This window comes from Polynucleobacter sp. UB-Siik-W21 (assembly GCF_018687415.1).
In the GTDB taxonomy this organism is placed as follows: Bacteria; Pseudomonadota; Gammaproteobacteria; order Burkholderiales; family Burkholderiaceae; genus Polynucleobacter.
On sequence record NZ_CP061289.1, the window covers coordinates 922,747 to 1,035,386 of the forward strand.

Here is a 112,640-nt window from a genome sequence, read left to right on the forward strand (position 1 = left end):
ATGATTGGGCGGAAACGCAAGATACAGGCTTCACGGATTGCTTTCTCAGGCGTCATGCCTTGGTTACGTTGGGCATCTAGAGCAAAGTCAATCATCAAAATCGCATTCTTTTTAACAATACCAATTAAGAGCAAAATACCAATCGAGGCAACGATGGTTAATTCAAAACCGAATAAGCGCAATGAAACAATTGCACCAATTGCGGCTGAAGGTAGGCCTGCCAAAATAGTCAGTGGGTGAATATAGCTCTCATAGAGAACACCCAGAAGAATATAGATCACACCTAAAGCAGCAAAGATTAATATCAACTGGCCAGATTGATTGCTCTTAAAGACCGCGGCATCACCGCCGTAGCTCGTGATGATGGAGGGTGGTAGGTCAATTTGCTTGGTGTATTCCTCTATCTTCTTGGTGGCGTCACCCAGAAAGATATCTGGAGCTAAATTAAATGACAATGTTACCGCTGGAATTTGCCCCTGATGGTTTACCGCAGTTGGACCAATGGTGCGCGTGAAGCTTGCTAAGCTAGATAGAGGGATTAATTTATCTGTTGCGCGACCACGTACAAAAATCTTATTTAGATCAGTCTCAAACTGACGATCATCCTCAGAAGCCTCAAGAATGACGTAGTAAGTATTTACAGGGGTATAAATGGTTGAAACTTGCTTCTCGCCATAGGAAGAGTAAAGCGCAGTTCGAATATCAGAAATGGAAACGCCAGCGCTAGCTGCCTTCTCGCGATTGATGTCAATTTTGACGTTCAGGCCCTTGAGTTGTGAATCCGAAGTCACATCCCGGAATATGGGATCAGCACGCATTTTTTGCATGAGCTTGTCGGCCCACTCGTTAACGCCTTCAAAACCAACGCTTTGCAAAATGAATTGATAGCGAGATTTACTATTTTTACCGCCAAGTTGTAGGTTCTGAACAGGACGCATGTAAACCTGTAAACCTGGTAGCTCTCTAAATTTAGCACGTAGACCTTCCATCACCTTAGACATCTTCTGGCGATTGGCCTTGTCTTTTAAAATAATGAAGATACGGCCTGTATTGGTTCCAGAACTAGCGCCACCACCAACAACCGAGATCGAGCTGGCAACGTTAGGGTCGTTATTTACAAGTTCCGCAGCTTTATCCTGCAATTCCAGCATCGCTCTAAAGGATACATCTTCTGAAGCTTCGGTAGTCGCCTGAATTTGACCGATATCTTCCTCGGGGAAGAAGCCCTTTGGACTATTGATGAACAGCACAACGGTAATGACAAATGTAGAGACTGCACCCCAGAGTACTATTTTGCGATTCTTGAGAGCAAGGTCTAAGTAGTGAATATAAGTTTTGAGCATCCAGTCAAAGAGGCGATCAAACTTTTTATTAATTGCATATTCTTTAGCATGCTGCGCGGGCTTTGGCAAAAAACGACTGCAGAGCATTGGTACAACTGTCAGAGAAACAATAGCCGATACCAAGATTGAAAGGGAAACTACGACAGCAAATTCTCTAAAGAGGAGGCCTATTGGACCAGCCATAAAGAAGAGCGGAATAAAGACCGCAACCAATGAAATCGAAATCGAAATAATAGTGAAGCCGACTTCTTTACTACCTTTAAGGGAGGCTTTGAGTGGATCCATGCCTTCTTCAACATGGCGCATGATATTTTCAAGAACAACGATCGCATCGTCAACTACCAAACCAACTGCCAAAGTAATGCCTAACAAAGAGACGTTATCTAAGCTGTAGCCTAAGAAATACAGTAAGAAAAAAGCACCAATCAACGAAATGGGTAGACTAATAGATGGAATGACAGTGGCTGATATATGTTTTAAGAACAAGAAAATCACTAGTATCACTAACGCCACTGTTAAGGCTAAGGTGTAGTTCACATCATGAATCGCCTCAATAATCGATAAAGAGCGATCATTTAAAAGCTGTAATTTGATGGACTCTGGCATTTGTTTTTGGAGTTCTGGCAGCAATTGCTTGACAGACTTGACGACTTCAACGGTATTTGCGCTGGGTTGACGCAAAATAGCGATTGCAATAGAGCGCTCACCATTGGCAGTTGCTAATGTTTTAACATCTTCGTAACTCTCAGTAACTTCAGCAATATCTTTCAAGTAAACCGGTAAACCATTTTTTTGGCTAATGATGAGGTTGCCAAATTCTTCAGGTCTAACTAATTGAGGATTTGCATAAATCGTAATTGCTTGACGAGGACCGTCCAGAATACCGACTGGACTATTGGCATTTGCTTTATTGATTGCAATTGCTACGTCATCCATTGTTAAGTTGCGATTCGCCAAGGCGTCAGGATGAGCGCGAACACGAACTGCATAGCGCTTTGCGCCGTAGACCAGTACTTGAGCTACACCGCTGATCGTAGAGATATTGGGTGACAGCAAGTTCTCTGCATAGGCATTGAGGTCAGAAAGGTTCACTGATGGAGAGCTCAAGCGAACTACAAGAATTGGCGTATCGGCAGGGTTAACCTTGCGATATGACGGTGGGATCGTCATTTCAATCGGCAATCGTTTCTGTGCTCGCAAGAGTGCGGCTTGGACGTCTACTGCCGCCTTATCAATATCACGATCATTATTAAATTCAAGCGTAATACTGGTGCTACCCAAAAAGTTTGTCGAGCTAATTACAGTAATACCGTCAATGGTAGAAAACTCTTTTTCCAGTGGTAACGCAACAGAAGCAGCCATGTTCTCTGGTGATGCTCCCGGGAGAGAGGCGCTGACAGAAATAATGGGAGAGTTAAAGCTAGGAAGGGCGGCTACTGGAATCTTTAAATAAGCTATTGTGCCAGCAACAACGGTCGCTACAGAAAGCAACACCGTCATTACGGGCCGCCGAATACATAACTCAGATAGCGTCATTTTTTATCTGTTGTGCTTTTTGCAGTTGTAGGGTTTGCGGTAGCAGGGGCATTTTTTTCAGTCTTAGCTTCAGCCTTGGTGTTTGACTTTGCTTCGCGAGTTTTGCCGCCTGGTCGTAAGTTCTGCTTACCCTCTACAACAACTTTATCACCCGCTTGTATGCCGGTGATGACTGAATTACCCAGATATTCGTAAACCACTTTAATGGGGACCATACTGGCCTTGCCATCTTTGTCTAAGGTGAAAACAAACTTGCCGCGGGGATTAATTACTACAGCCTGAGACGGTACTGATAAAGCATCTTTCAAGTCACTAGCAACTAAAGACACACGGGCAAACTGACCCGGAAGCAATGTCATCGCATTGTTTTGAATTTGTGCTTTCACGCGGACCGCTGCAATAGAAGGATCCACTTGGTTATCTATAACAAGTACCGTACCTTCATAAGCTTTCTTACTAGAATCTCCTACGGTCACTTGGACTTTCAGCGGCTCACCGTCAAGTTGATTTTCAAGCAGGGTTGGTATGTCTTTTTCCGGGATAACAAACTGAACATTGATTGGGTTAAGTTGAGTAATGGTCACCATCGAACCAACGCTTGAAGTGGCGGTTGAGCTGGTAGCAGTGGTAACCACGTTACTTGCTTGTACCAAGGATCCTGGGAATACATTCACAATACCAGCACGACCATCAATTGGTGAGCGAATGTAATCAAAAGAGAGTTGAACTTCTGCTGCTTTGGCAGCGGCCTGTGCAGACTTAGCATTGGCTAGGGAAGTTTCTAGCCCTGCTTTGGAAATAAAGTTTTTCTCAACTAACTCTTTAGCACGTAAATATTGCTTTTGAGCATCGTCAGCCAATGCTTTAAGCTTTTCGTAGTTAGCTTTATCGTTCCGATCATCGAGGGTAAATAGGAGGTCGCCAGCCTTCACCTCTTGACCATCTTTAATGTTGATTTTTGCAACAGTATTGGTAATCATTGGTCGAATATCAACAATACTGTTCGAGACGATAGTGCCGGTAGCCTCAATGATGAGTGGCACATCTTTTTTCTCAACAACAATCGTGGTTACGGTAACCGGCCCACCGGCTTTATCTGCAGGTGGAAAGAAATAATCATACGCTTTAGATCCTGCGTACAAAATGATGATGACTATTAGGATCCGCCATTTGTATCGAATCGCAAAGGATTTGACAGTAGCAAAATCGAGCTGCTTTAACTTGCCAGTAATGGGTGATAGTTTTTGCCAAAGAGCACACAAACGGGCTTTGCCAACATTTTTAAGCTGGCCTAACTTGGCGACTAACTGATCGAGAGAAGATTCTATTTTTGACACAGTCTCGTTTTTCTAAGTTTTTTGTAGTTTAAATGCGGTTTCAGGCTAAATAAAGCTTGCCCATTCTCTCATAAGCGGGCTTTAATCGCGCTGGGCGAGGGCTAATCTAACCTAGGGTAAAAACTCTTCAACACCCTTATTAGCAAGCTGATCAGCCAGCTCGTTTCCGGGGTGACCGTTGTGACCCCTGACCCAGTGCCAAGAAATATCGTGGTCTGGGAGCAAGGCGTCCAATTCTTGCCATAAATCAGCGTTTTTGACTGGATCTTTGCTGGCGGTCTTCCATCCTCGCTTTTTCCAGCCCTCAAGCCATTCAGTGACCCCTTTTTGGACATATTGGGAATCCGTCCAAAGCTCAACGGAACTTCGTTGTTTCAAGGCGCGAAGGGCAAAGATCACGGCACAGATTTCCATACGATTGTTGGTGGTGAGTTTTTCACCGCCATGGATCTGCTTCTCATGATTGCCTGAACGCAGGACCGCACCCCATCCGCCCGGCCCGGGGTTACCTTTGCAGGCGCCATCGGTATAGATGACGATATGAGGAGGGTGATGTGCTGGTTTGGTATGAGGCATATTGCTAATTTAATTGACCTCAGTCTTGTTCAAGGAATCGCGTAATTGATTACGTTCGGCAGCAGGGGCTAACTGGTTGATTGCAGGAAGGCGAACAGATGCCACTTGTCCTATTAGCCTCATGCCTTTGTGACGCTTGATTGCCGAGACGATGAACACTGCACCAAAGATAGGCCACCAACGGTTGCCCATCGGTTCGAGAAAGTCCATGCGGTTCATGGCTGGTTCGCCGTGCAAAGGAAATTTGTAACACCCAAAGTGACCACGGTCGAGTGAATAATTCAATAGTTGCAGCCAATCTTTAATACGTAAGAGGCCAATAAATTGGCCATCCCGCGGTAGAAAGGGATTGCCAATCAGCCTACTGAGATATTGTCTGGCACCCCATAAGCTGGCAGGATTAAAACCAGAAATGACCAAGCGACCCTCAGGGAGCAATACTCGATCCACTTCACGCAAAATTTGATGGGGATCGGCTGCAAACTCGAGGACGTGAGGCAAAACAATGAGGTCAATACTTTCATTGGCAAAGGGGAGCTCATTCGCGTTACCCTCTATGACACGCCAACTAAAACGGTGCGCATCTTTTCGACTATCTTGTGAGTTCACCAAGAGGGCATGCAAGGGCATGCGGTTTTCGCTTAGGGCATTGATTTGGGGTAGGCCAATCTGGACTGCATGAAAGCCAAAAACATCCGCAACAATGCGATCAAAGCACTTTTGCTCCCAGCCGAGCACATACTGCCCAGGAGGCGACTGGAGCCACTTCTCCCATGAACTCCAAGGGGGTGCTGGCATCTGCGAAGGAATAGGTGGGGTTGGTATCATCGGTTTATGGATAAGAATACTTTATTGCAAGTTTGGCCGATCCCGGCCTTTGATGACAACTACATCTGGTGCATCCATGATGGAAAGTCAGCCTTGGTGGTTGATCCGGGCGATTCTGGTCCTGTTCTGGATTACCTCTCAAAGTCTGAGCTGACGCTAAAAGGCATTCTGATTACCCATCATCATGCGGACCATACTGGTGGCATTCTCAACTTATTGAATGCATTGGGTCCCCAGATACCGGTATATGGCCCTGCCGGTAATAATATTCCTGGGCGAACTCAAGTGGCAAAAGAGGGCGATCAGTTTGAGATCGATTCCCCACGTATTAGTCTAAAAGTTTATGAGGTGCCAGGCCATACCCTAAGTCACATCGCTTATTTTGCGGATATGCAATCTAACCTTGTCGAGCCTATGTTGTTTTGTGGCGATACCCTATTTGCTTCTGGGTGCGGACGCTTGTTTGAGGGTACACCAACTCAGATGACAGAGTCTTTAGCCAAGTTTGCTGCACTCCCTAAAAATACATTGGTGTACTGCACCCATGAATACACTTTATCCAACATTCGATTTGCGCTTGCAGTCGAGCCAAATAATGCGAACTTAATCTCTTGGTCAGAGCGTGCGCAGAAACTTCGTCAACAAGGTTTGCCAACGCTACCGACAACAATTGGACAAGAGCTACAAGTAAATCCGTTTATGCGCAGTGATCAGGCGGAGGTGATTGCGTCTGCAAAAGCGGCTTCTCATCAAGCAGATCTTCCGAGTCCAGCGCATGTGCTAGCAGTGATTCGTGCTTGGAAAGATCGATTCTGATGCGTTTGATCTTTGCGGCAATCGCGTTTGCCGTTTTTTTATCAGGCTGTGCCAGCACGGGTGTTTGGTCATCGGATACGCCAGCTAAAACAGGGTCTAAAGCATCCAAGGCTACCTCCGTTAATCTGAAGAATCAGTCTGTTAGTAAGGTGTATGCACCTTCTGATAATTTATGGATACGCATTCGGGATGGCTTTCAAATGGAGCCGATGAATACCCCATTAGAGATTGAGCAAGTTCGCTGGTTAAGTGCTCGACCTGATTATGTTAACCGCTCTATGACACGTTCATCGCGTTATCTTTTTTATATTGTGCAAGAAGTCAATGCGCGCAATATGCCAACCGAAATAGCCTTGCTTCCCTTTGTGGAGAGTGCATTTGTTACCCATGCTAAATCGAGCGCAAAAGCAGTAGGCCTGTGGCAATTTATGCCAGCAACTGGAAAAGATTTTCAATTAACGCAAAACGTCTTTCGCGATGAGCGTAGAGACGTCTTGCAATCCACCGATGCTGCTTTGGATTATTTACAGCGTCTCTATAATCAATTTGGTAGTTGGGAGTTGGCTCTTGCTGCTTATAACTGGGGTGCTGGCAATGTTGCTAAAGCCCAAAAACGCAATCTTGCTGCAGGCCTACCAACGGATTATGAGAGTTTGAACATGCCTCGCGAAACCCGCATGTATGTTCCTAAATTGATGGCCTATCGACAGATTGTTTTAGATCCATCGGCTTATGGCATCGTCTTACCAGAATTAGAAAACCACCCTTACTTTGTTGCGCTAGATGTTGGTAATGATATTGATGTTGCCTTGGCGATTAAGTTGGCGGAAATTCCTGAGGATGAATTTCATAGTCTGAATCCCTCATTTAATAAGCCTGTAATTCTGAGTAATGCTAACCAACAAATTTTGTTGCCGTTCGGCCATGCAGAAATCTTTCAAGAAAATCTCAAGAAGTACACGAAACCCCTTTCTTCTTGGACCGCAGTGAGGATTAGTAAAACTGAAAGCGTTGATCAAGCTGCCAAAACATTAGGCGTCAGTCCAGAGGCGCTAAGACAGGTGAATGCCATTCCGAGTGGTATGCGTATCAAGGCGGGATCTACCGTGATCATTCCTAAGGTTGGTAATCGTTCAGGAGATGTTTCTTCGGCGATGGCAGACAATGCCAGCCTGAGTCTAGTCAAGCCACCGCCACCCACACCGAATTGCCCTAAACCCGCTAAAGGGGTGAAGAATGCCAAAGCAGTGAAATGCGCCCCAGTCAAGCCAAACAAAGGTGTTGAAACGGTTGCTAAGGCTAAATCTCCACAAAAAAATGCTGCATCTCAGCATAAATCCGCATCGACAGGACTTGCAAAATCTGCGAAAAATGTTACTTCAGCGTCCTCAAGCGGTAACCCTAGTGCCAAGGGGGCGAGTAAAAACCCGTAATTTCAGAAACTTTTAGATTAGGTTGACCATGTCTTATAAAGCACATCACGAACGCTCGATCAAAGACCCAGACGGATTTTGGGCTGAGCAGGCTAAATTGATTCACTGGGAAAAGCCCTTCGATCAGGTTCTGAACTACGACAACCCGCCATTTGCAAAATGGTTTGAAGGTGGCCTAACGAATCTTTGCTACAACGCAGTGGATCGTCACTACCAAGTCAACCCAAATCAAATTGCATTAGTAGCGGTTTCTACAGAAACCGATCAAGAGAAGGCGTACACATTTAAAGAGCTCTACGAAGAAGTGAATCGTATGGCTGCTATTTATAAAGCCAATGGCATTAAAAAAGGTGATCGTGTACTGATTTATATGCCGATGATTGCCCAAGCCTGCTTCGCAATGTTGGCTTGTGCCCGTATTGGGGCGATTCACTCAGTAGTATTCGGTGGCTTTGCTTCCCATAGCCTTGCTTCCCGCATTGATGATGCAAAACCAAAAATGGTGGTGACTTCTGAAGCAGGTATGCGTGGCGGTAAAGCCGTGCCTTATAAGCCATTATTGGATGAGGCAATTACTCTCGCCAGCTACAAACCAGAAAAAGTATTGATCGTAAATCGTGGACTGTCTGAGTTCACTACTGTGGCTGGAAGAGACTTGGACTATGCGTCTGAGCGTCAACAACACCTCAACGATATTGTGCCAATTGAATGGGTAGATGCAACGCATCCTTCCTACATTCTGTATACCTCAGGAACGACCGGTAAACCTAAGGGTGTTCAACGTGACACCGGTGGTTACGCAGTGGCATTGATGTCCACCATGAACCATATTTTTTGTGGCAAAGCTGGTGAAACGATGTTCACCACCTCAGACATTGGTTGGGTAGTGGGGCATAGCTACATCATTTATGGCCCATTGCTCAATGGCATGGCAACCATCATGTATGAAGGCACGCCATTGCGTCCTGATGCTGGCATTTGGTGGGAGTTGGTTGCTAGATATAAAGTATCGGTGATGTTCTCCGCACCTACTGCGGTGCGTGTCCTTAAAAAACAAGATCCTGCATTCTTAACCAAGCATGATCTTTCCACATTACGTGCTTTATTCTTGGCTGGTGAGCCACTCGATGAACCAACAGCAAGTTGGATTCATGATGCGATTAAAAAACCAATTGTCGATAATTACTGGCAGACTGAAACTGGTTGGCCAATGTTGGCGATTCAACGTGGCGTAGAAGTGATGCCCCATAAGTTCGGTTCACCAGGCGTGCCATCCTTCGGTTACAACATGAAACTTCTAGATGATGCTAGCTCCGCCGAGTTAGGCCCAGATCAAAAGGGTGTCATCGCGATTGAAGGTCCGCTACCTCCAGGTTGTATGCAAACTGTTTGGGGAGATGACAAACGTTTCGTGAGCACCTATTGGGAAACGATTCCTGGGAAGTTAATTTATTCCACCTTCGACTGGGGTATTAAAGATAAAGATGGTTACTTCTTTATCTTGGGTCGTACTGATGATGTGATTAACGTTGCTGGCCACCGCCTTGGTACACGGGAAATTGAAGAAAGCATCTCTAGTCATCCCAATATTTCTGAAGTTGCGGTAGTTGGTATTGAGGACAAGCTAAAAGGTCAGGCAGCCATTGCCTTTGTGATTCCCAAAGATTCAGCCAAAGCAGAAAATTTAGAAAAAGAGTGCATGAAGACAGTAGATAGCCAGTTAGGAGCGATTGCTCGTCCTGGTCGTGTTTATGTCGTGACCGCATTACCGAAAACCCGTTCTGGCAAGATCGTGCGCCGCGCATTGCAAGCGGTTGCTGAAGGGCGCGATCCGGGTGATATCAGCACTATGGAAGATCAGACCGTGTTGGCTCAAATTAAGACCATCATTGAGCAAGGTGCAGCTCCTTAAACTCCAGCAGTAAAAAACACTTTTTTGAATCTCCCCAGATTTCGGATTTGGGGAGGAGCCACCTCTAAAGCCCATTAGGCTGAGGATTCAAGGGTTTATGGACCAAAACTGGTATGATTGAAAGGTTCGAAACTTATTAAATACCCTAGCGCTTAAAGACACTCACCTCCCGCATAAACAAGCCTCGGGTTAGTCTTTTTAGGGGTTTTGAGCGTCGGATGGAGCAGGGACTGGAGATGGTTTGTCACCCTTGCTTCCTTCTTTTCCTCCTGCCGTGTTGGCTCTAGCCGATGGCACCATATTCCCCGGTTTTAGTATTGGCGCTCCTGGCGAAACTACCGGTGAAGTTGTTTTCAATACCGCCTTAACGGGTTATCAAGAGATCATTACCGATCCAAGTTATTCACGCCAAATCGTGACCTTGACGTACCCTCATATTGGAAATGTCGGCGTAAATCCACAAGATGCTGAATCAGATCAAATTCATGCTGCTGGTCTCGTGATTAAAGATCTACCAAAACGGGTTTCTAATTTCCGCTCTGAGGGGAGTTTAGATAACTACCTCACTAAAGCCGGAGTTGTTGGGATCTCTGGAATCGATACCCGTAAACTTACCCGTATCTTGCGTGTTCAAGGCGCCCAATCTGGCGCTATTGTGGCGGGTAAGTTGGGCGAGGATTACGAGGTCTTGTCTAAAAAGGCGCTTGAGCTAGCTAAAGCCTTTCCTGGAATGTCTGGACTGGACTTAGCCAAAGTAGTGACAACTCCAAAAGCGTATGAATGGCGTGAAGCTGAGTGGGAATTACATGGTCCTGATGACAAACCAGTTTATAGAACTCTGGATAAAACCAAACCCACCAAAAAAGTGGTTGCTTATGACTTTGGCGTGAAGCGCAATATTTTGCGCATGCTTACTGAACGTGGATGCGAGTTGACAGTGGTACCTGCACAAACTTCTGCTGCTGAAGTTTTAGCAATGAATCCCGACGGCGTATTTTTCTCAAACGGTCCTGGAGATCCTGGTCCTTGTGATTACGCAATCGCTGCTGCAAAAGAAATCATTGAAAAAGGCGTACCCACTTTTGGTATCTGCTTAGGCCATCAAATCATGGGCTTGGCAGCAGGCGCTAAAACCCTGAAGATGAAGTTCGGTCACCATGGTGCAAATCATCCAGTGAAGGATTTGGATACTGGCCGTGTTGCTATTACTTCTCAGAATCATGGCTTTGCTGTTGATGCCAATACCTTGCCAGACAATATTCGCGTGACACACGTTTCCTTATTTGATGGATCGTTGCAAGGTTTGGCTTGGAAAGATAAGCCAGCGCTTTGTTTCCAGGGCCACCCTGAAGCATCACCTGGACCGCATGACATCGCCTATTTATTTGATCGATTTGTGGAGCTTATGAATGCTGCCAGCAAGAAGGAGGGCAAATAATGCCTAAGCGTAGCGACATTCAGAGTATCTTGATTATTGGTGCTGGTCCGATTGTGATCGGACAGGCGTGTGAGTTTGACTACTCCGGTGCACAAGCTTGTAAAGCACTACGAGATGAAGGTTACAAAGTCATTCTAGTAAACAGTAATCCTGCAACTATCATGACCGACCCTGAGATGGCTGATGTAACTTATATTGAGCCAATCACTTGGGAGGTAGTAGAGCGCATCATTGCAACCGAAAAACCAGATGCCATCTTGCCAACCATGGGCGGTCAAACTGCTTTGAACTGCGCATTAGATTTGCATCGCCATGGCGTATTAGAAAAATATGGCTGTGAATTAATTGGCGCTTCACCAGAAGCTATTGATAAAGCAGAAGATCGTCAGAAATTTAAAGATGCAATGACCAAGATTGGTCTTGGCTCTGCAAAATCTGGTATTGCTCACTCCATGGATGAAGCAATGGATGTCCAGCAGCGGATTCAACAGGAAACTGGCAGTTCTGGTTTCCCGGTAGTAATACGTCCTTCTTTCACCATGGGCGGTTCAGGTGGCGGTATTGCATATAACCGTGAAGAGTTCGAAGAGATATGCAAACGTGGCCTTGATTTATCCCCAACTCGTGAACTCTTAATTGAAGAGTCGCTGCTTGGTTGGAAAGAGTTTGAGATGGAAGTGGTGCGTGACCGTAACGATAACTGCATCATTGTTTGCTCAATTGAAAACTTAGATCCAATGGGTGTCCACACGGGTGACTCCATTACTGTTGCGCCCGCCCAAACATTGACCGATAAAGAATATCAAATCATGCGCAATGCATCGATTGCGGTTCTCCGTGAAATCGGTGTGGATACTGGTGGCTCAAACGTTCAGTTCTCGATCAATCCAGTGGATGGACGCATGATCGTGATTGAGATGAACCCTCGAGTTTCCCGTTCATCAGCTTTAGCTTCCAAAGCCACTGGCTTCCCGATTGCCAAGATCGCTGCCAAATTAGCAGTGGGTTACACACTGGATGAGCTGAAGAACGACATTACTGGTGGCGCTACTCCAGCATCATTCGAGCCATCGATTGACTACGTAGTCACCAAGATTCCCCGTTTTGCGTTTGAAAAATTCCCACAGGCCGATTCTCGTTTGACAACCCAAATGAAGTCGGTTGGAGAAGTAATGGCTATTGGCCGCACTTTCCAAGAGTCTTTTCAAAAAGCCTTACGTGGCTTAGAGGTTGGTGTTGATGGTTTAGATGAGTTTTCGACAGATCTAGATGACATCATCAATGAAATCAATGAGCCCGGACCTGACCGTATTTGGTACCTTGCTGATGCCTTCCGCATGGGCATGGGTTTAGATGAAATCTATAACGAAACCAAAGTAGACCCTTGGTTTTTAGAGCAAATTGAAGAGCTCATTACGATTGAGACTGAACTTAAGCTACGTAAGATTGATAGTCTCTCAGCTGCAGAACTGCGTTTTGTAAAGCAAAAAGGCTTCTCTGATCGTCGCTTGGCAAAGTTACTGGGAGTTGACGCATCTTCCGTGAGTGCTGCACGTCATCGCTTAAAAGTAGTACCAGTCTACAAGCGAGTAGATACCTGTGCCGCTGAGTTCTCGACCAATACAGCCTATATGTATTCGACATACGAGGCTGAACATGGTGAATGCGAATCTCGTCCCACAAGTAAAGAGAAAATTATGGTCTTGGGTGGCGGCCCTAACCGTATTGGTCAAGGTATCGAATTTGACTATTGCTGTGTGCACGCTGCCTTAGCGATGCGGGATGATGGTTATGAAACCATTATGGTCAACTGCAATCCAGAAACTGTTTCTACTGACTACGATACTTCGGACCGCTTGTATTTTGAGCCCCTCACGCTTGAAGACGTATTAGAAATTGTTGCGAAAGAAAAACCCAAAGGGGTGATTGTCCAATACGGTGGCCAAACGCCTCTGAAACTCGCTTTAGACCTAGAGCGCAATGGTGTACCGATTATTGGCACATCGCCCGACATGATTGACGCAGCGGAAGATCGCGAGCGCTTCCAAAAACTCTTGCAAGACCTAGGTTTGCGTCAACCGCCTAATCGAACTGCACGGGCTGAAGAAGAGGCATTGAAACTTGCCGAAGAAATCGGCTATCCCTTGGTAGTGCGTCCCTCTTATGTATTAGGCGGTCGCGCCATGGAAATCGTTCACGATGGTCGTGATCTTGAGCGTTACATGCGTGAAGCAGTCAAAGTTTCTCATGACTCTCCAGTTTTACTTGATCGCTTCCTCAATGATGCAATTGAGTGCGATGTAGATTGCATTAGCGACGGTCAGAAGGTTTTTATTGGTGGTGTGATGGAGCACATTGAGCAGGCCGGAGTTCACTCAGGTGACTCAGCATGTTCATTACCTCCTTACTCACTCTCCGATGAAACAGTCCAAGAGATCAAACGTCAAACTGCAGCGATGGCTAAAGGTCTCAATGTTATTGGTCTCATGAATGTTCAGTTTGCGATTCAGAACGTAGATGGTAAAGATGTGATTTACGTTTTGGAAGTAAACCCACGGGCATCTCGCACCGTACCGTTTGTCTCTAAGGCAACGGGTTTACAGCTAGCGAAGATTGCTGCTCGTTGCATGGTGGGTCAATCTTTGGAGCAGCAAGGTATCAAGTCTGAAGTAAAGCCTCCATACTTCTCGGTCAAAGAGGCAGTATTTCCATTTAATAAGTTCCCGGGCATTGATCCTATTCTGGGGCCGGAAATGCGTTCGACTGGTGAAGTGATGGGAGTGGGTAAAACCTTTGGTGAAGCACTCTTCAAATCTCAATTGGGTGCTGGCATTAAATTGCCGAAGAGCGGTACTGTGCTCCTGACAGTGAAAGATAGTGATAAGCCCAAGGCAGTTGAGGTGGCTAAGTTATTGCACCAGCTCGGTTTCCCAATGGTGGCTACCAAAGGAACGGCTGCTGCCATTGAGGCTGCTGGTTTGCCAGTACGTGTCGTAAATAAAGTCAAAGACGGTCGTCCTCATATTGTGGATTTCATTAAAAATGGTGAAATCTCCTTGGTGTTCACGACGGTGGATGAGACCCGGACTGCCATCGCTGACTCTAGGTCTATTCGAACTAGTGCTCAAGCAAATGGCGTGACCTACTACACCACCATTAGTGCAGCTCGTGCAGTCATGGATGGATTGCTGGCATCCCAAAACGGCAGCAAAGAGTCCCTCGAGGTGTATTCATTACAAAACTTACATCGGACGCTCATTTAATCTAAAATCCAATTTATAGGCGCGTTTTGCGCCTGTTTTTAAGTTAGGTTAGTAGCATGAGCACAATTCCCATTACTAAGCGTGGTGCAGAACTCCTGAAAGAGGAGTTGCACCGCCTCAAGCATGTCGAACGTCCAGCAGTGATTAATGCCATTTCTGAAGCGCGCGCTCAAGGTGATCTTTCAGAAAATGCTGAGTACGATGCCGCCAAAGAAAAGCAAGGTTTTATTGAGGGCCGCATTCAAGAACTAGAGGGCAAACTCTCTGCTGCTCAAATTATCGATCCTGCAGCATTAGATGTTTCTGGTCGTGTCGTTTTTGGTGCCACAGTTGATCTTGAGGATCTCGAAGACGGCACAAAGTTCACTTATCAAATCGTAGGTGATGATGAAGCAGATATTGCATCAAACAAAATCTCCATTAGCTCTCCGATTGCCCGTGCCTTAATCAGTAAAGAAGAGGGTGATGTGGTTGCTGTGCAAGCTCCTGGCGGCAATCGCGAAGTTGAGATCTTGTCAGTCCGCTATATCTAATTAATATCATGAGCGCTGCTCACTATTTTGGAGCGCAAAGACTCTTTACGCTAATAGCATCATTTTGGATAGGTAGCCTTCTAACCGTTGGCTATTTAGTGGCACCAGCTATCTTTAGTACTTTGACAGATCGTCAAGTTGCCGGAATGGTAGCGGGAGCCATTTTTAGAATTGAAGCGTACTTGAGCATTACCATTTCCATTGCATTATTGGTACTGGCCAATCTCTTGGTTAGACGTGGCCTGAATGCTTATCGCTTGGCTCGTTGGCTTTTGCTAGCAATGTTGCTGTGTTCTTTGCTTGGTGTGCTGGTCTTGATGCCTTGGATGAATACTCTTCGCGATCAAGCTTTAATGCAAGGTATGCCGGTAATGCTTTCGCCCTCCGCCGAACTCTTTGGCAAACTCCATGGAGCCTCTAGTGCGTTGTACTTAATACAGAGCGCACTTGGCATCTATTTAGTCTGGCGCTTAATCGGTTCATATACCAAGCAGCATTAGATTGCTAATAAAAAACGCAGACTAGCGGCGCTCTTTAAGAAAAAATTAAGCTCTAGGAGCCAAGAGATTTTTTCTTATTGCTACTCATGCGAACCTTGCGTCTCTTAATCGGGGCAGGTGCTGCAGCTGCCTTGCGATAGCCAGGTGAAGACCAGCCAATCTTAGACTCAGCAGCTTCTGAGCGAAGAGCGCGCTTCTTAGGTGTTGAAGATTTGACGGCCGCCGCACGTTCAAATGGCGATTTATTAGACGCAGAACGACGATCTGATCTTTCAGAGCTGCTGGTGCGAACACCCGATTTTGCTGGTGCACGATTAGGTTGACGTTTGGTGCGGGGTGCTTGCAAAGTTTTTTTAGTTTGTTTGCTGGAGCGACCTAAATTGGCATAAGCCTCATCAACGATATCTTTTGGTTTCCAAAGCACCAGTAATTTGCCAATGTGCTGCACTGGTGCGGCATCTAATTGCTCGCATAGCTCTTCATAGATTGCGATGCGAGCTTCACGATCATCACCAAATACGCGGACCTTAATTAAGCCATGATGATTGATGGCTAGCTTTGCTTCCTTAATGACTGCTGGGGTAAGGCCGTCCCCGCCAATCATCACCACAGGACTTAAATCGTGTGCATCAGCTTTGAGGGATTTGCGTTGGGCAGGGGTAATAGTCAGTGCTGTCATGGACTTGATGATAGAGCATTGATTGGTAAAAGCGCCTATTTAGACTGGATTTGCTTGGTTTTCAGTCGATTCCTTTTGCTTTAGGGGGCAGAAACTAGGAAAATGTAGGGCGAAAGTGGGTAAGTTGTGGCGAAGAATAAATTTAATAAAAGTTGGTTGCAGGATCATCTGACTGATCCTTATGTGAAGATGGCTCAAAAAGAGGGCTATCGCGCAAGAGCGGTTTATAAGCTCAGTGAAATCGATGAGCAAGATCACCTGATTAAGGCAGGGATGACGATTGTTGACTTGGGTAGCGCCCCTGGCAGCTGGTCTCAATATGCCCGTAACCGTTTGACTGAATTGGGCAAAAGTAATCCTAAGATTGAGTCAGGTAAACCCGATGGCCAAATTATTGCGATTGATATCTTGCCAATGGAAGATATTGCTGATGTGAGCTTTATCCAGGGCGATTTTCGTGAGGAAGAGGGTCTTGCAGCGCTAGAAGTTTTATTGCCAAAAAATGCAGAAGGCAAGGTTGATCTTGTTCTCTCGGATATGGCCCCCAATCTTTCGGGGGTCGGCGTGGCTGATGCTGCCCGCATGGCCTTTTTGGCAGAGATTGCACTCGACTTTGCAGTTGATCACCTTAAGCCTGAGGGTGCCCTACTGATTAAATGCTTCAATGGCAGCGGCTATAGCCAGATCGTGGAATCATTCAAAAAGGTCTTCAAAACCGTTGCCTCTAGAAAGCCCAAGGCGTCTAGGGCCAAGTCTTCAGAGATCTTTCTCTTGGGAAGAAACCTGAAATCTCCTAAATAAGGGAGCAATTCGTCCTAGAATAGTCCAATAACCCCCTGAAATGCATGGGTTTATCAAATAAACATCCCATTAGCTCTTGAAAAAGGCTGGTAGTAGAATCAAATACTTATGTAGCGATTCGCTTTAACTCCTGGTTCACTCCAGAAAAGGACTCAATTTTGAACAGCAATATGTTCCAAAAAATCGGTGTGTGGCTCATTGTGGGCTTGGTGCTTTTTACTGTTTTTAAACAGTTTGATAAGCCTAAGGACCAGAATCAGGTTACCTATTCCCAATTTATGGATGACGCCAAATCCGGCAAGGTGAAGCGCGTTGATGTACAAGGTCGCACATTGCAGGTAACTCCTGCGGATGGTAATAAATATTCCATCATCTCTCCAGGTGATATTTGGATGGTGGGTGACTTAATGAAGTATGGCGTACAAGTGACTGGTAAAGCAGAAGATGAACCGAATATGCTGGTTTCTGCTTTGTACTATCTTGGACCTACTTTATTAATTATTGGTTTCTGGTTTTTCATGATGCGCCAAATGCAAGGTGGCGGTAAAGGTGGTGCATTCTCCTTTGGTAAGTCGAAGGCACGCCTCATTGATGAGAACAGCAACACCGTTACCTTCGCCGATGTTGCGGGTTGCGATGAAGCAAAAGAAGAAGTATTTGAGTTGGTCGACTTCTTAAAAGATCCGCAGAAATTCCAAAAGCTTGGTGGACGTATTCCCCATGGCGTCTTGCTTGTTGGCCCTCCTGGTACTGGTAAGACCTTATTAGCGCGAGCGATTGCGGGTGAAGCGAAAGTTCCTTTTTTCTCAATTTCAGGATCTGATTTCGTAGAAATGTTTGTGGGCGTTGGTGCATCTCGCGTGCGTGATATGTTTGAAAACGCCAAGAAGAATTCTCCATGCATCATCTTTATTGACGAGATCGATGCAGTAGGTCGTCATCGTGGTGCTGGTATGGGCGGTGGTAATGACGAGCGCGAACAAACCTTGAATCAAATGCTGGTTGAGATGGATGGCTTCGAAAGCAATAGCGGCGTGATCGTGGTTGCCGCAACTAACCGTTCAGACGTGCTAGATAAAGCCTTATTGCGTCCAGGTCGTTTTGACCGCCAAGTGCATGTTGGCTTGCCAGATATACGTGGTCGCGAGCAGATCTTGCAAGTACATATGCGTAAGGTTCCGATTGACCCAGATGTGAATGCTGCAGTATTGGCCCGTGGCACTCCCGGCTTCTCTGGTGCTGACTTGGCGAATCTAGTAAATGAAGCTGCTTTGTTTGCTGCACGCCGTAATAAGCGTTCAGTCGATATGAAAGATTTTGAAGACGCTAAAGACAAGATCTACATGGGTCCTGAGCGTAAGTCTGCTGTGATGCGTGAAGAAGAGCGTCGCAATACGGCGTATCACGAGTCTGGTCATGCGGTAGTTGCTAAAGTGCTGCCTAAGGCTGACCCTGTGCATAAAGTGACCATCATGCCACGTGGTATGGCATTAGGCGTGACCTGGCAGTTACCTGAATTTGATCGTGTAAATCTTTATAAAGATCGCATGTTGGAAGAGTTGGCAATTTTGTTCGGTGGTCGTGCTGCTGAAGAGATCTTTTTGCATTCTATGAGTACTGGTGCTTCTAATGACTTTGAGCGTGCCACCAAAATGGCCCGCGATATGGTTACTCGTTACGGTATGAGTGATAGTCTCGGCACGATGGTGTATGTCGATACTGAATCAGAAAGTATTTTTGGTCGCAACAGTACTAAAACGGTTTCTGAGTTGACACAGCAAAAAGTGGATGCAGAAATTCGGATGCTGATTGATAGCCAATATGCCTTAGCAAGATCAATCCTCGAGCAAAACCGCGATAAAGTTGAAGCGATGGTAGCCGCATTGCTAGAATGGGAAACCATTGATGCTGAACAAATCAACGACATCATGGAAGGTCGTCCACCACGGACGCCTAAGCCACCACCTGCAACCCAGTTCGGTAACTCGGCTGGTACACCAGGTCCAGCAACGGGTAGTGCCCCAGCAACAGCATAAATATCAGTTTTAGTTAACAGGCTGTCTTTATGGACAAACAAGGCATGCAGTTAATGCCCACAACATGGCGTTGTGGGCGTTTTCTTTTTAACTTTCATCAACGCAAGCGTCCCCTCGTGATGGGGATTCTGAATACCACACCGGATTCGTTTTCTGATGGTGGCAAATTTAGAACAGCAAAAGATGCATTGGCCCAAGCAGAGCTAATGATCACAAATGGCGTTGATCTGATTGATATTGGTGGTGAGTCGACTAGACCAGGTGCTGAACCTGTTTCTCTTCAAGAGGAATTAGATCGCGTATTGCCTGTTATCGAGGGTTTAAAGGATTGCGGCGTGCCGCTATCAATTGATACCTACAAAGCTGAAACGATGCGTCAAGCGTTAAGGACGGGTGTAGATTGCGTCAATGATATTTGGGCATTGAGGCAAGAAGGTGCAATAGATGCCGTGCTAGAGCATGCTAATTGCGGCATGGTCTTAATGCATATGCAACGTGACCCTCTCACAATGCAATTTAATCCGGAATATCAAGATGTGATTGCAGAGGTGAAGCAATTTCTTCAAGAACGGGCTGAATTATTACAAGCAAATGGTGTCGAGCGAAACAGAATAGCTATAGACCCAGGCTTTGGATTTGGTAAAAGTCTTGAACATAATTTGCATATGCTTTCTCAATTTCAAGCATTCTCAACACTGGGCTATCCCGTCCTTGCGGGGATATCCCGCAAATCAATGATTGGCAAAATTACTGGTAAAGATGCAAACGATCGGGTTGCCCCTAGTATTGCAGCAGCGATCACGGCTGCTGATCGAGGCGCCAATATTATTCGTGTGCACGACGTTGCCGAAACGGTTGACGCCTTAAAGCTTTGGGAGGCCATAAACACCCAGACTTAGATCTAAAAATCTAAAGTTCTGAGTTTTATAATGATATTTATGAAAAAACAATACTTTGGCACTGATGGTATTCGCGGCGAAGTAGGCACCTTTCCGATAGTTCCAGAATTCATGACCCGCCTAGGCTATGCCGCTGGCATGGTATTGAATCAGGATATCAAAGCAGGTGAGCGTTGCAAAGTGCTGATCGGCAAAGATACCCGCGTATCGGGTTACTTGCTTGAAGCGGCCCTAGAGGCTGGCTTTGCTGCTGCAGGTGTTGACGTTCTGTTATGCGGCCCCATTCCAACTCCGGGCGTTGCCTATCTCACGAAAGCTTTGCGTCTTTCTGCAGGCATTGTGATCTCTGCATCACACAATCCCTATCAAGATAATGGGATTAAATTCTTTTCCGCTAATGGCGATAAGTTATCGGATGAGTTTGAACTATTAATTGAGGCTGAGCTAGAAAAAACCATGGGGTGCGTAAACTCCAAAGAATTGGGAAAAGCCTATCGCTTGGACGATGCAGCAGGGCGCTATATTGAGTTTTGCAAGTCTACCTTTCCAGGCGAATTAAATCTTAAAGGTTTGAAGCTGGTAGTGGACTGCGCCAATGGCGCTGCGTATCACACTGCACCTCATGTATTTCATGAGCTTGGTGCCGAAGTCATCTCTATTGGCGTTAACCCAGATGGACGCAATATTAATGATGGATGTGGAGCTACAGCACCAGCAGCCTTGATTGCTAAAGTTAAAGAAGTGAATGCTGATATCGGTATCGCCCTTGATGGTGATGCAGATCGCTTGCAAATGGTAGACGCTACCGGTCGCCTCTTCAATGGCGATGAGTTGCTCTATGTCTTGGCAAAAGATCGCCTAGATCGTGGCCAAAAGCTGGGCGGGGCAGTAGGCACCCTCATGACAAATTTAGCCGTTGAGAATGCTATTAAAGGACTTGGCATTCACTTTGAGCGTGCCAATGTTGGCGATCGTTATGTTTTGGAATTACTCAAGCAAAGAGGCTGGATCATTGGCGGTGAGGGATCTGGACACTTACTTTGCTTAGATCAACACTCCACAGGTGATGGCACGATCGCAGCATTGCAAGTCCTAGCGGCCATGAGTCAGAACAAGAAGAGTCTTGCCCAACTGCTGGAAACAGTGAAGATTTTCCCGCAAGTACTCTTGAATGTGAAATTCAAACCAGGGTACAACTGGAAGTCGGATGAATCTCTACAGCAGCAGATTGCTAAAGTAGAAAATGATCTCAAAGATACTGGCAGGGTATTGATTCGGGCATCTGGCACTGAGCCTCTCTTGAGGGTCATGGTCGAAACCAAAGATGCTGATGTTGCCATGAGTGCTGCAAAGAGTATTTCAGATCTAGTGCCTACAATTTAGTCATACATCATCATCGCTAATTCTGAATTTGGTTACCTATGGGCTGTTAGTGCAAACTTATCGTAACCAGTAACGAGAGAATTGCACCACATCTCCCATAAGTAGATCTCCACTCTACAAACGAAATATGACACGTGTGTGTGGATTGCGTGATATTTCATGCAGTGATACGAATCTGATGCAGGATATCAAAAAATATGTCTTAGGTCTTAGGTCTTAGGTCCTAGGAAGACTCATATTCTGCCTTAACAGAATTGGCGTGAAACTAAATGGTTGCTCAGACTTAGGATTGACTTGGACTTTAACTGCTTGGACTTGTTCGGCACCCATTACCTCTAGGCGCAGAACATTTTCGACGACGTGTTTTTGGTCTATGGTTTTTAATGGCTGGTCTATGATGAGTCGATGGCTATCGCCATGGATTAAGAGAACGGGCTTCTTAAACTCCTGCGCATGTTTGCTGAGCGTGTGCAAGGTATCTCGATAGCCGCTTTCCGCATGAGTTGCTTGCGTAGGGGTATAAAACATATCGGCCTGATAGCAAAAGACAATGCCTAAATAGCCCTTCATCGAGGCAAGTGCAAAAGCACTTTGTATCCAATCTAGATTAGCTTGGTTTCGTTCATAGTATTCCGCTTTGGATCGTTCATCTCGCTCAAAATTATTATTGGATCCAGGGATATGGAGATTGACAAAGAGAAAATGATTTTTAACCCAGTAAGCATTCTCAACGAACTTTTTATTTTTAGGATCTACATCGGCTTGTCTGGTGAGATCAAGCGTTTGTTTGCCCAGACTCTTAGAGGTATTAAAGAAGATGTATCTGAGCTTATCTAGTCGCTCAATGGGATCATAAGAACCAGCGAGCGGTCTATGACAATCGGTCCATTCATTATCACCAAGGCTGTAAATGAGAGGAGAGATAAATTGATTGAAATAGGCCTTAACTTTCTGATTGTATTCATCGCTACAAGGAGTGGAGCCCGATTTTGTATCACCGATAAAGATGCTAAAGCTCGGTTTGGTTTTATTAATCTCGGAAATCAATCTCTCATAGCGAACATCATCTTCCGGAAGAGAGTAGGGCATGTCACCTAAAGCGACAAATTGAAAAGGCTCAAATGATTGGGCAGAGATAACGCCCGAGCAGGCGATGAACAGCCCAACTAAAAACGCTTTAAACAATCGCATATTTATTTGTGAGAGATAGGTGCATCAGTTAATTCCTTAATTTCCAGCTCGCCAAATATATAGGATTCTAAGCTACAGTGTTTCCAGCCGAGATCGTGAAAGACATCCGCATAATTCTTAGAATATTTGCGGTTACTTTGGTAAAAGATATCCGTGAGCTCATCTTGCTCATCTTCCCCGACAGTATCGGAAAAGTAAATCACTTTCTCTCCACCGTAAGTCTTGCTGATTGCGCCACCAGGAATATCATCGACGCAAATCCCAATATTAGGATCGTAAGCCTTAATGAAGGATGGCTTGATGCTGGTTAAAACGGAGCCTAATTTCCAAACTGTTCCACACTTAATCTCTTTATTTTCTTGCTGGAAGATATTGCGTTCTACTAAGGAGCCCATCTCTAGGGGAATGATTTGATAGTAAATGGCAGACTCCAATTCAATGCATTAATGGTTAGAGTGATTTTGCTATGCGATTGTGACAATTTTGTAGCCGTTAAAAATAGATGTCGAGCTTACTCAGAATCTCCAAGTGATTCCGACTTCGCTACGTGTGGCGCTAGCTTGTTGCGATGCAAAAGTTTGACTGTAATTCATGCCGGTACGCATATAAGAAAGTCCTAAATCCAGGCTCTCAGTAAGAGAGTAAATTCCTGCGATCAAGGCGTAATGACTGACATATTGTTCAACTGTCGGCGGGTTTGTTGTTACTCCAAGATCCAGTGCAATTTTCAAATCTTTGCTGATGGACCAAACAGGCGCTACTGAAACTAGAAATATGTTCGTGCGATTATTATCGGTAGCAAACCCTACGCTGTAATTGATGTTGTAGGGCGATCGCATATACATCGCATTGATATGAACTTCTATGTCATGCCAGTATTTTGAGGCGATAAAGTTCATTCCATAATTGAAGGCTGCTAAGCCTAGTCCAGCCACTTGTTGCTGTTTGCCGGCCGGCAATACGACCGTGGGCTTAACGGCAAAGGCATAACCTAGTTGCTCGTCCTCATAAAACCGCCATTTACTTGCAAGGACATAGTTGGCAAACTTTGCGTAATATCCACTAGGTTGGTTGTAGTAGGTAGTAGAAACTGAGGCCTCAAATTGATCGCTTAAGCCACGGGTATAGGTAAAAGGAAAGGCTTTTGCATCTGTTCTGCCCGTATATTCCTCACCAGGCGTGGTCACGTCTGCTTGTTGATTGCCGCCATTACGATTAATCGAGAAAAAATACTGCTCTATTTGATTGCCACCAGCTTTTACCGTACCTGCATCATCCGTATTCAATGGTTCAAATCCATGGGACAGCATTGGGAGAAGCAGAAGAGCAAAGCAAAGGCGTTTCATGAGAATCTTGCAGGACGTACTAATGATTTAAAGATTTTTATAGTCCAATTCCATGTCATTTAGATGTCTGGTGCTTAGGGAGTTCTTTTGCTTCTCTTTGCTTGAAAAACATGCATAAAACAAGGTGCTTCAAGTCATTCATGATCATTTTCTGACCGAGTAATGAGTTTAATCAATATTCTGCAAGATATTGATTAATATAGATATTATCTGTAAACGTTGGCTTGTCACTAAATCGTCATAGTGAAAACGTATCGTCAATCCATCGCAATGTTGCGTTATTTCAATATCAGGACTAATCACATGAAATCTTTTTTGAAAAAGGCACTCGTTATTGGCGCTATTTCACTTGCTCCAGCAGCATTTGCTGTGGACATGACCGGTGCAGGCGCAACTTTCCCATATCCTATTTATGCTAAGTGGGCTGAAGCCTTCAAGGCCAAAACGGGTTCTAACTTGAACTATCAATCTATTGGTTCTTCTGGCGGCATCAAGCAAATCAAAGCAAAAACAGTTGATTTCGGCGCCACTGATAATCCAGTCAAATTTGATGAACTCGAAAAAGATGGCATGGTTCAGTTCCCAGCCATTATTGGCGGCGTTGTTCCAGTGATTAACGTGGATGGTGTGAAGCCAGGCGAGATCAAATTAGACGGACCAACATTGGCAGACATTTTCCAAGGCCTTATTTCTGATTGGGGTGATAAGCGTATCGCCATCATGAACCCAGGCGTTAAGATTCCTTCTGGTCCAATCACGGTAGTGACCCGTGCAGACGGTTCTGGTACTACTGCAATTTTCACTGACTACTTAGCAAAGACTAGTACTTTGTTTAAGGATTCAGTTGGCTCTGGTGCTAACGTGAAGTGGCCTGCAGCCTCTACAGTTGGCGGTAAAGGCAATGAAGGTGTTGCTGCAAACGTGACCCGCGTGAAGAACTCGATTGGCTATGTTGAGTACGCCTATGCCAAGAAAAATAAAATGACCTTTATTTCTTTGAAAAACAAAGATGGAAATTATGTTTCTCCTGATGACCTCACTTTTGCTGCAGCTGCAGCTGGAACTGACTGGTCAACTATTCCAGGTATGGGTACATTTATTACCAATGCTCCTGGTGCTAAATCATGGCCAATCACTGGCGCATCTTTCATCCTGCTTTATAAGAATCCTGAAAATAAGGCAAATGCTGCTGAGGTGATCAAGTTCTTCGACTTTGCCTTCAAAGATGGCAAAAAAATGGCAGAAGAGTTGGATTACGTTCCAATGCCAGACAAGACTACTGAATTCATTCGCAAGAATGTGTTTACGAAGGTTGTAACTAAGTAAGGTTTGATGCTTGTTTTCTTAATCAATCATTCATGAGCAGCTCCACAACTTTGTGGAGCTGTTTCAATATTTAAATAAGCCAATCTCAATGGACATTACTCAGTCTCACTCGGCACCTACGCCGCAAGCTCTAAAAATCGCGAAGTTACAGCGAGTTCAGGATTTCTTATTCCATGCAGTCACGCAATTCTTTGCGGTGTCAGTTTTAATTGCATTGATGGGAATATTGATCTCTTTGGTGATGAATGCTTGGCCAGCCTTGCATACATTTGGCCCAGGATTCTTTTTCTCACAAGAGTGGGATGTTGTTAATGGTGAGTTTGGTGGACTGATTGCAATTTATGGCACAGTAATTACCTCATTAATTGCCCTGTTGATAGCCGTTCCTTTGAGCTTCGGCATTGCTGTCTTCTTAACAGAGTTATGCCCAGGTCCACTTCGCAGACCATTGGGAACAGCAGTTGAATTATTGGCTGCAGTGCCATCCATCATTTATGGCATGTTTGGCTTATTTATTTTTGCTCCTTTATTTGCTGAATATATTCAACCAGTATTAGCTGGTACCTTAGGACAAGTTCCTGGTTTCGGAATCTTATTTTCTGGCGCCTTTAATGGCATTGGTATTCTTTGTGCAGGTTTGATCTTGGCAATGATGATTCTCCCTTTTATTGCCTCTGTCATGCGCGATGTGTTTGAAATCGTGCCACCAGTTCTCAAAGAATCAGCGTATGGCATTGGTTGTACTACTTGGGAAGTGGTTAAGAATGTTGTGTTGCCCTATACCAAGGCTGGCGTGATCGGTGGCGTGATGTTGGGATTAGGTAGGGCGCTTGGCGAAACGATGGCTGTTACCTTCGTCATCGGTAATGCACATCGCTTATCAGCTTCTTTATTCTCCCCAGGCACTTCGATTGCTTCAACTTTGGCCAATGAATTTGGCGAGGCTGAAGCTGGTAACCATTTATCTTCTTTGTTTGCCCTAGGCTTGGCGCTGTTCATTATTACCTTCGTTGTTTTAGCGTGCGCAAAGTGGATGCTAAATAATATGGAGAAGAAGCAGGGCTTGAAAACATGAACAATTCTTCCAACATCGATAAAAGCATCTTTGCCAAACGTAAAAGAGCCAATAAAATTGGTCTTACCTTGTCTATGGGTGCCATGCTCCTAGGAATGATCTTCCTTTTTTGGATTCTGGGTGTTTTGTTATTTAAGGGCTTTTCAGCCATTGATTTGAGTCTGTTCACTCATAGCACGCCAGCTCCTGGTTCAGAAGGTGGTGGACTGGCTAATGCAATCGTTGGCAGTCTTCTATTGGTAGGAACCTGTACCTTGGTCAGTACCCCCATTGGTGTTCTAGCAGGTCTGTATTTGTCTGAATACGGTGATCGCAGCCGTGTTGCGGCAGTGACCCGCTTTGTAACCGACATTATGTTATCTGCACCATCGATTGTGATTGGCTTGTTCGTCTATGCCTTTATTGTGGCGCAAGCAAGGCACTTTTCTGGCTGGGCAGGTACTGTAGCTCTTGCTCTGATTGCGATACCTGTTGTGGTTCGCACTACTGAAAATATGTTGCGTTTAGTACCAGGCAGTTTACGTGAGGCAGCTTATGCATTGGGTACACCCAAGTGGAAGGTAGCTTTTATGATTACTTTGCGGGCAGCGCAAAGTGGTATCATGACTGGTATCTTGCTAGCCTTAGCACGTGTAAGTGGTGAAACAGCCCCATTGCTCTTCACAGCACTGAATAATCAATTTTTCTCAACCAATATGAATGCGCCTATGGCCAATTTGCCAGTGGTGATTTTCCAATTTGCCATGAGTCCTTATGACAACTGGGTTGAGCTTGCCTGGGGTGGTGCCTTGCTGATCACGTTTGCCGTTCTCGGCTTAAATATTTTGGCACGCGTTGTATTCCGAGAGAAGGTCCAAGGATGATGAGTAATATGAAATCAATGTTTGACTTAAATAAGATTGATAGTCAAGGGGGTAGTGTGGAAACAACAAATCAACAATCAGGCCAAGCTGCGATTAATGCGCTTGAAGTGAGAGATCTTAACTTTTATTATGGCTCTTTCCAAGGTCTGAAGAATATCAATCTTGATATTGAGCAAGGTAAAGTTACTGCCTTTATTGGCCCATCAGGTTGTGGTAAATCTACTCTGTTGCGCACACTAAATCGTATGTATGACCTCTATCCAGGTCAACGTGCTGAAGGTCAAATCAACTTCTATGGTCAAAATATTCTTGAGCCAGGCCAAGATTTGAATTTATTGCGTTCACGTATTGGCATGGTTTTCCAAAAACCAACGCCATTTCCAATGTCTATTTATGAAAACATTGCCTTTGGTGTTCGCTTATATGAAAAACTCTCACGCTCTGAAATGGATGAGCGGGTAGAGTGGGCGCTCAATAAGGCTGCATTATGGACTGAAGCAAAAGATAAATTGAATCAAAGTGGTTTATCTTTATCTGGTGGTCAGCAACAGCGTTTGTGTATCGCCCGTGGCGTTGCCGTGAAGCCATCCGTCATCTTGCTTGATGAACCTACTTCTGCCTTAGATCCAATTTCTACAGGTAAAATTGAAGAGTTGATCAATGAGCTTAAGCATGAGTACACGATTGCAATCGTTACTCACAACATGCAACAAGCTGCCCGTGTTTCGGATTACACAGCTTATATGTACCTTGGTAGTTTGGTGGAGTATGGTAAAACAGATGAAATCTTTATCAAGCCTAAGCGTAAAGAAACAGAAGACTATATTACCGGTCGCTTCGGTTAATTGGAGATATTAAATGCCAGATAAACACCTTTCATCCCAATTTGATGCTGATCTCAATTCGCTTTCAAGCCGTTTGCTTGAAATGGGCGGATTGGTTGAATCTCAAATTGCTACCGCTATGCGTGCCTTTACGCAAATGGATCTTGATACCTGCAATATCGTCATCGAAAATGAAAAGCTGGTAAATGACCTAGAGATACAAATTGATTTAGCTTGTACAGAAGTTATTGCTCGCCGCCAACCTACTGCTCGTGATCTTCGTTTAGTAATGGCAGTATCCAAAGCTATTACGAATTTGGAGCGCGCAGGTGATGAGGCAGAGCGTGTAGCTAAGAGAACCAAGCGTTTAATTGAGGCTGGTGCACCACATAACATCAACGTTGCAGAGATTCGTCTTTCAGGACAGATGGCTATTAATCTCTTGCGCCGTAGCTTAGACGCCTTTGCAAGGCTTGATACCACAGCTGCTGCTGAAGTTGTTGCTGAAGATCGCCAGATTGATGAAGAATTTAGAGGCTTCGTCCGCAAGTTGATTACATATATGTCTGAAGATCCGCATACCATTTCTACAGGCCTCGATATGCTGACGATTGCTAAGGCGATTGAGCGTATTGGTGATCACGCCAAGAATATTGCTGAGTTTGTGATTTATATCGCAAAAGGCTCTGATGTACGCCATATTCCGCACGAAGATTTAGTGCGCGAAGCGAACAAAAGCGATTAAATAAGCCCAACTATTCGCATGACTCACCGCATACTAGTTGTTGAAGATGAGCCATCGATTGCAGAGTTGATTGCAATCAACTTATCCCATGCTGGCTTTGAGGTAGAGAAGGCGATGCAAACTGATATCGCCCAAGGTCTCATGAAGGAGCGATTGCCAAGCCTTATCATCTTAGACTGGATGCTCCCTGGAAAATCCGGTGTGCAGTTTGCAAAAGAACTGAGAGCAAATGAGCGCACCAGAGGTTTACCAATTTTGATGCTCACTGCTAAAAGCGAAGAGGCCGATAAGGTCTTAGGATTAGATTCGGGTGCAGATGATTATGTGACCAAGCCTTTTTCTCCTAAAGAGTTGATTGCCAGGGTTAGAGCCCTTTTACGCAGACAAACTCCAATTGAAGATACTGGCCCGCTGACCGTGGGTCCTTTGAGGCTCGACCCAAGTTCCCACCGGGTTTTAGCTATTTGGCCCAATACTGATCCAAGACCGATTTCTTTAGGACCTACTGAATACAGACTCCTTCAGTTCTTTATGAGCAATCCTGAAAGAGTCCATTCACGTACCAATTTACTTGATAACGTATGGGGCAATGAGGTCTACATTGAAGAACGTACGGTTGATGTTCATATTAAGCGTTTGAGGGCTGCACTAGCCCCGGTCGATTGCGATCGTTATATTGAAACGGTCAGGGGTAGCGGTTACCGGATTACCAAGACTCCTACAGAGTCTTAAATTTATCAATTTTTGTCCTTTTCGCTCATTTCCGTGGTGTTTCTGGAGATGATCTAAGATGGCAGCATGATTTCCGCCTTAACCCGCTTTTTTTTCATTGTTGGTCTTGCAATCATTGCCGCCTTCATCACCCTATTTAATCTAGGTGCTGAGTGGGCTATTGTTGTTGGGATTGCGCTCTTGGCGGTACCGCTCATCTATACCTATATCAACTTAGCGCGACTAGGTAAATATGTACAAGATGACTCCATTGAGTCCATGCCCTTGCCAAGCGGACTTTGGGAAGAGGTGCTTTATAAGTTGCAGCGTTTAGTGAAGAACTTAAAGCTAAGAATGCGCAATATTGAGCAGCAACACGAGAATTTTATCGAGGCTTTTCAGGCTTCACCTAACGGCATTGTGATGCTAGATGAAAATGATCAGATCGAATGGTGCAACTCCATCGCTGAGAGTTTCTTTGGTTTGAACTTTAGGCGCGATGCGATGCAAAGGATTAATTTTCTGATCCGTCGCCCTGAGTTTGTTCAATATTTAATGAGACGTGATTTTGAGGAACCTTTGCTATTAGAGCGAATGGGGCCTCAGAGTAGTCTGAGCTTAATATTGCAACCATTTCCGTTTGGTAATCAACGACACTTGCTACTAGTACAAAACGTCACTGATCTGCAAAAAGCAGATGCGATGCGTCGCGATTTCGTTGCCAATGTTTCGCATGAGATGAGAACCCCGATTACTGTTTTAATGGGATTTCTAGAAACAGTCCAAACATTGGATCTTGAGAAGAGTCAACGTGATCAGTATTTCGACATGATGATGTCTCAAGCGCAGCGTATGAAAAGCCTCGTTGAAGATCTATTAACGCTTGCTAATCTAGAATCTAATTCGCTGCCTGCCACTGCAAATAAGGTGAATGTCGAAACAATCATGGCATTACTCAGGAATGATGCGGAAGCTTTGTCTCAAGGAAAACATAGTTTTAGTTTTGAGGTCCTTGCTAAGGAAAATATCTTGGGAGATGAGCGCGAGATACTGTCTGCATTTAGCAATTTAGTATCCAATGCTATTCGGTACACACCAGATGCTGGGGAAATTCAGGTGCGATGGGATGTGAACGCTCAAGGTCAGGGTGAATTTTCTGTAACAGATACAGGCCCTGGAATAGCGTCAGAACACTTATCAAGATTAACAGAACGTTTTTATCGGGTAGACCGGAGCAGATCTCGTGATACTGGAGGGACTGGCTTAGGCTTGGCCATCGTCAAGCATATTGCCAACAGGCATCAAGCTCTATTAAACATTGAAAGTACCTCAGGAAAAGGGAGTACTTTTACCTTGCAGTTTCCAAAAAACCGCTTAACTGCTTAAGCCTTTTAGAAAATCAATCCTTCTTTTTCTTTTTCTTTTTCTTGGATTCTTTTGGCAATTTATCGGCTTTGCCGCTGGCGTATAAACACCAAACCTTGATTTCTTCAAATAACTCGACAAGGTCCTCATGCGGGAGACTTTTTAAGTCAACTAGCCCAATTGCGCCAGTTTCTTGCAGTTGTTTAACTGCATCTTCATATCGATAATCACTCATGGCTTTAACTTGTCATTGTTAGGGATAGGCAATCCTACCAAACTAATATGACAAATCCCCTTTTTTGACTGTTTTAATGGGTTTTTAGTCCGGATCGTCAGAAACTTCGGACTCTCTTTTAACTCCGGTTAGCCCTGCCATCAGTCGCTCTAGAGGGCCGCCGATGATCAGGGTTAGCAAAATTGCTCCCAAGGATAATCCCCCCAAAACAAATTGCCCAGCCCCAAAAGACGCGCCAATCAGAGCGCATGCCCAAAGACTGGCTGCCGTAGTCAGGCCATGAACTTTTTGGGAGCGTTGCTCACGAATGATGACTCCAGCACCTAAAAATCCTAGACCAGTGATCAGTCCTTGGAGTACGCGACTGACAGCCTGTGCGTCATCTTGGACAAAGTCACTAATCAGCATGACCGCTGTTGCTGAGCCAATGGCAACTAAGGAGTGAGTCCGAATGCCAGCAGATTTGTGATGAAGCCAACGGTTAAGGCCAAGAATAGCGCCAACTATCAAGGCTAGAGCTAGTCTTAATGCGATAGTGCTGTAAAGGCTCCAATCCATGATTCGAATTCCTTAATGAATGATTATCAAATCAGTGTATCCCAGTCACTTCAATCTGTCATAAAAACGCCTCTCCCTTGTCATTTCATGATTGAATAATGTGAATGAGCTTGTTAATGCATTTCCACACAATGGAAATGCCGAGATTAATCTTTCATCACAAGGATGCAATATGAAAAAATTGATTTTACGTTTATGGAACGCTTGGAATGAAGCAAGAGTAGGGTATGCAAATCGATATGCGAATCACCGAATTGGTAGCTAGTCATCAGCATGTCATGTATCAACGCTATATTCAATTGTCGGATATTTTCTGACCAAGATAAAGTGGTAGCACTCTCCCTTAGACCCAGTTTCGACTGGGTTTTTTCTTTGATTGATATTAATAAAACTGAAATAAAGACGCACTAGGATGGTGTCATCTTCTCTTTAGAAAGTGAAATCGACATGAACACAAATCTTGCTCAATATTTGTCTGATGTATTTCGCAACGAAGTCCAAGAAAAACCTCCACTAGACTCCGGTGAAGTTAAGCCTAAAATTGTCTACTTAAATGATCGAAAAACAAATCAATTTCTAATAGACGGAAAGTATGCATTGCGTCTCGATGAAATTATTTGAACTGAAAATTTATCTATTCATTTCTGATGACTCGCCCCTATAACATTCTCTTTCTGTGTACTGGCAACTCTGCTCGCTCTATTCTTGGAGAAGCCCTAGCTACGACTCTTAGTCATGGCCGCTTTATTGGCCATTCGGCTGGTTCTAAGCCAAAAGCCTATGTACATCCTATTGCTTTAAAACTTGCTAGGGAGATAGGTTATCCACTGGAATTACTGAGAAGTAAAACCTGGGACGAGTTTGGTAAAGAGGATTCACCTCAAATGGATTTCATCATTACCGTTTGTGATTCTGCAGCTGGGGAAGAATGTCCTTATTGGCCCGGTCATCCTACTACTGCCCATTGGGGCTTTATGGATCCTGCTGCTGTAACTGGTAGCGAGCATGATATGTGGGAAGCCTTTAGAAAAGTCGAAATGGGATTGCGTAATCGGATTGAATTATTAATTGATCTTCCAATTGATAAGCTGGATCACTTGCAAATCAAAGATGAACTGCATGCTATTCATCATCAATGCAAATAAGACGGATTAATAACAGATCTTAATATGGCGACCTATAGTGTTTATTACGCCGGCTTATCGCTGACAACCCATCAAAAATTCACCCTTGCCAAAGCGATCACCAAAATTCATGCAGATGTGACTGGTGCAGAGGCCTATTTTGCTCAGGTGATCTTTAAGCAATTAGATCAGCATGATTGCTTTATTGGTGGCGTTCTGCTTGATGAACCACATATTTTTCTAAATGGTCAAATCCGCATCGGTAGAAGCGAGCAAATGAAGAAACAATTGTTAGTTGAGCTCGAGATTGCTATACAAAGCACTACTAAATTAGCAGGGCACCAAATTTGGGCCTATATTGACGAAATTGTCCCCGGTCAAATGATTGAATACGGCCAAATCTTGCCTGCAGTAGGTGACGATAGTGTTTGGTTCTCGACTCTGCCGGCAAGTATTCAGAAAAAGCTGATTTACCTCAATTCTTAATCAACCCTCCTTATTTGTATAAGCATTAAGATGTGCAGGTAAGTTCATTGCCTAGGTAGCCCATGTCTTCTGAGAAGAAACCCCTATTTGCCGTTCTGAGGTCAGTAGAGTCCTTTAAAAATCCTCGCCCAAGTATCAAAAAGCGGATGGCCGATGGCAAGGCCTTACGCAAGCAGGTGAGCATTGCCGAGCAAGGGGTATATACAGCGCCAAAAAGCCGCATTGATCCTGTCACGATCTTGGAAGAGCAGGCCAAGCAACGCATTCAATCTTTAATTCCGATTCGCTATGAACGGATGTTGCAGTCTCCCTTCGCTTTTTACCGTGGTGGCGCTGCCATCATGGCGCAAGATTTAGCCAATCAACCCACAACCAATATCGTTGTCCAGCTCTGTGGAGATATGCATGTTTCCAACTTTGGTTTATTTGGAACAGCGGAACATCGATTGGTATTTGGTATCAATGATTTTGATGAAACGCTACCTGGCAGCTGGGAGTGGGATATCAAACGTTTAGTTTCTAGTGCTCTGATCGCATCAGAGAGTTTGGGTGGCGATAAGGCCTTGGGTAAAAAGTTGGTTTACCACATTGCATCAGAGTATCAAAAGCGGATTGAGCAATACGCCAAAATGCCTTATTTGGATTTGGCGCAAGAATTTATTGGTGAGAAAGATATTCGCAAGCACTTTAGTAAGGAGCATCAGAAAAAATTAGATGCCTACCTGAAGGAGACCAAGGGGCAGGGTAATATTCAGGTGCTGCAAAGTTTGACAACACTGGTGGGCAAGAATCGACGCATTATCAATAGACCTCCATTAATTGAACATTTTAAGAAAGATGCCTATGGCGTCTCCTTAGAATCCATGATTGATAAAGCCTTGTTGAATTACTCCAGCACATTATTGGTAGATCGACAAATCTTGTTTCAGCGTTACTCACTCAAAGATTTCGCCAGAAAAGTAGTCGGTGTTGGTAGCGTTGGAACCAATTGCATGGTCTTATATTTTGAGGGTGATAGCGAAAACGACCCCTTATTTCTGCAATACAAGGAAGCGCAAAAATCGGTCTTAACGCCATATCTTGGCGAATCTATCTATCGCGATATGGGTCACCGTGTTGTAGCTGGCCAGAGATTGCTTCAGGGTGCCCCCGATATCTTCTTAAATTATGGCGCCGTTCAATATGATATCCATAGGAGTCAGGGTTTCTATTTGCGTCAATTGCGCGATATGAAAGGCGGTATTGGAGTTGGTACTGGTGGAGTGACTTTAAAAAACTTTCCTGATTATGCAAAGTTATTTGGTTGGGCCTTAGCCTTAGGTCATGCACGTTCGGGTGATGCTGCCATGATTGCGGGATACTGCGGCCAATCAGCAGAACTCAATGAAGCGCTGTATTCTTTTGCCAAGTCGTATTCAAAGCAAAATATGAAGGACTATGAGCAATTCTGTAAGGCGGTTAAATCCGGAAAATTACAGACGGCAAAGAAAAAAATAGCTCTTTGAGGCATATTATGGTTTAGTCATCAGACTGTCATTTTCTGGGTGGATATTGTAGTTTCCCCCAACTTTTTTCTTGCTTCATTCTATGAAAATATCCTATCTCATTAAAGCCGTACTCCCGATTTTGTTTACTTCCTTTGCGGGATTCATTGAGGCGGCTGCGATCTATCCAATTGATCAAGCTAGTATTTTGGCCAGCTCTAAATTCGATATCAAAGTAGAGTTCAATCAAGTAATTGATCCCAGCAATCTCTCCCTCACTATTAACGGAGCACCTGTCAATCAACTGATCACTAGCAAATCAGAATTTATCTCTGACGAAAACGGTAAGGGTAGCTCAGTGATCTATCGGGATGTGCAACTGCCTAAGGCAGGAAAATATGAGTTAGTAGCTCGTACACCACAAGAAAAGTTACAAGTGACTTGGGATGTTTATGCAAGCGGTCCACGTAAAGTAAAAAATGTAATTTTGTTCGTGGGTGATGGCATGACCATTGCCAACCGAACTGCTGCCCGTGTTTTATCCAAAGGCATCACAGAGGGTAAATATCAAGGTAGGCTGGCATTCGATGATATGCCTAGTACAGCCATGATTGGAACTTCGGGCTCTGATTCTTTGATTACCGATTCTGCCAATTCCATGAGTGCTTACACAACAGGACACAAGACTGCTGTTAATGCCATGGGCGTTTATGTTTCTCGTGCCAGTGATAATTTATCTCACCCTAAGGTAGAGACGATCACTGAGTTGCTCAAGCGCAAGACCAAGATGTCAGTAGGCATTGTGTCTGATGCTGAATTACAAGATGCCACCCCAGGGGCTATGGTCGCCCATACGAGACGTCGCGCTGATAAGCAATATATTGCTGATCAATTATTAGCCAGTGGGGCCGAGGTTATTTTGGGCGGTGGTGCTGCTTACTTTTATCCTCAATCGGCAAAAGCATCTAAGCGTAAGGATGAAAAAAATCTCATTGAAGCATTTAAAACTGATGGCTATCAACTGGCATTTACTAAGCAAGAGTTAATGTCTGCTGCAGATAATAAAAACACGAAAAAATTATTTGGCGTGTTTCATCCAGATAATATGGACGGCTCTTTAGATCGCCTTTTTCTCAAAAAAAATACTGTTGCCCAATTCCCGAATCAACCTGATCTCACAGAGATGACTCAGTCGGCGATAGAGGTCTTATCTAGAAATCCAAATGGATTCTTTTTGATGGTAGAGGCTGCGTTAATTGACAAGTTCAACCACCCATTAGATTGGGAGAGAGCGGCTTTTGACACCATCATGCTGAGTAATGCTGTGCAAATCGCTAAAGATTTTGCCAAAAAGAATCCGGACACACTGATTATTGTGACGCCTGATCATACCCATAGTGGTTCGATCAGTGGCGTAGTTCATGACGATATACCGGGCCCACTGCGCGAGAAGGTGGGCACCTATGCATCGGCAGGATTCCCTAATTATCCTAAGGCAGATGTGCAGGGTTATCCCAATCAAATTGATGTGACTAAACGTCTGGCATTCTTCTATGGCAATTACCCAGATCATTATGAAACCATGCATCCGAAGCTAGATGGGACTTTTGTCCCAGCGGTCAAGAATGATTCTGGAAAATTTGTAGCTAATCCGAAATATATTCAGCTACAAGAAGATGCCATCCATGTGGGTGGCAATTTACCATCTCATCAGGATGTTGGTGTGCATACTGCAGACGATGCCTTGCTCAATGCAATGGGCCCAGGTTCTGAGAAATTCAAAGGCTTTATGGATAACACAGAGGTATTTAAAGTTATGGTTCAGTCTTTGGGTCTTGGCTCAAAATAAATTCCCTGCTTATGAGGTTTGTTACTCATATTAATTGGCTGTCATTGACTGAAACTGCAATCAGTCAATGACACAATACTGAAACATTCCTGGTTCAGTATTGCGCTGTGAATACTAAATCTGAACTTCTAGAATCAATCCTTACCTGTCCTCATTGCCAAGCCTCTGAGGTCATCAGCATTGAAGTGGGTAGCTCTTACCACCTCTATCGTTGCCATTCTTGCAGCACGATTCTGAAGCCCAAGTCGGGTGATTGCTGCATTTTGTGTAGTTTTGCTAATCGCGATTGCTCAAGCTCTGAGCAAAACTTGGCTGCCTAAACGAGTCCTGCCAAGCCCAGCCCATTAGGCCTGCTGTCATTTTCATCAATGTGTCACGGTTTTTACATAAAATAGACATATTCGATACAGCATTCCATTTTTGGGGAATATTTTGGCAAGTCATCCCGTAGATCCTTTATCTAATCCTGCAGACCTCATTGCTGCAGTGGATTTGGGATCTAATAGTTTCCGGATGCTCATTGCTCAGGCAGTCAATACACCCTCTGGCACTCAACTAAGACCTATAGATACCTTGCGTGAGTCGGTGCGTCTCGCTGCCGGCCTTACAGAGAATAAATTACTTGGTAATGATGCTTACCAAAGAGGCTTAACCGCTATTCGCCGCTTTGGCGAGCGTATTAGAGGCTTTGATCCTGCCAACGTGCGCGCGGTTGCGACAAATACCCTACGGGTTGCAAAAAATGCTCAGCAATTTGTGGATGACGCTCAAATAGCTTTAGGCTTTCCAATCGAAGTGATTGCAGGGGTTGAAGAGGCGCGTTTAATCTATATTGGTGCCGCCCATGAAGTCCAAGCCGTGCAAGGCAATCGTTTGGTGGTTGATATCGGCGGTGGCTCGACAGAATTTATCATCGGCAAAGGCTATGAACCCAAGCTCTTGGAAAGTCTCTACATAGGCTGCGTTTCTCATAGTATGCGTTTTTTCCCCAAAGGCAATATCGATGCACATGAATTTAAAGAGGCGGAGTTAGCTGCGAGACGGGAAATTCAAGTCATTGCTGGGGCTTATCTCAATTCTGGCTGGAAGCAGGCGATTGGGTCATCAGGTACGGCGAGAGCTCTGGCGGAGCTGATTTCCGCAAATGACCTCAATGGTCACGGGGATAGCCTGAGCATGGGTCGCGCGAATTCCAGCAGTGGTCTGATTACACGTGAAGGCTTAAAAGCCCTTAAGAAACATTTGCTTAAATATGAGAATGTCAATCAAGTTGAGTTGGTAGGTCTTAAGGATGACAGAAGGTCTGTTTGGCCTGGTGGCTTAGCCATCATGCTGGCGGTGTTTGATGAGTTGGGCATCGAAGAGATGGAAGTCACTGATGCGGCTTTACGAAGTGGTGTCTTATACGATTTACTGGGGCGCTCACAACATCATGATATGCGCTACGTAACAGTTGAACAGTTCATGCAGCGTTATGCGGCAGATCGTGAGCAGGCTAATCGGGTTGGCAAACTAGCGGTTGATTTTTTACAGCAGCTACCAAAGCCTGAGGCAGAGAATAGAGCAGATAATGTGGCTTTGTTGCAGTGGGCGGCTAATTTGCATGAAATCGGCCTTTCAATTTCACACAATGGTTATCACAAGCATTCAGCCTATATCGCAGCGAATGCCGATATGCCTGGATTTTCCAAGAATGATCAAGCTAGATTAGCGGCCTTATTGATTGGCCATACTGGCAAGCTTGGAAAGCTTGCAAACAACCATAGCTTCTATGATTGGCGCATGTTGTTTTGCTTGCGCTTAGCTCAAGTGCTGTGTCGTGGTCGTAATGACACCAATTTACCGCGTATTAAAGTATCTGAACACAATGGATCTTATCTAGTGAGTCTTTCTAAAGAGTGGGCTGCTGAACACCCTCTAACAGAATTTAGTTTGATTAAAGAGGCGGCTGAATGGGAAAGAGTAGGTCGGTCTTACCAAGTCAGTCTGAAGTAATACTGCTGCAGAATAAAAAAGCCGCTTCACGTGGAAGCGGCCAATTCACCTGAAAATATTTTCTTAGAATTACATCCCCAAGAAATGCTTTGCATAACGTGGATTGATATCTGACAAACGCAGCATAGTCAGTAAATCTGCAGTATTGAAGTCAGGATCCCATGCTGGAGCGCTACAAATCTTGGCACCCAATTTAAGGTAACCCTTAATCAATGGAGGAGCGTCAACTTCTAGACCACCATTGAGCTTATCTAAGGGCAATGGTAAGCGGGGGAAGGCATGAAACTCAGTTGGCGCCATTTGATCGCTGCCAAGTGAGTTATAGAGACTGGCTGCAAAGTGACCACCGTCTGCCATCGGAATGCTTGCGCAACCGAGCAAGATTTCGTAGCCATTTTTCAGCATGTACTGGGCTAAACCACTCCACAGAGCCATGATGACAGCACCAGAGCGATAGTCCTGGTGAACACACGATCTGCCAAGCTCGACTAATTTAGGTCGCAAGTGATCTAAACGGGTGAGGTCGAACTCAGAGTCAGAATACAAGCGACCAATTTCCTTAGCCTTGTGTGGTGGCAGAACGCGATAGGTGCCAACCACCTTTAGGGTGTCTTGATCACGAATTAATAGGTGGTCACAATAAGCATCAAACTCATCGACATCTAAACCCTCTGGGTTTTGAGAGAGACTTGCGCCCATTTCTTCTGCGAAGACTTTATAACGTAAACGCTGTGCTTCTTTGACTTCACTTGCGCTACTAGCCCATTGAATCTGAAATGCAGGGCGTTTTGCTTTTGCTGCTTGAGGTACAACGGCAACTGCTTCAGCTGCCGCTAATTCAGCGCGGGCTTTGGTGGCAAATTTTTTCCCAAATAGCTTCTTGGCCAGCTTTTTAGAGAGCTTTTTAATGGGATTTAACTTAGATTGGCTTGGATCCTTTTTCTTTCTAGGAGAAAAGATCTCAAAGGCGCCAATTGGGTTTGGAATATCAGACATAGTTAGCCTTGTATATGGTTTGTATGATCGTAGAGCGCATTTATTACGGTTTTAAGACAATCGGAATACAGACGGCAGACCACATCAGAACGGCAATCAACAGGGCTAACATGACCGCAGCAGAGCCAAAATCCTTGGCGCGCTTAGAGAGGTCGTGATGTTCAAAGGAGATGCGATCTATGGCCGCTTCAACGCTGGAATTGAGCAACTCAACGACCAATACCATGAGCAAAGAGGCAATTAGCAAAGCCTTTTCCAAATAACTAATTGGCAAAAGAAAGGCGACTGGCGTTAATAAAACGAATAGCGTTAATTCTTGTCTAAAAGCACTTTCTTCTTGAAAGGCATAAACCAAGCCACACCAAGAATTCTTAGCTGCATGCCATGCTCTAGCAAGTCCACGATTCCCTTTGTGGGGGTTTTGATCTATATGATAGGGGGAGGTCAAAACAAGCCCTTATTAAGCAATGGCTGTGACATGCACATCAGTCGTTGGTACCGGCTTGAGATGTTTTGCAAACTCTTCAGAAGCGGCTCTCCAAGAAAATTTCTCAGCGTGCGCACGGGCAACTTCACGAGGAATTTTTAATGCTTCGATACAGGCCACACGTAAATCTTCATTCATGGCGCCCGCTTTGGAGTTCCCGAGAACATCAATGGGGCCGGTAACGGGATAAGCCGCCACAGGAGTACCGCAAGCCATGGCTTCTAGTAAAACAAGTCCAAACGTATCAGTCTTACTAGGAAACACGAATACATCAGCTGCTGCATAGACTTTGGCAAGCTCATGCTGTTGCAGAACACCAAGATAGTTCACTTCAGGATATTTTTCTTTGATGCCTGCCATCGCTGGACCATCACCAACTACCCATTTAGACCCTGGTAAATCGATCTCTAAAAATGCATTGATGTTCTTTTCAATCGCTACTCGACCAACATACAAAAATATGGGATGTGCAGTATTAAGAGTCTTGGATTCTTGCATTTTGAAAATATCCAAATCAACACCGCGTGACCACAGAACCACATTATTCAGACCGTATTTCTCAAGATCATCTTTCACTACAATCGTTGGTGCCATCACTGCCATTGAAGGGCCATGGAACCAGCGAATAAAGGCATAAGTGATTGCCAGCGGAATACCAGTACGTGCTTTTACATACTCTGGGAAACGGGTGTGATACGCAGTAGAGAAGGGTAGATTGTTCTTAACAGCGTATGAGCGGGCAGATAAACCTAAAGGACCTTCTGTAGCAATATGCATGGCATCGGGTGCAAACTCTTTGATACGACGGGCTACTTCTTTGCCTGGAAATAAGGAGAGCGCGATATCTGGATAAGTCGGGCAAGGGATGGATTTAAATCCATTAGGCGTAATCATTTCAACCTCATGACCCATGGCAGTCAATTCAGAGCGGGTTTGCTTGAGGGTGCGAACAACGCCATTTACCTGTGGATCCCATGCGTCAGTGATGATCATAATTTTCATAGCACAGCCTCTTTCAGAAGTGATTCAACAGCAGGTTGGAAGGCAATTTCAGGAGTTTCAACAGGTTCACCTTTGATATAGGGCCAGTGAACAATTTTTAGCTCACCCGTATGGGTTTCAACTAAGGCGGTCAAACTTTCGACCCAGTCACCATCGTTGCAGTAGAGCAAACCATCAATCTCACGGATTTCTGCTTTATGGATGTGACCACAGACAACTCCGTCGCATCCTCGCAGACGGGCTTCTCTAGCCATAATATGTTCGAAGTCAGCGATATAACTCACTGCATTCTTGACTTGATGCTTTAAGTATTGAGAGAGTGACCAATACTGCAAGCCCATTTTGACTCGCAGCATATTGAAGTAACGATTAATATAGAGAATGAAGGAGTAGAGCGTATCACCAACATAGGCAAGCCATTTGGCGTACTGCATCACTCCATCAAAAAGATCGCCATGGGTAACCCAGAGCTTCTTGCCATCTAAGGTAGTGTGAATTACTTCCTCAACAACCTTCACATCGCCGAAAGAGAGTCCAAAAAATTGACGGGCGCTTTCATCATGATTGCCGGGTACGTAAATCACTTCAGCTCCCTTACGAGCCTTACGTAATAGTTTTTGTACGACGTCGTTATGAGCCTGTGGCCAATAGAATGACTTCTTTAAACGCCAGCCATCAATGATGTCACCAACGAGATAAAACTTATCGGCTTCGTTATGCTTTAAAAAATCGAGGAGGTAGTTTGCCTGACACCCTGATGTTCCTAGGTGTACGTCTGAAATCCAGATGGCTCTGTAATGCATCATGAAACCGTATTAAGCCAAGCCACTATGTAAGCATCATGACATTTTTAAGTCAGTTTGATGACGCTAGGCATTTGCTTTATATTGAAGCCGTATATGAGTATTCCTCCAGCATTGATTGAGAAAGAAACCCCTTTTATTACCCGTTTTGGTCTATGGATGGCCATTTGGGCTCATGTTCTTTCTGGAGTAGCCACCCTCTTCATGGTGTTTCCATTCGCTAATCTGAAAACCAGACACTTTCATATTCAGCAGTGGTCAATAAAGCTGCTGAAGATTTTTGGTATTCAATTGCGGGTGATGAACCCAGGTATTCTGCCGAGCAATTCCTATTTACTCGCGTCCAATCATATTTCCTGGCTAGATATTCATGCTATCAACGCCTTCAAACCCATTCGGTTTGTGGCTAAGTCTGAAGTAGAAAAGTGGCCCATTTTTGGATGGATGGCAAAACAGTTAGGTACGGTTTTTATCAAACGGGATAGCTCAAGACATGCCCATGTGGTGGTGGGAGAGTTGAGTGCCGTACTGAAATCCGAGTCAGTCTGTATTTTTCCCGAGGGCACATCCACCACTGGTGAAACCGTGCGTCCTTTTAAGCCAAACTTATTCGAGGCAGCTGTGATGGCAAATTTGCCGGTCTACACCCTAGCAATTCGCTATTTATCCAAGGCAACTGGTCAACGCTCAGATGTGCCTGCTTTTGTAGCAGATATGGGGCTTTTGGAGTCAATGAGCAAGATTCTCAAAAACCGGAATTTGATTGCGGAGCTCACCTTTTTTCCACCCCCTGCGGCAACGCCTGAGCAGCCAAGTGATCGGAAATGGCTGGCTCTGCATAGCCATGAGCAAATTGCCAAGTACCTAAGCTCGTCAAATACCTTGTAGTCTGTAACAATAATGTCATAAGTTAGGGCGTAAACTTCACATTATTCAGTGGAAATAAGATGACTTCAAGGCATACAGAGATGGCAGAGTGGTATCAACGTGCTCAAGAAGAGATCCTTGATAGCATGGATGAAGAGCTCGAAATGGAGCTTGATGACGATCGTCTCTCGCCTGATGGTGAAACTGGATCCCAAGTCTCTCGCAATGTTTACTTTAAAGAGCTCTTCAGATTGCAGGGAGAACTTGTAAAGCTCCAAGATTGGGTCGTTGCGAATAATGTAAAAGTTGCTGTGCTGTTTGAAGGTCGCGACTCAGCCGGTAAGGGTGGGGCTATTAAGCGGATTACCCAGCGCCTGAATCCGCGCGTTTGTAAAGTGGTGGCTTTGCCTGCGCCAAATGAACGTGAAAAGACGCAGTGGTATTTCCAAAGATATATTTCTCACCTGCCAGCTGGCGGTGAAATAGTGTTGTTCGATCGCAGTTGGTATAACCGTGCTGGCGTTGAAAAAGTGATGGGCTTTTGTACTGACGCAGAGTATGAAGAGTTCTTGAGAACCGTTCCTGATTTAGAGCGCATGATGATTCGCTCTGGTGTTATCTTGATTAAATACTGGTTCTCAATCTCAGATGATGAGCAGTACAACCGTTTCATGATGCGTATTCACGATCCATTGAAACAATGGAAACTCAGCCCAATGGACTTAGAGGCTCGTCGCTTATGGGAACAATATACCAAAGCAAAGGAAACGATGCTGGAACGTACTCATATTCCGGAAGCCCCTTGGTGGGTAGTAGCGGCCAATGATAAGAAAAAAGCCCGCTTAAATTGCATTACGCATTTGCTAAACCAGATCCCTTATAAAGAGATCGATCACCCTGTGATTACGCTACCGGCCCGCGTTCACAACCCTGATTACCTCCGTGGACCGGTGCCACCAGAGATGTACGTCCCTCAAGTCTATTAATCCTCGCGGTATAGTGATAATCTCTTGCAAACAGAGGTTATTGTGAAAAAACTCCACCCGTCGATTACCAATAGAGAATTTAAGCTGCTTATCAAGCCCAAAGGCTTAGATCGTCGCAGCAAAATCACCGCCCTTAGCGAACAGCTGATCAAGTTTTGCAAGAAAAACAAGGTTGATTTTTTTTCATCTAGATAATGCTAATACCGGTTTGCGTAACATTTATTTTTATGACACGCCGGGCGAAGATTTTCGCCTGAACAATATTATTTTACGTGTCCGAGAATCACGCCAAAATGTTTGGGTGGATGATTACGCTGAGGTTACGCTGAAATGTCGTGCGCATGAGATGGATCATGCCTCAAACTTTGACCCGACACCACAGAAAAAGATCAAATCACGGATTCGCTTCAAAGAAGAAATTCTCCGTGGGGATGGACTGGGTACACAACGTCAAATATATTCAAATAATGCTATCTTAGATGCTGTTCCGATTGATGATCTTTTTGATAGAACGCTCAGCAGCGCTAATAAATTCTTTCCTGGTCTTGCTAAACTCGCCATTGATAAAAAATCACCGCTACGTATTGTGGGCGGATCAACCAATAAAATATTAGAGGCCTGCTTGCCATTGGGCAATCTCGTCTTTGGTGATGGTGTTCAGGCGCATTGTGATATTGCTATTTGGATGAAAAGTGCGGGAGACCCTATTGTTGGCGAACTGGCTTTTTCATATCGAGTCAATGATGAAAACCGAGCACAAGCTAAAGCCCACAAGCGAGCAGATAAATTCTTCAAACAACTTCAAATTGAGCTTGCCGATTGGCTAGAAATAGGGAGTACTAAAACTGCCTTGATCTATGGAAAGCCTGAATGAGCCTTGAAAACCCTACTGGGGATAAAGTCAAGGTCACTCTGAGTGATTTATTTATACAGTTTTTGATTATTGGTGCAGTGAGTTTTGGTGGCGGAATTATTGCTTACGAGCGGATTCTTCTCATTGAAAAAAGAAAATGGCTCAGCGCTGATGAATTCATGGGTTACTTGGCGATTAGTCAAACCATGCCTGGTTTAAATTCAGTGAACTTAGCAGTGCTCGCTGGCGATCATTTGCGGGGAATCTGGGGTGCAGTGATCGCTGCATTAGGATTAATTCTTCCGGGATCTCTTTTTGTCTTAATCATTGGCATTGCTTATACCAATAACAATAATCATCCACTCGCAAATCTGCTTTTAACTGGGATTGCCGCTGGCGCATGCGGTTTATTGGCTGCGATTACATATCGTATTGGCGATGAGCACTGGAAGCATTTGAAATCCGTCATCATCATTGCTTGTACCTTCGGGCTCATGAGCATTGCAAAGCTTTCTTTGCCTTTGGTTCTGTTAATCATGGCGCCGATTTCTATCTATCTATATAGGCCAAAACTACAGCCATGAGTTTGCTAGCTCAACTCGCACTCACCTTTAGTCTTTTATCAATCCTGGCTGTTGGAGGAGGTACCGCTGTCTTGCCAGAGATGCAAACTCTTTTGGCTCATCAATTTGATATTACTCATGCACAATTTGTTCATATCTATAGTATTGGGCAGGTAGCGCCTGGCCCCAATATGTTGATGGTGCTCATTATTGGTTTCAAAGTAGCAGGTATAGTGGGTGCGGGTATTGTGCTGCTGGCCTTTTTTCTACCTTCTAGTTTCTTGTGTTTTTATGCAGGTCGTCTATGGAGTCATTTTGCTCATAATCCCTGGCGACGCACTATTCAGAGTGCTTTAGAGCCTATCTCTATTGGATTGATGGCATCTGGCGTGTATGCCGTTGCTAAGGCATCAATCGTCAGCCCAATGACTCTGATCTTGGCGCTGTGTACGCTTTACTTGATTCTGAGAACCAAGATCAATCCCGTTTTTGTAATCTTAGGATCAGGCATGCTGGGTTTTATTTATCTGCGATTTTTTTAAGTTAGTTCAAAACGCTGCTCTGACTCCAAGCATTAAGCTTCTTCCTGGTTGAGGCGCGTAGAGTCTTACTGCCATAGGTGATGTTGCATAGCGAATTTCCTCATTGAGAAGATTCTTTAGTGCCATATATCCAGTCCAATTGACTTTACCAATTCGCTCTGTGTAGGAGAGATTTGCATTTAAGAGCTTATAACTCGGGGTAGGACCAATTTCCCAGCTTGCAAGCTTGTTCTGTTGATAGCTATAAATATAGGTAGCACTGGTAAGCCAACCATCACGTTGATAAGCGAGTTCACTACCGAGTCTGGGTGCTGGCTGTAAAGGTAAATTACCACCAGCATCGAAGCTTCCTTGCGATACATCACCAAATAGCCTTCCACCAATACCTGTTTGATTCCAGTTATAGGTCAATTCTCCTTCGGCACCGCGGATATTGGCGTTTGCTTGGGAAGCTTGTACCACTGAGAAGTTGTCATTCGTACTGCTATAAGAGCCTGTATAAAAACCATAGATGTAATTACTAAATTGATTGCGATAGACGCTCACCTTGCTCCGCATGAGCCCTAAAGTTTTCTGAAAACTCAATTCAAGATTATGTGACGTTTCTGTACCTAAATTGGAATTACCGATGTCAAAAGTAGCAGTGGAATCATGCGGACCATAGGAGTAAAGCTCTTGTGGTGTTGGTGCCCTCTGTGAAACGGTATAGGCCAATCCCACACCATAACCGCGAGCTACATCAAGCATGCCACCAGCAGAGTAAGACATCAGATTGAACTGTCGGTTTTGAATGGTTGGTGGTCCATAGGTATTTGGAGTAAATCCTTGTGAACTCGTACTCGGAAATTGCGTGGCTGAATTGGGATTTTGGGCAGCATAGTTATAGCGCGCTCCTAGACTGCTCTTCAGGGGTCCGTAACGACCTTCCTCAACCCAAAATAGTGCGGTGGAGTTCGATTTTGTCTGCGGCACGATGGCATAGTTATTGGTATTTAAATCCATCGCATTCAGAGTAGCTCCGATTACTTGTGCGCCAATCACTCCTTTCGACCCTAGCAGTTCTTTGTGGGTAAGCTCTAAACGCGCTTCCGATGCAGTGTTATTCCACTGTGTTGATGCCACACCATTATTAGTAAATTCAGTATGTTGATAATTGGTATTAGCTGCACTAATCTTGATCGATGAAAAACCGTCAAAGGGATCATTGGCTTGATGGGCAAAGTCATAACGATTTTGTGACTGCTGAATAAATCCACCCTCAGCAGTGGGTATGCCGTAGTTATGATTCATACGTTCTAAGGAGACACCGGTGTAACCGTCTGATCTTAAATAGGATGCGCCTAATCCCAAACTATTTTGATTGCTAAATGAGAATGGAAGTTTTCCACTATAGGGTACGTTCACGGTTTGCCCAGGATTGATTGACCAATTGGCATTGGGACCTCCTTGTTCAGTAAACCCCGGAATACGATAATTATTTGAATTGCTAATCGTCGAATCAAAATGTAATGCTAATGGACCAGCAGGTGCATCTAATTCAATATTTGCGGTTTTACCTTGGTTGACTGTTTCATAGCTGGTATTCATGGCTCCAGATAAGGCATCTGGCATTGAGGTGACGATGCGATCATTCACCACATTCACTAGACCACCACTAGAACCCGATCCATATAGAAGGGCAGATGCACCCCGCAAGATTTCAATTTGATGCGTGTTTTGCATCGGATTAGCCACTGCGTGATCAGCGGAGATGCTTGATACATCACCAACGGATAAACCATTTTGCAAAATCTGCACTCGAGCACCTTCAAGTCCTCGTATTACTGGTCTAGATGCACCCGAACCATAACCCGTTGCTGAGACACCTAGCTCATTTGCTAGAGTTGCTCCAAGCGTACCACTCAGTTTGTTTTGTAAATCATCACCTGAAAGCACCTTATTAGGCGATAAAAATCCTTGACCATCATCACGCACGCCGCTGACATTGAGTTGCAATGATGGTTCGGCATTACCTTGCGGCCATGCCGAAAAGCTAGCAATCGAAGTAGCTAGTAATAATGCATATCGAAATGTGGAGTAATGCCTGTAATTCATATTTCATCCAAGATCACCAAAAAGTGGTGATGATTAAAACGGCAGGTATCCAACCATATTAGTTGGTACGGGTTTTAAAGGATGTCAGCAGGGGGAGCGCGTGATTGGTAAGCCGATTGGGCAGCTTGCGCAAAGTGAAATTCTAGGGGGCTGGCTAGAACGGAACTAGTAGTTTGAGATAGCAGCACTCCGATGAATACTTCTGGTATGAAACTGGCCAAAGTTAAGGCATCAAGAAGATGGCAAATATCTGAGCTGTGAACCGATATAGGAGCAAATTCATCTGCGGATGATGGGCTAATACTTTGTTGCTGAATACTTGCGTGGCTAATACTGTGAGCAAAGCCAATCCAATGGGTTCCCATCATGCAAGCCATAAGCAAAGCCACTGCAATAGCAGCGTGAACTTGCTTAGTTAATTTGCTGGAAAAATAGGCAACCATGCTCCGAATCTTACAGGATTTGCCTGTAATAGCCCTGTCGGTGTAGAATGTTGGTTCCGTCGGAGTGTAGCGCAGCCTGGTAGCGCACCTGCTTTGGGAGCAGGGGGTCCAAGGTTCGAATCCTTGTACTCCGACCACTTTCCTGATTGTTCTAGATACAGACCCAGCATATTCTGCCCATAGCTCAGCTGGATAGAGCAACGCCCTTCTAAGGCGTAGGTCGCACGTTCGAATCGTGCTGGGCAGGCCAAATTCTCCTAATTAATAGTGTTTCAGCCAAGTCAATTGCGATCTATTGATCTGATCATGATCTAGCTTGGCTATCGAGGAACCTACCTTGTAATAGGGCGTGACGGATCCTGGGTGACTATCGGCACCCCTGCGACTGGGCGATTTTAATGAAATTTAGGGGCAGGTCATTTAGTGTCGGTTTGACCCGACTCGGAGGTGTCACTTAATGCGACGTTCAAGCGACTCTTATGGGATGACTTGCGGACACTCAAAACTGGCTAGTTGGTCATGGCTGGGTGGCAGAGATCGGCCAATAGGAGACAGTCGCCCTGAATTTCAGTAATTCTTACTTTTAATGAGTGGGCATAAAGTTGATGTGACCCATCTCAACATTAGTAGATGTTAGTTTTACCCGTACCTTATTTCCGATGGATACATCTTTAGGAAGTTTCAGAAGCATTCCCTCGGCAGGGGGATTGAAAATCCTAACCCACCCATAATTTGGCGTAATGCCGGTAATCACGCCATTAAAGTCTTTGCCAATATAGGGCTCTAAAAATAGCGCAGCTTCAGATTTGCGCATTCTGCGCTCCACCTTACGAATGGCATCCTCCTGTGTGGTGCAGTGGAGGGCTAATGCATAAAGTTCCTGGGTTTCATATGCATTAGGCTCATTATTAACAGCTTTTTTGAGCATGCGTAAGGTAATTAAATCGGGATAGCGTCGATTTGGCGCTGTTGAATGCATGTAATCTTGAACGGCCAAACCAAAGTGGCCGATCGGAGTAGCCCCTGGCTGCTCTAAAACATACTCTCCTGGCCCCATTAGTTTAATAACGACTAGAGATAGGTCGGGAAAGCGCAGGGGGTCCGCTTCATGCCGTTTGGCTAAAAATTCCGATAGAGCTTTAGAGTTGGCTTCATTAGGTAATACTTCTCCGTACTGCTTGGCAAGTTCAACAATACGTAACCATCGGTCTGGACTGCGAACCACTCTTCGTAAAGAAGGGATACCTTTTTTAAGCAGGAAACGCGCAGTTGACCCATTAGTTGCAATCATGAACTCTTCTATTAGCTGCCTACCACGGTTATGAACCTGTTCGGCAATCCCAATAATATGCTCACCTTCAAAAACAGCTTTGGGTTGAAAAATCTCTAGCTGCAGTGATCCAGCCCGTTGCCGCTTCATACGCAATCGCTGCGCAATTTCATCTTGGATTTTAAGTTGATGATCCATGCCGGGAACAGTAGCCATTGCGGCTGGCATTGCTCCTGTGCCCTCGATCCAAGCAGATACAGCGTCGTATGCTAACTTAGCTTTATTGTGTACCTTCGCTCTGTAGATCGTTGAGCCTAAAATTTCTCCCTTGCTACCAACAACAATTTCAGTTACTAAGGCCAATCTGATTTGATCAAAATTAAGAGAAGTAAGATTAGTTGAGAGTTTTTCAGGCAGCATCGGAAAAATCCGTGCAGAGGTATAGATCGATGCGGTATTGTGTTTAGCATGCTCATCAATAGGGGTATCTTTTTTAATGAGAGCATCGACATCCGCTATGGCGATATAGATTTTATGATTTCCATTGCCCGCATCACTGCATACTGTTAATTGATCTAAATCTTTTGAATCATCATTATCTAGAGAGCACCATAAAAGATTGGTGAGGTCCTGAATAAGAGAATCCGAATTTTCTGCTGGCAAATTAATGGCATCAAGCTGTTCGTGGACTTCTTTAGAAAAATTCGGTTCAAGCCCTCTTTCCTCCATTACAGTTGCAGCGATCCTAGCTAAGTCAGATTTATCATATTGCTGGTGTTTTGACATATATTGGGTGTTGACCAAGGTAGTTGAAGTACTGGGCTATTCTCAATCATATCGGAGTCAGTCTGCGAATCTCCTCAAAAGCAATTAATTACATAGGGTATGCACTAAGAATATAGGATTTCGTAAGAATCGTTCTTAAGAGATCATACATAATGTTTAATTGCAATTTTTATACAATGAATACAAGAGATAAATTATGTTTAAAAAAATAGTAGTTCCCATTAGCGGTGATGCAATCACTAAAAAAGAGCTTAACAAAATTGCCAAGTTGGCTAAGTTAGATAATGCTGAGGTTGTCTTAGTTTATGTATCCGACCCATTGGCGCCATTTGTATATACGGAAAGTGTCAATAATTCACTGGTATCAGAGGCGGCTCATAAAAAAGCGTGTTCGGAATTTGCAAAAAAATTATGTGCAAAAGCTCAGTCTCAATTAGGCTCTAGTCTCAATGTCAAGTTTATGCATATCATCCATCCCAATATTGCCGATGGGATTTTAGAGGCAGCCAAAAAATCTAAGGCAGATGCAATTGCGATGTCTTCTCATAAGCGCACTGGTATATCTGGATTGATTTTACGTAGTGAGGGCTGTGAAGTTGTTCTTCATAGCCCTATTCCCGTTATTATTCTTAATTAATATGAAAATCGAGTTCATAGGGCCGCCTGTAGTTTCCGAGGATGGTGGCATTTTTTATGCGGCTAAGTTAGACGGCCAAACTTTGTTGTGTCACTTTAGTTACGAGGCTCTGGAGGATGTCGATCCTGGTGCAATTCAAGGTGATGCTGCAACCCTTTTTGAAAAGCATCAACTAAAGCTTCTTTCTATTGCGGAGCAAAAAATTCGAGATGGTCATGCGCACGATGGTCAAATTCAAATCTTTAGTAATGACTTGCTTTTATAAGATCCACTAATTTCTTTAATTTTTGCGACTAAGATAATTTGTATTTCTCAGTAAAAGTAAAATTTATTGCTTCCCTGCTCTTTTCCTTAGGTTGGATGGGGTTTTCTTTTTGGTATTCCCAGCCTTGGTATTCAGACCTTAGCAATGAAATAGGGACATTCCTCGCTTATTACGTCATTACATTTGTAGCTATTGTTCCAGGCTTCATGAATGCCTTTGTGGCGATGGCTCTTCTACTAGATCGTCGTCCTAAAGTCATTGTTGATCAACACTACCCACCAGTAACAATATTAATCGCCGCCTATAACGAAGAGACATCAATAGCTTCAACCCTTTCAGGGATTTTTCTACAGGACTACCCAGCAGATATACGCGTCATTGTGATTAATGATGGCTCTAGTGATAAGACTGTTGATTCCGTTAAGGAATTACAGTCAGCCCATCCCAATTTAGAGCTCATTGACTTGGGACATAACGGCGGCAAAGCATCAGCTTTAAATCATGGCTTGGCAAAATGTACAACGGACATCATTATTTCGATTGATGCTGATAGCTATATATTAAAAGATGGCGTCCGCCACTTGGTTGGCCGATATCTTTCCGATCCAATCAACACCAAAGCAGTTGCAGGTGAAATCCTGATCCGTAATTCAAGAGAAAACTGGATCACTAAGGCGCAGGAGTGGGATTATTTTTTAGGCATTGCCACTATCAAGCGGATTCAGTCTTTATTTCAAGGCACTTTAGTTGCTCAAGGCGCATTCTCTTTATATGATCGTAAGACGGTAGTGGGACTGGGCGGTTGGCCAGAAATGGTCGGTGAAGATATTGTGTTGACTTGGAGAATTCTGTCTGCAGGCCATAGGGTAGGGCATGCTGAGGATGCTTTGGCTTTTACGGATTGCCCCAACACCTTAAGTAAATTTATTCGTCAAAGAAGGCGTTGGTCTCGAGGATTGATAGAGGCCTTTAAAGATAATCCGATGATTCTTTTTAAGCCAAGACTATCCACACTTTATGTTTGGTGGAATACATTATTTCCACTAATGGATATTGCCTTTACCTTTGGTTTTATTCCTGGATTGGTTCTAGCTTGTTTTGGAATTTTTTGGATAGCAGGCCCCATGACACTATCGCTATTGCCGATGGCTTTTTTACTCAATTGGCAAATGTATTTAAAAGGCAAAGCAATGTTTAATGCCGAGCATTTAACAGTTCGGACCAATATATTAGGCTTCTTATCTTATGTTTTTGCCTATGGCTTAGTGCTTCAGCCTGCTTGTGTTTATGGATATTTTTCTGAGCTGTTTAATCTGCGTAAATCTTGGGGAACTAAATGAGAAAAATAGTGAATACCCTTCTCATGTGTCTATTGTTGTTCCTCTCTCTATACGCATACAGTGAAGAAGAGGCGCCATCTAAAATGGCGGTATCCGCTCCGAATGCATATATTGCTTCTGATAGCGAAGGCTTTTCAACCTACAAATACAATGCAGGATTTTTGCCAATATATGAGCATGGCGAAAAATATACAGGCATTAGCTATCAACATAATTATTTCACCCAAGGTAGCTGGGATTCTTCGGCAGAGGTTTATACATTGCTAACAAAAGCTATTAACCCAAGAACAGGCTTGGGTTACAACGCCACTATTGGTTATAACTTAGAGAATGGCCATAAGTTAATTACTACCGATAGTAATTATGGATTTCGAGTAACGGACTCTACAAAAGCCGAAGTCATACTAAATCGAGATAGAGTGGAAACACAAAACTCTTTAAATAATGGCATCTACTACACCTTAGGTGCTGCTAGCATAGAGCAGCAAATCATTGAACGACTAACTGCAATTGCCATGGTGGGGAATATGTATTTCTCTGATACCAATACCAGGCCAATAGTGAGAGCAAAACTCATTTATGACCTAGTGCCAGACTATGGACTAACAGCACAACTGCGTTATCGCCAATATAGAGATACCAATACTAATGTTGCCAATAATTACTTCAATCCATCCACCTATAACGAGACGATGATTGCGTTTGGCGTAAGAAAAAGAATTTCGGGGTGGATGCTTAGTGGTACAGCAGGCGTTGGACGGCAAACAGTCAATCAAGACCCAAGCACTACTACACAGCTTTATGAATTCGCAGCTACAAGTCCAGTAGCCTCAAATGATTATTACTTTAAGACGCGGGCAGGGTACGGCAAGTCAGCAGGTTTCTTAGGGCCTAACTACTTTTATCGCTACATCATGGAAGAGCTAGTCATTCCGTTTTAAGATCATTTACTCTTAAGGGGGGGGTAGAGGTACTCCAAATGGCTACACGATTTCGCCCTTCATTTTTTGCTTGATACATTGCACAGTCAGCCTCATTCATAAGCTCATTTAACACTATGCCTCGCTCTATTCTAGAATTTTTATTGGGATTAAAAATCGTAATGCCAATGCTGATAGTGATTCTTACTGGGGTTGGAGAGCTTGTTTTATTTTCTGCATTTGCGACGTGCTCACGCAAACGTTCGGCAATTTGAGCGGCTCCCTCGGCTTCTGTTTCAGGCAAAAGAATCAGAAATTCCTCCCCACCAATACGACCAATCATATCGATGGAGCGAAGAGCTTCCTTAGAGTGCCTTACTAAGCTAGTCAAAACTTCATCCCCAACATGATGCCCACATTGATCATTTACATTTTTAAAGTGGTCTATATCTATTTCTAAAAGAGCAAATGAATGTTTATTTCTACGTGAGCGATCGATTTCTTCTGAAATTCGATAGAGTATTTCAGTACGACTAAAGCTATAAGTTAGTGGATCAAACTGAGAAAATGTTTCGAGTGCGACTAGGGCATCGCTAGTTTTTAAAAATAATCTCTTTAAGCCTAGTACCCCAAGTAATAAAAATCCAGAAATTGGTAAAGATAAGAGAGCATCTAAAAGATCATAGTGTCCAGATTCAAATACATGAACTATGGGATTTATTCGTCTACTGATCATCAGACTTAGGCCAATAGCAAGAAATAACCAGCCCCAACGGTAGATTGTGGTCGAGCGCCTAAGTAGCGAGATACTAATTAAAGATGCAAAAACTTGGCAAAGTAATGACAAGCTGTAAATACCAATTGCTATATACAAGATGTGCCTTAAATTTCTTTATCAGATCAGATAGATTACAGCTAAAAATTAAAAGAAGTCTATAGTTATAAGACCTGATGGGTATACACTTAATTAAAGGGTGAGTATTGACAAAAAACTCGCAAAAACAGCATATGACAGATGAATTAAGCAAAGAGCAGTTAGCCAAGCAATCAGATCTTAGATATAGACGTCTATTTGAGACTGCTCAAGATGGCATCTTGATCCTTGATTTTCAAACAGGAGTCATTCAAGACGCCAACCCATTCATTACAAATTTACTTGGGTTTACAAGAGAAGAACTTATTGGTAAAGAGCTGTGGGAAATTGGTGCAATGGTAGATAAAGCCGCGGCCTTAACGGCATTTACTGTGCTCAAAGATAAAGGCTACATACGATATGAAGATTTGCCATTAAAAAGAAAAGACGAGAAAATCATCAATGTAGAGTTTGTCAGTAATGCTTACGGTGTAAATGGTGATCGTGTTATCCAATGTAATATTCGCGATATTTCCGATAGGAAAATTCTAGAAAAAGAATTGCTTGAGTATCAACACTCGGTCAATATTTCTATGAATGAAATGGTTAATACATTGGCCAATGTGATTGTTGCTCGCGATCCTTATACAGGCGGACATCAAAGGCGTGTAGCTAATTTAGCAGTCGCCATAGCTACCGAAATGAACTTACCTATACATACTGTTGAAGGTATTAGTATGGCCGCTTTAGTTCACGACATTGGCAAAATTACTATCCCCGCAGAAATTTTAACGAAGCCTACCACTCTGAGCAACTTTGAGGTCGCCATGTTGAGAAACCATGTGCAAGCGGGTTACGACATGCTCAAACATATTCACTTTCCATGGAATATTGCTCAAACAGTTCTACAGCATCATGAGCGTTTAGATGGAAGTGGCTACCCAAACGCAATTAAAGGTGATGTAGTCTGTGAAGAGGCCCGAATTCTAGCTGTGGCAGATACTGTAGAGGCAATGTCATCGGATCGCCCTTATCGAAAAGGTAAAGGAATAGATGCCGCATTAGAAGAAATCGCCATGGGTAGTGACAAGCTATTTGATGCTGACGTCGTAAAGGCCTGCTTGAAAGTATTTAAAGTTGATGGGTATGTATTTCCACCTTTAATTTAAGTTAAGCGAATTGATTTTGTAGGGCTCGGATTCGATAGGCCATTCTAGGTCTTAGCGCGGGTACCTCTTTTACTCAGCAAGAGCCCATCTCAACTCTAATGCTGTAGTGTCGGTTTAACCGACAGTAAATAATTCAGGTCGCCCAAACGCAAATCTGAAATTAAGCTAGCAAGTGTCGTGTAACGAGACGCTTGTAATGAATAATTTATCGTTGTTGTTTGCTTCTACTATCGCTGAAGAGCCCATCAAACTCCTTGACGGTGACCTTACCCTCTATAAGAGACCTAATAGTCACCATTGGCAATGCCGTTTCAAGCTCGCTACTGGCTCTTGGCATTCTGCCAGTACTGGATCCGATCAAGTGGCCGAGGCCACGACCCAAGCCATTGCCATCTATGAAACAGTCAAGGTCAAGCTAGCCAGCGATCTAGCCGTTAAGACTCGCACCTTTCGCCAATTGGCTATGCAAGAACTGGCTGCAGCTGCCCGAGTAGTTCAAGCCAATCCTAATAAACGTACTCATGCGGACTACATTCATATCTTTACCAAGTACCTGATCCCTTTCTTTGGTGCTTATCAAATCAATGACATTACCCAGGAAGTAGTGGATGACTATGTAGCGTGGCGTATATCGAAGATGGGCAAGAATGCCAAGACTTACACCCAAAGGCGCCATGCTGGTCTTTATAAGCGTGTAATAGAGCGAGCCAGGGATCAGGGATTAATTCACCGGCATCGAACTATTCCCTTGTTGGAGGTCGCTGCCGATAGGGCAGAGATCAGGCCAGCATTCAATCAACAAGAAGTCCATTACCTATTGGAATACATGCGGGATTGGGAGCGTTTTGGGCGCAATCAACGCAGTAACCATATGCGTAGGCTCTGCAGGGTCTATGTGGAGTTCTTGTTAGGAACAGGCATTAGACAAGGAACGGAGAGCATGCCAATACGTTGGCGTAGTCTGCAATGGCATTGGATTGGTGAAAAACGCTACTTACGGATTTGGGTATCAGGCAAGACGGGGCCGAGATATTTGATTGCCCGCCACTTTGTCATCGATAGTCTAGAACGATTAATTGCTTGGCAAGCTTTACCTTATAAGAACCTAGATGCGGTGATTGAAGCTAAGCTAGATCGCAAGGTGTTTGTATTTCCTGAAGGGGATGCTCCGCATAGTCTAGATAGTGTATTTGAGCGGCTAATGCTTGAATCTAATTTATTAAAGGATGCTACTGGTAAGAATAGAACCTTGTATAGCCTGCGACATACCTACGCTACATTTAGATTGGCAGATGGTATTGATATTCACACATTGGCAAAACAAATGGGTACTAGCGTAGGGATGATTGAACGTCATTATTCAAAATTAACACCAATGATGAGTGCGGAAAGATTGGCAGGGGCAATCATGTAGTGTCGGTTTTACCCGACGCTACATATCACTTAACTGCATGCTTTAAGGGTAATTAAGTGAGTCTCATGCTTTTCTCTCACCTCTTGGTTAACGCTCATCACGATATCTGAAAAAATGCTTCGAGCTGATCCTCTACCAGCCTGAACCACTTGATCTAATACATCATCAGGCGGTGCTGGTAGACCTGCATTTTCATAAACACGACGCAAAATTGGTCGCCAATCATTAATTGGTGGAACATTCATATCAATCAAAATTGATCGATTCTGAATGCCTTTATCAATTTGATCTAAGTTATTGCTAGTCATGATGAATATGACGTCTTTACGATTCATGATTGATTTGAAGCCTGCTTGCGCTGCTGGGGTTAAGACATCAACCTCATCCATGATGATGTAATGCAGACCACTACTATTAAATGACGTATAAGTGGTTCTATTTTGAATCGATTGAGTTAATTGAGCGCCATTCTGACCTTGTGCGCAGGCAAAATAATCTGAATTAGGATCTTCTGTATCAACGATAGATCCAGCATTCATTGCTGCACAAGCAGGATTGACTTTGGCCGTTTCAATTAAGCCTGGCAATAAGTTGGCCAGAGTAGTTTTACCAGTTCCGTATAAACCATATAGAACAATCCCACAAATACCGTTAGCTGGAATAGGCAGACTTAAATCAAGTATGGATTCAAGCTTAAATCGACTATTAGGTTGTAAAGCAAAATCATCTAAACATCCGGGTGCTTGTATGACAATAGAGGGTGGTCTAGGGTTATGCATCGCAATCTCCTTAAAATAATGAAATGATTGCTGGATTTATCTTAGGGAGTAAATACCAGCAATCAGATAGCAAACAACAAGTTCAAGCGGCTTTGAGTTTTGCTTGGGCTGCTAAACGCTCATCTTCAATTGCTTTAGCCTCATCAGCTAGTTTCTGTGCTTTTTCTTTTTCAGCGCCAACACTGGAGCAAGCTGCTAACGCTGATTTAACTGCTGTTCCACTTTGGATGACTCTGCGGATTGCAAAACTGCCGTCATCTTCTCGTGTTGCTAGCAATACAACGCCTTCCTCTAGCTGCTCATTTGAGAATGACGCATTAAGAGAATCACTTTGTACCTTCGCTAATATTTCGCCATCGAGTACAGTACGTCCTAATTCCACCTTCTGAGCAATCGATTTGCCTTTGCTAGTAGTAGAGCGTCTAACTTCCTCAACGCCACCTTTTTCACGGAAATATTTTGGTAGATCAAGTACGCTTACTCTCTCAGTCATTGCTGCCTTCATAGCTGTGCTATAGGCATTAACCCTACGACGATCAACACCAAATACACATTTCACGATCTTAGTGATTAGTGGCGAGCTGTCGCTGAACTTGTATTCATGGGTCTTGATGTAGTTCGCTAGACCTTTTTTAAGGCTTTTGGCAATACTGTCTGAGCCTTGCATTGTGTTGTTTAAGGCGTAACAATGCTGCAAGATTCCATACAAGACATCATTTGCACTAGAAAGCTCATTACTTTCCCAGTTTTTGCGATATTCAACCAGGCGATCAATAGAGTCGCCGATGGCTTTTTCTGGATTGCTGCCTGTTAATAAATTGCCAATTCCTACTGCAAAAGGGTTGGCATTCGTTTTTTCAGCGTTAGGGGCGCTAACGCCTGATTCGACTACAGTAGTTTCACTCATGGATTTTCTCCTGAAATTGTTAAAAATGTGATGGTGAATTCCATTCACAATCTGATTTCACTTCAGTATCCCTGTAGTGAATACATACAAAATTTAGAATTAAAAAAAGTAGGTAAATTTAGGCTGGAGATATCCGCATGGGCGGAAAACTTTGTGCGGAGCAGCAAGACTGTCATCAGGAGATGGCGAGGCTTTTCTTTAACTTTTTACGTATAAGTCCTAGCTATACCGCCGCCAGCAAGTATGTTGGACCAAAACGATTACCTAAGAAAATGAGTCTTGATAATCGTAAGATCTTAGATTGTTACTCCAAGTACGGTTGTGTCTTAGATTGTCCATTTACGACTTGGTTTGAAGGGCACAAACAGTTACCAATGCATTCTTGCCAACCAGTGATTGAGGTTATTAGAGGCGGGGATAGATTATTCGTTTGTAATGACGACGTATTGCTAAAGCTTTGTAGCGATCAAGACCCCCCATCAATAACCCAACTGGTTAATGCTTTATCGCAAATTTGGCCAAATACTCAAATCAAGCAAATTCATAGTCAAGTACTTAAAGGCGCTAAATTAAAGAATATGTGGAAAGATTTGCTCCTAATCTACACCATGGCTTTAAATCCCGATACTGAGCTCTGGAGGGCTGGGGCAATGGCAATGCTAGTAGATCGCTTTATCGGGAGGTTAGACCCATTAGCAGCAAAGCATAAAAGTGGAGATGATCATATGCGGCGTCATATGACATTGATGGTGATGAGGCGCAAGGAAAGCGCTTTAAATATCTCAGAGCAGGCTGCACTTGGTATATTCCCACAACAAGAATTAGCTAAAAGATTTCAAACCCGCTTTAATTTTGAAGATGAAAATTTTTCTAGCCGATTATTTTCATTAGGTAATCACGAGTTTGACTGCGCAAAAGATCGAGTATCGCAATTGACTAGGCATGCCTGTTAGAGTCGGTTTTACCCGACTGCTATTTAAATTAGCTCGACAGCATTCCTCTTTTGCTCATCATTGACATCGATATATCTCTGAGTCACTGCAATCGATCTATGACCTGCAAGGCTGGCTAAGATTCGAACACCAATCCCTTTATTAGCGAGGGTAGTAATAAAGAATTTTCTTCCTGAATGGCTGCTGCCACCGCTAATACCCACATTCTTATAGAGCTGATAGAACCACACACATAAGCCATTAGCACTAAATCCCAAACGATGATCTGTATGAAAGAGGGGAATATCAGCTTCTTTTATGTATCTTGTTGTTAAGTAGTTGGCCAATTCCGCCTGTAAACGCTGTGAGACGAATACAGTCCTAGGGTGCTTACCCTTGGTTTGTGAGGCCGATAGGCGGATTTCATTTTTAATAGTGCCATCGAGATTTAATACATCGCCCATTTTCAAGCTGGCAATTTCGGCAACGCGAAGGCCACCAAGAAAGCTTGTAAGTATTAACGCTCTATCGCGCAAGGCATATTTTTTGGTGCTGACGTAATTAAGAACTAGATCTAGTTCTGTTTGAGATAGTGTTTTTGCTTGTGCCATTTAATTCTCCTTAGATAAATAAAAAGTGTGTATTTAGTATGTTTTCTAAGTCTTAAAAGGTCGACCGAAATTTGTTTATTTGGCCATCAAAAAATATCTTCCAAGAATCAATGACTTACAAGGCAGGTTAAGAAAAGTACAATTTTCTTAACCTGCATCTTTATATAAGTATTTATGAAAGTAGTACTTTTTCGTGGGATTTAGACGACACGAAAAATCCTTAAAAGTGGGGTCCCCATAAAACCCCTCAAATCTAAGTTATACGCGGCTGATTAACTCCTCAAGTAGTTGCTTATTTCCCCCGATAAATGCGCCGTTTGTAGACGGTTTTTGAGGTGAATTTAGTTCCACAAGGGTAGTAGCGATGAGTGCTGGCGTGGGCTTGCCAGGAATCCTAGCAATGCAGCTACGTACAGGCAATTCCCAATGCTCGCTTATTTGAAGGTCTTGATCATCCACTTGAATCAAAATGCGATTCTTGTTTAGATCTAATGCAGCATATCCACCAATTGCAGTTTTGATACCTTGCTCATATCGATATAGCCAGGTCATAAACACCCCAGATTCATTTTCGGGAATATTGTCCAAGTTCTTGGCCATTTGTTGATGCAATGGTGCTTTTGTAAAGTGAAACCAATCAGCTATCTCCTCAAAGTCCAATAAATACTTGGCATAAGGATCGTTTAACTCCAATGTGCCGTTATAGATGGCTTTTCGGTATTGTCCTTTTCCATATGTAGTTCCATACATTTTGTTTTCCCATAAACGGGCTGTTATTTCTTTCATTTTTAATCTCCTTTAAGTTTGAAAGAAGTCGCGATGTTGCTTGAGATGCTTTGAGAGGCGAGACCAAAAGACAGATGCTGTTGCTTGAGTTGCAGATCAGAGTTACTCATTTGTTCCCAATACAGCAACTCACTGCAACTTCTTTTTTAATCGCATCTCAATGCAACTCATTACGCGACTCGTAAATATTTATCCCTCGTTAATAAAAACCATATTTTTTCTTTCTAAAATTAGCCAATTTATTCATGATCTAAATAGAGGTAGTCCATTTTCTAATTCGAAATTAACTTATATGCGCCCATTAACAAATAAGGAGAAATTAAATGAGCGTATTAAATTCTTTAAAACTCGTGGCTCTAAAAAAGCCAACACATCAGCCAGCCATTGTTATTCGTAGAAATAAGTTATCGAGCCATTTGTGGGAGCAGATCCAGTTAGCTAAAGGACAGATTTCAGGAACGCCATTTGTGCTTATGAAATTCCGCAGTATTAAAGATGCTCATACTGGTGTGCGTAAGCAAGTAGAGGTGCCCAAACGCATTAAGCCCTGGTGGTTTCAGACTGAGGAGGGCAAAGTCTGCGTAGCTATTAAGTATGGTAGCTGGACTATTGAATTGGCTAAAGGTAAGCCCAGTATTCAGGTTGATAGCGCTGAAGACTTAATCAAAGCCCTAGAGGCGGTTAAAGTTGCAGTCGAAGCAGGGGAGCTTGACGCACAAATTGAAATAGCTAGTGCCAAGCTTAGAAGTGGCTTTGGTAAGTAGTCTGACTAAATACTTGTATGAACAAGTATCAAGCCAGTGTGCGTGTAAAAGGTCAATTGGTTAAAACAGCCGTATTTGCTGATAGCCCCATACACGCACGTTTAATTTTGCAGTATCAATTTGGTATGGATTCTGTCGTTGCCTATCCCACAGCCATTACTGAAGTAGCCACAATCAAGCCTTTAACTCCAGATCAGCAGCGTATCAAGTCAATGCAGGCTCGGGTTAAACAAGATCAAGCAGCCGTGAATGCTGAACGGGCTAGGCAGAAGATTAAGAGTGGACAGGCACAACTAGCAAAAATTTAATTAAACATCTCTCGGTGATATCGAATATGTTCAATTGATATTTCATGGTCTGGGTGCTTGGTTAAGCTACCTTCAATTCCAATCAAAGTTAAGTCATCCTCAATCATGTAGACACCCTTATCAAGCATCAAGTGATGATTAGGGCAAAGGCAAAGCAGATTATCTGGCCTATCTGGACCGTTATGAGGTTTGCCTACAGGCTTTATATGAGCAGCTTCAGCATAAAGACCTGCATTGGTATTAATTTCAATCGAGCACACTTGGCATTTGTAGCTATAGAGTCTCTTAATCTCTTTGCCGAGTTTTGAATCTCGAATAATTCTTTGGGATGTAGCCATTGCTCTTTTGGGAGTATCGGTTCCCGCAGATAAAGTTACTAATTCAAGACCGCTATTTAATTTATTAGGAGGGAGTGTCGAATCGAGCTTTACTAGCTTAAAGCGGTATACAAGGAAGCCAGCCTTACCGATTTCATGCCAGTGGCTATCAACTTTGTATAAACCGTCATATCTATAGCCAACTTCAGGTGCAAATGGGTTCTTTTTATCAGCACCACGAATAACGCGAACAGGTAATGAATCAATCTCACTTTTTGCTAGAGCTAAATTACCCCTAACCAACTCTTGGTTCGCTATATGTCGACCTTTATCATCTTGCCCACCTTCGCCGGTGTAAATAATTTCGTCACCACTATCGAAGTCATCCTCGTAGCCGCCTGAAATTACGATAGAGTCAGATCCCTCATCCTTGGATCCAGAAATACCAGCTTGCAGTGGCTTATGAATGCCTGAGGCTGCAGCTTCTTTCCGGGTAGCAAAAGATGTACCTACCGAAATTCCTTCAATTTCCCCGAAGACTCTGTCGGCCATTATTTGACTTTAAAAATGTTAAGTTTTGGAATGTTTAGGCTATCACAGAAGGGGGTTTAAATGCAGTTGGGTACTAAGCGTCACTTAAAAGGACGCTTGGAATGTCGGTTCGACCGACTCTACTTCTGCGGATGCCACACACCAACGAGTCAGTTCCACATGATTCCACAGATCTCGGTGCCGATCGAACACCTGATCTTGTCGGGCTTATGTCATTGTCTAAGCTATTGATTTATATCATTTTTTAAGCTTCTAAGGCGTAGGTCGCACGTTCGAATCGTGCTGGGCAGGCCAAATTTCATATTGCATCAAGTTGTTTCAGGCTGATTTATTGGCTCGATTGTGGCTAATCATTGCTGAGCTTGGCCGACGTTGAGATCACCTTGATTCAGCGTGGGGGATCCTGTGTGACTATCGGCACCCCTGCGACTGGGACGGGCTAGATAGAACTTTGACCCTGGCGATCGAGTGTCGGTTTGACCCGACTCTAAGGTTCAAGACATGATTATATCGACAGCTAATTGAAGGGTAAGCTGACAGATTCTCTCTCATAAGCCTCAATACTTTGGTGAGTTAGGTAAAAATATTTCTTAGTCTTTCTGAGATTCACCATCACCGGTAATTGCCAGTTCACCCCACATCACAATATCAATATCTACAAGTTGCCAGCCTTTATGCTGAAAGCCGATGTCAAAATCATCTGTTGTTTTACTGTTGCTAAAAATGTCAGCCAAAGAATCTTGCTCAGCATTAGGAGTAGTTTCTGAAAAATAAATTAGCTTTTGGCCTTCATCCGATAGTATTACCTCGGAGAAGTCGTGCGCCCCGACGCTGATTCCAATATCAGGCTCATATTCAGCAAGAAAATTGGGTGGGTGTTTAACAAGGAATGAACCACTTTTCCAAAGAAATCCACAGTTGATTTCTTTATTATCTTTACGATAGGTCATGCGTTCTGTAATGTGAAATTCACTCTTGGGCGATATCTTAAAAGTCATATTGATCCTTTTATCAATAAAACGACTAAATCATGTTTAAGAGTTGAAGAACTTACTGCTATAACTGTTATGCAGTCTTTAAAACAAGTATTTCAATTTAATCTGATGTTCGATTAATTTCTTTTCCTAAGGAATGCTGGAATGAATGGTTGGGCGTCATCCTGGATCTGAGCCAGAGTTTTCTTTGGTATTGATTCAAGATAGGATTGATCGCTAATAGATTGACTATCCATAGATAGCTCCACACCTAAGGCCCGGGCATAACTTGTTAGATTGTGAAATGCTTCATCCGGGTTTTGATGAAATTTGGATAGATCGCCCACTTCAAGCCTAGCAATGGTGTCAACACTAAGACCACATAAGCCTGAGATTGAATAAATATTAGCGTGCTTAGCCTCCCTAGCTTTTCGCAAGAATTTACCAACTGCTTTGGCTGCTGAACGAGCTTCGGTGGCTGTCATACCAATCTATCTGCAAATGCAAGAAATAAGGAATCTAAAAAGGAGAATATATGTTTACTAGCTTTTTAAGCAAAAAATGGGCTCATAGGCATTTATTACGGTCATCTAAAGTAAAACTTTAGCTTTTAAGTCTAAATAGAGGTAAAAATTTGCCTAGATTCAGTTCTAACCTAGGTAGGAATGAATTTCACATCAGGTAGCAGGAGCTGAAATGGGGGGGTGTTTTAGGTCAATTTTGTCGTATAAACCAACAAAATTTAAATTTAAATCAAAAAAATCTACCGTAATCGATTAAATAGCACTCAAATCTGATTAACCTGTATTTGGAGGATATGTTGCATTTCATTAATTTTGCGTCTGATGAGTTGTTGCCAGATTAATCGCTCTTGCACTAATTCATTGCTTTTGAGTTCAAAAAACTTTTCTGGAAAACTGTCTTCTTCGATCTCTAGTTGCTGGGGATTCATGATTTACCCCTAACAAAATGAAATTGGTTGCCAATGAATTGATTGAGTCACGCTGAATCTAAACAGGGCCAAGTGGCGCTCAAAGAACATATCAGCACAAAATTAGTCTGCTCCTAAATCTAGGGATTGTCTAATCAAATTCTTCAATTTTTCATCTAATGAAAATCTAATGCGAAGCATAAATTTGATCTTGAATAGAGCGTCGACTAACCTCATAATTATCTTTAAGATCCAGTATCCATTCATTTCTATTGTGAGCAGGTCTTACGAATAATCTATAAAAGTAAGATGAGGTTCTTAAGTGATACATAGTTTTGCACCATACTTTGGCTACCCATTAATTGCGATTATTTTATTAATGCTGTGGGGTCTATTTGCCCTCAAAAGAACCCCTATCTTTTTTGCTTGCTTATTCCTGCTAATCATTAGTAGTCCATTTGTGTCTCAAGCCATGTTGGTCTATTTAGAAGAGGGGCAATTAAGAAGGGCCCCCGGCGAAGTAAAAAATGCTGATGTAGTTATCGTGATAGGTGGAATTATTAAAGTAGTGAATTCTTCGGGTGGGCTAGTTTATGAGCGTATTTATCCTGAACGCTTGAACGCTGGGATGGAACTAATGAAGGCAGGTAAGGCCCAATACCTAATCTTTGTGAGCGCAAAATTACCAGTAAAAGTTGATGAGAAAACAGAGGCACTTGTATTGTCTGATTTTGCTAAAGAGGGTGGCTTGAGCCCAAATCAAATTCTTGTAACACCTGAAGTAGAAAGTATCCAAGGAGCGGCTCAGGCAGTTAAAGAGATCCTAGCTGAAAAAGACCTAAAAAAAGGAATCTTAGTGACTTCTGCGTTTGAGATGTTTAGATCTAAGTTGCTATTTGAAAGCGAAGGTGTGCCTGTGCAAACTTATCCACTGGATTCTCTGGTTGATGTTGCGGTGCCTAAGGTGATTAATTTTCTACCAAGCGCTAAAGCAGTTTATGAGTTTCAACTTATCTTGAACGATTTTATTAGTAAGGCTTATTACAAATTTATTAAAAAGTATTGGTAGTCATAATGGATAATAGATGATGTATATTCTCATCAATTTCTTTCGCTAAATAATCTGCTTATCTGATTCCGACCATTAAATCCTTAAAAGACCTTAGGTTGTTGTTCACAGTTAACCGATATTCATATTAACCAAATAAAAAATCTCAATATATTCTTTTTGAAGCTTTTGTTGACTAAGAGCTCCAATGTTCATATTCCAGTGATTGAGCATCTATTTAAGTCACGCCCTAAACAATAGACTAATCAAGGTATTTAGTATTAGAGTTTCTTATGGATGAAAGTCGCATTTCTAAAGAAGAGCTGCTTAAACAGCTCGAGTTAGATAATCAAAGTCATAACCAAAGGGCTGAGGCTGTATCTAAGTTATGTAAAGATTGGAATAAAGCAAATCAGCTGTTGGCCGCAAAAGGCCTTCCCGGCCTGACATTAAATGAATATCAAGACTCTATTAACTACAAGCCAGATGATGCGCTAGTATTTTTGGCGGGGGTTGATGAGGCATGGTTAAAAGATTACCAAGAACGTATTAAGCAAAGAGAGCGGGCCAGTGCCGTCTACTATACAAGTCAACCGAAATCTGTTTGGTTGCGAATTGGCGAATTTACACGCATAGTTGCAATTGGAATATTCCTAGCTTTATTTATTGGTTTTGTCTTTTTATTGCTTTATTAGGACAAGGATCAGGCATCGATTTATGTGACGCTAATCAATGGCCATTACTTATATTGTCGTTTTAAACGACATTTCTCAGTATGTTTAAGGGTTAATCCTAGCTATATTCCATCCTACTTAGGGATAAATTGAATTGTCATAGTAAAGCCAACTCAAGATCGTTATCGGCTGGGGAGACACTAACCACCTTCGGGTGGTTTTTTCATGTACGGGCTTGCTAGGGTTATTGCATATATACGTCTGCTGATTAAAAGATCATACTATTTTGTTTTCATTAAACCCATTTTGCTCCGAGGAGGATGCAATGAGTTCAGATGATCCAAATCAATTAGTCGAGTTTAGTTATGTCAGTAAGGCAACTCAGGATATGGGTCTTTCAAGTCTGGTTCGCTTATTTGATGTTGCTCATAAGTGGAATCAAGGGCACGAGTTGACGGGCGTTTTATTCTATGAAAATGGCCATTTCTCGCAGATTCTTGAAGGTAAAAGAAAAGATGTGCTGTTCATCTGGGAAAAAATTCAAAAAGACTATCGCCATACAATTCTTCATCGAATTGAATTGGACGAAATTGATCAAAGACTCTTTCCCAATTGGGCATTAAGATTTTATGGGGGTAACCAGATCGCCAAGGATGTGCCTCATCTGATTGGCTTTCTTGATGGTCTTCCAGACAACGATGTTGAATTGCTGAGGATCATGCGTTCAGTTGCCAAGGGCAATCAAGACTAGGAGTTATTCTGCGCCCAGGTCGATTCCACTCCGAGCCACTAAGAAACACTAAAACCACCTTCGGGTGGTTTTTCTTTGATCGCCTGCTATGGGTCGATTTCTGCCCGTCATTAGCAAGTAAGGTTAGGGTCTGCTTTATGGCCAATAACAGTCTATGTAAGCCCTGACGCTGTGGTGTCGGTTTAACCGACTCTAAATAATTCAGGTCGCCCAAACGCAAATCTGAAAACATAATTACAAGTGTCTTGTTAAGTGACGCTTGTAATGAATAAGGCGTAGGTCGCACGTTCGAATCGTGCTGGGCAGGCCAAACACCTCAATAGATATAAGCGGACGCAGCTACATTGGTACTGTTTTAGTTCATTACACAGTCATTACACAGTTTGTTCGTAGGTTACTCGACTAAAGTTGTATGAATTTCACCTATCAAAGCTCGTTTAAACGGTAAATTTTATTTATGGAAATTTTTTGGGTTGATGACCGCTAATAGCAATGAAGAATTATTAGAACGAGTTTTTTCAACTGGTTCTCAGCAATTGCAAAACGGCAGCAAGCACTAAAGGGGCGCGCAAATTCTTAAACCTTTAAAACAAACCCACCACCTTGCCATCGATTAGATCAATCTTGTCAGCCGATGGTACTTTTGGCAGACCCGGCATGGTCATGATGTCACCACAAACCATCACCACAAACTGAGCGCCAGCCGCAAGACGAACTTCACGGATATTAATTACATGATTATTGGGGGCGCCGCGTAGCTTGGCATCAGTTGAGAACGAACTTTGTGTCTTGGCAACGCATACTGGATAGTGGCCATAGCCTTGCTCTTGTAAACCTTGGATCTGCGCTCTAATTTTAGAGTCTGCGGTTACCTCGCTGGCACGGTAGACCTTCTTCGCAATGTGATTCATCTTATCCCATAAAGAATCAGACTCTTCATAGACAAACTGCATGTTGGATGGGGTGTCACAGAGCTGCACCACAATCTTAGCTAGCTCCTCTGCACCTTTACCGCCATGAGACCAATGCGATGCAATCACCACTTTCACATCGAGTTTCTCCATGCGTTTCTTAATGAGATCAATCTCCGCAGGCGAATCACTTATGAACTGATTGATGGAGACCACGCAGGGTATTTGATACACTTGTGTAATGTTTTCTACATGGCGCTCTAGATTCACAAGACCTTTCTCAAGGGCAGAGAGATTTTCTTTGGTGAGATCAGCAAGTTCTGCATAGCCATGGTATTTCATGGCGCGAACGGTGACCACTATCACTGCAGCAGCTGGGCGCAAACCTGACTTACGGCACTTGATGTCAATAAATTTCTCAGCCCCAAGATCAGCGCCAAATCCAGCCTCAGTCACCACATAGTCGGCTAACTTCAATGCCGCCTGGGTTGCAATCACCGAATTACATCCATGCGCAATATTAGCAAAAGGTCCGCCATGCACAAAGGCAGGATTGTTTTCAAGAGTCTGCACTAAGTTTGGAGCGAGAGCATCTTTTAGTAAAACAGTCATCGCACCATGGGCATTGAGATCCTTAACCAAGATTGGCTTGAGATCACGCGTATAGGCCACTACAATATTGGAGAGACGCTCTTTGAGATCCTCCAAGGAGATAGCAAGACAAAAAATTGCCATGACCTCAGATGCCACCACTATATCAAATCCATCCTCACGGGGATAGCCATTACCCGGGCCACCCAAGCCATTGGTTATATGACGCAGGGCACGATCGTTCATATCCACTACACGCTTCCATTGAATGCGCCGGCTATCTATTCCTAAAACATTGCCATGAAAGATATGGTTATCAATCAATGCAGCCAGAAGATTGTTAGCAAGAGCAATCGCACTAAAGTCCCCCGTAAAGTGCAAATTAATATCTTCCATGGGTACAATCTGCGCGTAACCACCACCCGCAGCGCCACCTTTGATACCAAACACTGGGCCCAAAGAAGGCTCACGCAAACAGATCATTGCTTTCTTGCCAATATGATTAAGTGCATCTCCTAGACCTACGGTGGTCGTGGTCTTACCTTCACCCGCTGGAGTAGGACTAATGGCTGTCACTAATATAAGTTTGCCATCCGGCTTGCCCTTTAGCGTCTCTAAAAAGGGTAGTGATACCTTCGCTTTGTAATGGCCATAAGGCTCTAGATAGTCATCCGAAATCCCTAATTTCTCTTTAGCAACTTGCGCAATGCGCTTCATACTGGCTTGTTGGGCTATTTCAATATCGCTTGGCATTGAAGCTCCTAATTTAAGTGTTAATCCTAGTGTAATCAATAACTAAGTGAGCACATATCTGATGTTAGTTATGTGTGTCACCAGAACTAGCCACTCAAGGACAATTTAGTGAGTACTTTTTCTATATCCATAGTGATGATAGATCGGCAGAAGAAGTTTAGTGAGAGCTATGTCAATCAAATTAGTCCATTCTATAGTGGCTCACTTCATATTTAAGAGCTCTCGCGACCAAGGGATTAAAGGTGTAGGTCGCACGTTCGAATCGTGCTGGGCAGGCCAAACACCAGACTGGCCGATCGGATCTAGTCAAAAGCCCATCTTTAGGTGGTTTCTATTTATCGGTTTAATCGACAAACTCCACATAAAACCATTCGACTCAGTTTAGATTACTACTGGCCAATCACTAAGGCAAACCCTTAGTAACAATAGCGTAGCTTTGTTCAATTACGCTCAACTAATATAAAGGTACTAATTTTTATTGCTTAATTACTTTAATGCAGGCTTACTAAAAATATGGAAAAAATGGAAGCATTAGTCTTCTTATATCGAGCTGATCTAAGATCAATTCCTTTGAGTATTTGCATATGATGCTGTCAACTCAAATTAGAATAGATAATATTTTTTTTGAGCAGATAGAAACCACAGTACGCAACATCACCGCTATACACCAGTCTATATTTTTGCTCTGCAGTGCTACTTTTATAATTAGTTTTGGTATCACCATTTATTTAATTATTAAACATCGCAGAGGATTAGGCTTGAAAAAGAAGCATTTTCATAAAAGCATTTACATTGAGTTGATGTGGGCAGTTATTCCATTCTTAATAATTTTTCTCCTAGTATGTCCAATATTTGTTACAGTTTTGCGCTGAATAAATATTGCAGTGTTTGGTGCGCTGCACCAGAAAAATTATAGGTTTTATAAGAATTTACGGGTTAACACTTATTAAATTATCGTTTATCTAAGATATTAGGTATATCTTCAGAAAGAGTTTAAAGAACTTTATTTTTGATGAGAGGTTTCATTTCTAGATAGAGATATCCCAGAGTTCATGGCGTTGATGTAGCTTAAATCCTAAAGGGCGAAATGCTCTAGGAGCGAAAGGCGTTATGGCACTTGCGATCATAATTGCATTACTCGTCATTGGCTCAGTCCTTTTTCAATTCTTGAGTCCCTGGTACTTCACGCCAATTGCGTCGAATTGGGTTGCAATTGACAACACTATCGGCTTGACATTCTGGATTACAGGCGCTGTCTTTGTCATTGTTAATTTATTTGTTGTTTATTGCATCATCCGTTTCCGTCATCGTAAAGGCAGTAAAGCTGGATATGAGCCTGAAAATAAGAAATTAGAATGGTGGCTCATTGGTATTACCACCATTGGCATTGCCTCCATGTTGGCCCCAGGACTATTTGTATGGTCTGATTTTGTGCATGTTCCATCCAATGCCAGTCTCTTTGAAGTGGTTGGTAAGCAATGGAATTGGAGCTATCGCTTTCCTGGTAAAGACGGCAAGATGGGTTTAGTTGATGCCAAATTTATCACTGAAAAGAATCCCTTTGGCATCGATCCACAGGATGTGAATGGGCAAGACGATATTTTGGTATCAAGCCAAGAGGTTCATCTTCCTCTAAAAAAACCAGTGAAAGCCTTGCTAAGGTCTGTTGATGTGCTGCATAACTTTGCGGTACCGCAATTTCGGGCCAAGATGGATCTTGTGCCAGGCATGATCACTTTTATCTGGTTTACACCAACCCGTATTGGGAAGTTCGATGTTCTCTGTAATGAGCTCTGTGGTGTAGGCCACTATGTCATGCGTGGCAAAGTCGTGATTGAAAGTGATGACGCCTATCAAGCTTGGCTAAGCAGCTATCCTACATTTGCCCAAACCCAAGCACAAAAAAATGGTGATGCTGCTGCTGGTCAAGCACTTTATGCGGTCTGCTCTGCCTGCCATGGAGCCCAAGGAGAGGGTAATAAAGCCTTAAATGCCCCTAAGCTAAGCGGCCAAGCGGATTGGTATTTGAGTCGGCAGCTCATGAACTTTAAGCAGGGCGCACGTGGCGTCAAGGATCAAGATGTTAATGGCAAGGTAATGGTGCCAATGGCTGCAACCTTAGTCTCTCCTGCTGATATTGCTAATGTCAGCGCCTATATTCGAACGCTGCCTGATACGCCTTCTCAACCTACGATCCAGGACAGTCTTGGCAAAGGAAAAGATTTATACAACAGCACTTGTGCGGCATGTCATGGCCCTAATGGAGCAGGGGTTGAGTCAACCAAAGCTCCAAGACTCCAGAACATGAGTGACTGGTATTTAGTGACCCAATTAAATCATTTTAGGGATGGTGTTCGTGGAACCCATCCGAAGGATTTATACGGACAACAGATGTCATCGGTTGCCTCATTTTTAACGCAAGAGCAAACCATTAACGATCTTGTTACCTATATTGGGACCTTGAAATGATCCATTTACTCATGAGGAGATTTTGATGGAACATGTTGCGCATGACGCGTCCAATTTTGCGCCACCGTTGGAAGTCAAAGAGATGGAGCTTTACCATCCCAAAACATTTCTCGGTAAATATATCTGGAGTCAGGATGCCAAAGTAATCGCAATTCAGTATGGTATTACTGCGATGGCAATCGGTTTTGTGGCTCTGGTGATGTCATGGTTAATGCGTTTGCAGCTAGGTTTTCCAGACACATTCTCTTTTATTAATCCTAGTAATTATTTGCAGTTTGTGACCATGCACGGCATGATCATGGTCGTTTATCTCTTAACCGCCTTGTTCTTGGGGGCGTTTGGTAATTACCTCATCCCATTGATGGTTGGTGCGCGCGATATGGTCTTTCCATACGCCAATATGCTGAGCTTCTGGATCTATTTGTTTGCTGTATTGCTTCTTGTTGCTAGCTTTTTTGTGACTGGTGGACCTACCGGTTCTGGCTGGACTCTATATCCGCCCCAAGCGATTCTGCCAGGGACGCCTGGTGCTACCTGGGGCATTATTTTGATGCTCATTTCTTTAACCTTTTTTATTATTGGCTTTACGATGGGTGGCCTGAACTATGTGGTTACTGTTTTACAAGCACGAACACGTGGAATGACCATGATGCGTTTGCCTTTAACAGTCTGGGGCATATTTATGGCGACCATATTGGCACTCTTTGCTTTTCCAGCGCTATTTGTAAGTGCGATCATGATGCTCTTAGACCTCACTTTAGGCACAAGCTTTTTCATGCCAGCCCTAGTCTCAATGGGCCAACAAGGTGAGCATGCTGGCGGTAGTCCGTTACTATTCCAACATCTATTTTGGTTTTTTGGGCACCCTGAGGTTTATATCGTTGCTTTACCAGCCTTTGGTATTGTTTCTGATCTGATTAGCGTTCATGCTCGAAAGAATATTTTCGGTTATCGCATGATGGTGTGGGCGATCGTTGCAATTGGGGTTTTGAGCTTTATGGTTTGGGCCCACCACATGTATGTCAGCGGTATGAATCCTTATTTTGGCTTTTTCTTTGCCACGACTACCTTAATCATCGCTATACCAACAGCACTCAAAGTATATAACTGGGTTTTAACTCTGTGGCATGGCAATATCATCTTAAGTGTGCCAATGCTGTTTGCAATTGGATTTATCTTTGCATTCATTCACGGTGGACTCACTGGTTTATTCCTTGGCAATGTCACCGTAAGCGTACCGTTGTCTGACACCATGTTTGTGGTAGCGCACTTTCATATGGTGATGGCGGTTGCACCAGTGATGGTTGTATTTGGAGCGATTTATCATTGGTATCCCAAAATTACCGGGCGCATGTTAGATGAGAAACTTGGAAAGATCCATTTCTGGGCTACATTCTTAGGCACCTATGCTGTCTACTTACCAATGCACTATCTTGGATTTCTTGGTGTGCCGCGTCGTTATTACGCGGTTGGCGGAACCGATTTCATACCGCAGTCAGCCCAGAGCTTAAATGCCGGCATCACTATTGCTGCCATTGTGGTTGGTGCTTTTCAGTTTGTCTTTATCTACAACCTGATTCGTAGCTATACCAAAGGTAAGGTAGCTAATAGTAACCCTTGGAATGCGACGACTCTGGAATGGCAGACTTCTGAAACACCTCCAGTACACGGTAATTTTGGTCCTCAGTTGCCTGTGGTTTACCGTTGGGCTTATGACTATAGTGTTCCGGGAGTCGTCAAAGATTTCATCCCTCAAAATGTGCCGCCTAGTGATGTAGTGATGGATGCCAACGCAACTCAGAAAGAAAGAGATTCCTTTTAATGGGAATCTTTCAAATATTAAGGGCGCAGCCTTGGTCCGTTGAGCAAGCTAAATTAGATAACTTGTATGCAGGACGTAGCTCTACTGCCTATGCTAAAAAAATTGCCCTACGGGTATTTCTGGGTGTTGTAGCAGTCTTATTTACCTTGATGCTCGTTGCCTATGCCGGCCGGATGGGTTATGAAGATTGGCGTCCAGTGCCACAACTACAGTTGTTGTGGATTAATACAGGCATATTGGCACTCAGTAGTTTATCAATGCAGTGGGCTCAATACTCAGTACGCCACAGAAACATGGATGCGATGCGTATTGGCTTACTCCTAGGCGGGGCCTTAACCCTGGTTTTTTTATTTGGTCAAGTGCTTGCTTGGCGGCAATTAAGCTCAATGGTTTATTTTGATATCACCATTCCAGCAATTGGATTTTTTTACATGATTACCGGCGTACATTGTTTGCATATGGTGGGTGGTTTAATTGCCTGGAGCCGAACTGCCCCTAAAGTTTGGAGCAATGTAGATATTGCTAAGGTGCAAAACAGTATCGAGCTTTGTACTACGTATTGGCATTTTTTATTACTAGTTTGGTTAGTCCTTTTTGGACTATTGTTCGCTGGCGACAATCTTGACCTCGTCCTCAAACTCTGTGGAATTCGGTAGATAGGATCTAAACATGTCAGAAGCCCATTCAACCCACGTAGAAGTAATTCCAACACCTTATACAGGGCCAGAAAGCTTTGTATCGGATTGGTCCTCTGATCAAACGGCGTTTAAGAATGTCCCTTGGGGCAAGGTCATGATGTGGATCTTCCTCGTGAGCGATACCTTCATTTTTAGCGCCTTTTTAATCTCGTATATGACTGTGCGGATTTCTGCTGTAGAACCCTGGCCAAATCCCAGTGAAGTGTTTGCCTTAACGCTATTTGGCAAAGAAGTGCCGCTAGTGCTGATTGCAATCATGACTTTCATTTTAATTAGTAGTAGCGGAACGATGGCGATGGCAGTGAACTTTGGATATCGCAAGAACCGAAAAGTAACTTTTATCCTATTAATCATCACTGCTATTTTGGGGGCATCCTTTGTTGGCATGCAGGCCTTTGAGTGGACCAAGTTGATTGTAGAAGAGGGTGTAAGGCCTTGGACTAATCCCATGGGTGCCCATCAATTCGGATCTGTATTTTTTATGATCACGGGATTTCATGGTACTCACGTCACTATTGGAGTGATATTTCTTTTAATTGTTGCCGCTAAAGTCTATCGCGGTGATTTAGAACATAATCGCCCTGGATTTATGACGGGAAGAAAAGGAAATTACGAGATCGTTGAAATCATGGGCCTGTATTGGCACTTTGTAGACTTGGTGTGGGTCTTCATTTTTGCTTTTTTCTATCTTTGGTAGGGGGGAATCATGGAATATCCTAAACAACACCCCATTGGCATTTACCTCAAGATTTGGGCGCTGTTATTTATATTGAGTGGTCTGTCTTACTCTGTTGATTATTTCCACTTTGAGGGCTACTTGAGATGGGCCTTGATCATCATTTTCATGATGTTAAAAGCGGGCTTAATTGTTGCGTTCTTCATGCATATGGTTTGGGAGCGGGTGGCCCTGATTTATGCGATTCTTGTGCCACCACTATTGCTGTTAACTCTGGTTGGCATTGGCGTACTTGAGGGTGACTATACTTTTTTAACGCGTAATGTCTTTTTTGGTAGTTAATGTTTCGAGTTATCTGATTTGAACTTGAGGATCTTGAATGAAACAGAAATATTTCTCTATTAATGCATGGATCCTGTGCGGGGTTTGCATCGGATTAATTGTATTTACTTTTATTTTGGTTGCTCATAATGAAAATACGCCAAATAAAATAAATCAGGATCGCGATAATTTACTCGGCGGTAGTAAGACAGTGCTGGACCGCATTAAGCCTATTGGTCAGGTTAATCTGAGCTCCTAAGGCTGCTCTTTACTGACCTTCAATTTCACTGGTAACACTAAGCCCCCTTTAAATTCAAGCAGCACTTCCACTTGATCCCCTTGTCTTAATCCTTTTTTAGGGTTCATGAGCATCAGGTGATATCCACTTGGGGTCAATTGCAGCGTAGACCCCGGCTTTATTTCAATCTGGGGTGTGTGATTCATATGCGCCATTCCTCCCTTACTGACTGTTTGATGCAGCATGACTGATTTAAAGTCAGCGCTACGAGCCCCTAGAAGGGTCTGAGCTTGCGGAGATTGATTTTGTAAGTCCATATAGCCAGCAAGCACTTCTGCGCTTGGCGGTGCCTCTTTAACCCACCCATGGCTAATATTGATTTTAGAATCTGCTGCCTTCAACTGTGCCGAACTGAAGCTCAGGATTAAACCTAGAATGAGTGATAGTGATAATTTCACAATGTCGCCTTTAGAGTTGAGAGTTCATTGCATTGATCTTTGTAAGAATCTTAAAACGTCTGCTGATCGTACTGATATCGAAGGGTGGCATCAATGATGCTACGTACTGACCTTGTGGATTGATTAAGAATATCGCTGAGGTGTGATAAACCTGATAACTCTCTTTATCTAGCGCAGACTCAACTTCAAATAGAGCGCCTAGCTGCCTCGTTACATTGCGCAGTTCTAATTCTGTACCCGTGACACCAATGATAGAGGGGTCAAAGTAGCCAGTGTATTCCTTGAGGATAGCTGCTGTATCGCGCCTAGGGTCTACTGAAATAAAGACAAATTGAACATTTTTACTGCCATTGACGCCTTTAGTTAATTGCTCTCGTAGCTTAGATAGGCTTGCTAAGGTACTTGGGCAGATATCAGGGCAGTGCGTATAGCCAAAGAACAGAAAGGACCAGTTACCTTTTAGGTGTGCAAGATCAAACGCATGACTATTTTGATCGGTTAGGGCAAATTCTCTTAGTGGTTTAGGATCTACAAATACAGTCATTACCTGATCTGGAATGAGTCTAGGATTCGAATCATCTCCTAGACTAAATAGAAATAGAGATCCCCCAGCTAAGAATGTCATTGCCAGAACAGATGCAAGGATTAGGCTGAACTTAAATGATGGCAGCCTCATCTAAAGAGCAAGATGATTTAGCAGTGGCGAATCATGCCTATTTTTTGTTGAAATAGGACCAGCCAATGCGGTTCAGATTTCCCAGTTCCAGCCAAACTGACCTGTGGGTGCAATTTAAGTACACGATCCAATATCGCTTCCTGAGAAGGGTAGAGGTCTACATAGAAAACATGTAGGCCATCTTTAAGTGCCTGTTTAAACTGGACAAAAAGGTGATTTGGCCTATGGATGCCAATTAAACCACCTTCCCATATGCAAAACCAAAATAAAATTAATGCAAGGAATATGAATGGCATCCAACCTGCGCCAGATTTATGCCAATCTAGATAATGGGTCAGCATCAGTACGGTTGAAAAAACACAGGCGCCAACTGCAGCCCCAATTAAGCCAGAATGAACAATGTCTATTTTCATGAAAGATTGGACTTCATGAAGGTGTGGGTGCTGTCGAACTCCTTCAATGTCATTGCTGAGCACATGAATTTGTGCAGTAGCAATATTTTCTTTTTCTAGCTGTTCTTCGAAAAGCTCTAGGTCATCTAAATTATTGCTAATGAAATAATGTCTCAGTAATTTCACAATGCACTCCTAGTTAAATTAACTACTAACATAATTTCATCTATTTCAATTTGACATAGATCAAACCATCGTTTGATTGTGCGCTTATGAAGCAAGCTTGTCTATTGATAGTGTTACTTCTTCTTAAGGTAAAGCTTGGTCTAGCTGAATTAGCACTTAAATCATCGATTCAAGCATTACGAGACGGAGCGGGTATGTACTAGGTATACCCACCAATCATTGCACTATACATTGGCTCTTCTAACTAAAAAACCTGTCCTAGATTGTTATTGGCTGGAGGAGACATTCACCATGTTGGAGGGGAGTACTAAATGCAAGCCAATTCAAAACAGCATTTCAATATTCTGATCTTTGGCGCCTCTTATGGCTCCTTATTAGCAAGTAAGTTAGCTCTAGCGGGACATAACGCAACCTTAGTCTGTTTACCTGCAGAAGTTGAGCTCATTAATTCTGTAGGAACGCGCGTGCGCTTGCCGGTCAAGGGTCGGGATGCATTGGTTGAAATTGATTCTCGTAACTTGCCAGGCAGAATCAATGCTGCTACTCCGGAAAATGTCACTTCAGCAAACTTTGATTTAGTGGTTTTGGCGATGCAAGAGCCTCAATATGGCGCCACGGATGTGAGTGACTTATTGGAAGCTGTAGCCATTCAGCAGATTCCAACGATGTCGATTATGAATATGCCACCACTACCTTACCTACACCGTATTCCAGGCATTAATGCTAACGACTATGTTGAATGCTATACAGCCCATAAGGTTTGGGATCAGTTCGATCCTCGATTCATGACCTTATGCAGTCCAGATGCTCAAGCCTTTAGACCACCGGAAGAGGGAGTGAATGTATTACAGGTTCGCTTACCGACAAACTTTAAAGCTGCTCGGTTTGAGTCAGAAGAGCATACCAAGATGCTGCGACAAATTGCTGCTGATATTGAGGCAGTGAGGTTTGATGTAGATGGAAAAAAGATTGAGCTGCCAGTCAAGCTGAAGATATTTGAGTCAGTGTTTGTGCCGCTGGCAAAATGGAGCATGCTCATGACAGGTAACTACCGTTGCATCACTTCTAAAGGCATACGTCCAATCAAAGATGCGGTGCATTCTGACATGAAGGCATCTCAAGTAACGTACGATTGGGTTGGAGATTTATGTGTATCTCTTGGTGCTGAGCCTAAAGATTTAGTTCCTTTTGAAAAGTATGCTGCTGCAGCCAATGGTTTAGCCAATCCATCTTCTGCAGCAAGGGCACTGTATGGCGGAGCAAAGAACATTGAGCGGGTCGATAAATTAGTTCAATCAATTGCCAAACATAAAGGTATGCATCTCTCAATCATTGATGATGTAGTCACTTTAGTAAATACTCAGCTTGAGAAAAATCAGGCACAGTAAGGTCTTGTACTATTGAGCATTAAGCCTCCATGACAAGTACCATATCAAACGATTGAAGCGCCTGTTGGTCTTAATGCGTATCTTATGTGTGACGATGCTCTAGGATTGTTTATTCTTCATGTTGCGTCTGCATTCCAAATTTGTCGGTTTACCCGACAAATTAGACATCTGACCATCCAACCGCCTGTGAATGCCGCTCAAGATCAGTGGTATCCCACCCGATACCAACATTCTCGGTGCCTATGCCACATCAAAAACTAACACCTTAATGTCATTGTTTATGTTGTTGTTCTAGCTCATTTTTCCAGCTTCTAAGGCATAGGTCGCACGTTCGAATCGTGCTGGGCAGGCCAACTTCATATGGTCCGTACCGGCCAAGCGTCAACTTAAACGATGCTAAGGAAATATTCTTATAATGTCCTTTAAAACGATACCCACTATGAGCAATTCTTAAAAATTTTAGCCATGATTCTTTTGTTTAAGAGAATGCTGACAATCCGCAATACTGTGCTTGGGAAATTTGCCTATGTTCACTTTTTGCAGCGACAAAATACAATCTTGTATTGAATTACTCAGTCTAATTGGATTCATTTTTTTCTTTTTTTATTTGACGTTAATAATTTTTTATAAATGACTATTTTTCGAGCACATGGTCAATCCTCTTTAACTATAATCCGGCCAAGAGCGTCTAAATCAGATACCTCAACTTCTAAATGGTCATATTCGATGATGGTTGTCCCTTCTAGTTGTTCAATATATTCTCGTGTCGCATAGTGCGGCGGGATATGAGCTAAGTCATCATGCTGATAGTCATACACTTTGTAACGATAGACGGTTATTTTCATCTCTGGCTACTCAATCTTCACCCCAGTCTGCATAGCTTTCATCAGGGATATGATTCATTTCATTGATTTTGCGCTTTGTTAAATGTTGCCAAATTAATCGCTCTTGCACCAATTCATTACTCTGAAGTTCAAAAAACTTTTCGGTCAAGCTATCTTCTTCAATTTGTAAATTTTGGGTACCCATGGCATCCTCCTATCAAAGCGGAAAAATGGTTGCTAATGGATGGATTGATTCACGCTGTATCGAGACGGGACCAAGGCGTGCTCAACAAACCCATCAACATCAACTTATGCTGAACCTAATGAGGAAGTTTGTCTAACTAATTATGTAGTTTTTTAGTAGGTGAAATTCTATTGCATGGCACCAAATTACAAGTCAAGATAAGGAATTGCCCACTTTGTATTGGTATCTCAATTCTTCTTCCCTAGGCGTAATTACTAGAGTAATCTAAAACCATCATTGAACCTGCAGAGGTTGTTATGAGTGGAAAACATGCTATTTATGTGATTGTGAAATCCAAGGACGGGCAGATTGAGAGTAAAGATCATGGCCTGCTAAATTTAATTAATCGCCATCACTGCGATACAACTTTGGTAGCATTTCATAGAGACTGGAATACCTATTGCCTGCATCATTTTGGGTATGTATTAGAAATCGTTGATGTGGGTTACGAGTGGTCATATGAGTAAGCACTTCTATCAATAATTTCTATAGGGAGTTAACATGGAAAAGAAGACAGCTAAAAATACACCTTATCCAGTAAAGGTAGTCAAAGGCCAGACTTACTATTGGTGCAGTTGCGGCTTAAGTAATAACCAACCCTTTTGTGATAGGTCACATCAGAGAACAGATTTAAGCCCTTTGGAATTTATTGCATCAGAGAGCATTACAGTCTATTTCTGTGGCTGCAAACAATCAGCCAATGCCCCCATGTGTGATGGCACTCATACCGCACTCTAAGGATTAAAGTGTGCAAAGTCACTGGGGGTTAGGATGATTTTTTCATTAAAGGATGTTATAAAAACACATCATTAGGAGCAATATGTGCAGATGGATGGCATACGCAGGAGCTGAGATTTATCTAGAAAATCTATTATTCCTACAAAAGAATTCCCTCATTTCACAAAGTCTAAAGGCAACAAAATCTAGCTTTGTAACTAATGGTGATGGATTCGGAGTGGCTTGGTACGGCGATAGAAAATCGCCTGGTTTATTTAAAGATGTTCTTCCTGCTTGGAATGACGAAAACCTCAAAGAGTTAAGTCGACATATTAAAAGCAATTTATTTTTTGCTCATGTGCGTGCGGCTACAGGTACAAGTGTTTCCCGTATGAATTGTCATCCGTACGCATTTGAGAATTGGAGTTTTATGCATAACGGCCATATTGGAGACTGGCACATACATCGAAGAGAAATTGAGTCGCTTATATCTAAAGAATTTTATGCCCATAGACATGGTACAACGGACAGTGAAGCCCTCTTTTTATTAGCACTAACGATGGGTTTAATAAATGACCCCATCAAAGGCATGAGTCTTGCTATAGAAAAAGTGCAAAAAATATTAGAGCATCACAAGTCCTCTGATCCATTAAGACTCTCAGCGGCCTTAAGTGATGGAAAGTCTATCTGGGGGTTTCGCTATTCAACAGACCACAATTCGCCTAGTCTTTTTTATGGAACCCCCGACACCCACGAAGTTCATTTAAAAGATGGCAGAGTAAGTACAATTGCATCCGAACCATTTGATGATGATTTAGACCATTGGATCGAAGTGAAAGAATCAAGTTATATAACCTGGACAGACGGTAAAGTTTCGGTTAGTAAGTTAAGCATTTAAAATGGCATTGAAGTTGTCAGATCTGGAGGTATCAGCATTCTGATTTGTCGGTTAACCCGACAAATTTCCACACTGAACAATTCGATCGCCTGCAGATGCCGTCCAAGACCCATGGCCTACCAACCAGCACTACAGATCTCGGTGCCGATCGAACACCTGATCTTGTAAGGCTTATGTCATTGTCTAAGCTATTGATTAGCCTCATTTTTAAAGCTTCTAAGGCGTAGGTCGCACGTTCGAATCGTGCTGGGCAGGCCAAAGGCTTGACTAGCCGATGAGATTTAATCACAAAACCTGATTTTATTGTGGTCTGTTGACCAAATTTTGACCCGGCTCGCCCAGTCTATTTAACGCCGTAATAGAGCGTAGGTTGATCAGTAAATGTGTCGGGAAAACCGACTAATTATTGGTAGCTGTATTGGTAGGGAAAAAACTTGGCTAACAAGTTATGCTGAGCCGTCATTTGCTCTTTAAGGTAAGTGAATGGGGTAGGTGGAAGCAAGATAAGATCAGCTTGTGAATCGCCCATCATATTTCTAACTTTGAGATCATGCTTTTGGCAAAGGCGTTTTATGGCGCTATTGCGTTCAATACAATGCATATATAGGTCGGTATAAAAACGATTGCGAGCCCATGTGATGGCTTGATCCATCATCGCATTTGCGATTCCTTGCCTACGATGAAGCATTGCAACGATCACGCCAAATTCAACAGCTTTGGTATGGGTTGCTATATGGATCGTGCCAACCCATTGATGTTTTATTTTGGCTATCAAAAAATGATTCTGTTGATCATTTTGAGAAAATTTTTCCACCAAGTTATCAATTGCTTCTGGACCTAAGGCGCAGCCAAAATATTCGCTAATAGTCTCTGGATCTTGGGCTTTTAACCAAGATCCGTATTCTTCAAACTGATTCCCGCTAAGAAATTCAGTCGTCAGCATGTTTTTTACTCAATGTGACTATGGTTGCTGTAATACTTGGCTTGCTCTAATCTAGCCTCAATCCAGGCATCATAAAGATTCAAAAATGCTTGCTGAACTACTTTTAACGCTTGCAAAGCCTTGGAAGGGATATATTTCTCTAAATCGCTGCTGATGGATTGGTTACCAAAAACTTGATTAAAGAGGCTCAATAATTGTGTCATTTAAAGCTCCTTATCTAAAATGTATTAGGGTTAATACTTAGTTAGATTAACACCTTTGCAAGTATGTTGCATGACAGCAAAGTACTTTTTAGCAACTAAAAGGTTTTAAATGTGTACCTATCTTCATCATTTGTAGTCAAGTGATCATAAAACCTAAAAATGCCCCAAAAAGGATCAAAGCTGCACCAATCGGAGATAATGAAACGCTTCACATTAAGATGAATTGTTCCGTTAAAACAAAAAGAGGCATCAAATGAGTGCACTAAAAGAGACTATCGAGAAATTGCAGAAAACTGGGGCGGTTAGTTTGTCTGACTTAAAGACTCTTAAATTAAAAGAGCTAGAAGCTCTATCAGAAGAAATCCAATACTGGTGTCTATATGGAAACGGCAAGCCTGAGAAATTAGGCAAAAAACATAAAGAGCATTAAAGCCTAATCTTCTAAATCTTCGCTGCTGTCATCAACTCTATATTCCACTTTAATTTTTTTTAGCACCGGATGCAAAAGTGCATTTGCATCCTTAGTAGATGGGTCAGTTAAATCGCAGTAGCCATAAAAGGGAATAGGCTCTTTTTCAACAAGTTTGCGATCTTCGGTAGTAAAGGTAGTCATTAAGCTCTCCCTAAATTAATCAGATAAGGTTACCTATGGGCTGTTAGAGCAAGCTGAGGAGACCGGAAAGGAGCAGAATTGCTCTTCATCTCCCATAAGTAGATCTCATTTTGGATTTAGGAATATGACAAATCTATCGCTAGAAAAAATATTTACGGATAAATTTTAAGTGGTGAAATTGTCATATTTGGGCTTGATTTATAGGATTCAAATATGACAAAGACAGTTAGAAAGTTCATAAAGATGTCATATGAAAGGTAGAGCATCACAGTCAAGTTCAATTACAAATTGAAGGAGATAGAAAATGCTAGATAAAAACCTAGGCGACAAAGTTATCGACTTAAGAAGAATGTCAGCTGAGTATTATCAAAAGGCGGCATGGAATCAATTGCTAGCCTTAGATAACTACAGAGAAAAGAACTTTGAAGCATCAGAGCGTTTTGCACAGTTGTCATTTGAGGATCAGATGGCTGCGATGGAGTATGCAGAGTTAGCGGATGCCGAAACTTCTTTGCATCTTGAGTTAGAGCTAGAAGAATAAATTTGATTGAGCATCCTCAATCCTTGATTGTGCTATTACAAAAGCTGACGCTGTGGTGTCGGTTCGACCGACTCTACTTCTGCGGATGCCACACACCAACGAGTCAGTTCCACATGATTCCACAGATCTCGGTGCGTATAGAACACCTGATCTTGTCGGGCTTATGTCATTGTCTAAGCTATTGATTAACCTCATTTTTAGAGCTTCTAAGGCGTAGGTCGCACGTTCGAATCGTGCTGGGAAGGGTAGATCCTCCATTACCCTTAGTCTTGCCTATGTTAGTGCTGAATTTTTGAATAAAAAGCGCAAGATAAGGCCTTAATACCCATATAGCCATCATAAATTTGCTATAAATGCAGATGTGAGTATTTTTACCAAATATATAGAAGTAAACGACTGAAGAAAACGATGAAGAACAAGTCTTTAATTAAAGCGGGCCTGATTGCTTGGTTATTCATGAGCACCATGAGCGTTCACGCTGCAAGCGCGACGATGGACAAAATTAAATCTACTGGCGCTGTCACGATGGGTGTGCGCGAATCCTCTATCCCAATGTCCTACACGACTGGCGACAGCCGCTTTGATGGTTACCATGTGGAAGTGTGCCGCATGATTTTGGGTGACATCAAAGATAAGCTTGGCTTGAGCACTTTACGCATTAATTATCAGCCAGTGACTTCCCAAAACCGTGTGCCTTTAGTGCAAAACGGCACTGTTGATATTGAGTGTGGCTCAACCACTAATAATACTAATCGCGCTAAGGATGTGGGCTTTGCGAACACTTTATATATAGAAGAAGTCAGGATTGCTGTTAAAGCAAATTCTGGCATTACTTCTATTTCTCAATTGGCTAACAAGAAAGTAGCTACTACTACAGGTACAACCTCTGTTCAGTTGCTCCGCAAGCATGAAAAAGTCAATGGCGTGAACTTTGATGAGGTATATGGTAAAGACCATGCGGATAGCTTCTTATTGCTTGAGTCTGGTCGCGCTGATGCATTCGTGATGGATGGTTCAATTTTGGCCGGCAACATTGCTAACTCGAAGAATCCAAAAGACTACAAGATCGTTGGTGAAGTATTGAGTACAGAGCCTATCGCCATCATGGTTCGTAAAGATGATCCAGAATTTAAGGCCGCTGTAAACGCAGCAATTGCCAAGATTGTTGCAAACGGCAAAATGCCTGGCTTATGGAACAAGTGGTTCTTATCGCCAATTCCACCGAAAAATATCGTAGTAGGTCTTGAGCTGTCTCCAGCAACCAAGAATGCTTGGGCAAACCTGAACGACAAACCGGCAGAAGATTACAACAAATAATTGAGATCGCAAGTTAATTAATCTGAATGCTTTAATGTTTATGCGATCGGATTTATGGATTTAGGAATCTTTTGTAAAAGTACCTTAGACGGAGAAGTAGTTGATCACTGCTTCTCCGCTTTATTAGGTATTGGTCAAAACGCTGATCCCAGTTATTTAGACTGGCTCATGAAGGCTTGGGGCTGGACACTGGCTGTCGCCGCTCTTAGTCTAATCATCGCTATGTCACTTGGCGCTGTCATGGGCACCTTACGTACCTTACCCACAGAAAGGACATTGAACCGTTTCTTGATACGCTTTTCTACTGCATGGGTAGAGCTCTTTAGAAACATTCCGATTTTGGTTCAGGTATTTCTTTGGTATCACGTGATACCAGCCTTCTTTCAGCCTTTAAAAGCATTTCCATCTTATCTATTAGTCAGCATTGCTTTAGGCTTCTTTACTTCTGCAAGGATTGCAGAGCAGGTGAGGGCAGGCATTCAGTCACTTCCCTCCGGTCAGAAAGCAGCAGCAACTGCTTTGGGTTTAACTACCTTTCAAAGTTATCGCTACATTATTTTGCCAATGGCATTGCGTATAGTGATTCCACCTCTTACTTCTGAGAGCATGAATCTCATCAAAAACTCTTCAGTAGCGTTTGCGGTTTCGGTACCTGAACTCACACTATTCGCTATGCAGGCTCAAGAAGAAACTTCGCATGGAGTTGAAATCTATTTAGCCGTAACCTTGCTCTATGCTTTATCGGCATTCGCAGTAAATCGTGTGATGACCTATTTTGAAAAGCGCTCTCGCATTCCTGGCTTCATTGTTGCTAATACAGAAGTGGCAGCACATTAAATGAATGCTATGAATCATTTCATGGTGGTTTTATGCTCAGTCTAGACCTCAGTTTTTATAACTGGGAACTCTTCACGAATTACATCCTGAAGGGCATGCTGTTTAGTGTGCAACTGACAGTCATTGCGACCGTTGGCGGGATTGTCTTTGGTACCTTCTTAGCTTTGATGCGCTTATCTGGTAGACCTAGCTTAGTCTACCCAGCAACTATTTATGTGAATACCATGCGCTCGATTCCGTTGGTGATGGTGATCTTGTGGTTCTTTTTATTGATACCCATGTTGATTGGCAGACCCATCGGTGCTGACTTATCCGCCACCATCACTTTCATTGCTTTTGAGGGAGCATTTTTCTCTGAAATTGTGCGCGCTGGTATTCAGTCGGTTCCCAAGGGTCAAGGATATGCTGCGGAAGCCTTAGGCATGACCTATGGTCAAAATATGCGTTTTATCGTATTGCCGCAAGCCTTCAGAAACATGGTTCCCGTCTTCATGACGCAGACCATCATTCTGTTTCAGGATACTTCCTTGGTTTATGCCATCGGTGCTTATGATTTATTAAAGGGCTTTGAGATTGCCGGTAAGAACTATGGCCGTCCTATGGAGACCTATCTCTTGGCTGCCTTTACCTATTTCATTATTTGTTTCTCGCTATCGAAGATCGTCAGAGCGGTGCACTCCAAAGTGGCGATTATTCGTTAATACATTTGTAATTTATCCCTTATTTATTTAATACTGACTATTTCTAAATCCTCATGATAGAACTGCAAAACGTTTCGAAGTGGTACGGAGACTTTCAAGTCCTCACCGATTGCACTACCAATATTCAAAAAGGGGAAGTAGTTGTGATTTGCGGACCCTCAGGCTCAGGTAAATCGACCTTGATCAAAACCATTAATGCTCTAGAGCCTTTTCAGGCTGGTGAGATTACTGTGGATGGGGTGCGCTTGCATGATCTTAAAACAAATCTACCAAAGTTACGGGCCAGAGTGGGAATGGTGTTTCAGCACTTTGAGCTGTTTCCGCACCTGAGCATTACCGAGAACTTAACGCTTGCGCAAATGAAAGTGCTTGGTCGTTCTGCTGACGAGGCTAATGCGCATGGCTTGAAGTATCTCGAGCGTGTTGGCTTAACTGCTCAGAAAGATAAGTTTCCTGGGCAACTTTCAGGCGGTCAACAACAGCGTGTTGCCATTGCGCGTGCCTTGAGCATGGACCCGATTGTGATGCTTTTTGATGAGCCAACCTCGGCCCTAGATCCTGAGATGGTTGGTGAGGTCTTAGATGTTATGGTGAAGCTTGCAAATGAAGGAATGACCATGTGCTGCGTTACCCATGAGATGGGTTTTGCTCGTAAAGTCAGTAATCGCGTGATCTTTATGGATCAAGGGCGTATTCTGGAGGATTGCAGCAAAGATGAATTTTTCGGGAACCCAGATGCGAGATCCCATCGTGCAAAAGACTTCCTCTCAAAAATATTAGATCACTAAAGAAAACACTACTGCTAATGAATGATTCGTTTACCAAGTTATGCATCGCTACAGCGCTTGGTATGTTGATGCTCTCAGCTTGTACTGTAGCCAAATTAGAGTCTAGGCTTGAGGCTAATCCTCAGTGTAAAGATGTCATTAATCCAAAGACTGGTGCTGTCATGCCGTGCCCAGGTACGGATAAATCTTTCTATCGCTCTGTTGGTCTGGAGCCACCTAGAGCCACCACAACTAGTTCAACTACAGCCGTAGCTGCTCCGCCAACCAGTTCTAATGCAGGTACAGCAGCAACACCAATCGCAACTACATTAACAAAGTCGACCCCTACAGTTCAGGTAATTCCGCAAGTCGATTGCAAACCACAACTTCATAAAAAAACTGGCGACATGTTACCGTGTCCATCTCCGGACTAATCTATATCTAAAAAGAAAACATCATGCGTAAATTGAATGTCGTTATTGCCTCAGCACTTGTTGCTATTAGTTTGCTTGCCTGTAGCAATACTCCAAAACTAGCTTCCGAGCCCATGCCTAGATCAGGTTTTTTGCCCAATTACTCCTTGCTCGTGCCAATGGCTACCAGCGAATCGGATACTCGGATTTGGCGATACCGCATTGCAGGCGTTAATCCTGCTAGCTATACCGCGGTTATTTTGGATCCCATTTACTTGAATCAAAGCGCTACGAAAGAGGTGAGTGCTGAGGCCATTTCTCAAGCGCAGGTTACCCTGCAAGACTCGATGGTGGCCGCTATTAATTCTCGTGGGAATATTCGTATTGTCACTAGCCCTGGGCCGGGGGTTGCCCGAATTACCGTTGGCATTACAGGTGCAGAAAATTCAGCCGATAGTCTACAACCTTGGAATTTCACTCCCATTGGCTTGGCGGTGAATGCCGCTGCCTATGCTGGTGGTGTGAATTCCAAAACTCCTGCTTTACTGGTAGAAAGTAAAATAACCGATAGTCTGTCTAAGCAGTTATTAGGCGAAGGCTTGGTTACCATCCAGGGCGAGTCATTTAGAACTGGTTCGGGTTCAGTAGACTCCTTTATTGAGATGGCTAAGAAGGTAGTGCGTGTTGCCATGGAAACCTCTGCCAATCCAACCCCAACTGGGAAGTAAGACTTTTCTATGAAACGTTCTTATGTCTCCAAATTTTCTTGCATTGCCGCCTTGGCTGTCATTCCTGCTATGAGTTATGCAGATGATGCATCCCGCAATCAAGAGATTGCGCAGCGGTTTGCTAAGTGTGACATCAATCATGATGGCAAATTGACTCAGGTTGAGGCAAATGGTTGTATGCCACGTATCTATGATCACTTCAACTATCTTGATTCTGGCAATAAAGGCTACTTAACTGTTGCTGATATTCAAGCAGCAGCAGATCGATAAGTATCTACACTATGAGCGTCACATTCCCAGCATTCGACCAAAAGATTATGACTGTTCCATCAGATGATGGTCCGATTGAGATTGCTTACTTAGTTGGTGGCAGTGGTCCGGCGCTATTGTTATTGCATGGCTTTCCACAAACCAAGGCAATTTGGCAGCAAGTTGCTCCTGCACTTGCTAAACATTACACAGTCATTGCCTCAGATTTGCGAGGTTATGGTGGGTCATCTGCACCACACGGCAAGTCAGACCACTCCACATATTCAAAACGCTCCATGGCAGCGGATCAGCATTCCTTGATGAAGGCTTTAGGTCACGAGCAGTTTTATTTGTTGGGGCATGATCGTGGCGGAAGAGTATCGCATCGCATGGCTATGGACTATCCCAGTAGTATTCAGAAGCTAATGGTCTTGGATATTTCCCCAACACTAACCATGTATGAAAACACCACTATGGAATTTGCCAAAGGGTATTGGCATTGGTTCTTCCTCATTCAACCAGAACCCGTGCCAGAAACCATGATTGGCGCAAACCCCGAGTATTGGTTAAAAAATCACATGGGTCGCCATGCAGGTACTGGAATTTTTAGTCCAGACCGTTGGGCGGAATATTTGGCAGGAGCCAGCAATCCCCAAAGCATGCATGCCATGTGTGAAGACTATCGCGCTGCTGCCACTATTGATCTCGTTCATGATCGAGCAGACCGTCAGTCGGGCAAGAAATTACAAATGCCGATCCATGTCTTATGGGGCGAGCATGGTCTCGTAAATAAATGCTTTTATCCTTTAGAGGATTGGCAAGAGGTCGCACATGAAGTCTCAGGGAGAGCCGTAACTTCTGGACATTACATCCCAGAAGAATTGCCTGACGAATTAATAGTCGAAGCGAAAAAATTCTTTAAAAGAGTGGGGTAACTCTAGCTGTAACTAAGCCTGTAGCTACATAAGTTACTCAAACGAATTAATAGGCTAATTTTGGTGCCTTAGTACCTAATGGTGGGCAGGGCATCACTATTTCTGGATTCACTGATAATAATTTTGCGTCTTTGCCGTGGTAATGCATTCGAGATAGAAGATCGGCGATCAGATTTAGGTGAGTTTCTTTTTTGCTATTAGCATTCACCACAGTCCAAGGCGCATCTTTCGAGCTGGTTTGCTCTAACATGAGATCTCTGGCAATGCTATAAGCCTCCCATTTCTTTTGAGCTTGCTCATCAATAGGACTGACCTTCCATTGCTTCAGTGGATCAGTCTTACGACTTTCTAACCGATCGGCCTGTTCTTTTTTATCAATATCTAAATAGTACTTTATGATTTGAATGTTAGAGCCCGTCAATAAAGACTCAAAATCATTCACTGAGCCCATAAAGTGTTTGTACTGGGCTTCAGTACAGAATCCCATGACTTTTTCAACGCCGGCACGGTTGTACCAACTACGATTAAAGATTGCAAATTCACCAGCAGAAGGTAGCTCTGCTACATAACGTTGGAAATACCATTCGCCTTCCTCGCGAGAGGAGGGTTTTCCAAGAGCAACAACGTGGGTTTCGCGAGGACTCAGATTTTCTGTGAGCCGTTTGATCGTGCCATCTTTGCCAGCGGTATCGCGACCTTCAAGAATGACTAAAAGTTTCAAACCACCTGCAATGATCTCTCGCTGAAGTTTGACTAATTCAATCTGTAAAAGTCGATAGTAACCATGATGATCACTATTGTTATCGTCCTTGCTCACCCTTTAAGCTGCAGAACTCGGTGAGGCCGGCGGAGAAGCTGAACTCTTTTTAGCTGGCGCTTTTCGTGCAGGCGTTTTCTTAGCGGCGGCTTTTTTAACGGGCGCTTTCTTGACCGGGGTTTTCTTGACGGCAGTCTTTTTTACAGGGGGTTTTTTGGTGACCTCTTTCTTTTCCAATTTATCGAGTGCTTTAGCCAATTTATCAATCAATTTTTCACGATCAGATTCGAGCTTATCAAGCTTTTTCATCAGCTGTTTTACTAATTTCTTTTGACTCATGATATTTCCTATTAGGTGTGATTTTCACAAATGCATCACTCATCCTACGTCTTATTAGGCTCAGTTTCAAGCAATTGTGACGCTATTGGAAATAATTTCTAAAGCTATTGAATAGTGCTACATTGGCTAGATATGTTCAAAACCCTGTCTACATTACCCAAGACTGTTTGGTTAATAGGCCTCATTAGTTTTGTGAATGACTCGGCCAGTGAAATGCTCTATCCCTTGATGCCTTTGTATCTAGCTTCGGTTTTAATGGCAGGGCCTAAAGCGATTGGCATTATTGAAGGTATTGCTGAGGCCACTTCAAGCTTATTCAAACTGGTATCTGGAGTCATCGTAGACAGAACCAAGAAAACAAAACCTTGGATTGTGTTTGGCTATCTTCTCGCTGGTATTGGAAGGCCGCTGATCGCTTTTGCTAATTCATGGCTAGTGGTCCTGATGATTCGATTTACTGACCGTCTGGGTAAGGGGCTCAGAAGCTCTCCCCGGGATGCGCTTCTAGCGGAAAGTGTTCCCGCTAATCAGAGAGGCATTACCTTTGGCTTGCATCGATCTATGGATAATGCTGGTGCGGTCGTTGGTCCCATCTTGGCAGCTTTCTTGCTTGCGCAACATGTACCACTGCGTGAGATCTTTTTCTGGGCCATTATTCCCGGGGTTATTACCGTAATGCTTGCGTTGTGCTTAAAAGAGCCGCCGAGGGTTGCTGGCGATGCCCCTTTGAAATTTACCTGGTCTATGGCAGGTCTACCCCCTGAATTTAAGCGCTATATTTTGGTAGTTGGCCTTTTTGCATTGAGCAATTCTTCAGACATGTTCTTGCTATTAAGGGCTAGAGAGCTTGGAGTGCCTCAAGAACAAATACCCTTGCTCTGGGCGACGATTTCCCTGATAACGACTGTTTTTGGAACTCCACTTTCTGCTCTATCGGATCGATTTAGTCGTCGATATTTCATAGCCATCGCTTGGGCTGCATATGCCCTGATTTATGCCGGTATGAGCTACTCCAACCTGACAGTTGGCTGGCTTTTTGGTTTATTCGCGCTTTATGGCCTATTTAAAGCGGCAACCGAAGGGGTAGAAAAGGCCCTTGTAGCAGATTTAGCCCCTAGCGGATTAACTGGGACAGCCTTTGGTTGGTTCAATTTGAGTTCTGGAATCATGCTTCTTCCAGCTTCTTTAATCTTTGGTTGGCTTTATGAGTCTAGTAGCCCAACTACCGCATTTTTTTTCAGGAGCCTGCTCAGCTTTCGCAGTGCTCCTATTAATCTTCTGGGTATATAGGCCTATAAAAGAAAAAACCTAAATACATCAAGTATTTAGGTTTATCTCTTAAGGTATTACTTATTCTGGATGGAAGTTATTGCTAGCCATGAAGCTAATAGTGCGTTCAAAGCCAAGAATTCGGATGTAACGCCATGCAATATCGCGATATTTGCTGTCTAAATAGCCAATAGCCACTTCAGGAGTTCTTTTGGATACATCATTTTGCTGAATAGCGCGGGCCCAACGTTTGAGTCTTGTTGACATATTTGTCACCTCCATGGGCATACAACGCATCAGAAAGAAGTCTAGATGACAGAAAATACAAAAAATTCCTAAAAAATCAGAAATTTCTTAAATAGACACGACTTTATGTGGATTGAGGATGTTTTGAGGGTCCAGAGCCCGTTTTAAGGTCTTCATCAGGTCATGGGCAACTTCACCCTTATGAGCCCGCAAACCATCTAATTTAAGCTGGCCAACCCCATGTTCAGCAGAAATAGAGCCCTGGCAGCGCTCAACTTGAGCATAGATCAACTCATGAATCGGCTTTTCATTGGCCAAATTGAATGCCTTTGGGTCTACTCCTAATGGGGGAGCAATGTTGTAGTGAAGGTTGCCATCGCCTAAGTGGCCAAAATTGATAATTCTGACCCCCGGGTATTTCAAGCGCATCAAAGTATCTGTTTCCTGAATAAAGCTTTCCAAGGCTGAAAGCGGAATGGTGATGTCATGTTTGAGGTTGGCGCCTTCTTGAGCCTGAGCGAGGGTGATGTGCTCTCGCATCTGCCAGAAGGTATTGGCCTGAGCTAGACTATTTGCAATCACGGCATCGGCAATCAATCCTGCCTCAAATGCCTCTTCCAGGATAGTTTCTAGCAGTTGCCTCACATGGGCTTCACTTTCATGATCTGATAATTCAATCAAGACGGTGTAGGGTGGATTTCCCTTTAGGGGATTTGCCATTTGCGGAAAATGCTTTTCATTGAGGGCCAAGGATTCTTGGGTCATCATCTCAAAACCGGTCAAAAGGGAAGTGGCACGCTTTTGAAATAAATTTAATAGGGCGATGGTGGTGGCAACGCTATTGGCTGCCACTAAGGTTGTCCATTGAGAGATTGGCAGCGGGTATAACTTCATGACAGCGGCGGTAATAATGCCTAAAGTACCCTCAGAGCCAATAAAAAGGTCTCGTAAATCGTATCCAGTATTGTCTTTGCGTAAACCTTTTAAGCCATTCCAGATTTCACCTTGTGCGGTAACTACCTCGAGACCAAGGCACAGATCGCGGGTATTGCCATAACGCAGCACGTTAGTGCCACCAGCATTGGTAGCTAAATTACCCCCAATCATGCAGCTACCTTCTGCCCCTAAGCTCAAAGGAAATAAGAAGTCTTGCTCGGCAGCTTTTTCCTGAACCGCCTGCAAAATACAACCTGCTTCAAGAGTGATTGTTTGGTTGGCAACATCAATTTCTCGAATGGTATTCATACGCTTTATGTTGAGCACAATCTGTTTGCCAGAGTCGTCAGGCGTAGCACCACCACAAAATCCAGTATGACCACCTTGGGGGACCACGGCAATTTGATTGGCTGCACATAGTTGCACAATCTTGGCTACTTCTTGGGCTGTTTTAGGTAAGACCACGGCCAAGGCTTTGCCCGTGTAACGCTTGCGCCAATCAGTGAGATAAGGTGCCTTATCTTGATCTGCGGTCAGAATAAATTTCTGCTCCAGAATTTGATGGAGCTCGCCAAGGATCTGATTCATTTTTGCGCTGCTTGTAACTTTTGTTTAGCTAAGCTCTTCGCTTCTTTTTTAATGGGCTTTAAATACATTAACAAACAAACAAAACCAATCGTTGCTAAAAGAGTTTCTAAGACAGCCATCCAAAAATTGGCACCAGTTTCGAGGATGCGAACTAAGCCTTCGGTGATGTAGAGCAAAATCAACATGGAAGCCCATTGCATGGTGTAAACCTGACCTTTCCAGAGGCCTGGAATGGCAAATAGCAATGGGATGCCTTTCAGAATCAGCCAAGAGCCACCAGGTCGCAGAGGCGAGATAAACCACTCCCAAGCAACACACAAAATGAACAAATCAATAAATGCAGCGGTAGCAATTAATTGATAGGGATTTTTATCCAGAATTTTCTTAGCCATCATGCATTAAGTCTTGATCAGCTTCAGTGCGGTTTGTGCGAGACGTTTACCTTGCGCTTTTGCTAAGCGTTGTTCTTCAGGACTAATCGGAGCATTCCCATCGGCATGGGCAAGATGAGTTACGCCATAAGGGCTTCCACCTGTGGCAGAGGACATTAAATCGGATTCGCTATAAGGTAAACCGAGAATCATCATGCCGTGATGAAGCAGGGGAATCATCATCGTCAGCAGAGTGCTTTCTTGTCCGCCATGCATGCTGCCGGTGCTGGTAAACACACAAGCTGGTTTACCGATGAGTGCACCACTTAACCATTGGGAAGAGCTGCCATCCCAAAAGTATTTCATGGGAGCAGCCATATTGCCAAAACGGGTAGGCGAACCGAGTGCCAATCCAATGCATTCTTGTAAATCAGAATACTCAACATAGGGGGCGCCTTCGGTTGGGACCGCAGGTTCGCTAGACTCGCAAACGGTGGAAACCGGAGGAACCGTTCTGAGACGAGCATTGACCCCAGGAACGCTTTCAATACCCTCGGCAATGAGTCGCGCTAAATCTCTGGTTGCCCCATAGCGGGAGTAGTACAAAACTAAAATATCGTGTTGGTTCATATTCTCTTATGATACGGCGATGCGCCTTTTTCGTAACCCCCAATTATGGCTCTCTCTTGCTAAAGAGATCTGGGAGGGTAATCGAGACCAAAAACTGAACCAAATCGCAGCCAGCTTAGCCTACACAACGATTCTCTCCTTGGTTCCTATGGTCACGATTGCAACCATGCTGATTGGCTATTTACCCAAGGTGATTCAGATTAAAAATGCCTTTAAGACTTGGTTATTAGATACTTATATGCCGGGCGGGATTAATCAACAGTTCTTTATTTACTTGGATCAGTTTTCTGCGCAAGCCAGGGGCTTAACTCTTTTGGGTTTAGCTGGCTTATTTATTACTGCCATCATGACTTTGTCAGTCATTGAAGGGGCATTTAATCAAATCTTCAAGGTACAAAAAAATCGCCCACTTCATAAAAAGATTGTGATTTATGGGGCTGCGACAATTTTGGGCCCCATATTATTAGGACTAGGTATTTACTTAAGTGGCGTCTTATTCAGCGCTTCTCAGGGCTGGACGGAGGCAGTCTCCATTGGTTTTCGTCTCATCGCCACAGTGACACCACTATTGTTGGCTGTCTTGGTTTATACGGTTGTTTACAAGATCCTGCCGTTTTCTCAAATTTTTTGGAAAGATGCCATCTTTGGTGCCTTCTTTGCCGCCCTCAGCTTTGAAATCATGAAGTTTGGATTTGCAGTCTTTTTAACCCATACCGCTTTTTATAAAACGGTCTATGGGGCCTTTGCTATCTTCCCGCTAGCCTTACTTTGGATCTACCTAACTTGGTGGATTACCTTGGCTGGAGCCGTCCTAGTAGCGAATCTGCCAAGTATTCGAAGTGGCGTCATTAGGGTTATTCGTTACTAAAATAAACAATAAATCTTGATTCGGTGCTTGCTTGGGTCTATATTGAACTGAGATATTGATTGTTTTGGAGACGACATGAAAGTTCATGACATTCTGCGTGTGAAGGGCGGCACTTTATTTACCGTTGCTCCCGAGACTGCATTGCAAACGGCAGTGCTGATCATGAGCGAGCATGACATTGGCTCTTTGGTTGTGATGGAGTATGACAAGCTAGTTGGGATCCTCACTTTTCGTGAAGTGATTGCAGCATTAGCAAGCCATCATGGCAAATTAGATGATTTGCAAGTCAATGCAGTAATGAATCAGAAGCCTTTGACCTGCAATATGGAAACTGAAATCGATGAAGTGCGTCGCATGATGTTAGTTGATCATGCTCGTTACCTGCCAGTAGTTGATCAAAAAATGTTGATGGGTGTAATCTCTTTTTATGATGTAGCAAAATCTGTTGTAGAAGCTCAAGACTTCGAGAACTCGATGCTCAAGGCCTATATTCGCGACTGGCCAGAAGATACTGAAAAGGCCGCTAATTAAGGATTTCTAGTCGAATATTCAGGACAAATGACATAATGTGGGTATGTCAGGAAATACTTTAGGCCTTCTTTTTACTGTTACCACTTTTGGTGAATCACACGGTCCCGCGATCGGGGCTGTGGTTGATGGTTGCCCTCCCGGCATGCTTTTGAGTGAGGCTGATCTACAAACTGACCTAGATCGTCGTAGGCCTGGCACGTCTCGTCACGTCACTCAACGCAAAGAAGAAGATAGGGTTGAGATTTTGTCGGGTGTTTTTGAAGGCAAAACGACCGGTGCGCCCATTGGTCTATTGATACGCAATACCGACCAACGGAGTCAAGACTACGGCGATATATTGCAAACATTCCGACCTGGTCATGCCGACTATGCCTATCACCATAAATATGGACTGCGTGATCCACGGGGCGGCGGCCGTTCTTCAGCTCGCCTCACAGCACCTGTTGTGGCAGCTGCAGCTATTGCAAAAAAATGGCTGCATCTGCAATACGGCACAGAGTTTTACGGCTATATGAGCCAACTCGGCGACATCGAAATTCCGTTCGAGGATGTTGCTCAGATTGAACAAAATCCTTTTTTTGCTGCGAATGCCAAGATCATTCCGCAATTAGAGACTTATATGGATGAACTGCGCAAAGCAGGAGATTCTTGTGGGGCTCGAATTGAGGTGCGTGCTCGTAATGTACCTATTGGTCTTGGAGAGCCCTTGTTTGATAAGCTTGATGCAGATATTGCCCATGCCATGATGGGGATCAATGCTGTAAAAGGAGTTGAAATTGGTTCTGGCTTTCAGTCAGTGGCTCAGCGCGGCAGTGAACATGGTGATGAATTATTTCCTGATGGCTTTGCTAGCAATCATGCCGGCGGTACATTGGGTGGCATCAGCACTGGTCAAGACCTGCGAGTATCGATTGCGATCAAACCAACTTCAAGCATCATGAGCCCTAAGCAATCCATTGATCTCCATGGCAAGCCAATGACTATTCAAACTAAGGGACGTCATGATCCTTGTGTTGGTATACGAGCAACCCCAATCGCTGAAGCGATGCTGGCTTTAGTCCTTATGGATCATGCATTGCGTCATCGGGCTCAGTGTACTGATGTCAAGCTTGAGGTATCGCCTATTCCTGCGGCACGACCTGGCTCCAAAAGCGATTAGTAAATCCCACTAAGATGACGCCTTCGCTTCGCTGGGCCTTCGGGTCCTTTTTCTTTTTATATTTTGCTTATGTTGGCTTGGTTTCACCGTATGCCAGCCTTTTCTTCTTAGATCATGGTTTTAATGTCATCGAGATTGCTGTACTGATGTCGATGCTACAAATTACCCGTATCGTTGGTCCATTTAGTTGGGGCTGGCTTTCAGATTACCTCTCTAATCGCATCGGCATTATTCGTGTTTGCGCTTGTTTGGCCGCTTTAGTCTTTGTATGCATCTTTTTTTTACATAGCTACTTCAGCTTCTTTATTTGGATGTTTGTATTACATACGATCTTGAGTAGTCAAATGCCTTTGGGCGAGACGGCAACTATTCATGCTTTATACAAAGACAATTCGTTTGATCAGCGTTATGGACGCCTGCGCTTATGGGGTTCAATCGGGTTCATCACCATGGTTTTATTTGCAGGTGAATTATTTCAGCGTAAAGGTATTGAGTTATATCCAATAGTTGGCGTCATTGTGTTATTTGCTTTGGCACTCATTACTTTTTTCTTGCACGAGCCCAAGATGGAGCGTCGCAAAATGGTGAAAGGCGAGTTACTCATTGTGCTTTTTAATCCAGACGTAAGGTGGTTTTTGATCTCTGGCTTTTTCATGATCTTCGCCCATGCTGCTTTATACGTTTTCTATTCGCTGTATTTGGCAGACCTTGGTTACGATAAATTTCAAATCGGCTTGTTTTGGGCTTTAGGAGTTGCCGCAGAAGTAATCTTCTTTTACTTCCAAAATAAATTGCTGAGCCGTTTGGATGCCGAGGTGATATTGCAAGGCGCATTTGGCATTGGTGTGATCCGCTTTATTCTGATTGCCTTTTTACCAATCACTTCTGTATTGATTGTTGCGCAGTTGATGCATGCTGCTACTTTTGCAGCTCACCACAGTGCTGCCACAAAATTGCTGCAGCGCTGGTTTACCGGTCCCTTACAAGCAAGGGGGCAAGCGATTATGGCTACCGTTTCTTACGGTTTAGGCGGCACCATTGGTGGATTATGTGCCGGTTGGATTTGGGATCTTTCTCAACCTCGAGATGTCTTTGTGATGTCCGCTTTTGCTTGTGGAATAGCGGGGATGGCAATTCAGAAAATGAGACCTCATCACCATCCAACTGAAAACGTTGGTAGTTAAGAAGCCAAGAGCCCTTACTCAGCAATTCTTACTGAACTTTTGCCTTCGCACGAAGTTTTTGCATCATCTCGGTAAATTTAGCTTTCTGCCAATTTTGATCAGAGGCAATCATCTGTTTCAACTCTGCCTTGAGTTCGTCAAAGCTAGGCGCCTTCATATCTCGAGAGTCAACTGTCTTAATGATGTGCCAGCCAAACTGCGATTTCACTGGTTTATCAGTCATTTGACCGTTCTTTAGTTGCACCATTGCCTTAGAGAACTCTGGAACAAGTGCTTTGTCATTTACCCAGCCAAGGTCGCCGCCGTTCGTCGCTGAACCTGGATCCTTTGATTTGGCTTTAGCAATCTCTCCAAAGTTGCCGCCGGCTTTGATTTGAGCAATGATGGCTTTTGCATCAGTTTCTTTCTCAACCAAAATATGCTCGACATGGTATTCCTTGCCAGTATATTGCGTCTTAACCGATTCATAAGCAGCCTTGAGTTCAGCCTCAGTGACACCTTCTTTTTCGATATAGTCTTCAAATACAGCAGCAACTAAGATGCCTACGCGCGATTGCTCTAACTGTTCACGCACAGATTCTTTTTGAATCACACCACGTTTATCAGCCTCTTGCAGAATTAATTCTTTAGTCACCAGCATTTCACGTGCTTGATCGCGTACCTGAGGGTTGTCTCCTTGCCCTGACTTTTGTACCAATTTATCTAGCTGAGCTTTAGGGATGGACTTGCCATTCACGATGGCTGCATTTTGCGCAAAAGCTGGCGCTGAAATCAGGAGTGCGGCTAGGCTAAAAGAGATCAGGTGAAGGGTATTTAACATGGCGACTATCAAGTAAAAGTAATGGATTGCAAGAGTGTAAAGCAGGCTAGATGTTGGCTTCCTGTGGAGTCTGGGCAGTAATCGTTAAGGCATGGATTTCGCTAGGAATATGGCGATGCAAAGCGGCATAAATTGCCCGATGACGGGCGACCAAAGTTAATCCCTGAAATTCTGGGGCAACGATGGTGACCTTAAAGTGTCCACCGCCTGAGGCTGCACCCGCATGCCCCGCATGCAGATGACTCTCGTCTTCGATCTGTAGCCGTTGAATATCAAAAGCCTTATTTAAATCTTCTTCAAATAGGGCAATGCGTTTTTGGTTAAGGGTCATTGTTCTGGATGCTCCATATGGCGTGATAGCCAAACACCTTGGATGATGACAAAGGCTACCAGTAGTCCAGTACTGCCAAAGAGTTTGAAATTGACCCAGGTTTCCTCAGAATATTCAAATGCAATATATAAGTTGAGGGCGCCCATGAAGAAAAAGAAGGCTGACCATGCCAGATTGAGTCGATGCCATACAGAGTGGGAACTCTCAGGTTTGAGGCTTACCTGCTTACCCATTAATACTTCAATCCAATTCTTATTAAAGAACTGTGCACTGATAAGCAAAGCACCTGAAAAGAGCCAATAGAGGGCGGTTGGCTTCAATTGAATAAAGGTCTTATCGTGCAAGAAAATGGTTAGGCTTCCAAAGACAATAATCATCACCAGGCTGACCCATTGCATTGCATCGATTTTGCGATGACGATAATAGACCCAGAGAATCTGTCCGATGGTGGCAACCATGGCTACGATAGTCGCCGTATAGATATCACCAAATTTAAAGGCGATAAAGAACAGAATAATGGGGAAGAGGTCAAATAAAAATTTCATAGGTAGGATTATCCCGCTATTTAGCTCACAAGCCTTTTTAAGGCCTTAGTCTTTTTTACTTGCTTGGGCATTCTCACTGGGATCAAAGCTCAAAGAGGCAGAGTTGATGCAGTAACGTAGACCAGTAGGCATGGGGCCATCATCAAAGACATGCCCTAAATGGGCATCACAGTTGGCACAACGTACTTCAGTACGAATCATGCCGTGAGTCGTGTCACGCACTTCCTTGATAGATGATGTCTCTTGAGGGGCGTTATAGCTTGGCCATCCGCAACCAGCATCAAATTTGGTATCAGACAAGAAGAGGGGGGAGCCACAGCACACACAAGTGTATTTGCCTTGAGCCCAATGATCCCAATACTTGCCACTAAAAGGCCTCTCAGTTGCCGCTTCACGAGTAACTCGATACTCAATATCGCTGAGGATTTTTTTATATTCTTGATCTGTTTTTTTCATCTATGCTCCGATAAGTATTATCTATTCCAAACTCTTAAGAAGAGCAACTCACAGCAACTCTTTCTAGATCTGCAGGTGGTGGCGCTGCATACTCTTCATGCTCAGGCTGCTCATCATAGGGCTTGTTGAGGATATTCATTAATAGCGTGACTTCTGAAAAGTCATGTTGTTGTGCTTTATCAATAGCCGCTTGTGCTAAATGATTGCGCAAAATATATTTAGGATTCACTAGGTTCATCGCCTGGATTCTTGCAGCATCTTGACTAGATTCTGATATGAGGCGCTGAAGATAATCTGTAAACCACTGGTCTATTACCACACGATCCACAAATTGATCTCTTGGCGTGATTTTCTCAATGGCTTGCTCTAATTTAACTTGGCTAAGTTGTCTAAAGAAGCTGGTGAAATCCACGCTTGAATCATGCATTGCCTGCAATAAGCGCTCTATCAGTTGGATGTCGCTATCTTGAGAGGTTTGTAACCCTAATTTTTGTCTGAATATAGATTGCCATGCTTGAGCATAGGCCAGAGGAAATTCTTCTAAAGCTTCACGTAATATTGATTGGGCTTGGCTTTCATCATGACTAAGCTCAAGGAGTGGTAGGAAGGCGCTGGCTAAGCAGGCCATATTCCAATGCATGATTTGAGGTTGGCGATGGTATGCGTATCTACCTCCGTGATCACTATGGTTGCAAATATGATCTATTTCAAAATGATCTAAAAACCCAAATGGTCCGTAGTCCATCGTCAGGCCAAGTGCGCTGATATTGTCACTATTTAAGACTCCATGGCAGAAACCAACAGACTGCCATTGCGCCACTAACTTGGCATTACGCACGCTGATGTGTTTGAATAGCTCGAGATAAGGTTCAACATTGTTTTTGCATTCAGGGTAATGATCCTGAATTAATAAATCGGCTAGCTCTTTGAGTCGCACGATGCTTTGTGTAGAAGCGAAGTGCTCAAAATGACCAATCCGAATAAAGCTAGGTGCTAAGCGCGCACAAACAGCAGCAGTCTCCATCGTTTCGCGGAAAACTGGTAATGCTGAACCAACAACTGAAAGCGCTCTAGTTGTTGGGATGCCGAGTGCATTCATGGCCTCGCTACATAAAAATTCACGGATAGAGGATCTGAGGACGGCACGTCCATCGCCCATACGGGAATACAGAGTTTTGCCAGCACCTTTGAGTTGAATTTCTTGGCCATTAGCCTCGCCAAGCAAAATTGCTCTGCCATCACCCAATTGACCAGCCCAGACCCCAAACTGATGACCGCTATAGACTGTTGAAATTGGCTTAGCAAAATCATGCATGCCGGTACTTAAGGAGTTTCCCGCTAGAAGCTCTAGCCATGCAGGATCAGAAGGCAGGCCATCCTGGGAAACCGCAAGCTGAATGAGATTGGCCGCAGAAGGTGAAAATGCTACCCAATAAGGATCTGGAATTGGGCTCGGAAAGGTGATCTGGCAGACGTCATCGCCGCTTAAGGTAAAGGCCATCAAGCTATTCTAGGTGTATTCCCAAAATGGTGCTCAAGCCTCTAAAATTAGCAGTATGACTAAACAAGTACAAATTAATCCCCAAACTCAACTCGCCAATTTGGGTGAGGAGTTAAATGTTCCTTTTTTAAAACTATTGGGCGTTCGCTTTCTCAGTGCTGAGATGGGAAAGGGAGAAATCCTGTTGGCCCTAAAGCCAGAGCATACCAATACCTGGGCAGTGGCTCATGGCGGGGTGTTATTAACCTTGATGGATGTCGCGATGGCTGTTGCTGCTAGATCTGGTGATCCGAGTGATCGTAGTGTAGTCACCATTGAGCTCAAGAATAATTTTATGCAAGCTGCTAATGGAGTCTTGCGAGTGAAAGCAGATACAGTTCGTAGAACAGCAACTATGGCATTTTGTGAAGCAAAGCTCTACAATGATCAAGGGGAAGTCTGTTGCATGGCAACGGGAACATTCCAATACATTAAGCGTCTGCCAACACGCGATAGCAGCGGTGAGCGGGTAGTGAACGAAGATCTTCGTTCAAAATAAAATGAACGCGTTTTTAAACTGATAGATTTGATCCAGGCGCGGTACTTAATGCGCCGGTGACGACATCATGGCCAACAGTACCGCTAGCATCAAAGCGACGTTCCACCATCTCAAATTGCCCATCTTTACGGACTCTTAAAACAGTGCTGGAACGTGTTCCATACGAGGGTGTTTTGATGAACGCAGGGGATAGCGCTTTTTCCCACTCTCTGCTAACGCCGGTGCTGGGTAATTCATGATCGCTAGCATGGTGGGTATCAGCTAATAGCTTGAGATATTGATCGGCACTTTTGAGCTGACCATGATCCATTGCCAATACTTGGGCAAAAGCGGCTACCCGATGATTGACTTTAGGCCAAGGAGTATCCAGCATCGCATTAGATAAACCATACACGCCAGGGTTAAGCGGTTGATACGGAAAGACTTTGCGAGGGCGGATATTTTGACCTACCAACATGCGATTACTGACCCAATGCATTTCTGCATTTTGCGGATCGCTTAAATCTGCCATCAATAAATTAAAGCCGTTGTATTGATTAAAGCGTTTCGAGTTTTCTCCCATGAACTCGGCCGGCTTATCTTTACTGGTGAGATACATCAAGGAAAGCTCACCACGTGTTCTAGCATCTGGATTCTTTTCGCTAGGCGCGCGCACATTCGTTAAGGCAGCAAACTTTCCTGTTTTCGTAAAGCCCAACCAAGTACCAGGACTACCCAAGACATCGGCACGATCTCTGCCCGCCAAAACATGGGGGTGTTCTTGCCAATAGGCGATGCCTTCAGTGTTGCGCTCATAAAACTCATCACGATTCGCCGCAACTACTAAAGAGTAGTCAGGATGTGAGTTCCAGGCAAAAAGAATCAGGCACATGAAATGGGTTAGGAAGAATTAGATTTCGATTAAGGGATAAGGTAATGAGCCTATTTTTAACACAGGTCCCTGGGGGCTTCCTAGATGAATTTCCCCATGTTCGAGCGCTTCTAATTTGCACTCCACCTGAAGATCGGTTCTGCCAGGGTCTAAGGGGCTAGGGGCTGATAGAACAACCATCCCCGCTGGCTGACTAGGGTCCTGACTATGAAATAACTCAGTACCAGGCTGAGTTGAGTCTATTGGTAGGTCTTTTTCTGAAATATGAGCCAAAAATAGACGTCTTTTGATGGCGCCACGATATTGGCTACGGGCCACGATTTCTTGTCCTGGATAGCAACCTTTTTTGAAGTCAACCCCGGCAACCGATTCAAAATTAATCATTTGCGGGACAAACTGTTCTTGCGTCGCCAATACGATACGGGGAATAGCACTTAAAACTTCTAAATCATTCCACACATCAAGTGCAGCTTGATCGCATGATTCATTGACCTTCTCTTGAGCAATCAATACACGACCATAGGATTGACTGCTGGCGAGCACATCAGGCAAGCGCAATCCAATTTGAGGGTCATTAATTGTGAAAGATGAGATCGCATCACTCAAACCAAAGTATCCAGAAATATTCCAGAGCGCCGACACATCAGTCACCTTGACCTTAGAGCGCAATACAAACATTGCCAACCGTTTGGCAGTACTGGCAGCGATATCCTTAGAAATAAAGAGCGCGAATCGGTCATCAGCGCTTGCATCTCTAGGTATTAACGCACCCCATGCGCTGGCAAGTAATCTGCCTTTAGGGCTGCAGTATCCCAACAGTCTCGCTGATGGGTAGGAATAAGCAATTTGAGGCGATATAGTGCGGTTTAGACCTAAAACAGAATTCGTGAGCTGATTTTGCAGAAAACTGGCAGCATCTGGACCCTCAACAAAGATGAGGCCCCATTTCGAGAGTGGAGTGAGCCCAAAAGAGGGGACTTGTGCTTGAATTTGCGTGTTTTGATTAGTCTGTGTCATCTCCTTTTATCATAGCCTGATGCGCAGAAAAATTCAGGGAAGATCCTTTTTTAGCCAGAAAAAGACTTGGGGTCGTCGCCTACGATCCTACCTGCTGGTATTGATAGGTGCTCTGGTATTTATTTATGGTGGGATTTTTTTATGGCCTGTTGTGCCAAGCCAGACCAATACTCAAGAGGCGTTGCTTTATAAAGTCAAAATTTCTCCGCAATCTAGCTTGGGCAGTATTGCTCAACAATTGCAAGAGCAGGGTCTATCAACCCCTGTGCTGCCGTTTCAAGTCAGTGCCCGCGCATTATTTGTTGGTTCAAAATTAAAGCCAGGTACTTATTTATTACCGACAGGAGCGAGCCTCGGAAAAATATTGTTACAGATTGCGCGCGGTGATCGAGTGCGAGAAAGTATCGCCATTATTCCTGGCATGACTATATGGCAACTTCGCGCTCTAGTTGATTCTCACCCAGCATTGATACATCAAACCAAAGGCATTAGCTCAAAAGCTTTATTGCAAAGCCTGAATCTTACTTATCCTGGCGATGAAGGCATCTTCTTTCCAGATACGTATGTATTTGATCCCGATGAACCCGATATCAATATCTACCGGCGCGCCTCTGTGGCAATGCAAAAACAACTTTTACAAGCTTGGGATCAAAAAGATCCCGGCTCCCCTCTCAAAACGCCTTATGAACTCTTGATTTTGTCCTCGATTATTGAGAAAGAAACAGGCCGATCTAGCGACCGAGGCTTAGTAGCAGCAGTGTTTCTGAATCGACTCAATCAAGGCATGAAGCTGCAGACTGACCCTACAGTGATTTATGGCATTGGCAAAGGATTCGATGGCAACTTGCGTAAGGCAGACCTGCGCAAAGATAGTCCCTACAATACCTATATGAACAAAGGATTGCCACCTACGCCTATCGCTATGCCTAGTAAAGAATCGTTGATGGCAGCTGTTCGACCTGCTCAAAGCAAGGCCCTGTATTTTGTGGCCAAGGGGGATGGAACGAGTCATTTTTCACAAACCTTAGGCGAACATGAATCTGCCGTTGATCGCTATCAGCGCAAACTCGCCCCCAAATCAAAATAATATGACTGCAAATTCTCCTGGATATTTCATTAGCTTTGAAGGCATTGATGGTGCTGGCAAGAGTACGCATATCGATGCATTCTGCAAGCTGATGCAAGAGTGCTACCCAAATCATGAAGTGGTGGTGACTCGTGAGCCAGGTGGAACCCCCTTAGGCGAGCAATTGCGTGGACTCCTATTGGATGCACCGATGAATCTAGAAACTGAGGCATTGTTAATGTTTGCAGCCCGCCGCGAGCATTTAGCGCAAGTGATTGAGCCGGCACTAGCGGCCGGAAAGATTGTGATTTCAGATCGCTTCACCGATGCAAGCTTTGCTTATCAAGGCGGCGGCCGAGGTCTTAGCATCGCGAAATTAAATGATCTGGAACGATGGGTACAAGGTCGTAAGAACGGCACATTACTTCAACCCAATTTAACCATCTTGTTTGATTTGCCCGGTGAAGTAGCAGAAGCGCGCCGCTCTAAAGTAAGGGCGCCGGATAAGTTTGAAAAAATGGATCTGAATTTCTTTGAAAAAGTACGCCAAGAATATCTGCGACGGGCTAAAGAGGATCCACAGCGCTTTCACTTAGTTGATGCGACCCAAACGCCAGAGGCTATTTGGAATGGCTTACAAGCTCTCAAGATCAACTTCTAAATGAGTGACTTGATGTTTCCGGCGAAACAACATAGCAAGGTTGCACCATGGCTGCAACCCTTATGGGAAGGATTAGACTTTCAGCAGTTTCCTAATGCGATTTTGTTACATGGTCAATCGGGTGTTGGTAAGTTTGCTTTTGCAGTTGAATTAGCAAAAGCTTTGCTGTGCGAATCCAGTCCAGGATCGAGCAAGCCCTGTAATCAATGTGAAGCATGCCATTGGTTTAATACTGGCAACCACCCTGACTTTATTGCTTTGGTGCCGGAAACCCACCGCAAACTTTTGCCCCAAGCTGATTATGAGGCAGATGAAGTAACAAAAAAAGGCAAAGTTGCTCGCGATGATTCTGATAGTGAGCCAGCCGAGAAAAAAGAAAAGAAAAATATCTCGATTGAAGAAACCCGTAGTGCGATCGAAAGTCTTTCAATAGGCTCGCATCGGGGTGGCAATCGCATCATCTTAATTTACCCACTTGAAATGCTGCGCTCTGATTCAGCTAACACTCTACTGAAATCACTAGAAGAGCCTCCAGCCAATACTATTTTTATCTTATTAGCGGATCGTGTTGATCGAGTCTTACCAACCATACGATCCCGCTGTCGATTGTTGACAGCACCTCGCCCAAATCGCAGCGAGGGCTTGGCATGGCTAAAAGATCAGCTACCTCAGATCGCAGGATTTAAAGTCATTGATGGGGATATCGAAACGATCTATGACGAGCAGGGCGGGGCACCCTATTCTGTTTTGGATTCCTTAATCGCTCGTTATCATCAAGACGATAAAGATGAGCTAACTATCGCCATTGCCGCTTCTCGTCTTTTATTGCAATCGATGACACAGGGCGGTCGGATTGCCTGGCTAGAAACAGCTGAAAAGATTCATAAAGCGCAATATTCATTTTTACTAGCTACTATGCAACGTTGGGTTTCAGATCTCCAGTTGGTTTCACAGGGTGGAAGTCCTCGTTATTACCCCAAACATCTTGTAACTCTGAAGGGTCTGGCGCAAAGCGCCAGAAGCCTCAAACTCCATCAGTTTTGGAAATCGCTAGTGCAAGCTCGTCGTTCAGAAAATCATCCTCTTGCCAGCCGCATTCAACTAGAAGCATTACTTTCTCAATATCAGCAAGTCTTTGAAGGCTAGGGCGCTCAGGCAGACTAAAATGTAGGTATGTTTATCGACTCACACTGCCACCTAGATTTCCCGGAGTTTCAAGCCCGCATGCCGGAAGTCTTAGCAAATATGAAGGCAGCTAAAGTCAGTCATGCGCTCTGTGTTTCAGTTGATCTGCCAGATTTTCCGAATGTTTTAAAGCTTGCTCAGGATCATCCGCATTTATATGCTTCCGTCGGCGTTCATCCCGACTATGAGGATACCCCCGAGCCAAGCGTTGAGTTTTTGGTTGAAACAGCTAAACAGCAAGCCAAAATAATTGCCATTGGTGAAACTGGTTTGGATTACTACCGCATGGGTGAGCGTAGCTATGAATCGATGGAGTGGCAAAGAAAGCGCTTCAGAACCCACATTAGGGCCGCACTTTTAGCCAAGAAACCGTTGATTATTCATACACGTTCTGCCTCCGAAGACACCATCAATATTCTGAAGGAAGAGGGTGCTGATGGGATTGGCGGGGTGATGCATTGTTTCACCGAAAGCTTAGAGGTGGCCCGTAAAGCGATGGATATGGGCTTTTATATCTCCTTCTCGGGCATTGTCACCTTTAAGAGTGCTAAAGACCTGCAAGAGACTTGTAAACAGGTTCCTTTAGAGCGCATGCTCATAGAAACAGACTCGCCTTATTTAGCTCCAATTCCTTATCGTGGCAAGACTAATGAACCTGCTTGGGTATCTAAAGTTGGTGAATTTATTGCCACCCTCAAGGGCGTCCCCATAGAGAAGCTTGCTAGCAGTACAAGTGATAATTTTTTTCAATGTTTTCAGATATATAGAATGGCTAATTAATGTCGAAGTTTACTTTTAAATCATTAGCTTTATTAGCTATTTTGGGTGTATCAATCAGCTCTTATGGACAAAGTGAAGCGCAAATTGCTAATTTCACTAAAGCAGCCAAATTTGATGACATCTCAGAGGTGAAAGCACTCATTGCAGCTGGTGTGAGTCCAAATGCAGTGGATTCTAAAGGCGATCCGATGCTCGTCATCGCCATCCGAGATAAATCGGCAAAAGTGATTGATTTTTTACTCAAAGATAAGAAAACAGATGTAGATCTATCCAATTCTTTTGGAGAAACGCCCCTGATGCTGGCCTCTATAGAGGGTGATTTACCAGTGGTTAAGGCTTTGGTGCTGCAAAACAAGGCCAAAATTGATCATATTGGCTGGACACCGTTGCACTATGCTTGTGCAAAGGGTCAATTGAATGTGGCTCAATTTTTAATCGCCAATGGAGCAATGATTGATTCTAGAGCTCCGAATGGCACCACACCATTGATGATGGCTACTCAAGCAGGCAATGAGGAGCTAATCAAATTGCTGCTTGATAAAGGCGCTGACTTACGCATGCGTAATTTGAATGGTTTTTCAGCCATAGATATTGCGGAGATATACCAGAAGCCTTGGATAGCAGATGGGCTTAAATCACGCTGGCAGCGCCTCTATAAAGAGCCATATCCAGGGCCCGCTAAAGTTCGGTCAGCCGCTTCTTGATTTAACATATTTGCGTATAATCATTATTATGTCAAATAAGATATTTCTGTAGGAAATTCAAACTAAACCAACATGATCAATCTATTTAACAATACCGACCTACCCAGCTTTACAACTCTTTTTGGCGAGATCAATGCTGATATGGGCAATGGTCAAATCTGGATTATGGTGGTGTCTGCCTGTTTGATGCTGGCTGTTCATGCAGTAGCTGTTCTCGGCATTGCTGGAGCTTTTCACTGGATTGATGATGTCATGACAAAACGCAGAATCTTTGGCGCCAGCTTTTTGTCTTACTTCATAGCCATATTATTGGTCATTGCCATTCATCTGAGCGAAATCGTAGTTTGGGCTTATATCTGTGTAGCCTTAAAGGTATTCCCGACCAATCCCCAGACCTTTTACTTTGCAGGTGAAATGTATACAACCGTAGGTTATGGAGATTACAAATTATCCGAGCAATGGCGCATATTGCCTATCATCATCTCTTTCTCAGGGATCTTTGCCGTATCCATGTCAGGGGCAGCTTTGTACACAATGATGGGCGCCTTATTGGGACACAACGGCCAAAATCAGAGTGCAAAGCCAGGATCTAGCGATTAGAGTGTTTTACCTTCTGAAATCGGGTTCTTTTGCTTAAATACCAGCTCTAATACTCGGCCATTGGCTTCCAGTGAACGAATTCTGCCGGGGAGCCACTCCAAGTCCTTTGCCAGCCATATATCTACCTCACGCTTGTAAGGGTCTTTTTCTCGTTGCATCAAGCCGTAACGCCGATTGACTGTATTTCCAAGGCTAGGGATATCAGCATTGAGAGCCTCTCCATAGCTCTTAAATTGCCAATTTTCTAGCGTGTTGTAATCAATCACAGGTATGGAGCGAATGCTACCAGCTTCATCTATCTTGCTATCGCCATTTAAAAGTGAAGCTAATTGAAACATCAGGCTAAAACGATCTTGGGTGCCAGGAACAATAGTAGGGGTAAATTCAGGCTTTTCTGAGAAGTACATTTGCCCCCCTCCCTTTTCATCACGATCAAAGCGTGAATAACGCGGTGGCTTGCTTCCCCGCTGCGTCCAATAAATCGCGGGCGCAATCCCATACGCATCTATCGCCCCTCTAGATTCAAAAACAAAGGGGCCAACAAAGGCATAAGGAATATTGATATAGAGTCGATAAGAGTTACCTTCCACAATCCAATCAATTTCTGCTGTTTGGTATTGCTGACCATCCACAAAAGCGTCGTAGTAGAGAATGCCTGATCCTGGCAATTTGAAAGCAACGCCCGGTTGGTTAGAGCCTCCACCCCGCTCTCCTGCATCTGCACTGTTGCTATCGAGCGGGCTCATTGAAGAGTTAACTTTAGTAACCTTCTTCTTCGGCGCCTTAACCATTTGAATTTTTTTGGGAGGTTCAAGCTTAAGCTCGGTATTAATGATGAGATCTTCAGCAATCTCTGGGGGGTTTCCGAATGAAATAAACGGCATACCGAAAAAAAGCAGTAGATGCCCTATTAAGGAAAGCAGAATCGCAAAGAAAATAATCCGCAACGAGTGTGTGCGGATTTTTGGGCTAAAACTTTGTGGCACTAAACCATGTCTCAGGAGAAGCCCTCAAGCAAGCGGCTATTTTTAGGGAGATTGGCTGCCAGAAAGTCCATTTGATCAGCCAAAATATTACGGCCTTTAAGGATCATGTCCTCATAGAGGCTAGGCATATAGGGGGTATAAAGCAGACCCATGCCCGCTTGTTCTGGCGTGCGGTTACCTTTGCGTTGATTACAAGGGCGGCAGGATATGACTAAATTCATCCAAGAATATTTACCACCCCGGCTATTGGGAATGATGTGCTCTGCCTCAGCGTGATTCTCATGAATTGCATCACCACAATAGGCGCATAAGCCTCGATCACGCTTGAATAATTTGTGCTTAGTAATCACTGGAACAACATCAAATAAATTAATCTTTGATGTTCCTTTGATAGCGATGATGGAGTGAAGTTCTATCACTGACTGCAAGCCGCTTGCGCGAGAAATGCCACCGCGCATTCTCATAATGGGATCACCGAGGGTCCATAAGACACTACTGTCGGCGTAATGCTTTGTTGCCTCCTCAGCGTTAACCCAACCCTGGGGAATTCCACCTGCGTCCAATTTCAAGATGCTCAGCACAAACTCTCCTTTCTAGGTCGCAGCAAGTAGCTACGATCGTTTAGATCATCTTACAGAAGAAGCTGCAAGCAATCAATAAAAGGGCTTATTTGGCGGAAATGAACTGAAGAACTTTGGGCAGGTAATCGGCATAGTCTGCAATTCCATGATCGCTACCCTCCAAAACAAGGTGCTGCGCACCTGGATAGAAGCCCACCATTTCATGCCAGTCTAAAAGCTCGTCGCCCTTAGCCGCTATTAAAAAATAACGGGATGGATCAGAAATTTTCTCAACCTGCAGCGCCTTGAGTTCGTCGATATATTCTGGACGAAAATCAAAAGGTTCATCGCTATCATATGCAGTCATCATCCCTACATGTGGTGCAAGCTCACGTGCTGCATGTACCGCAGGATTCAAGGCGATCGCTTTGCAGCCATACTTCTCTGCAAGATAGTTGGCGTAAAAACCGCCCAGAGATGAACCAATCACAACTACACGATCAGCCATAGATTGATCAATGTGGGAAATCACCATCCCCATGCTTTCCTTCGGAGAGGCCAGCAACTGGGGGCAATACCATTCATAGGGATTTGCTTTAGTGGCTAGAGCCCTCACAGCTTCGCCCGTCATCACCGCCTTACTAGATCGAGGAGAAGAGCGAAATCCGTGAAGGTAAACCAGCAGGGTTGAAGACATGCAAATTAAGACTTTTGCCCTACTTCAAAGTTTGCTAATTTCTCTAAGGCTTTGACCATCGCTGAGTGATCCCAGGCTTTGCCACCATGAGCTGCACAAGCATTGAATAATTCTTGCGCAGTCGCGGTATTAGGTAAAGAAACTCCAAGGGCGCGAGCACTATTGAGCGCTAGGTTTAAATCTTTTTGATGTAACTCGATTCTGAATCCAGGGTCAAAAGTACGCTTGACCATGCGTTCGCCGTGCACTTCAAGAATCTTTGAACTCGCAAAGCCGCCCATCAATGCTTGGCGAACTTTAGCGGGATCAGCACCTGCTTTAGATGCAAACAATAGTGCCTCAGCAACAGCTTCAATATTGAGGGCAACAATGATTTGATTAGCCACCTTAGCAGTTTGTCCGTCACCATTAGCGCCAACTAAGTTAATGTTCTTGCCCATTAAATCCATAATCGGCTTTACCTTGTTAAATACAGACTCATCACCACCAACCATGATGGATAAAGTGGCATTCTTAGCGCCAACCTCGCCACCAGATACCGGGGCATCCAGGTAGTCACAACCCAAGGCATTAATCTTTTTAGCAAACTCTTTCGTTGCGATTGGCGAAATAGAGCTCATATCGACAACAACTTTTCCTTTGGATAATCCAGAGGCGATTCCGTTCTCACCAAATAAGACTTTCTCAACATCTGGAGTGTCGGGAACCATCGTAAAGATGATGTCTGCACTCTCAGCAACCTCTTTAGGGCTTTTGCACTGAATGGCTTTAGAGCTAGCAAGATCGGCAGGTACCTTGGTGCGAGTATTAATAAATACCTG

At 43.7% G+C, this 112,640-nt stretch carries 126 protein-coding genes and 2 tRNA genes (2 of these 128 only partly in view); 76 read left to right on the forward strand and 52 right to left on the reverse strand.

The features are described from left to right. The 4 genes from C2756_RS04785 to C2756_RS04800 form a co-directional block, all read right to left on the reverse strand. Positions 1-2,879: the 5' portion of an efflux RND transporter permease subunit gene (locus C2756_RS04785; RefSeq protein ID WP_215320438.1), read on the reverse strand. The gene continues 220 nt to the left of window position 1, outside the view; the window shows 2,879 of its 3,099 coding nt (coding positions 1-2,879); its start codon is at positions 2,877-2,879; the stop codon falls past the left edge of the window. Then, positions 2,876-4,216, reverse strand: a complete 1,341-nt coding sequence (locus tag C2756_RS04790; protein WP_215320440.1) for an efflux RND transporter periplasmic adaptor subunit — start codon at positions 4,214-4,216, stop codon at positions 2,876-2,878. The genes C2756_RS04785 and C2756_RS04790 overlap by 4 nt, the downstream gene beginning before the upstream one ends. Before the next feature lie 111 nt (positions 4,217-4,327). Continuing rightward, positions 4,328-4,792, reverse strand: coding sequence for a ribonuclease HI (gene rnhA / locus C2756_RS04795; RefSeq protein WP_215320442.1), 465 nt, complete (start codon positions 4,790-4,792; stop codon positions 4,328-4,330). Between the two features lie 9 nt (positions 4,793-4,801). Continuing rightward, the gene (locus C2756_RS04800) at positions 4,802-5,620 is read right to left on the reverse strand and encodes a class I SAM-dependent methyltransferase (protein ID WP_215320444.1); all 819 of its coding nucleotides are present in this window, start codon (positions 5,618-5,620) and stop codon (positions 4,802-4,804) included. A gap of 6 nt (positions 5,621-5,626) precedes the next feature. Here C2756_RS04800 and gloB point away from each other — a divergent pair, with 6 nt between their 5' ends. The 7 genes from gloB (at position 5,627) to C2756_RS04835 (ending at position 15,515) form a co-directional block, all read left to right on the forward strand. Continuing rightward, the gene (gene gloB / locus C2756_RS04805; RefSeq protein ID WP_215320446.1) at positions 5,627-6,436 is read left to right on the forward strand and encodes a hydroxyacylglutathione hydrolase; all 810 of its coding nucleotides are present in this window, start codon (positions 5,627-5,629) and stop codon (positions 6,434-6,436) included. Further along, entirely contained in the window at positions 6,436-7,869 is a 1,434-nt protein-coding gene (locus tag C2756_RS04810; RefSeq protein ID WP_215320448.1) for a transglycosylase SLT domain-containing protein, read from the forward strand. The genes gloB and C2756_RS04810 overlap by 1 nt, the downstream gene beginning before the upstream one ends. A gap of 28 nt (positions 7,870-7,897) precedes the next feature. Then, positions 7,898-9,781: a propionate--CoA ligase gene (locus C2756_RS04815; RefSeq protein ID WP_215320450.1), complete on the forward strand. Its 1,884-nt coding sequence runs from the start codon at positions 7,898-7,900 to the stop codon at positions 9,779-9,781. A 250-nt stretch (positions 9,782-10,031) separates the two neighbouring features. Beyond that, on the forward strand, positions 10,032-11,219 hold the full coding sequence (gene carA, locus C2756_RS04820) for a glutamine-hydrolyzing carbamoyl-phosphate synthase small subunit (protein WP_215320816.1): 1,188 nt from the start codon (positions 10,032-10,034) through the stop codon (positions 11,217-11,219). Continuing rightward, positions 11,219-14,482 (forward strand): carbamoyl-phosphate synthase large subunit, encoded by a 3,264-nt coding sequence (gene carB, locus C2756_RS04825; protein ID WP_215320453.1) that lies wholly within the window; start codon positions 11,219-11,221, stop codon positions 14,480-14,482. The genes carA and carB overlap by 1 nt, the downstream gene beginning before the upstream one ends. A 56-nt stretch (positions 14,483-14,538) precedes the next feature. Beyond that, entirely contained in the window at positions 14,539-15,015 is a 477-nt protein-coding gene (gene greA / locus C2756_RS04830) for a transcription elongation factor GreA (protein ID WP_215297019.1), read from the forward strand. Positions 15,016-15,023: 8 nt separating this feature from the next. Continuing rightward, positions 15,024-15,515, forward strand: coding sequence for a DUF4149 domain-containing protein (locus C2756_RS04835; RefSeq protein ID WP_215320455.1), 492 nt, complete (start codon positions 15,024-15,026; stop codon positions 15,513-15,515). A gap of 52 nt (positions 15,516-15,567) precedes the next feature. On the opposite strand, the gene C2756_RS04840 is transcribed toward C2756_RS04835, so the two are convergent. Then, positions 15,568-16,194 (reverse strand): YhbY family RNA-binding protein, encoded by a 627-nt coding sequence (locus C2756_RS04840; RefSeq protein WP_215297021.1) that lies wholly within the window; start codon positions 16,192-16,194, stop codon positions 15,568-15,570. Between the two features lie 126 nt (positions 16,195-16,320). Between C2756_RS04840 and C2756_RS04845 the strand changes: the two genes are divergently transcribed. From C2756_RS04845 to glmM, 4 genes are all read left to right on the forward strand, one after another. Then, positions 16,321-16,995: an RlmE family RNA methyltransferase gene (locus C2756_RS04845; protein ID WP_215320457.1), complete on the forward strand. Its 675-nt coding sequence runs from the start codon at positions 16,321-16,323 to the stop codon at positions 16,993-16,995. A gap of 158 nt (positions 16,996-17,153) precedes the next feature. Then, the gene (gene ftsH / locus C2756_RS04850; RefSeq protein ID WP_215297025.1) at positions 17,154-19,031 is read left to right on the forward strand and encodes an ATP-dependent zinc metalloprotease FtsH; all 1,878 of its coding nucleotides are present in this window, start codon (positions 17,154-17,156) and stop codon (positions 19,029-19,031) included. Between the two features lie 29 nt (positions 19,032-19,060). Next, positions 19,061-19,930, forward strand: coding sequence for a dihydropteroate synthase (gene folP / locus C2756_RS04855; RefSeq protein ID WP_251372120.1), 870 nt, complete (start codon positions 19,061-19,063; stop codon positions 19,928-19,930). 39 nt (positions 19,931-19,969) lie between these two features. Next, a complete protein-coding gene (gene glmM / locus C2756_RS04860) occupies positions 19,970-21,313 on the forward strand; it encodes a phosphoglucosamine mutase (RefSeq protein ID WP_215320459.1) in 1,344 nt (447 codons plus the stop codon). 216 nt (positions 21,314-21,529) lie between these two features. On the opposite strand, the gene C2756_RS04865 is transcribed toward glmM, so the two are convergent. From C2756_RS04865 to C2756_RS04875, 3 genes are all read right to left on the reverse strand, one after another. Further along, the gene (locus C2756_RS04865) at positions 21,530-22,504 is read right to left on the reverse strand and encodes a hypothetical protein (RefSeq protein ID WP_215320461.1); all 975 of its coding nucleotides are present in this window, start codon (positions 22,502-22,504) and stop codon (positions 21,530-21,532) included. A gap of 2 nt (positions 22,505-22,506) precedes the next feature. Continuing rightward, positions 22,507-22,938: a hypothetical protein gene (locus C2756_RS04870; RefSeq protein WP_215320464.1), complete on the reverse strand. Its 432-nt coding sequence runs from the start codon at positions 22,936-22,938 to the stop codon at positions 22,507-22,509. An 81-nt stretch (positions 22,939-23,019) separates the two neighbouring features. After that, positions 23,020-23,850, reverse strand: a complete 831-nt coding sequence (locus C2756_RS04875) for a hypothetical protein (RefSeq protein WP_215320466.1) — start codon at positions 23,848-23,850, stop codon at positions 23,020-23,022. Between the two features lie 303 nt (positions 23,851-24,153). Here C2756_RS04875 and pstS point away from each other — a divergent pair, with 303 nt between their 5' ends. From pstS to phoR, 7 genes are all read left to right on the forward strand, one after another. Continuing rightward, positions 24,154-25,176 carry a phosphate ABC transporter substrate-binding protein PstS gene (gene pstS / locus C2756_RS04880; RefSeq protein WP_215320468.1) on the forward strand — a complete coding sequence of 341 codons (1,023 nt, stop codon included), beginning with the start codon at positions 24,154-24,156 and terminating at the stop codon, positions 25,174-25,176. A gap of 88 nt (positions 25,177-25,264) precedes the next feature. Continuing rightward, positions 25,265-26,251 carry a phosphate ABC transporter permease subunit PstC gene (pstC, locus tag C2756_RS04885; protein ID WP_215320470.1) on the forward strand — a complete coding sequence of 329 codons (987 nt, stop codon included), beginning with the start codon at positions 25,265-25,267 and terminating at the stop codon, positions 26,249-26,251. Next, the gene (gene pstA / locus C2756_RS04890; protein WP_215320472.1) at positions 26,248-27,114 is read left to right on the forward strand and encodes a phosphate ABC transporter permease PstA; all 867 of its coding nucleotides are present in this window, start codon (positions 26,248-26,250) and stop codon (positions 27,112-27,114) included. Before pstC ends, pstA begins: the two co-directional genes overlap by 4 nt. Positions 27,115-27,122: 8 nt before the next feature. Then, on the forward strand, positions 27,123-27,959 hold the full coding sequence (gene pstB / locus C2756_RS04895; protein WP_216861664.1) for a phosphate ABC transporter ATP-binding protein PstB: 837 nt from the start codon (positions 27,123-27,125) through the stop codon (positions 27,957-27,959). A gap of 13 nt (positions 27,960-27,972) precedes the next feature. Further along, a complete protein-coding gene (phoU, locus tag C2756_RS04900; RefSeq protein ID WP_215320474.1) occupies positions 27,973-28,683 on the forward strand; it encodes a phosphate signaling complex protein PhoU in 711 nt (236 codons plus the stop codon). An 18-nt stretch (positions 28,684-28,701) separates the two neighbouring features. After that, positions 28,702-29,415, forward strand: coding sequence for a phosphate regulon transcriptional regulator PhoB (phoB, locus tag C2756_RS04905; RefSeq protein WP_215320476.1), 714 nt, complete (start codon positions 28,702-28,704; stop codon positions 29,413-29,415). Between the two features lie 66 nt (positions 29,416-29,481). Further along, a complete protein-coding gene (phoR, locus tag C2756_RS04910; protein WP_215320478.1) occupies positions 29,482-30,780 on the forward strand; it encodes a phosphate regulon sensor histidine kinase PhoR in 1,299 nt (432 codons plus the stop codon). 13 nt (positions 30,781-30,793) lie between these two features. Here the strand turns inward: phoR and C2756_RS04915 are convergent, their stop codons facing one another. Further along, positions 30,794-30,994, reverse strand: a complete 201-nt coding sequence (locus C2756_RS04915; RefSeq protein WP_215297043.1) for a hypothetical protein — start codon at positions 30,992-30,994, stop codon at positions 30,794-30,796. A gap of 84 nt (positions 30,995-31,078) precedes the next feature. Then, complete coding sequence (locus C2756_RS04920) at positions 31,079-31,552, reverse strand: MgtC/SapB family protein (protein WP_216860792.1); 474 nt, start codon at positions 31,550-31,552, stop codon at positions 31,079-31,081. Positions 31,553-32,199: 647 nt separating this feature from the next. On the opposite strand from C2756_RS04920, the gene C2756_RS04925 reads away from it, so the two are divergent. The 6 genes from C2756_RS04925 to ppx all read left to right on the forward strand — a co-directional run bounded on the left by C2756_RS04925 (position 32,200) and on the right by ppx (position 38,490). Continuing rightward, positions 32,200-32,697, forward strand: coding sequence for an arsenate reductase ArsC (locus C2756_RS04925; protein WP_215320479.1), 498 nt, complete (start codon positions 32,200-32,202; stop codon positions 32,695-32,697). Positions 32,698-32,721: 24 nt separating this feature from the next. Next, complete coding sequence (locus tag C2756_RS04930) at positions 32,722-33,162, forward strand: tautomerase family protein (protein ID WP_215320481.1); 441 nt, start codon at positions 32,722-32,724, stop codon at positions 33,160-33,162. 62 nt (positions 33,163-33,224) lie between these two features. Then, entirely contained in the window at positions 33,225-34,667 is a 1,443-nt protein-coding gene (locus C2756_RS04935) for a DUF2252 domain-containing protein (protein WP_215320483.1), read from the forward strand. A gap of 82 nt (positions 34,668-34,749) precedes the next feature. Further along, entirely contained in the window at positions 34,750-36,495 is a 1,746-nt protein-coding gene (locus tag C2756_RS04940) for an alkaline phosphatase (RefSeq protein ID WP_215320485.1), read from the forward strand. Between the two features lie 107 nt (positions 36,496-36,602). After that, entirely contained in the window at positions 36,603-36,815 is a 213-nt protein-coding gene (locus C2756_RS04945; RefSeq protein ID WP_215320487.1) for a GDCCVxC domain-containing (seleno)protein, read from the forward strand. A gap of 112 nt (positions 36,816-36,927) precedes the next feature. After that, positions 36,928-38,490 (forward strand): exopolyphosphatase, encoded by a 1,563-nt coding sequence (gene ppx, locus C2756_RS04950; protein ID WP_215320489.1) that lies wholly within the window; start codon positions 36,928-36,930, stop codon positions 38,488-38,490. Positions 38,491-38,559: 69 nt separating this feature from the next. Here the strand turns inward: ppx and C2756_RS04955 are convergent, their stop codons facing one another. From C2756_RS04955 to C2756_RS04970, 4 genes are read right to left on the reverse strand one after another with little or no spacing between them, the layout of a single operon-like run. Continuing rightward, positions 38,560-39,486 (reverse strand): GNAT family N-acetyltransferase, encoded by a 927-nt coding sequence (locus C2756_RS04955; RefSeq protein ID WP_251372121.1) that lies wholly within the window; start codon positions 39,484-39,486, stop codon positions 38,560-38,562. Between the two features lie 43 nt (positions 39,487-39,529). Further along, complete coding sequence (locus tag C2756_RS04960; protein WP_215320491.1) at positions 39,530-39,934, reverse strand: diacylglycerol kinase; 405 nt, start codon at positions 39,932-39,934, stop codon at positions 39,530-39,532. A 12-nt stretch (positions 39,935-39,946) separates the two neighbouring features. Further along, complete coding sequence (locus C2756_RS04965; protein ID WP_215320493.1) at positions 39,947-40,975, reverse strand: glycosyltransferase family 1 protein; 1,029 nt, start codon at positions 40,973-40,975, stop codon at positions 39,947-39,949. Beyond that, a complete protein-coding gene (locus C2756_RS04970) occupies positions 40,972-41,781 on the reverse strand; it encodes a UDP-2,3-diacylglucosamine diphosphatase (RefSeq protein WP_370624067.1) in 810 nt (269 codons plus the stop codon). Before C2756_RS04970 ends, C2756_RS04965 begins: the two co-directional genes overlap by 4 nt. A 93-nt stretch (positions 41,782-41,874) precedes the next feature. On the opposite strand from C2756_RS04970, the gene C2756_RS04975 reads away from it, so the two are divergent. The 5 genes from C2756_RS04975 (at position 41,875) to C2756_RS04995 (ending at position 45,589) form a co-directional block, all read left to right on the forward strand. After that, complete coding sequence (locus tag C2756_RS04975; RefSeq protein ID WP_215320495.1) at positions 41,875-42,666, forward strand: 1-acyl-sn-glycerol-3-phosphate acyltransferase; 792 nt, start codon at positions 41,875-41,877, stop codon at positions 42,664-42,666. A gap of 59 nt (positions 42,667-42,725) precedes the next feature. Beyond that, positions 42,726-43,631: a polyphosphate kinase 2 gene (ppk2, locus tag C2756_RS04980; protein ID WP_215320497.1), complete on the forward strand. Its 906-nt coding sequence runs from the start codon at positions 42,726-42,728 to the stop codon at positions 43,629-43,631. A gap of 172 nt (positions 43,632-43,803) precedes the next feature. After that, the gene (locus tag C2756_RS04985; protein ID WP_215320499.1) at positions 43,804-44,505 is read left to right on the forward strand and encodes a hypothetical protein; all 702 of its coding nucleotides are present in this window, start codon (positions 43,804-43,806) and stop codon (positions 44,503-44,505) included. Further along, positions 44,502-45,068, forward strand: a complete 567-nt coding sequence (locus C2756_RS04990; protein ID WP_215320501.1) for a chromate transporter — start codon at positions 44,502-44,504, stop codon at positions 45,066-45,068. The genes C2756_RS04985 and C2756_RS04990 overlap by 4 nt, the downstream gene beginning before the upstream one ends. Next, on the forward strand, positions 45,065-45,589 hold the full coding sequence (locus C2756_RS04995) for a chromate transporter (RefSeq protein ID WP_215320502.1): 525 nt from the start codon (positions 45,065-45,067) through the stop codon (positions 45,587-45,589). The genes C2756_RS04990 and C2756_RS04995 overlap by 4 nt, the downstream gene beginning before the upstream one ends. Before the next feature lie 6 nt (positions 45,590-45,595). Here C2756_RS04995 and C2756_RS05000 read toward each other — a convergent pair whose 3' ends face one another. Next, positions 45,596-47,683 carry a TonB-dependent receptor gene (locus C2756_RS05000; protein WP_215320503.1) on the reverse strand — a complete coding sequence of 696 codons (2,088 nt, stop codon included), beginning with the start codon at positions 47,681-47,683 and terminating at the stop codon, positions 45,596-45,598. A gap of 74 nt (positions 47,684-47,757) precedes the next feature. Next, a complete protein-coding gene (locus tag C2756_RS05005; RefSeq protein WP_215320505.1) occupies positions 47,758-48,126 on the reverse strand; it encodes a hypothetical protein in 369 nt (122 codons plus the stop codon). A gap of 60 nt (positions 48,127-48,186) precedes the next feature. On the opposite strand from C2756_RS05005, the gene C2756_RS05010 reads away from it, so the two are divergent. Both C2756_RS05010 and C2756_RS05015 read left to right on the forward strand, forming a co-directional pair. Next, positions 48,187-48,263: transfer RNA gene (locus C2756_RS05010), tRNA-Pro, on the forward strand. A 36-nt stretch (positions 48,264-48,299) separates the two neighbouring features. Further along, positions 48,300-48,376: transfer RNA gene (locus C2756_RS05015), tRNA-Arg, on the forward strand. A gap of 333 nt (positions 48,377-48,709) precedes the next feature. Here the strand turns inward: C2756_RS05015 and C2756_RS05020 are convergent. Continuing rightward, entirely contained in the window at positions 48,710-50,182 is a 1,473-nt protein-coding gene (locus C2756_RS05020; RefSeq protein WP_215320507.1) for a ribonuclease catalytic domain-containing protein, read from the reverse strand. A 196-nt stretch (positions 50,183-50,378) separates the two neighbouring features. On the opposite strand from C2756_RS05020, the gene C2756_RS05025 reads away from it, so the two are divergent. The 4 genes from C2756_RS05025 (at position 50,379) to C2756_RS05040 (ending at position 53,365) form a co-directional block, all read left to right on the forward strand. Further along, positions 50,379-50,819: a universal stress protein gene (locus tag C2756_RS05025; protein ID WP_215320509.1), complete on the forward strand. Its 441-nt coding sequence runs from the start codon at positions 50,379-50,381 to the stop codon at positions 50,817-50,819. Position 50,820: 1 nt separating this feature from the next. Further along, a complete protein-coding gene (locus C2756_RS05030; protein ID WP_215320512.1) occupies positions 50,821-51,084 on the forward strand; it encodes a DUF1488 family protein in 264 nt (87 codons plus the stop codon). Positions 51,085-51,179: 95 nt separating this feature from the next. Further along, positions 51,180-52,424, forward strand: coding sequence for a glycosyltransferase family 2 protein (locus tag C2756_RS05035; protein ID WP_215320514.1), 1,245 nt, complete (start codon positions 51,180-51,182; stop codon positions 52,422-52,424). Continuing rightward, a complete protein-coding gene (locus C2756_RS05040) occupies positions 52,421-53,365 on the forward strand; it encodes a hypothetical protein (protein WP_215320516.1) in 945 nt (314 codons plus the stop codon). The genes C2756_RS05035 and C2756_RS05040 overlap by 4 nt, the downstream gene beginning before the upstream one ends. On the opposite strand, the gene C2756_RS05045 is transcribed toward C2756_RS05040, so the two are convergent. Further along, positions 53,352-54,218, reverse strand: coding sequence for a GGDEF domain-containing protein (locus C2756_RS05045; RefSeq protein WP_215320518.1), 867 nt, complete (start codon positions 54,216-54,218; stop codon positions 53,352-53,354). The genes C2756_RS05040 and C2756_RS05045 overlap by 14 nt on opposite strands. A 134-nt stretch (positions 54,219-54,352) precedes the next feature. Between C2756_RS05045 and C2756_RS05050 the strand changes: the two genes are divergently transcribed. Together C2756_RS05050 and C2756_RS05055 are read left to right on the forward strand one after the other, a co-directional pair. After that, positions 54,353-55,366 carry an HD-GYP domain-containing protein gene (locus tag C2756_RS05050; protein ID WP_215320520.1) on the forward strand — a complete coding sequence of 338 codons (1,014 nt, stop codon included), beginning with the start codon at positions 54,353-54,355 and terminating at the stop codon, positions 55,364-55,366. 196 nt (positions 55,367-55,562) lie between these two features. Next, a complete protein-coding gene (locus C2756_RS05055) occupies positions 55,563-56,780 on the forward strand; it encodes an integrase (protein ID WP_215320523.1) in 1,218 nt (405 codons plus the stop codon). 29 nt (positions 56,781-56,809) lie between these two features. Here the strand turns inward: C2756_RS05055 and C2756_RS05060 are convergent, their stop codons facing one another. Then, entirely contained in the window at positions 56,810-57,559 is a 750-nt protein-coding gene (locus C2756_RS05060) for an AAA family ATPase (RefSeq protein ID WP_215320525.1), read from the reverse strand. Between the two features lie 82 nt (positions 57,560-57,641). Next, positions 57,642-58,466: a hypothetical protein gene (locus C2756_RS05065; protein WP_215320527.1), complete on the reverse strand. Its 825-nt coding sequence runs from the start codon at positions 58,464-58,466 to the stop codon at positions 57,642-57,644. 137 nt (positions 58,467-58,603) lie between these two features. On the opposite strand from C2756_RS05065, the gene C2756_RS05070 reads away from it, so the two are divergent. Continuing rightward, positions 58,604-59,419 carry a hypothetical protein gene (locus C2756_RS05070; RefSeq protein ID WP_215320529.1) on the forward strand — a complete coding sequence of 272 codons (816 nt, stop codon included), beginning with the start codon at positions 58,604-58,606 and terminating at the stop codon, positions 59,417-59,419. A gap of 23 nt (positions 59,420-59,442) precedes the next feature. Here C2756_RS05070 and C2756_RS05075 read toward each other — a convergent pair whose 3' ends face one another. After that, complete coding sequence (locus tag C2756_RS05075; protein ID WP_215320531.1) at positions 59,443-60,009, reverse strand: site-specific integrase; 567 nt, start codon at positions 60,007-60,009, stop codon at positions 59,443-59,445. 258 nt (positions 60,010-60,267) lie between these two features. Continuing rightward, entirely contained in the window at positions 60,268-60,795 is a 528-nt protein-coding gene (locus C2756_RS05080) for a hypothetical protein (RefSeq protein WP_215320533.1), read from the reverse strand. A 323-nt stretch (positions 60,796-61,118) separates the two neighbouring features. On the opposite strand from C2756_RS05080, the gene C2756_RS05085 reads away from it, so the two are divergent. Then, positions 61,119-61,559 (forward strand): DUF6641 family protein, encoded by a 441-nt coding sequence (locus tag C2756_RS05085; protein WP_215320535.1) that lies wholly within the window; start codon positions 61,119-61,121, stop codon positions 61,557-61,559. 17 nt (positions 61,560-61,576) lie between these two features. After that, the gene (locus C2756_RS05090; RefSeq protein WP_215320538.1) at positions 61,577-61,867 is read left to right on the forward strand and encodes a hypothetical protein; all 291 of its coding nucleotides are present in this window, start codon (positions 61,577-61,579) and stop codon (positions 61,865-61,867) included. Here C2756_RS05090 and C2756_RS05095 read toward each other — a convergent pair. From C2756_RS05095 to C2756_RS05110, 4 genes are all read right to left on the reverse strand, one after another. Further along, positions 61,864-62,736, reverse strand: coding sequence for a YDG/SRA domain-containing protein (locus tag C2756_RS05095; RefSeq protein ID WP_215320540.1), 873 nt, complete (start codon positions 62,734-62,736; stop codon positions 61,864-61,866). The genes C2756_RS05090 and C2756_RS05095 overlap by 4 nt on opposite strands. Positions 62,737-63,326: 590 nt before the next feature. Further along, a complete protein-coding gene (locus tag C2756_RS05100) occupies positions 63,327-63,734 on the reverse strand; it encodes a hypothetical protein (RefSeq protein ID WP_215282603.1) in 408 nt (135 codons plus the stop codon). A gap of 113 nt (positions 63,735-63,847) precedes the next feature. Further along, entirely contained in the window at positions 63,848-64,195 is a 348-nt protein-coding gene (locus C2756_RS05105; RefSeq protein ID WP_215282602.1) for a RodZ family helix-turn-helix domain-containing protein, read from the reverse strand. Positions 64,196-64,497: 302 nt separating this feature from the next. Then, positions 64,498-64,662 (reverse strand): hypothetical protein, encoded by a 165-nt coding sequence (locus C2756_RS05110; protein WP_215320542.1) that lies wholly within the window; start codon positions 64,660-64,662, stop codon positions 64,498-64,500. Positions 64,663-64,963: 301 nt separating this feature from the next. On the opposite strand from C2756_RS05110, the gene C2756_RS05115 reads away from it, so the two are divergent. From C2756_RS05115 to C2756_RS05125, 3 genes are all read left to right on the forward strand, one after another. Beyond that, positions 64,964-65,710, forward strand: a complete 747-nt coding sequence (locus tag C2756_RS05115; RefSeq protein ID WP_215320544.1) for a YdcF family protein — start codon at positions 64,964-64,966, stop codon at positions 65,708-65,710. A gap of 272 nt (positions 65,711-65,982) precedes the next feature. Then, the gene (locus tag C2756_RS05120) at positions 65,983-66,384 is read left to right on the forward strand and encodes a hypothetical protein (protein ID WP_215320546.1); all 402 of its coding nucleotides are present in this window, start codon (positions 65,983-65,985) and stop codon (positions 66,382-66,384) included. Between the two features lie 304 nt (positions 66,385-66,688). Then, positions 66,689-67,114 (forward strand): BLUF domain-containing protein, encoded by a 426-nt coding sequence (locus C2756_RS05125; protein ID WP_215320548.1) that lies wholly within the window; start codon positions 66,689-66,691, stop codon positions 67,112-67,114. Between the two features lie 584 nt (positions 67,115-67,698). On the opposite strand, the gene C2756_RS05130 is transcribed toward C2756_RS05125, so the two are convergent. Beyond that, complete coding sequence (locus C2756_RS05130) at positions 67,699-69,369, reverse strand: formate--tetrahydrofolate ligase (protein WP_215320550.1); 1,671 nt, start codon at positions 69,367-69,369, stop codon at positions 67,699-67,701. Positions 69,370-69,956: 587 nt separating this feature from the next. Between C2756_RS05130 and C2756_RS11195 the strand changes: the two genes are divergently transcribed. From C2756_RS11195 to C2756_RS05165, 7 genes are all read left to right on the forward strand, one after another. Continuing rightward, positions 69,957-70,241, forward strand: a complete 285-nt coding sequence (locus C2756_RS11195; protein ID WP_215320552.1) for a cytochrome c oxidase subunit II transmembrane domain-containing protein — start codon at positions 69,957-69,959, stop codon at positions 70,239-70,241. Between the two features lie 238 nt (positions 70,242-70,479). After that, a complete protein-coding gene (locus C2756_RS05140) occupies positions 70,480-71,838 on the forward strand; it encodes a c-type cytochrome (protein ID WP_215320554.1) in 1,359 nt (452 codons plus the stop codon). Between the two features lie 82 nt (positions 71,839-71,920). Further along, the gene (locus C2756_RS05145) at positions 71,921-73,660 is read left to right on the forward strand and encodes a cbb3-type cytochrome c oxidase subunit I (RefSeq protein ID WP_215320828.1); all 1,740 of its coding nucleotides are present in this window, start codon (positions 71,921-71,923) and stop codon (positions 73,658-73,660) included. Then, positions 73,660-74,316 (forward strand): cytochrome c oxidase subunit 3, encoded by a 657-nt coding sequence (locus C2756_RS05150; RefSeq protein ID WP_215320556.1) that lies wholly within the window; start codon positions 73,660-73,662, stop codon positions 74,314-74,316. The genes C2756_RS05145 and C2756_RS05150 overlap by 1 nt, the downstream gene beginning before the upstream one ends. 13 nt (positions 74,317-74,329) lie before the next feature. Next, positions 74,330-75,055, forward strand: coding sequence for a heme-copper oxidase subunit III family protein (locus C2756_RS05155; protein WP_215320558.1), 726 nt, complete (start codon positions 74,330-74,332; stop codon positions 75,053-75,055). A gap of 9 nt (positions 75,056-75,064) precedes the next feature. Beyond that, a complete protein-coding gene (locus C2756_RS05160) occupies positions 75,065-75,376 on the forward strand; it encodes a cytochrome C oxidase subunit IV family protein (RefSeq protein ID WP_215320560.1) in 312 nt (103 codons plus the stop codon). Between the two features lie 37 nt (positions 75,377-75,413). Further along, entirely contained in the window at positions 75,414-75,614 is a 201-nt protein-coding gene (locus tag C2756_RS05165; RefSeq protein WP_215320562.1) for a hypothetical protein, read from the forward strand. Here C2756_RS05165 and C2756_RS05170 read toward each other — a convergent pair. The 3 genes from C2756_RS05170 to C2756_RS05180 form a co-directional block, all read right to left on the reverse strand. Beyond that, the gene (locus C2756_RS05170; RefSeq protein WP_215320564.1) at positions 75,611-76,051 is read right to left on the reverse strand and encodes a copper chaperone PCu(A)C; all 441 of its coding nucleotides are present in this window, start codon (positions 76,049-76,051) and stop codon (positions 75,611-75,613) included. The genes C2756_RS05165 and C2756_RS05170 overlap by 4 nt on opposite strands. A 10-nt stretch (positions 76,052-76,061) precedes the next feature. Next, entirely contained in the window at positions 76,062-76,595 is a 534-nt protein-coding gene (locus C2756_RS05175) for an SCO family protein (RefSeq protein ID WP_215320567.1), read from the reverse strand. Between the two features lie 149 nt (positions 76,596-76,744). Further along, a complete protein-coding gene (locus C2756_RS05180; protein WP_215320569.1) occupies positions 76,745-77,305 on the reverse strand; it encodes a hypothetical protein in 561 nt (186 codons plus the stop codon). Positions 77,306-77,616: 311 nt separating this feature from the next. On the opposite strand from C2756_RS05180, the gene C2756_RS05185 reads away from it, so the two are divergent. Continuing rightward, positions 77,617-78,693: a hypothetical protein gene (locus C2756_RS05185; RefSeq protein ID WP_215320571.1), complete on the forward strand. Its 1,077-nt coding sequence runs from the start codon at positions 77,617-77,619 to the stop codon at positions 78,691-78,693. A gap of 653 nt (positions 78,694-79,346) precedes the next feature. Here C2756_RS05185 and C2756_RS05190 read toward each other — a convergent pair. Together C2756_RS05190 and C2756_RS05195 are read right to left on the reverse strand one after the other, a co-directional pair. Further along, positions 79,347-79,538, reverse strand: a complete 192-nt coding sequence (locus C2756_RS05190; protein WP_215320573.1) for a hypothetical protein — start codon at positions 79,536-79,538, stop codon at positions 79,347-79,349. A gap of 10 nt (positions 79,539-79,548) precedes the next feature. After that, a complete protein-coding gene (locus tag C2756_RS05195; protein WP_165766412.1) occupies positions 79,549-79,722 on the reverse strand; it encodes a hypothetical protein in 174 nt (57 codons plus the stop codon). 296 nt (positions 79,723-80,018) lie between these two features. Between C2756_RS05195 and C2756_RS05200 the strand changes: the two genes are divergently transcribed. The 3 genes from C2756_RS05200 (at position 80,019) to C2756_RS05210 (ending at position 81,376) form a co-directional block, all read left to right on the forward strand. Next, a complete protein-coding gene (locus C2756_RS05200) occupies positions 80,019-80,228 on the forward strand; it encodes a hypothetical protein (protein WP_215320575.1) in 210 nt (69 codons plus the stop codon). A gap of 34 nt (positions 80,229-80,262) precedes the next feature. After that, complete coding sequence (locus C2756_RS05205; RefSeq protein WP_215306029.1) at positions 80,263-80,499, forward strand: CDGSH iron-sulfur domain-containing protein; 237 nt, start codon at positions 80,263-80,265, stop codon at positions 80,497-80,499. Between the two features lie 94 nt (positions 80,500-80,593). Beyond that, positions 80,594-81,376, forward strand: a complete 783-nt coding sequence (locus tag C2756_RS05210; protein ID WP_215320578.1) for a class II glutamine amidotransferase — start codon at positions 80,594-80,596, stop codon at positions 81,374-81,376. 403 nt (positions 81,377-81,779) lie between these two features. Here the strand turns inward: C2756_RS05210 and C2756_RS05215 are convergent, their stop codons facing one another. Both C2756_RS05215 and C2756_RS05220 read right to left on the reverse strand, forming a co-directional pair. Beyond that, entirely contained in the window at positions 81,780-82,319 is a 540-nt protein-coding gene (locus C2756_RS05215; protein WP_215320580.1) for a GNAT family N-acetyltransferase, read from the reverse strand. Positions 82,320-82,324: 5 nt separating this feature from the next. Beyond that, on the reverse strand, positions 82,325-82,522 hold the full coding sequence (locus tag C2756_RS05220) for a hypothetical protein (RefSeq protein ID WP_215320582.1): 198 nt from the start codon (positions 82,520-82,522) through the stop codon (positions 82,325-82,327). A 253-nt stretch (positions 82,523-82,775) separates the two neighbouring features. Here C2756_RS05220 and C2756_RS05225 point away from each other — a divergent pair, with 253 nt between their 5' ends. Next, entirely contained in the window at positions 82,776-82,952 is a 177-nt protein-coding gene (locus C2756_RS05225; protein ID WP_215320584.1) for a hypothetical protein, read from the forward strand. Positions 82,953-82,955: 3 nt separating this feature from the next. On the opposite strand, the gene C2756_RS05230 is transcribed toward C2756_RS05225, so the two are convergent. Further along, entirely contained in the window at positions 82,956-83,135 is a 180-nt protein-coding gene (locus C2756_RS05230; protein ID WP_215320586.1) for a hypothetical protein, read from the reverse strand. A gap of 304 nt (positions 83,136-83,439) precedes the next feature. On the opposite strand from C2756_RS05230, the gene C2756_RS05235 reads away from it, so the two are divergent. The 9 genes from C2756_RS05235 to C2756_RS05275 all read left to right on the forward strand — a co-directional run bounded on the left by C2756_RS05235 (position 83,440) and on the right by C2756_RS05275 (position 89,623). Continuing rightward, positions 83,440-83,676: a hypothetical protein gene (locus C2756_RS05235; protein ID WP_096674812.1), complete on the forward strand. Its 237-nt coding sequence runs from the start codon at positions 83,440-83,442 to the stop codon at positions 83,674-83,676. 408 nt (positions 83,677-84,084) lie between these two features. Next, on the forward strand, positions 84,085-84,993 hold the full coding sequence (locus C2756_RS05240; protein ID WP_215320588.1) for an amino acid ABC transporter substrate-binding protein: 909 nt from the start codon (positions 84,085-84,087) through the stop codon (positions 84,991-84,993). A gap of 54 nt (positions 84,994-85,047) precedes the next feature. Continuing rightward, complete coding sequence (locus C2756_RS05245; RefSeq protein WP_215320590.1) at positions 85,048-85,830, forward strand: amino acid ABC transporter permease; 783 nt, start codon at positions 85,048-85,050, stop codon at positions 85,828-85,830. Between the two features lie 32 nt (positions 85,831-85,862). After that, entirely contained in the window at positions 85,863-86,531 is a 669-nt protein-coding gene (locus C2756_RS05250) for an amino acid ABC transporter permease (RefSeq protein ID WP_215320592.1), read from the forward strand. Between the two features lie 53 nt (positions 86,532-86,584). Further along, entirely contained in the window at positions 86,585-87,319 is a 735-nt protein-coding gene (locus C2756_RS05255; protein ID WP_215320594.1) for an amino acid ABC transporter ATP-binding protein, read from the forward strand. A gap of 17 nt (positions 87,320-87,336) precedes the next feature. Then, a complete protein-coding gene (locus C2756_RS05260; RefSeq protein ID WP_251372122.1) occupies positions 87,337-87,732 on the forward strand; it encodes a hypothetical protein in 396 nt (131 codons plus the stop codon). Between the two features lie 23 nt (positions 87,733-87,755). Next, on the forward strand, positions 87,756-88,439 hold the full coding sequence (locus tag C2756_RS05265; protein WP_215320596.1) for a DUF3313 domain-containing protein: 684 nt from the start codon (positions 87,756-87,758) through the stop codon (positions 88,437-88,439). 9 nt (positions 88,440-88,448) lie between these two features. After that, entirely contained in the window at positions 88,449-88,709 is a 261-nt protein-coding gene (locus tag C2756_RS05270; protein ID WP_215320598.1) for a hypothetical protein, read from the forward strand. An 11-nt stretch (positions 88,710-88,720) separates the two neighbouring features. Next, on the forward strand, positions 88,721-89,623 hold the full coding sequence (locus C2756_RS05275; RefSeq protein WP_215320600.1) for an alpha/beta fold hydrolase: 903 nt from the start codon (positions 88,721-88,723) through the stop codon (positions 89,621-89,623). 46 nt (positions 89,624-89,669) lie between these two features. Here C2756_RS05275 and ppk2 (C2756_RS05280) read toward each other — a convergent pair whose 3' ends face one another. Beyond that, complete coding sequence (gene ppk2 / locus C2756_RS05280; RefSeq protein ID WP_215320602.1) at positions 89,670-90,440, reverse strand: polyphosphate kinase 2; 771 nt, start codon at positions 90,438-90,440, stop codon at positions 89,670-89,672. Positions 90,441-90,443: 3 nt separating this feature from the next. Continuing rightward, the gene (locus C2756_RS05285) at positions 90,444-90,719 is read right to left on the reverse strand and encodes a serine/threonine protein kinase (RefSeq protein WP_215320604.1); all 276 of its coding nucleotides are present in this window, start codon (positions 90,717-90,719) and stop codon (positions 90,444-90,446) included. 132 nt (positions 90,720-90,851) lie between these two features. On the opposite strand from C2756_RS05285, the gene C2756_RS05290 reads away from it, so the two are divergent. Beyond that, on the forward strand, positions 90,852-92,009 hold the full coding sequence (locus tag C2756_RS05290; RefSeq protein ID WP_215320606.1) for an MFS transporter: 1,158 nt from the start codon (positions 90,852-90,854) through the stop codon (positions 92,007-92,009). 60 nt (positions 92,010-92,069) lie between these two features. On the opposite strand, the gene C2756_RS05295 is transcribed toward C2756_RS05290, so the two are convergent. From C2756_RS05295 to wrbA, 4 genes are all read right to left on the reverse strand, one after another. Beyond that, the gene (locus tag C2756_RS05295) at positions 92,070-92,255 is read right to left on the reverse strand and encodes a hypothetical protein (RefSeq protein ID WP_215297104.1); all 186 of its coding nucleotides are present in this window, start codon (positions 92,253-92,255) and stop codon (positions 92,070-92,072) included. An 87-nt stretch (positions 92,256-92,342) separates the two neighbouring features. After that, positions 92,343-93,758, reverse strand: a complete 1,416-nt coding sequence (locus C2756_RS05300; protein WP_215320608.1) for an FAD-binding oxidoreductase — start codon at positions 93,756-93,758, stop codon at positions 92,343-92,345. After that, positions 93,755-94,150, reverse strand: a complete 396-nt coding sequence (locus C2756_RS05305; RefSeq protein WP_215320610.1) for a DUF2069 domain-containing protein — start codon at positions 94,148-94,150, stop codon at positions 93,755-93,757. The genes C2756_RS05300 and C2756_RS05305 overlap by 4 nt, the downstream gene beginning before the upstream one ends. 6 nt (positions 94,151-94,156) lie before the next feature. Next, the gene (gene wrbA / locus C2756_RS05310; RefSeq protein ID WP_215297107.1) at positions 94,157-94,759 is read right to left on the reverse strand and encodes an NAD(P)H:quinone oxidoreductase; all 603 of its coding nucleotides are present in this window, start codon (positions 94,757-94,759) and stop codon (positions 94,157-94,159) included. Between the two features lie 19 nt (positions 94,760-94,778). Here wrbA and C2756_RS05315 point away from each other — a divergent pair, with 19 nt between their 5' ends. The 4 genes from C2756_RS05315 to C2756_RS05330 all read left to right on the forward strand — a co-directional run bounded on the left by C2756_RS05315 (position 94,779) and on the right by C2756_RS05330 (position 98,501). Beyond that, positions 94,779-95,627 carry a YhjD/YihY/BrkB family envelope integrity protein gene (locus C2756_RS05315; RefSeq protein WP_215320612.1) on the forward strand — a complete coding sequence of 283 codons (849 nt, stop codon included), beginning with the start codon at positions 94,779-94,781 and terminating at the stop codon, positions 95,625-95,627. A 75-nt stretch (positions 95,628-95,702) separates the two neighbouring features. Beyond that, a complete protein-coding gene (locus C2756_RS05320; protein WP_215297111.1) occupies positions 95,703-96,158 on the forward strand; it encodes a CBS domain-containing protein in 456 nt (151 codons plus the stop codon). Positions 96,159-96,201: 43 nt separating this feature from the next. After that, a complete protein-coding gene (gene aroC / locus C2756_RS05325; protein WP_215320614.1) occupies positions 96,202-97,317 on the forward strand; it encodes a chorismate synthase in 1,116 nt (371 codons plus the stop codon). Between the two features lie 14 nt (positions 97,318-97,331). Then, entirely contained in the window at positions 97,332-98,501 is a 1,170-nt protein-coding gene (locus C2756_RS05330; RefSeq protein ID WP_215320616.1) for an MFS transporter, read from the forward strand. Between the two features lie 28 nt (positions 98,502-98,529). Here the strand turns inward: C2756_RS05330 and C2756_RS05335 are convergent, their stop codons facing one another. From C2756_RS05335 to C2756_RS05355, 5 genes are read right to left on the reverse strand one after another with little or no spacing between them, the layout of a single operon-like run. Beyond that, positions 98,530-99,321 carry a peptidylprolyl isomerase gene (locus tag C2756_RS05335; RefSeq protein ID WP_215320618.1) on the reverse strand — a complete coding sequence of 264 codons (792 nt, stop codon included), beginning with the start codon at positions 99,319-99,321 and terminating at the stop codon, positions 98,530-98,532. Positions 99,322-99,367: 46 nt separating this feature from the next. Continuing rightward, entirely contained in the window at positions 99,368-99,652 is a 285-nt protein-coding gene (locus C2756_RS05340; protein WP_215320620.1) for a BolA family transcriptional regulator, read from the reverse strand. Beyond that, entirely contained in the window at positions 99,649-100,197 is a 549-nt protein-coding gene (locus C2756_RS05345) for a septation protein A (protein ID WP_215320622.1), read from the reverse strand. The genes C2756_RS05340 and C2756_RS05345 overlap by 4 nt, the downstream gene beginning before the upstream one ends. 45 nt (positions 100,198-100,242) lie before the next feature. Continuing rightward, a complete protein-coding gene (msrB, locus tag C2756_RS05350) occupies positions 100,243-100,653 on the reverse strand; it encodes a peptide-methionine (R)-S-oxide reductase MsrB (RefSeq protein ID WP_215320623.1) in 411 nt (136 codons plus the stop codon). A gap of 34 nt (positions 100,654-100,687) precedes the next feature. Beyond that, positions 100,688-102,154 carry a YdiU family protein gene (locus tag C2756_RS05355; RefSeq protein WP_215320626.1) on the reverse strand — a complete coding sequence of 489 codons (1,467 nt, stop codon included), beginning with the start codon at positions 102,152-102,154 and terminating at the stop codon, positions 100,688-100,690. 55 nt (positions 102,155-102,209) lie between these two features. Between C2756_RS05355 and C2756_RS05360 the strand changes: the two genes are divergently transcribed. Then, on the forward strand, positions 102,210-102,692 hold the full coding sequence (locus C2756_RS05360) for a PaaI family thioesterase (protein ID WP_215320628.1): 483 nt from the start codon (positions 102,210-102,212) through the stop codon (positions 102,690-102,692). Between the two features lie 13 nt (positions 102,693-102,705). On the opposite strand, the gene C2756_RS05365 is transcribed toward C2756_RS05360, so the two are convergent. Both C2756_RS05365 and C2756_RS05370 read right to left on the reverse strand, forming a co-directional pair. Next, positions 102,706-103,563 (reverse strand): NRDE family protein, encoded by an 858-nt coding sequence (locus C2756_RS05365; RefSeq protein WP_215320630.1) that lies wholly within the window; start codon positions 103,561-103,563, stop codon positions 102,706-102,708. Positions 103,564-103,581: 18 nt separating this feature from the next. Beyond that, positions 103,582-104,580: a folate-binding protein YgfZ gene (locus C2756_RS05370; RefSeq protein ID WP_215320632.1), complete on the reverse strand. Its 999-nt coding sequence runs from the start codon at positions 104,578-104,580 to the stop codon at positions 103,582-103,584. A 19-nt stretch (positions 104,581-104,599) separates the two neighbouring features. On the opposite strand from C2756_RS05370, the gene mltG reads away from it, so the two are divergent. The 6 genes from mltG (at position 104,600) to C2756_RS05400 (ending at position 109,576) form a co-directional block, all read left to right on the forward strand. Continuing rightward, the gene (gene mltG, locus C2756_RS05375; RefSeq protein WP_215320634.1) at positions 104,600-105,667 is read left to right on the forward strand and encodes an endolytic transglycosylase MltG; all 1,068 of its coding nucleotides are present in this window, start codon (positions 104,600-104,602) and stop codon (positions 105,665-105,667) included. A 1-nt stretch (position 105,668) separates the two neighbouring features. Next, complete coding sequence (gene tmk / locus C2756_RS05380) at positions 105,669-106,307, forward strand: dTMP kinase (protein ID WP_215320636.1); 639 nt, start codon at positions 105,669-105,671, stop codon at positions 106,305-106,307. Beyond that, complete coding sequence (locus C2756_RS05385; RefSeq protein WP_251372123.1) at positions 106,308-107,453, forward strand: DNA polymerase III subunit delta'; 1,146 nt, start codon at positions 106,308-106,310, stop codon at positions 107,451-107,453. 27 nt (positions 107,454-107,480) lie between these two features. Next, positions 107,481-108,272 carry a TatD family hydrolase gene (locus tag C2756_RS05390; RefSeq protein WP_215320638.1) on the forward strand — a complete coding sequence of 264 codons (792 nt, stop codon included), beginning with the start codon at positions 107,481-107,483 and terminating at the stop codon, positions 108,270-108,272. After that, complete coding sequence (locus tag C2756_RS05395; RefSeq protein ID WP_215320640.1) at positions 108,272-108,976, forward strand: ankyrin repeat domain-containing protein; 705 nt, start codon at positions 108,272-108,274, stop codon at positions 108,974-108,976. The genes C2756_RS05390 and C2756_RS05395 overlap by 1 nt, the downstream gene beginning before the upstream one ends. 72 nt (positions 108,977-109,048) lie before the next feature. Next, positions 109,049-109,576, forward strand: a complete 528-nt coding sequence (locus tag C2756_RS05400; RefSeq protein WP_215320642.1) for an ion channel — start codon at positions 109,049-109,051, stop codon at positions 109,574-109,576. Here C2756_RS05400 and C2756_RS05405 read toward each other — a convergent pair. The 4 genes from C2756_RS05405 to glxR all read right to left on the reverse strand — a co-directional run. Continuing rightward, on the reverse strand, positions 109,573-110,460 hold the full coding sequence (locus C2756_RS05405) for a DUF3108 domain-containing protein (RefSeq protein WP_215320644.1): 888 nt from the start codon (positions 110,458-110,460) through the stop codon (positions 109,573-109,575). The genes C2756_RS05400 and C2756_RS05405 overlap by 4 nt on opposite strands. A gap of 113 nt (positions 110,461-110,573) precedes the next feature. Next, positions 110,574-111,143, reverse strand: coding sequence for an HNH endonuclease (locus C2756_RS05410; protein WP_371817092.1), 570 nt, complete (start codon positions 111,141-111,143; stop codon positions 110,574-110,576). Between the two features lie 85 nt (positions 111,144-111,228). Beyond that, positions 111,229-111,819 carry a YqiA/YcfP family alpha/beta fold hydrolase gene (locus C2756_RS05415; protein WP_215320645.1) on the reverse strand — a complete coding sequence of 197 codons (591 nt, stop codon included), beginning with the start codon at positions 111,817-111,819 and terminating at the stop codon, positions 111,229-111,231. A gap of 5 nt (positions 111,820-111,824) precedes the next feature. Beyond that, a protein-coding gene (gene glxR, locus C2756_RS05420; protein ID WP_215297144.1) for a 2-hydroxy-3-oxopropionate reductase crosses the window boundary here: on the reverse strand, positions 111,825-112,640 show its 3' portion. It continues 84 nt past the right edge of the window; 816 of the gene's 900 nt are visible here — the last part of the coding sequence; its start codon lies off the right edge, out of view — the gene reads right to left on this strand; it ends in the stop codon at positions 111,825-111,827.

Excerpts from the sequence above, each read along its gene's own strand:
- phoU (WP_215320474.1), top strand. The coding sequence starts at position 27,973 with ATGCCAGATAAACACCTTTCATCCCAATTTGATGCTGATCTCAATTCG.
- C2756_RS05220 (WP_215320582.1), bottom strand. The coding sequence starts at position 82,522 with ATGACACAATTATTGAGCCTCTTTAATCAAGTTTTTGGTAACCAATCC.
- C2756_RS05305 (WP_215320610.1), bottom strand. The coding sequence starts at position 94,150 with ATGGCTAAGAAAATTCTGGATAAAAATCCCTATCAATTAATTGCTACC.
- C2756_RS04840 (WP_215297021.1), bottom strand. The coding sequence starts at position 16,194 with ATGACAGCACTGACTATTACCCCTGCCCAACGCAAATCCCTCAAAGCT.
- C2756_RS04835 (WP_215320455.1), top strand. The coding sequence starts at position 15,024 with ATGAGCGCTGCTCACTATTTTGGAGCGCAAAGACTCTTTACGCTAATA.
- phoB (WP_215320476.1), top strand. The coding sequence starts at position 28,702 with ATGACTCACCGCATACTAGTTGTTGAAGATGAGCCATCGATTGCAGAG.
- C2756_RS04810 (WP_215320448.1), top strand. The coding sequence starts at position 6,436 with ATGCGTTTGATCTTTGCGGCAATCGCGTTTGCCGTTTTTTTATCAGGC.
- C2756_RS05230 (WP_215320586.1), bottom strand. The coding sequence starts at position 83,135 with ATGACTACCTTTACTACCGAAGATCGCAAACTTGTTGAAAAAGAGCCT.
- C2756_RS05295 (WP_215297104.1), bottom strand. The coding sequence starts at position 92,255 with ATGTCAACAAGACTCAAACGTTGGGCCCGCGCTATTCAGCAAAATGAT.
- C2756_RS05145 (WP_215320828.1), top strand. The coding sequence starts at position 71,921 with ATGGAGCTTTACCATCCCAAAACATTTCTCGGTAAATATATCTGGAGT.
- C2756_RS05160 (WP_215320560.1), top strand. The coding sequence starts at position 75,065 with ATGGAATATCCTAAACAACACCCCATTGGCATTTACCTCAAGATTTGG.
- C2756_RS04955 (WP_251372121.1), bottom strand. The coding sequence starts at position 39,486 with ATGTCTGATATTCCAAACCCAATTGGCGCCTTTGAGATCTTTTCTCCT.
- C2756_RS05000 (WP_215320503.1), bottom strand. The coding sequence starts at position 47,683 with ATGAATTACAGGCATTACTCCACATTTCGATATGCATTATTACTAGCT.
- C2756_RS05390 (WP_215320638.1), top strand. The coding sequence starts at position 107,481 with ATGTTTATCGACTCACACTGCCACCTAGATTTCCCGGAGTTTCAAGCC.
- C2756_RS05240 (WP_215320588.1), top strand. The coding sequence starts at position 84,085 with ATGAAGAACAAGTCTTTAATTAAAGCGGGCCTGATTGCTTGGTTATTC.
- pstB (WP_216861664.1), top strand. The coding sequence starts at position 27,123 with ATGAAATCAATGTTTGACTTAAATAAGATTGATAGTCAAGGGGGTAGT.
- C2756_RS05335 (WP_215320618.1), bottom strand. The coding sequence starts at position 99,321 with ATGTTAAATACCCTTCACCTGATCTCTTTTAGCCTAGCCGCACTCCTG.
- C2756_RS05300 (WP_215320608.1), bottom strand. The coding sequence starts at position 93,758 with ATGAATCAGATCCTTGGCGAGCTCCATCAAATTCTGGAGCAGAAATTT.
- C2756_RS05030 (WP_215320512.1), top strand. The coding sequence starts at position 50,821 with ATGAAAATCGAGTTCATAGGGCCGCCTGTAGTTTCCGAGGATGGTGGC.
- C2756_RS04815 (WP_215320450.1), top strand. The coding sequence starts at position 7,898 with ATGTCTTATAAAGCACATCACGAACGCTCGATCAAAGACCCAGACGGA.
- mltG (WP_215320634.1), top strand. The coding sequence starts at position 104,600 with ATGCGCAGAAAAATTCAGGGAAGATCCTTTTTTAGCCAGAAAAAGACT.
- C2756_RS04865 (WP_215320461.1), bottom strand. The coding sequence starts at position 22,504 with ATGCGATTGTTTAAAGCGTTTTTAGTTGGGCTGTTCATCGCCTGCTCG.
- C2756_RS04920 (WP_216860792.1), bottom strand. The coding sequence starts at position 31,552 with ATGGATTGGAGCCTTTACAGCACTATCGCATTAAGACTAGCTCTAGCC.
- C2756_RS04970 (WP_370624067.1), bottom strand. The coding sequence starts at position 41,781 with ATGATGCATTACAGAGCCATCTGGATTTCAGACGTACACCTAGGAACA.
- C2756_RS04925 (WP_215320479.1), top strand. The coding sequence starts at position 32,200 with ATGACTCGCCCCTATAACATTCTCTTTCTGTGTACTGGCAACTCTGCT.
- C2756_RS05075 (WP_215320531.1), bottom strand. The coding sequence starts at position 60,009 with ATGGCACAAGCAAAAACACTATCTCAAACAGAACTAGATCTAGTTCTT.
- C2756_RS05125 (WP_215320548.1), top strand. The coding sequence starts at position 66,689 with ATGAGTTCAGATGATCCAAATCAATTAGTCGAGTTTAGTTATGTCAGT.
- C2756_RS05105 (WP_215282602.1), bottom strand. The coding sequence starts at position 64,195 with ATGACAGCCACCGAAGCTCGTTCAGCAGCCAAAGCAGTTGGTAAATTC.
- C2756_RS05110 (WP_215320542.1), bottom strand. The coding sequence starts at position 64,662 with ATGAATCCCCAGCAACTAGAGATCGAAGAAGACAGTTTTCCAGAAAAG.
- wrbA (WP_215297107.1), bottom strand. The coding sequence starts at position 94,759 with ATGAACCAACACGATATTTTAGTTTTGTACTACTCCCGCTATGGGGCA.
- msrB (WP_215320623.1), bottom strand. The coding sequence starts at position 100,653 with ATGAAAAAAACAGATCAAGAATATAAAAAAATCCTCAGCGATATTGAG.
- pstA (WP_215320472.1), top strand. The coding sequence starts at position 26,248 with ATGAACAATTCTTCCAACATCGATAAAAGCATCTTTGCCAAACGTAAA.
- C2756_RS05250 (WP_215320592.1), top strand. The coding sequence starts at position 85,863 with ATGCTCAGTCTAGACCTCAGTTTTTATAACTGGGAACTCTTCACGAAT.
- pstS (WP_215320468.1), top strand. The coding sequence starts at position 24,154 with ATGAAATCTTTTTTGAAAAAGGCACTCGTTATTGGCGCTATTTCACTT.
- C2756_RS05415 (WP_215320645.1), bottom strand. The coding sequence starts at position 111,819 with ATGTCTTCAACCCTGCTGGTTTACCTTCACGGATTTCGCTCTTCTCCT.
- C2756_RS05085 (WP_215320535.1), top strand. The coding sequence starts at position 61,119 with ATGAGCGTATTAAATTCTTTAAAACTCGTGGCTCTAAAAAAGCCAACA.
- pstC (WP_215320470.1), top strand. The coding sequence starts at position 25,265 with ATGGACATTACTCAGTCTCACTCGGCACCTACGCCGCAAGCTCTAAAA.
- C2756_RS05175 (WP_215320567.1), bottom strand. The coding sequence starts at position 76,595 with ATGACTGTATTTGTAGATCCTAAACCACTAAGAGAATTTGCCCTAACC.
- C2756_RS04940 (WP_215320485.1), top strand. The coding sequence starts at position 34,750 with ATGAAAATATCCTATCTCATTAAAGCCGTACTCCCGATTTTGTTTACT.
- C2756_RS05215 (WP_215320580.1), bottom strand. The coding sequence starts at position 82,319 with ATGCTGACGACTGAATTTCTTAGCGGGAATCAGTTTGAAGAATACGGA.
- aroC (WP_215320614.1), top strand. The coding sequence starts at position 96,202 with ATGTCAGGAAATACTTTAGGCCTTCTTTTTACTGTTACCACTTTTGGT.
- C2756_RS05400 (WP_215320642.1), top strand. The coding sequence starts at position 109,049 with ATGATCAATCTATTTAACAATACCGACCTACCCAGCTTTACAACTCTT.
- carB (WP_215320453.1), top strand. The coding sequence starts at position 11,219 with ATGCCTAAGCGTAGCGACATTCAGAGTATCTTGATTATTGGTGCTGGT.
- C2756_RS05205 (WP_215306029.1), top strand. The coding sequence starts at position 80,263 with ATGGAAAAGAAGACAGCTAAAAATACACCTTATCCAGTAAAGGTAGTC.
- C2756_RS05290 (WP_215320606.1), top strand. The coding sequence starts at position 90,852 with ATGTTCAAAACCCTGTCTACATTACCCAAGACTGTTTGGTTAATAGGC.
- glmM (WP_215320459.1), top strand. The coding sequence starts at position 19,970 with ATGAAAAAACAATACTTTGGCACTGATGGTATTCGCGGCGAAGTAGGC.
- C2756_RS05395 (WP_215320640.1), top strand. The coding sequence starts at position 108,272 with ATGTCGAAGTTTACTTTTAAATCATTAGCTTTATTAGCTATTTTGGGT.
- C2756_RS05210 (WP_215320578.1), top strand. The coding sequence starts at position 80,594 with ATGGCATACGCAGGAGCTGAGATTTATCTAGAAAATCTATTATTCCTA.
- C2756_RS05070 (WP_215320529.1), top strand. The coding sequence starts at position 58,604 with ATGGGCGGAAAACTTTGTGCGGAGCAGCAAGACTGTCATCAGGAGATG.
- C2756_RS05165 (WP_215320562.1), top strand. The coding sequence starts at position 75,414 with ATGAAACAGAAATATTTCTCTATTAATGCATGGATCCTGTGCGGGGTT.
- C2756_RS05130 (WP_215320550.1), bottom strand. The coding sequence starts at position 69,369 with ATGCCAAGCGATATTGAAATAGCCCAACAAGCCAGTATGAAGCGCATT.
- C2756_RS05140 (WP_215320554.1), top strand. The coding sequence starts at position 70,480 with ATGGCACTTGCGATCATAATTGCATTACTCGTCATTGGCTCAGTCCTT.
- C2756_RS05185 (WP_215320571.1), top strand. The coding sequence starts at position 77,617 with ATGCAAGCCAATTCAAAACAGCATTTCAATATTCTGATCTTTGGCGCC.
- phoR (WP_215320478.1), top strand. The coding sequence starts at position 29,482 with ATGATTTCCGCCTTAACCCGCTTTTTTTTCATTGTTGGTCTTGCAATC.
- folP (WP_251372120.1), top strand. The coding sequence starts at position 19,061 with ATGGACAAACAAGGCATGCAGTTAATGCCCACAACATGGCGTTGTGGG.
- C2756_RS04990 (WP_215320501.1), top strand. The coding sequence starts at position 44,502 with ATGAGCCTTGAAAACCCTACTGGGGATAAAGTCAAGGTCACTCTGAGT.
- C2756_RS05225 (WP_215320584.1), top strand. The coding sequence starts at position 82,776 with ATGAGTGCACTAAAAGAGACTATCGAGAAATTGCAGAAAACTGGGGCG.
- C2756_RS05345 (WP_215320622.1), bottom strand. The coding sequence starts at position 100,197 with ATGAAATTTTTATTTGACCTCTTCCCCATTATTCTGTTCTTTATCGCC.
- C2756_RS05265 (WP_215320596.1), top strand. The coding sequence starts at position 87,756 with ATGCGTAAATTGAATGTCGTTATTGCCTCAGCACTTGTTGCTATTAGT.
- C2756_RS05100 (WP_215282603.1), bottom strand. The coding sequence starts at position 63,734 with ATGACTTTTAAGATATCGCCCAAGAGTGAATTTCACATTACAGAACGC.
- C2756_RS04995 (WP_215320502.1), top strand. The coding sequence starts at position 45,065 with ATGAGTTTGCTAGCTCAACTCGCACTCACCTTTAGTCTTTTATCAATC.
- C2756_RS05025 (WP_215320509.1), top strand. The coding sequence starts at position 50,379 with ATGTTTAAAAAAATAGTAGTTCCCATTAGCGGTGATGCAATCACTAAA.
- C2756_RS05020 (WP_215320507.1), bottom strand. The coding sequence starts at position 50,182 with ATGTCAAAACACCAGCAATATGATAAATCTGACTTAGCTAGGATCGCT.
- C2756_RS05340 (WP_215320620.1), bottom strand. The coding sequence starts at position 99,652 with ATGACCCTTAACCAAAAACGCATTGCCCTATTTGAAGAAGATTTAAAT.
- C2756_RS05320 (WP_215297111.1), top strand. The coding sequence starts at position 95,703 with ATGAAAGTTCATGACATTCTGCGTGTGAAGGGCGGCACTTTATTTACC.
- C2756_RS05235 (WP_096674812.1), top strand. The coding sequence starts at position 83,440 with ATGCTAGATAAAAACCTAGGCGACAAAGTTATCGACTTAAGAAGAATG.
- C2756_RS05120 (WP_215320546.1), top strand. The coding sequence starts at position 65,983 with ATGGATGAAAGTCGCATTTCTAAAGAAGAGCTGCTTAAACAGCTCGAG.
- C2756_RS05260 (WP_251372122.1), top strand. The coding sequence starts at position 87,337 with ATGAATGATTCGTTTACCAAGTTATGCATCGCTACAGCGCTTGGTATG.
- C2756_RS04975 (WP_215320495.1), top strand. The coding sequence starts at position 41,875 with ATGAGTATTCCTCCAGCATTGATTGAGAAAGAAACCCCTTTTATTACC.
- C2756_RS05200 (WP_215320575.1), top strand. The coding sequence starts at position 80,019 with ATGAGTGGAAAACATGCTATTTATGTGATTGTGAAATCCAAGGACGGG.
- C2756_RS05155 (WP_215320558.1), top strand. The coding sequence starts at position 74,330 with ATGTCAGAAGCCCATTCAACCCACGTAGAAGTAATTCCAACACCTTAT.
- C2756_RS04965 (WP_215320493.1), bottom strand. The coding sequence starts at position 40,975 with ATGAAAATTATGATCATCACTGACGCATGGGATCCACAGGTAAATGGC.
- C2756_RS05195 (WP_165766412.1), bottom strand. The coding sequence starts at position 79,722 with ATGGGTACCCAAAATTTACAAATTGAAGAAGATAGCTTGACCGAAAAG.
- C2756_RS05005 (WP_215320505.1), bottom strand. The coding sequence starts at position 48,126 with ATGGTTGCCTATTTTTCCAGCAAATTAACTAAGCAAGTTCACGCTGCT.
- C2756_RS04930 (WP_215320481.1), top strand. The coding sequence starts at position 32,722 with ATGGCGACCTATAGTGTTTATTACGCCGGCTTATCGCTGACAACCCAT.
- C2756_RS04915 (WP_215297043.1), bottom strand. The coding sequence starts at position 30,994 with ATGAGTGATTATCGATATGAAGATGCAGTTAAACAACTGCAAGAAACT.
- C2756_RS05255 (WP_215320594.1), top strand. The coding sequence starts at position 86,585 with ATGATAGAACTGCAAAACGTTTCGAAGTGGTACGGAGACTTTCAAGTC.
- C2756_RS05360 (WP_215320628.1), top strand. The coding sequence starts at position 102,210 with ATGACTAAACAAGTACAAATTAATCCCCAAACTCAACTCGCCAATTTG.
- C2756_RS05370 (WP_215320632.1), bottom strand. The coding sequence starts at position 104,580 with ATGACACAGACTAATCAAAACACGCAAATTCAAGCACAAGTCCCCTCT.
- C2756_RS05190 (WP_215320573.1), bottom strand. The coding sequence starts at position 79,538 with ATGAAAATAACCGTCTATCGTTACAAAGTGTATGACTATCAGCATGAT.
- C2756_RS05285 (WP_215320604.1), bottom strand. The coding sequence starts at position 90,719 with ATGAGTCAAAAGAAATTAGTAAAACAGCTGATGAAAAAGCTTGATAAG.
- C2756_RS05095 (WP_215320540.1), bottom strand. The coding sequence starts at position 62,736 with ATGGCCGACAGAGTCTTCGGGGAAATTGAAGGAATTTCGGTAGGTACA.
- C2756_RS05330 (WP_215320616.1), top strand. The coding sequence starts at position 97,332 with ATGACGCCTTCGCTTCGCTGGGCCTTCGGGTCCTTTTTCTTTTTATAT.
- C2756_RS05055 (WP_215320523.1), top strand. The coding sequence starts at position 55,563 with ATGAATAATTTATCGTTGTTGTTTGCTTCTACTATCGCTGAAGAGCCC.
- C2756_RS05080 (WP_215320533.1), bottom strand. The coding sequence starts at position 60,795 with ATGAAAGAAATAACAGCCCGTTTATGGGAAAACAAAATGTATGGAACT.
- C2756_RS05385 (WP_251372123.1), top strand. The coding sequence starts at position 106,308 with ATGAGTGACTTGATGTTTCCGGCGAAACAACATAGCAAGGTTGCACCA.
- C2756_RS04800 (WP_215320444.1), bottom strand. The coding sequence starts at position 5,620 with ATGATACCAACCCCACCTATTCCTTCGCAGATGCCAGCACCCCCTTGG.
- C2756_RS05065 (WP_215320527.1), bottom strand. The coding sequence starts at position 58,466 with ATGAGTGAAACTACTGTAGTCGAATCAGGCGTTAGCGCCCCTAACGCT.
- C2756_RS05050 (WP_215320520.1), top strand. The coding sequence starts at position 54,353 with ATGACAGATGAATTAAGCAAAGAGCAGTTAGCCAAGCAATCAGATCTT.
- C2756_RS05245 (WP_215320590.1), top strand. The coding sequence starts at position 85,048 with ATGGATTTAGGAATCTTTTGTAAAAGTACCTTAGACGGAGAAGTAGTT.
- C2756_RS05035 (WP_215320514.1), top strand. The coding sequence starts at position 51,180 with ATGGGGTTTTCTTTTTGGTATTCCCAGCCTTGGTATTCAGACCTTAGC.
- C2756_RS05270 (WP_215320598.1), top strand. The coding sequence starts at position 88,449 with ATGAAACGTTCTTATGTCTCCAAATTTTCTTGCATTGCCGCCTTGGCT.
- greA (WP_215297019.1), top strand. The coding sequence starts at position 14,539 with ATGAGCACAATTCCCATTACTAAGCGTGGTGCAGAACTCCTGAAAGAG.
- C2756_RS04935 (WP_215320483.1), top strand. The coding sequence starts at position 33,225 with ATGTCTTCTGAGAAGAAACCCCTATTTGCCGTTCTGAGGTCAGTAGAG.
- gloB (WP_215320446.1), top strand. The coding sequence starts at position 5,627 with ATGGATAAGAATACTTTATTGCAAGTTTGGCCGATCCCGGCCTTTGAT.
- ppk2 (WP_215320497.1), top strand. The coding sequence starts at position 42,726 with ATGACTTCAAGGCATACAGAGATGGCAGAGTGGTATCAACGTGCTCAA.
- C2756_RS11195 (WP_215320552.1), top strand. The coding sequence starts at position 69,957 with ATGCTGTCAACTCAAATTAGAATAGATAATATTTTTTTTGAGCAGATA.
- C2756_RS05355 (WP_215320626.1), bottom strand. The coding sequence starts at position 102,154 with ATGGCCTTTACCTTAAGCGGCGATGACGTCTGCCAGATCACCTTTCCG.
- C2756_RS05405 (WP_215320644.1), bottom strand. The coding sequence starts at position 110,460 with ATGCCGTTTATTTCATTCGGAAACCCCCCAGAGATTGCTGAAGATCTC.
- C2756_RS05275 (WP_215320600.1), top strand. The coding sequence starts at position 88,721 with ATGAGCGTCACATTCCCAGCATTCGACCAAAAGATTATGACTGTTCCA.
- C2756_RS05150 (WP_215320556.1), top strand. The coding sequence starts at position 73,660 with ATGGGAATCTTTCAAATATTAAGGGCGCAGCCTTGGTCCGTTGAGCAA.
- tmk (WP_215320636.1), top strand. The coding sequence starts at position 105,669 with ATGACTGCAAATTCTCCTGGATATTTCATTAGCTTTGAAGGCATTGAT.
- C2756_RS05090 (WP_215320538.1), top strand. The coding sequence starts at position 61,577 with ATGAACAAGTATCAAGCCAGTGTGCGTGTAAAAGGTCAATTGGTTAAA.
- rnhA (WP_215320442.1), bottom strand. The coding sequence starts at position 4,792 with ATGCCTCATACCAAACCAGCACATCACCCTCCTCATATCGTCATCTAT.
- C2756_RS05315 (WP_215320612.1), top strand. The coding sequence starts at position 94,779 with ATGCGCCTTTTTCGTAACCCCCAATTATGGCTCTCTCTTGCTAAAGAG.
- C2756_RS05365 (WP_215320630.1), bottom strand. The coding sequence starts at position 103,563 with ATGTGCCTGATTCTTTTTGCCTGGAACTCACATCCTGACTACTCTTTA.
- C2756_RS05040 (WP_215320516.1), top strand. The coding sequence starts at position 52,421 with ATGAGAAAAATAGTGAATACCCTTCTCATGTGTCTATTGTTGTTCCTC.
- C2756_RS05060 (WP_215320525.1), bottom strand. The coding sequence starts at position 57,559 with ATGCATAACCCTAGACCACCCTCTATTGTCATACAAGCACCCGGATGT.
- C2756_RS04875 (WP_215320466.1), bottom strand. The coding sequence starts at position 23,850 with ATGAAACGCCTTTGCTTTGCTCTTCTGCTTCTCCCAATGCTGTCCCAT.